The sequence below is a fragment of the Chryseobacterium sp. GTID13 genome (assembly GCF_056172655.1).
Window position 1 is genome coordinate 692,057 of the sequence record NZ_JAOCMB010000007.1, and the last position, 115,343, is coordinate 807,399.

Annotated in this window: 111 protein-coding genes, 1 tRNA gene and 7 pseudogenes (1 of these 119 cut by a window edge); 73 read left to right on the plus strand and 46 right to left on the minus strand. The window is 36.8% G+C overall.

Annotated elements, in window-relative coordinates; genetic code table 11:
• Positions 1 to 333: 333 nt before the first annotated feature.
• Positions 334 to 489, minus strand: a pseudogene (locus tag N4G44_RS22655) (helix-turn-helix domain-containing protein); the annotation flags it as partial.
• 453 nt (positions 490 to 942) lie between these two features.
• Here N4G44_RS22655 and N4G44_RS22660 point away from each other — a divergent pair.
• From N4G44_RS22660 to N4G44_RS22690, 7 genes are all read left to right on the plus strand, one after another.
• A complete protein-coding gene (locus tag N4G44_RS22660; RefSeq protein ID WP_474930012.1) occupies positions 943 to 2,496 on the plus strand; it encodes a T9SS type A sorting domain-containing protein in 1,554 nt (517 codons plus the stop codon).
• A gap of 7 nt (positions 2,497 to 2,503) precedes the next feature.
• Entirely contained in the window at positions 2,504 to 5,719 is a 3,216-nt protein-coding gene (locus tag N4G44_RS22665; protein WP_474930013.1) for a hypothetical protein, read from the plus strand.
• Positions 5,720 to 5,730: 11 nt separating this feature from the next.
• Positions 5,731 to 9,513, plus strand: coding sequence for a DUF6443 domain-containing protein (locus N4G44_RS22670; RefSeq protein WP_474930014.1), 3,783 nt, complete (start codon positions 5,731 to 5,733; stop codon positions 9,511 to 9,513).
• A 362-nt stretch (positions 9,514 to 9,875) separates the two neighbouring features.
• Positions 9,876 to 10,016 (plus strand): hypothetical protein, encoded by a 141-nt coding sequence (locus N4G44_RS22675; RefSeq protein ID WP_474930015.1) that lies wholly within the window; start codon positions 9,876 to 9,878, stop codon positions 10,014 to 10,016.
• A 187-nt stretch (positions 10,017 to 10,203) separates the two neighbouring features.
• Positions 10,204 to 11,223, plus strand: coding sequence for an RNase A-like domain-containing protein (locus N4G44_RS22680; protein ID WP_474930016.1), 1,020 nt, complete (start codon positions 10,204 to 10,206; stop codon positions 11,221 to 11,223).
• Between the two features lie 12 nt (positions 11,224 to 11,235).
• Entirely contained in the window at positions 11,236 to 11,526 is a 291-nt protein-coding gene (locus N4G44_RS22685; RefSeq protein WP_474930017.1) for a contact-dependent growth inhibition system immunity protein, read from the plus strand.
• A gap of 403 nt (positions 11,527 to 11,929) precedes the next feature.
• Positions 11,930 to 12,614 (plus strand): IS1 family transposase gene (locus N4G44_RS22690; protein WP_474930018.1). Its coding sequence is split into 2 segments (ribosomal slippage): positions 11,930 to 12,121 and positions 12,123 to 12,614, totalling 684 coding nucleotides; the frame shifts between segments, so codons are not numbered across the junction.
• Between the two features lie 254 nt (positions 12,615 to 12,868).
• Here N4G44_RS22690 and N4G44_RS22695 read toward each other — a convergent pair.
• From N4G44_RS22695 to N4G44_RS22715, 5 genes are all read right to left on the minus strand, one after another.
• Entirely contained in the window at positions 12,869 to 13,081 is a 213-nt protein-coding gene (locus N4G44_RS22695) for a hypothetical protein (RefSeq protein ID WP_474930019.1), read from the minus strand.
• 89 nt (positions 13,082 to 13,170) lie between these two features.
• Entirely contained in the window at positions 13,171 to 13,593 is a 423-nt protein-coding gene (locus N4G44_RS22700; protein WP_474930020.1) for a metallophosphoesterase, read from the minus strand.
• A 44-nt stretch (positions 13,594 to 13,637) separates the two neighbouring features.
• Entirely contained in the window at positions 13,638 to 14,060 is a 423-nt protein-coding gene (locus N4G44_RS22705) for a hypothetical protein (RefSeq protein ID WP_474930021.1), read from the minus strand.
• A 67-nt stretch (positions 14,061 to 14,127) separates the two neighbouring features.
• Positions 14,128 to 14,532, minus strand: a complete 405-nt coding sequence (locus N4G44_RS22710) for a surface-adhesin E family protein (protein ID WP_474930022.1) — start codon at positions 14,530 to 14,532, stop codon at positions 14,128 to 14,130.
• Between the two features lie 25 nt (positions 14,533 to 14,557).
• Positions 14,558 to 15,022, minus strand: a complete 465-nt coding sequence (locus tag N4G44_RS22715; RefSeq protein WP_474930023.1) for a hypothetical protein — start codon at positions 15,020 to 15,022, stop codon at positions 14,558 to 14,560.
• A gap of 149 nt (positions 15,023 to 15,171) precedes the next feature.
• On the opposite strand from N4G44_RS22715, the gene N4G44_RS22720 reads away from it, so the two are divergent.
• A complete protein-coding gene (locus N4G44_RS22720; RefSeq protein ID WP_474930024.1) occupies positions 15,172 to 15,414 on the plus strand; it encodes a helix-turn-helix domain-containing protein in 243 nt (80 codons plus the stop codon).
• Positions 15,415 to 15,689: 275 nt separating this feature from the next.
• Here N4G44_RS22720 and N4G44_RS22725 read toward each other — a convergent pair whose 3' ends face one another.
• Positions 15,690 to 16,136 (minus strand): JAB domain-containing protein, encoded by a 447-nt coding sequence (locus N4G44_RS22725; RefSeq protein WP_474930025.1) that lies wholly within the window; start codon positions 16,134 to 16,136, stop codon positions 15,690 to 15,692.
• Positions 16,137 to 16,317: 181 nt separating this feature from the next.
• Positions 16,318 to 16,668, minus strand: a complete 351-nt coding sequence (locus N4G44_RS22730) for a hypothetical protein (protein WP_474930026.1) — start codon at positions 16,666 to 16,668, stop codon at positions 16,318 to 16,320.
• Positions 16,669 to 17,136: 468 nt separating this feature from the next.
• Here N4G44_RS22730 and N4G44_RS22735 point away from each other — a divergent pair, with 468 nt between their 5' ends.
• From N4G44_RS22735 to N4G44_RS22765, 7 genes are all read left to right on the plus strand, one after another.
• Entirely contained in the window at positions 17,137 to 18,096 is a 960-nt protein-coding gene (locus N4G44_RS22735; RefSeq protein ID WP_474930027.1) for a hypothetical protein, read from the plus strand.
• Between the two features lie 51 nt (positions 18,097 to 18,147).
• Entirely contained in the window at positions 18,148 to 20,028 is a 1,881-nt protein-coding gene (locus tag N4G44_RS22740) for a hypothetical protein (protein ID WP_474930028.1), read from the plus strand.
• 313 nt (positions 20,029 to 20,341) lie between these two features.
• On the plus strand, positions 20,342 to 20,515 hold the full coding sequence (locus N4G44_RS22745) for a hypothetical protein (protein ID WP_474930029.1): 174 nt from the start codon (positions 20,342 to 20,344) through the stop codon (positions 20,513 to 20,515).
• Between the two features lie 2 nt (positions 20,516 to 20,517).
• Positions 20,518 to 21,096, plus strand: coding sequence for an ABC-three component system protein (locus N4G44_RS22750; protein ID WP_474930030.1), 579 nt, complete (start codon positions 20,518 to 20,520; stop codon positions 21,094 to 21,096).
• The gene (locus N4G44_RS22755; RefSeq protein WP_474930031.1) at positions 21,093 to 21,611 is read left to right on the plus strand and encodes an ABC-three component system middle component 5; all 519 of its coding nucleotides are present in this window, start codon (positions 21,093 to 21,095) and stop codon (positions 21,609 to 21,611) included. Before N4G44_RS22750 ends, N4G44_RS22755 begins: the two co-directional genes overlap by 4 nt.
• Positions 21,601 to 23,517: an ATP-binding protein gene (locus N4G44_RS22760; RefSeq protein WP_474930032.1), complete on the plus strand. Its 1,917-nt coding sequence runs from the start codon at positions 21,601 to 21,603 to the stop codon at positions 23,515 to 23,517. The genes N4G44_RS22755 and N4G44_RS22760 overlap by 11 nt, the downstream gene beginning before the upstream one ends.
• Before the next feature lie 8 nt (positions 23,518 to 23,525).
• Positions 23,526 to 24,104: a hypothetical protein gene (locus N4G44_RS22765; RefSeq protein ID WP_474930033.1), complete on the plus strand. Its 579-nt coding sequence runs from the start codon at positions 23,526 to 23,528 to the stop codon at positions 24,102 to 24,104.
• Between the two features lie 272 nt (positions 24,105 to 24,376).
• Here N4G44_RS22765 and N4G44_RS22770 read toward each other — a convergent pair whose 3' ends face one another.
• The 6 genes and pseudogenes from N4G44_RS22770 to mce all read right to left on the minus strand — a co-directional run bounded on the left by N4G44_RS22770 (position 24,377) and on the right by mce (position 31,536).
• Positions 24,377 to 25,600 (minus strand): DUF3871 family protein, encoded by a 1,224-nt coding sequence (locus N4G44_RS22770; RefSeq protein ID WP_474930034.1) that lies wholly within the window; start codon positions 25,598 to 25,600, stop codon positions 24,377 to 24,379.
• A complete protein-coding gene (locus N4G44_RS22775) occupies positions 25,578 to 26,576 on the minus strand; it encodes an AAA family ATPase (RefSeq protein WP_474930035.1) in 999 nt (332 codons plus the stop codon). Before N4G44_RS22775 ends, N4G44_RS22770 begins: the two co-directional genes overlap by 23 nt.
• A gap of 397 nt (positions 26,577 to 26,973) precedes the next feature.
• Positions 26,974 to 29,565 carry a DEAD/DEAH box helicase family protein gene (locus N4G44_RS22780; RefSeq protein ID WP_474930036.1) on the minus strand — a complete coding sequence of 864 codons (2,592 nt, stop codon included), beginning with the start codon at positions 29,563 to 29,565 and terminating at the stop codon, positions 26,974 to 26,976.
• Positions 29,566 to 29,614: 49 nt separating this feature from the next.
• Positions 29,615 to 30,814, minus strand: a complete 1,200-nt coding sequence (locus N4G44_RS22785; RefSeq protein ID WP_474930037.1) for a site-specific integrase — start codon at positions 30,812 to 30,814, stop codon at positions 29,615 to 29,617.
• Positions 30,815 to 31,002: 188 nt separating this feature from the next.
• Positions 31,003 to 31,076: transfer RNA gene (locus N4G44_RS22790), tRNA-Ile, on the minus strand.
• A 62-nt stretch (positions 31,077 to 31,138) separates the two neighbouring features.
• Positions 31,139 to 31,536 (minus strand): annotated as a pseudogene (gene mce / locus N4G44_RS22795) (methylmalonyl-CoA epimerase).
• 94 nt (positions 31,537 to 31,630) lie between these two features.
• On the opposite strand from mce, the gene rbfA reads away from it, so the two are divergent.
• The 9 genes and pseudogenes from rbfA (at position 31,631) to N4G44_RS22840 (ending at position 39,996) form a co-directional block, all read left to right on the plus strand.
• The gene (gene rbfA / locus N4G44_RS22800; protein ID WP_048502964.1) at positions 31,631 to 31,990 is read left to right on the plus strand and encodes a 30S ribosome-binding factor RbfA; all 360 of its coding nucleotides are present in this window, start codon (positions 31,631 to 31,633) and stop codon (positions 31,988 to 31,990) included.
• Between the two features lie 3 nt (positions 31,991 to 31,993).
• Complete coding sequence (locus tag N4G44_RS22805) at positions 31,994 to 33,199, plus strand: ABC transporter permease (protein ID WP_474930038.1); 1,206 nt, start codon at positions 31,994 to 31,996, stop codon at positions 33,197 to 33,199.
• 69 nt (positions 33,200 to 33,268) lie between these two features.
• Complete coding sequence (locus N4G44_RS22810) at positions 33,269 to 35,056, plus strand: endonuclease (protein ID WP_474930039.1); 1,788 nt, start codon at positions 33,269 to 33,271, stop codon at positions 35,054 to 35,056.
• Positions 35,057 to 35,112: 56 nt separating this feature from the next.
• Positions 35,113 to 35,852 (plus strand): annotated as a pseudogene (locus N4G44_RS22815) (shikimate dehydrogenase family protein).
• 75 nt (positions 35,853 to 35,927) lie between these two features.
• Complete coding sequence (locus N4G44_RS22820) at positions 35,928 to 37,730, plus strand: DUF349 domain-containing protein (protein ID WP_474930040.1); 1,803 nt, start codon at positions 35,928 to 35,930, stop codon at positions 37,728 to 37,730.
• A 62-nt stretch (positions 37,731 to 37,792) separates the two neighbouring features.
• Positions 37,793 to 38,829, plus strand: a pseudogene (gene ribD / locus N4G44_RS22825) (bifunctional diaminohydroxyphosphoribosylaminopyrimidine deaminase/5-amino-6-(5-phosphoribosylamino)uracil reductase RibD).
• An 83-nt stretch (positions 38,830 to 38,912) separates the two neighbouring features.
• Entirely contained in the window at positions 38,913 to 39,074 is a 162-nt protein-coding gene (locus N4G44_RS22830; RefSeq protein WP_474930041.1) for a bacteriocin-like protein, read from the plus strand.
• Positions 39,075 to 39,102: 28 nt separating this feature from the next.
• On the plus strand, positions 39,103 to 39,279 hold the full coding sequence (locus N4G44_RS22835; RefSeq protein WP_474930042.1) for a bacteriocin-like protein: 177 nt from the start codon (positions 39,103 to 39,105) through the stop codon (positions 39,277 to 39,279).
• A gap of 111 nt (positions 39,280 to 39,390) precedes the next feature.
• Entirely contained in the window at positions 39,391 to 39,996 is a 606-nt protein-coding gene (locus N4G44_RS22840; RefSeq protein ID WP_474930043.1) for an IMPACT family protein, read from the plus strand.
• On the opposite strand, the gene N4G44_RS22845 is transcribed toward N4G44_RS22840, so the two are convergent.
• A complete protein-coding gene (locus tag N4G44_RS22845; protein ID WP_474930044.1) occupies positions 39,993 to 40,703 on the minus strand; it encodes a zinc metallopeptidase in 711 nt (236 codons plus the stop codon). The two genes, N4G44_RS22840 and N4G44_RS22845, sit on opposite strands and share 4 nt — an antisense overlap.
• A 106-nt stretch (positions 40,704 to 40,809) precedes the next feature.
• Between N4G44_RS22845 and N4G44_RS22850 the strand changes: the two genes are divergently transcribed.
• The 22 genes from N4G44_RS22850 (at position 40,810) to N4G44_RS22955 (ending at position 59,857) form a co-directional block, all read left to right on the plus strand.
• Positions 40,810 to 41,946, plus strand: a complete 1,137-nt coding sequence (locus N4G44_RS22850; RefSeq protein WP_474930045.1) for a GTP cyclohydrolase — start codon at positions 40,810 to 40,812, stop codon at positions 41,944 to 41,946.
• A 192-nt stretch (positions 41,947 to 42,138) separates the two neighbouring features.
• Positions 42,139 to 42,315: a FeoB-associated Cys-rich membrane protein gene (locus N4G44_RS22855; protein ID WP_474930046.1), complete on the plus strand. Its 177-nt coding sequence runs from the start codon at positions 42,139 to 42,141 to the stop codon at positions 42,313 to 42,315.
• A gap of 121 nt (positions 42,316 to 42,436) precedes the next feature.
• Positions 42,437 to 42,808 (plus strand): NADH-quinone oxidoreductase subunit A, encoded by a 372-nt coding sequence (locus N4G44_RS22860; protein ID WP_040996932.1) that lies wholly within the window; start codon positions 42,437 to 42,439, stop codon positions 42,806 to 42,808.
• Between the two features lie 104 nt (positions 42,809 to 42,912).
• Positions 42,913 to 43,473, plus strand: a complete 561-nt coding sequence (locus N4G44_RS22865) for an NADH-quinone oxidoreductase subunit B (RefSeq protein WP_034712360.1) — start codon at positions 42,913 to 42,915, stop codon at positions 43,471 to 43,473.
• Positions 43,474 to 43,478: 5 nt separating this feature from the next.
• Entirely contained in the window at positions 43,479 to 43,973 is a 495-nt protein-coding gene (locus N4G44_RS22870; RefSeq protein ID WP_040996936.1) for an NADH-quinone oxidoreductase subunit C, read from the plus strand.
• A 74-nt stretch (positions 43,974 to 44,047) separates the two neighbouring features.
• Positions 44,048 to 45,271 carry an NADH dehydrogenase (quinone) subunit D gene (gene nuoD / locus N4G44_RS22875; RefSeq protein ID WP_040996938.1) on the plus strand — a complete coding sequence of 408 codons (1,224 nt, stop codon included), beginning with the start codon at positions 44,048 to 44,050 and terminating at the stop codon, positions 45,269 to 45,271.
• 103 nt (positions 45,272 to 45,374) lie between these two features.
• On the plus strand, positions 45,375 to 45,884 hold the full coding sequence (locus N4G44_RS22880) for an NADH-quinone oxidoreductase subunit NuoE family protein (protein ID WP_040996940.1): 510 nt from the start codon (positions 45,375 to 45,377) through the stop codon (positions 45,882 to 45,884).
• Between the two features lie 101 nt (positions 45,885 to 45,985).
• Positions 45,986 to 47,344, plus strand: coding sequence for an NADH-quinone oxidoreductase subunit NuoF (nuoF, locus tag N4G44_RS22885; protein ID WP_073066261.1), 1,359 nt, complete (start codon positions 45,986 to 45,988; stop codon positions 47,342 to 47,344).
• A 7-nt stretch (positions 47,345 to 47,351) separates the two neighbouring features.
• Positions 47,352 to 47,486 carry a hypothetical protein gene (locus N4G44_RS22890; RefSeq protein WP_474930047.1) on the plus strand — a complete coding sequence of 45 codons (135 nt, stop codon included), beginning with the start codon at positions 47,352 to 47,354 and terminating at the stop codon, positions 47,484 to 47,486.
• A 103-nt stretch (positions 47,487 to 47,589) separates the two neighbouring features.
• On the plus strand, positions 47,590 to 48,228 hold the full coding sequence (locus N4G44_RS22895) for a hypothetical protein (protein ID WP_474930048.1): 639 nt from the start codon (positions 47,590 to 47,592) through the stop codon (positions 48,226 to 48,228).
• A 43-nt stretch (positions 48,229 to 48,271) separates the two neighbouring features.
• A complete protein-coding gene (locus N4G44_RS22900) occupies positions 48,272 to 49,270 on the plus strand; it encodes an NADH-quinone oxidoreductase subunit G (protein WP_474930049.1) in 999 nt (332 codons plus the stop codon).
• A gap of 81 nt (positions 49,271 to 49,351) precedes the next feature.
• Entirely contained in the window at positions 49,352 to 50,416 is a 1,065-nt protein-coding gene (gene nuoH, locus N4G44_RS22905; protein ID WP_040996947.1) for an NADH-quinone oxidoreductase subunit NuoH, read from the plus strand.
• Between the two features lie 128 nt (positions 50,417 to 50,544).
• On the plus strand, positions 50,545 to 51,102 hold the full coding sequence (locus N4G44_RS22910; RefSeq protein ID WP_040996950.1) for a NuoI/complex I 23 kDa subunit family protein: 558 nt from the start codon (positions 50,545 to 50,547) through the stop codon (positions 51,100 to 51,102).
• Complete coding sequence (locus tag N4G44_RS22915) at positions 51,102 to 51,599, plus strand: NADH-quinone oxidoreductase subunit J family protein (protein WP_040996952.1); 498 nt, start codon at positions 51,102 to 51,104, stop codon at positions 51,597 to 51,599. Before N4G44_RS22910 ends, N4G44_RS22915 begins: the two co-directional genes overlap by 1 nt.
• 4 nt (positions 51,600 to 51,603) lie before the next feature.
• Positions 51,604 to 51,933 (plus strand): NADH-quinone oxidoreductase subunit NuoK, encoded by a 330-nt coding sequence (gene nuoK / locus N4G44_RS22920; RefSeq protein WP_034703571.1) that lies wholly within the window; start codon positions 51,604 to 51,606, stop codon positions 51,931 to 51,933.
• 3 nt (positions 51,934 to 51,936) lie between these two features.
• Positions 51,937 to 53,850, plus strand: coding sequence for an NADH-quinone oxidoreductase subunit L (gene nuoL / locus N4G44_RS22925; RefSeq protein WP_474930050.1), 1,914 nt, complete (start codon positions 51,937 to 51,939; stop codon positions 53,848 to 53,850).
• Positions 53,850 to 55,343, plus strand: a complete 1,494-nt coding sequence (locus N4G44_RS22930) for a complex I subunit 4 family protein (protein ID WP_474930051.1) — start codon at positions 53,850 to 53,852, stop codon at positions 55,341 to 55,343. The genes nuoL and N4G44_RS22930 overlap by 1 nt, the downstream gene beginning before the upstream one ends.
• 137 nt (positions 55,344 to 55,480) lie before the next feature.
• Positions 55,481 to 56,860 (plus strand): NADH-quinone oxidoreductase subunit N, encoded by a 1,380-nt coding sequence (locus tag N4G44_RS22935; protein WP_474930052.1) that lies wholly within the window; start codon positions 55,481 to 55,483, stop codon positions 56,858 to 56,860.
• A 313-nt stretch (positions 56,861 to 57,173) separates the two neighbouring features.
• Entirely contained in the window at positions 57,174 to 57,422 is a 249-nt protein-coding gene (locus N4G44_RS22940) for a hypothetical protein (protein ID WP_474930053.1), read from the plus strand.
• A 196-nt stretch (positions 57,423 to 57,618) separates the two neighbouring features.
• Positions 57,619 to 58,716, plus strand: coding sequence for a hypothetical protein (locus N4G44_RS22945; protein WP_474930054.1), 1,098 nt, complete (start codon positions 57,619 to 57,621; stop codon positions 58,714 to 58,716).
• Positions 58,695 to 58,877: a hypothetical protein gene (locus N4G44_RS22950; protein WP_474930055.1), complete on the plus strand. Its 183-nt coding sequence runs from the start codon at positions 58,695 to 58,697 to the stop codon at positions 58,875 to 58,877. The genes N4G44_RS22945 and N4G44_RS22950 overlap by 22 nt, the downstream gene beginning before the upstream one ends.
• Entirely contained in the window at positions 58,865 to 59,857 is a 993-nt protein-coding gene (locus N4G44_RS22955; RefSeq protein WP_474930056.1) for a hypothetical protein, read from the plus strand. Before N4G44_RS22950 ends, N4G44_RS22955 begins: the two co-directional genes overlap by 13 nt.
• 82 nt (positions 59,858 to 59,939) lie before the next feature.
• Here N4G44_RS22955 and N4G44_RS22960 read toward each other — a convergent pair whose 3' ends face one another.
• Positions 59,940 to 61,109, minus strand: coding sequence for a Pycsar system effector family protein (locus N4G44_RS22960; protein WP_474930057.1), 1,170 nt, complete (start codon positions 61,107 to 61,109; stop codon positions 59,940 to 59,942).
• A gap of 64 nt (positions 61,110 to 61,173) precedes the next feature.
• Between N4G44_RS22960 and N4G44_RS22965 the strand changes: the two genes are divergently transcribed.
• Positions 61,174 to 64,848 carry a metallophosphoesterase gene (locus N4G44_RS22965; RefSeq protein WP_474930124.1) on the plus strand — a complete coding sequence of 1,225 codons (3,675 nt, stop codon included), beginning with the start codon at positions 61,174 to 61,176 and terminating at the stop codon, positions 64,846 to 64,848.
• Positions 64,849 to 65,126: 278 nt separating this feature from the next.
• Positions 65,127 to 65,846, plus strand: coding sequence for a hypothetical protein (locus N4G44_RS22970; protein WP_474930058.1), 720 nt, complete (start codon positions 65,127 to 65,129; stop codon positions 65,844 to 65,846).
• A gap of 28 nt (positions 65,847 to 65,874) precedes the next feature.
• Here the strand turns inward: N4G44_RS22970 and N4G44_RS22975 are convergent, their stop codons facing one another.
• The 6 genes from N4G44_RS22975 to ruvX all read right to left on the minus strand — a co-directional run bounded on the left by N4G44_RS22975 (position 65,875) and on the right by ruvX (position 70,550).
• The gene (locus N4G44_RS22975) at positions 65,875 to 66,759 is read right to left on the minus strand and encodes a hypothetical protein (RefSeq protein ID WP_474930059.1); all 885 of its coding nucleotides are present in this window, start codon (positions 66,757 to 66,759) and stop codon (positions 65,875 to 65,877) included.
• A gap of 2 nt (positions 66,760 to 66,761) precedes the next feature.
• Positions 66,762 to 67,844: an FUSC family protein gene (locus N4G44_RS22980; protein ID WP_474930060.1), complete on the minus strand. Its 1,083-nt coding sequence runs from the start codon at positions 67,842 to 67,844 to the stop codon at positions 66,762 to 66,764.
• Position 67,845: 1 nt separating this feature from the next.
• Positions 67,846 to 68,613: a nucleoside triphosphate pyrophosphohydrolase gene (gene mazG, locus N4G44_RS22985; RefSeq protein WP_474930061.1), complete on the minus strand. Its 768-nt coding sequence runs from the start codon at positions 68,611 to 68,613 to the stop codon at positions 67,846 to 67,848.
• 321 nt (positions 68,614 to 68,934) lie between these two features.
• On the minus strand, positions 68,935 to 69,489 hold the full coding sequence (locus tag N4G44_RS22990; RefSeq protein ID WP_474930062.1) for a DUF5606 family protein: 555 nt from the start codon (positions 69,487 to 69,489) through the stop codon (positions 68,935 to 68,937).
• A 77-nt stretch (positions 69,490 to 69,566) separates the two neighbouring features.
• Positions 69,567 to 70,139 (minus strand): peptide deformylase, encoded by a 573-nt coding sequence (def, locus tag N4G44_RS22995; RefSeq protein ID WP_474930063.1) that lies wholly within the window; start codon positions 70,137 to 70,139, stop codon positions 69,567 to 69,569.
• A 48-nt stretch (positions 70,140 to 70,187) separates the two neighbouring features.
• Positions 70,188 to 70,550 carry a Holliday junction resolvase RuvX gene (gene ruvX / locus N4G44_RS23000; protein ID WP_474930064.1) on the minus strand — a complete coding sequence of 121 codons (363 nt, stop codon included), beginning with the start codon at positions 70,548 to 70,550 and terminating at the stop codon, positions 70,188 to 70,190.
• A gap of 114 nt (positions 70,551 to 70,664) precedes the next feature.
• Here ruvX and N4G44_RS23005 point away from each other — a divergent pair, with 114 nt between their 5' ends.
• Complete coding sequence (locus tag N4G44_RS23005; RefSeq protein WP_474930065.1) at positions 70,665 to 71,141, plus strand: SixA phosphatase family protein; 477 nt, start codon at positions 70,665 to 70,667, stop codon at positions 71,139 to 71,141.
• Between the two features lie 200 nt (positions 71,142 to 71,341).
• Here the strand turns inward: N4G44_RS23005 and N4G44_RS23010 are convergent, their stop codons facing one another.
• On the minus strand, positions 71,342 to 71,587 hold the full coding sequence (locus tag N4G44_RS23010) for a DUF3471 domain-containing protein (protein WP_474930125.1): 246 nt from the start codon (positions 71,585 to 71,587) through the stop codon (positions 71,342 to 71,344).
• 35 nt (positions 71,588 to 71,622) lie between these two features.
• A complete protein-coding gene (locus N4G44_RS23015; protein WP_474930066.1) occupies positions 71,623 to 72,762 on the minus strand; it encodes a serine hydrolase domain-containing protein in 1,140 nt (379 codons plus the stop codon).
• Positions 72,763 to 73,019: 257 nt separating this feature from the next.
• On the opposite strand from N4G44_RS23015, the gene N4G44_RS23020 reads away from it, so the two are divergent.
• The 4 genes and pseudogenes from N4G44_RS23020 (at position 73,020) to N4G44_RS23035 (ending at position 75,434) form a co-directional block, all read left to right on the plus strand.
• Complete coding sequence (locus N4G44_RS23020; protein WP_474930067.1) at positions 73,020 to 73,517, plus strand: metallophosphoesterase family protein; 498 nt, start codon at positions 73,020 to 73,022, stop codon at positions 73,515 to 73,517.
• 33 nt (positions 73,518 to 73,550) lie between these two features.
• Positions 73,551 to 74,045, plus strand: coding sequence for a Smr/MutS family protein (locus N4G44_RS23025; protein ID WP_474930126.1), 495 nt, complete (start codon positions 73,551 to 73,553; stop codon positions 74,043 to 74,045).
• Positions 74,046 to 74,063: 18 nt separating this feature from the next.
• Positions 74,064 to 74,780: a DUF3822 family protein gene (locus N4G44_RS23030; protein ID WP_474930068.1), complete on the plus strand. Its 717-nt coding sequence runs from the start codon at positions 74,064 to 74,066 to the stop codon at positions 74,778 to 74,780.
• Between the two features lie 82 nt (positions 74,781 to 74,862).
• Positions 74,863 to 75,434: pseudogene (locus N4G44_RS23035) on the plus strand (RsmD family RNA methyltransferase).
• Here N4G44_RS23035 and N4G44_RS23040 read toward each other — a convergent pair.
• Positions 75,431 to 75,781: a winged helix-turn-helix transcriptional regulator gene (locus N4G44_RS23040; RefSeq protein WP_474930069.1), complete on the minus strand. Its 351-nt coding sequence runs from the start codon at positions 75,779 to 75,781 to the stop codon at positions 75,431 to 75,433. The pseudogene N4G44_RS23035 and the gene N4G44_RS23040 overlap by 4 nt on opposite strands.
• Positions 75,782 to 75,868: 87 nt before the next feature.
• Here N4G44_RS23040 and N4G44_RS23045 point away from each other — a divergent pair, with 87 nt between their 5' ends.
• Positions 75,869 to 76,468, plus strand: a complete 600-nt coding sequence (locus N4G44_RS23045; protein WP_474930070.1) for a nitroreductase family protein — start codon at positions 75,869 to 75,871, stop codon at positions 76,466 to 76,468.
• Positions 76,469 to 76,520: 52 nt separating this feature from the next.
• On the opposite strand, the gene murI is transcribed toward N4G44_RS23045, so the two are convergent.
• The 5 genes from murI to N4G44_RS23070 all read right to left on the minus strand — a co-directional run bounded on the left by murI (position 76,521) and on the right by N4G44_RS23070 (position 81,993).
• Positions 76,521 to 77,351 (minus strand): glutamate racemase, encoded by an 831-nt coding sequence (gene murI, locus N4G44_RS23050; RefSeq protein ID WP_474930071.1) that lies wholly within the window; start codon positions 77,349 to 77,351, stop codon positions 76,521 to 76,523.
• A 215-nt stretch (positions 77,352 to 77,566) separates the two neighbouring features.
• Positions 77,567 to 78,691, minus strand: a complete 1,125-nt coding sequence (gene hemW, locus N4G44_RS23055; RefSeq protein WP_474930072.1) for a radical SAM family heme chaperone HemW — start codon at positions 78,689 to 78,691, stop codon at positions 77,567 to 77,569.
• Between the two features lie 51 nt (positions 78,692 to 78,742).
• Positions 78,743 to 79,693: a PorP/SprF family type IX secretion system membrane protein gene (locus N4G44_RS23060; protein ID WP_474930073.1), complete on the minus strand. Its 951-nt coding sequence runs from the start codon at positions 79,691 to 79,693 to the stop codon at positions 78,743 to 78,745.
• 51 nt (positions 79,694 to 79,744) lie between these two features.
• On the minus strand, positions 79,745 to 80,818 hold the full coding sequence (locus tag N4G44_RS23065; RefSeq protein WP_474930074.1) for an RluA family pseudouridine synthase: 1,074 nt from the start codon (positions 80,816 to 80,818) through the stop codon (positions 79,745 to 79,747).
• Between the two features lie 71 nt (positions 80,819 to 80,889).
• Positions 80,890 to 81,993: a PASTA domain-containing protein gene (locus N4G44_RS23070; protein WP_474930075.1), complete on the minus strand. Its 1,104-nt coding sequence runs from the start codon at positions 81,991 to 81,993 to the stop codon at positions 80,890 to 80,892.
• 154 nt (positions 81,994 to 82,147) lie between these two features.
• Between N4G44_RS23070 and N4G44_RS23075 the strand changes: the two genes are divergently transcribed.
• The 5 genes from N4G44_RS23075 (at position 82,148) to N4G44_RS23095 (ending at position 85,133) form a co-directional block, all read left to right on the plus strand.
• Positions 82,148 to 83,131 (plus strand): D-alanine--D-alanine ligase, encoded by a 984-nt coding sequence (locus tag N4G44_RS23075; RefSeq protein WP_474930076.1) that lies wholly within the window; start codon positions 82,148 to 82,150, stop codon positions 83,129 to 83,131.
• A gap of 187 nt (positions 83,132 to 83,318) precedes the next feature.
• Positions 83,319 to 83,591, plus strand: coding sequence for a hypothetical protein (locus tag N4G44_RS23080; RefSeq protein WP_474930077.1), 273 nt, complete (start codon positions 83,319 to 83,321; stop codon positions 83,589 to 83,591).
• A gap of 3 nt (positions 83,592 to 83,594) precedes the next feature.
• Positions 83,595 to 84,059, plus strand: coding sequence for a pantetheine-phosphate adenylyltransferase (gene coaD / locus N4G44_RS23085; RefSeq protein ID WP_027373487.1), 465 nt, complete (start codon positions 83,595 to 83,597; stop codon positions 84,057 to 84,059).
• Between the two features lie 17 nt (positions 84,060 to 84,076).
• On the plus strand, positions 84,077 to 84,448 hold the full coding sequence (locus N4G44_RS23090) for a four helix bundle protein (RefSeq protein ID WP_474930078.1): 372 nt from the start codon (positions 84,077 to 84,079) through the stop codon (positions 84,446 to 84,448).
• A 52-nt stretch (positions 84,449 to 84,500) separates the two neighbouring features.
• Complete coding sequence (locus N4G44_RS23095) at positions 84,501 to 85,133, plus strand: trimeric intracellular cation channel family protein (RefSeq protein WP_474930079.1); 633 nt, start codon at positions 84,501 to 84,503, stop codon at positions 85,131 to 85,133.
• Between the two features lie 62 nt (positions 85,134 to 85,195).
• Here N4G44_RS23095 and N4G44_RS23100 read toward each other — a convergent pair whose 3' ends face one another.
• Complete coding sequence (locus tag N4G44_RS23100; protein ID WP_040997002.1) at positions 85,196 to 85,765, minus strand: membrane protein; 570 nt, start codon at positions 85,763 to 85,765, stop codon at positions 85,196 to 85,198.
• Positions 85,766 to 85,839: 74 nt separating this feature from the next.
• Positions 85,840 to 86,334, minus strand: coding sequence for a dihydrofolate reductase (locus N4G44_RS23105; RefSeq protein ID WP_474930080.1), 495 nt, complete (start codon positions 86,332 to 86,334; stop codon positions 85,840 to 85,842).
• A 73-nt stretch (positions 86,335 to 86,407) separates the two neighbouring features.
• On the opposite strand from N4G44_RS23105, the gene N4G44_RS23110 reads away from it, so the two are divergent.
• From N4G44_RS23110 to N4G44_RS23130, 5 genes are all read left to right on the plus strand, one after another.
• A complete protein-coding gene (locus tag N4G44_RS23110; protein WP_040997006.1) occupies positions 86,408 to 87,013 on the plus strand; it encodes a LemA family protein in 606 nt (201 codons plus the stop codon).
• Positions 87,013 to 87,441, plus strand: coding sequence for a TPM domain-containing protein (locus tag N4G44_RS23115; protein WP_474930081.1), 429 nt, complete (start codon positions 87,013 to 87,015; stop codon positions 87,439 to 87,441). The genes N4G44_RS23110 and N4G44_RS23115 overlap by 1 nt, the downstream gene beginning before the upstream one ends.
• The gene (locus N4G44_RS23120) at positions 87,422 to 88,231 is read left to right on the plus strand and encodes a TPM domain-containing protein (RefSeq protein WP_474930082.1); all 810 of its coding nucleotides are present in this window, start codon (positions 87,422 to 87,424) and stop codon (positions 88,229 to 88,231) included. The genes N4G44_RS23115 and N4G44_RS23120 overlap by 20 nt, the downstream gene beginning before the upstream one ends.
• A gap of 186 nt (positions 88,232 to 88,417) precedes the next feature.
• On the plus strand, positions 88,418 to 88,939 hold the full coding sequence (locus N4G44_RS23125; protein ID WP_474930083.1) for an NAD(P)H-dependent oxidoreductase: 522 nt from the start codon (positions 88,418 to 88,420) through the stop codon (positions 88,937 to 88,939).
• Positions 88,940 to 88,942: 3 nt separating this feature from the next.
• The gene (locus N4G44_RS23130) at positions 88,943 to 90,832 is read left to right on the plus strand and encodes a monovalent cation:proton antiporter-2 (CPA2) family protein (RefSeq protein WP_474930084.1); all 1,890 of its coding nucleotides are present in this window, start codon (positions 88,943 to 88,945) and stop codon (positions 90,830 to 90,832) included.
• 3 nt (positions 90,833 to 90,835) lie between these two features.
• Here the strand turns inward: N4G44_RS23130 and N4G44_RS23135 are convergent, their stop codons facing one another.
• The gene (locus tag N4G44_RS23135) at positions 90,836 to 91,672 is read right to left on the minus strand and encodes a head GIN domain-containing protein (RefSeq protein WP_474930085.1); all 837 of its coding nucleotides are present in this window, start codon (positions 91,670 to 91,672) and stop codon (positions 90,836 to 90,838) included.
• Positions 91,673 to 91,730: 58 nt separating this feature from the next.
• Here N4G44_RS23135 and N4G44_RS23140 point away from each other — a divergent pair, with 58 nt between their 5' ends.
• Together N4G44_RS23140 and N4G44_RS23145 are read left to right on the plus strand one after the other, a co-directional pair.
• Positions 91,731 to 93,872, plus strand: coding sequence for a M3 family metallopeptidase (locus N4G44_RS23140; protein ID WP_474930086.1), 2,142 nt, complete (start codon positions 91,731 to 91,733; stop codon positions 93,870 to 93,872).
• 233 nt (positions 93,873 to 94,105) lie between these two features.
• Positions 94,106 to 94,483 (plus strand): YchJ family protein, encoded by a 378-nt coding sequence (locus N4G44_RS23145; protein ID WP_474930087.1) that lies wholly within the window; start codon positions 94,106 to 94,108, stop codon positions 94,481 to 94,483.
• Between the two features lie 37 nt (positions 94,484 to 94,520).
• On the opposite strand, the gene N4G44_RS23150 is transcribed toward N4G44_RS23145, so the two are convergent.
• The 4 genes from N4G44_RS23150 to N4G44_RS23165 all read right to left on the minus strand — a co-directional run bounded on the left by N4G44_RS23150 (position 94,521) and on the right by N4G44_RS23165 (position 98,761).
• Positions 94,521 to 95,021 carry an FKBP-type peptidyl-prolyl cis-trans isomerase gene (locus N4G44_RS23150; protein ID WP_474930088.1) on the minus strand — a complete coding sequence of 167 codons (501 nt, stop codon included), beginning with the start codon at positions 95,019 to 95,021 and terminating at the stop codon, positions 94,521 to 94,523.
• Between the two features lie 49 nt (positions 95,022 to 95,070).
• Entirely contained in the window at positions 95,071 to 95,370 is a 300-nt protein-coding gene (locus tag N4G44_RS23155; protein WP_474930089.1) for a VF530 family protein, read from the minus strand.
• An 84-nt stretch (positions 95,371 to 95,454) separates the two neighbouring features.
• Positions 95,455 to 96,480, minus strand: coding sequence for an LLM class flavin-dependent oxidoreductase (locus tag N4G44_RS23160; protein ID WP_474930090.1), 1,026 nt, complete (start codon positions 96,478 to 96,480; stop codon positions 95,455 to 95,457).
• A 139-nt stretch (positions 96,481 to 96,619) separates the two neighbouring features.
• Complete coding sequence (locus N4G44_RS23165) at positions 96,620 to 98,761, minus strand: S9 family peptidase (RefSeq protein WP_474930091.1); 2,142 nt, start codon at positions 98,759 to 98,761, stop codon at positions 96,620 to 96,622.
• 381 nt (positions 98,762 to 99,142) lie between these two features.
• Here N4G44_RS23165 and N4G44_RS23170 point away from each other — a divergent pair, with 381 nt between their 5' ends.
• Positions 99,143 to 99,655 carry a YceI family protein gene (locus tag N4G44_RS23170; RefSeq protein WP_048502910.1) on the plus strand — a complete coding sequence of 171 codons (513 nt, stop codon included), beginning with the start codon at positions 99,143 to 99,145 and terminating at the stop codon, positions 99,653 to 99,655.
• 107 nt (positions 99,656 to 99,762) lie between these two features.
• Entirely contained in the window at positions 99,763 to 100,590 is an 828-nt protein-coding gene (gene ygiD, locus N4G44_RS23175) for a 4,5-DOPA-extradiol-dioxygenase (RefSeq protein ID WP_474930092.1), read from the plus strand.
• A 99-nt stretch (positions 100,591 to 100,689) separates the two neighbouring features.
• On the opposite strand, the gene N4G44_RS23180 is transcribed toward ygiD, so the two are convergent.
• The 4 genes from N4G44_RS23180 to hutH all read right to left on the minus strand — a co-directional run bounded on the left by N4G44_RS23180 (position 100,690) and on the right by hutH (position 105,180).
• The gene (locus N4G44_RS23180; protein ID WP_474930093.1) at positions 100,690 to 102,180 is read right to left on the minus strand and encodes a S8 family peptidase; all 1,491 of its coding nucleotides are present in this window, start codon (positions 102,178 to 102,180) and stop codon (positions 100,690 to 100,692) included.
• Between the two features lie 117 nt (positions 102,181 to 102,297).
• Positions 102,298 to 102,744 (minus strand): GNAT family N-acetyltransferase, encoded by a 447-nt coding sequence (locus N4G44_RS23185; RefSeq protein ID WP_474930094.1) that lies wholly within the window; start codon positions 102,742 to 102,744, stop codon positions 102,298 to 102,300.
• Positions 102,745 to 102,860: 116 nt separating this feature from the next.
• Positions 102,861 to 103,529, minus strand: coding sequence for a flavin reductase family protein (locus N4G44_RS23190; protein WP_474930095.1), 669 nt, complete (start codon positions 103,527 to 103,529; stop codon positions 102,861 to 102,863).
• Positions 103,530 to 103,692: 163 nt separating this feature from the next.
• A complete protein-coding gene (hutH, locus tag N4G44_RS23195) occupies positions 103,693 to 105,180 on the minus strand; it encodes a histidine ammonia-lyase (protein WP_474930096.1) in 1,488 nt (495 codons plus the stop codon).
• A gap of 137 nt (positions 105,181 to 105,317) precedes the next feature.
• On the opposite strand from hutH, the gene N4G44_RS23200 reads away from it, so the two are divergent.
• Together N4G44_RS23200 and uvrC are read left to right on the plus strand one after the other, a co-directional pair.
• Positions 105,318 to 106,079 carry a hypothetical protein gene (locus N4G44_RS23200; RefSeq protein WP_474930097.1) on the plus strand — a complete coding sequence of 254 codons (762 nt, stop codon included), beginning with the start codon at positions 105,318 to 105,320 and terminating at the stop codon, positions 106,077 to 106,079.
• 86 nt (positions 106,080 to 106,165) lie between these two features.
• A pseudogene (gene uvrC / locus N4G44_RS23205) lies at positions 106,166 to 107,958 on the plus strand (excinuclease ABC subunit UvrC).
• A 67-nt stretch (positions 107,959 to 108,025) separates the two neighbouring features.
• On the opposite strand, the gene N4G44_RS23210 reads toward uvrC, so the two are convergent.
• From N4G44_RS23210 to N4G44_RS23220, 3 genes and pseudogenes are all read right to left on the minus strand, one after another.
• Complete coding sequence (locus tag N4G44_RS23210) at positions 108,026 to 108,784, minus strand: hypothetical protein (protein ID WP_474930098.1); 759 nt, start codon at positions 108,782 to 108,784, stop codon at positions 108,026 to 108,028.
• A gap of 23 nt (positions 108,785 to 108,807) precedes the next feature.
• Positions 108,808 to 109,890 (minus strand): putative type IX sorting system protein PorV2, encoded by a 1,083-nt coding sequence (locus N4G44_RS23215; protein WP_474930099.1) that lies wholly within the window; start codon positions 109,888 to 109,890, stop codon positions 108,808 to 108,810.
• A 13-nt stretch (positions 109,891 to 109,903) separates the two neighbouring features.
• A pseudogene (locus N4G44_RS23220) lies at positions 109,904 to 110,781 on the minus strand (DMT family transporter).
• A gap of 287 nt (positions 110,782 to 111,068) precedes the next feature.
• Here N4G44_RS23220 and N4G44_RS23225 point away from each other — a divergent pair.
• The 3 genes from N4G44_RS23225 to N4G44_RS23235 all read left to right on the plus strand — a co-directional run bounded on the left by N4G44_RS23225 (position 111,069) and on the right by N4G44_RS23235 (position 113,469).
• Positions 111,069 to 111,260, plus strand: coding sequence for a hypothetical protein (locus tag N4G44_RS23225; protein ID WP_474930100.1), 192 nt, complete (start codon positions 111,069 to 111,071; stop codon positions 111,258 to 111,260).
• 35 nt (positions 111,261 to 111,295) lie between these two features.
• Positions 111,296 to 111,550 (plus strand): GNAT family N-acetyltransferase, encoded by a 255-nt coding sequence (locus tag N4G44_RS23230; RefSeq protein WP_474930127.1) that lies wholly within the window; start codon positions 111,296 to 111,298, stop codon positions 111,548 to 111,550.
• A 290-nt stretch (positions 111,551 to 111,840) separates the two neighbouring features.
• Positions 111,841 to 113,469: an acyl-CoA carboxylase subunit beta gene (locus tag N4G44_RS23235; protein ID WP_474930101.1), complete on the plus strand. Its 1,629-nt coding sequence runs from the start codon at positions 111,841 to 111,843 to the stop codon at positions 113,467 to 113,469.
• Between the two features lie 225 nt (positions 113,470 to 113,694).
• On the opposite strand, the gene N4G44_RS23240 is transcribed toward N4G44_RS23235, so the two are convergent.
• Both N4G44_RS23240 and N4G44_RS23245 read right to left on the minus strand, forming a co-directional pair.
• Positions 113,695 to 115,134 (minus strand): AAA family ATPase, encoded by a 1,440-nt coding sequence (locus N4G44_RS23240; RefSeq protein ID WP_474930102.1) that lies wholly within the window; start codon positions 115,132 to 115,134, stop codon positions 113,695 to 113,697.
• A 56-nt stretch (positions 115,135 to 115,190) separates the two neighbouring features.
• On the minus strand, positions 115,191 to 115,343 hold the 3' portion of the coding sequence (locus N4G44_RS23245; RefSeq protein ID WP_474930103.1) for a vWA domain-containing protein. The gene runs 966 nt beyond the window's last position; the window shows 153 of its 1,119 coding nt (coding positions 967-1,119); its start codon lies off the right edge, out of view; the stop codon is at positions 115,191 to 115,193.

Consider the following 115,343-nt stretch of genomic DNA (forward strand, 5'->3'; position numbering starts at 1 on the left):
AGTATAGGGTGGGATCTTTTTTACAGTTCCTACGCATTACATTATTTTCCTCCTGTTATATGATATACTTAAACTCTTACTCAGTCACCCATTATATATAATGCTATTTAGATACAAACCTTACATACCTTCCAAACTAGCCTACTTGTATAAGTAAAATGAATTGTATTTATTTGAAAATTTAAGATAATTTTATTGAATGCTTTTGGATTACAAAAAAGAATAGCCCTGAACTGGTATTGCTCCTTTGGCAAAAAAATTCTTATAGATTATACCAGATAGTAATAAAATTAAATTTCCTTAGTAATTTAGGCATCACTTCTCATCTCCCGCCTAAAGTTTTATTTCTTCCACCAAATCAGCCAATGAAATTTCTAGGGCAGAAGCTATAAGAGCAATTGTGAAAACATTTGAGGTTACCTTCCCTTTTTCTATTTTATAGAGATATTGTCTGTCCTTCCCTATCAGTTCAGCTAGTTCAGTCTGAGAAAGTTTCTTTTTTCACGGAACTTTCTAATCTGATTGCCGACATCAACAGGAATTCTGGCTTTTAATTCAGTAATTTTATTTTCGTCTATTATTTTCACTTATACAAAGTGAAATATAAAGTACTACATTTTTGTAACCTTATATTACTGCAATTTATATATTTGTAGGAAAATAATATTACTTATGGTAATCCACAATAATTATTGGGGACTCATTTTTATTTTTATCATTACAAATTAAATTAAGTATGCATTTATATAATACGACACACTTTGTCGTCTCATGATTATATCTTTACAGTAAGAAGAATAGAAGAATAACATTTAAACCACACTTATGATGAGATTATTTATCCGATTAAATACATACCGTAAAATCACTAATTAAAATATACGGTTTTCCCCATACTGAGATTAAAATATAATTTTAAATTTGCGCATAAAATAAACAAATATGAAAAAACTCTACATGAGTGCATTTACGATATGCACAATCTTGGGTCTCTCGGCTCAGGAGGTTGTCTGGCAAAAAGACATTAAATCAAATACCCAGGATTTTCTCAGCCAGATTACCACAACTATTGATGGACAGTACCTCATTTCAGGAAGTTCAATCCAACCCAACCAATCGACAGGGTCAGGGACTTCAAATCAAAAGCAAAACAATGGTTATGATTTTCATCTTGTCAAATTAAACCAGCAGGGAGAAGAAGTTTGGGAAAAATATTTCTCAGGTCAGAATCATGATTACCTGTCATCTTCTGTTGCTACCCAGGAAGGAGGATTTCTTGTTGCCGGAACTTCTTATTCCGGTAAAGGTTTGGATAAGAAAGACGATTCCAAAGGAGGATCAGACATATGGTTGATCAGATTAAATGAATTCGGGGATGAATTATGGCAGAAAACTTTAGGGACTTCTTCCGATGAGGAAGCAAGATCGGTTATCCAAAGTACAGATTTAGGATTTTTTGTTGTTGGAAACGTTCAGAATTCAGCAAAAGGTTATGGCTCAAAAGATGTTTTGATTCTAAAACTCGATAAAGATGGAAAGGAAGTATCACAATCAGTTTTAGGAGGAAAAGGCCTTGATGAAGTAGAAAAAATGATTCCTACTAAAGACGGTGGTGCTTTGTTAGGGATCTATTCAAGAAGTACAGTAGGTGGCTCAAAGAAAACCGAAAACTATGGAGAAGGAGATTTTTGGGTAATAAAGATCTCTAAGGATAATAAAGTAGAATGGGAAAGGGATTTTGGAGGAAAAGCAGATGACCATATAAGAACTCTTGCTTTAACATCCACAGGTTATCTGATAGGCGGAGAATCCAGATCCGAAAGATCAGGAAACAAATCGGTAGGAATAGAAGAAGGAACTGATCTATGGCTTATTTCCTTAAACGAAAGAGGTGAAGAGCTTTGGCAGAAGTCCTACAATTTCGGAAACAGGGATATTCTGATGGGAACAAGTGTGCTTCATTCGGCGGATGATAAATCTTCCAAAGGAATTTTATTAGGAGGCTACACCCAGGCAGAAGGAAAGATACAGACTGATGATGAAACCTTCTGGATGCTGTATCTGGATCAGGATGGAAATGAAAAATGGAGAAAACACGTAAAAGGCGAATCCAGAAAGAGAGAAGAAAGATTATCTGATATAGAACTGAACAGAGACGGTTCTATTATTTTAGCAGGAACCAGTGCGGAAGAGCTTGGAAAAGAGAACTGGAAGATTATAAAGCTGGGAGATAAACAGCTTGACCAGTTAATTGAAAAGCAGGACATCAAAATTTATCCGAATCCTGTATCTGATTATGCTTATGTGGAAATAGGCTATGATTTTAAGGAAGCTGATATTATGCTGTATGATATGGGAGGAAGGCAGCTTCAAAGCTTGAAAACAAAAAATAAAGTAACCAAAATAAATACTCAGAATTTGATTCAGGGAGCTTATCTGGTAACGATAAAAACGGATAATAATAAAACTGCAAGTGCTAAACTAATCAAGAAATAAAACACTGATGAGAAAAACAATCATTCTGGTCTCCACTTTGTTGGCCAGTATTGCCTTTGGGCAAACGTCCATTGACCCGGGAACAAAAAATGATATACAGAAGATATTTCCCACAACTCCCGAAGCCTACAGCTTATTTAAAGCCGGAGATTTTCCGGTAGATTACAGGACAGGGAAACTCAATATTTCTGTGCCTTTATATGAAATTAAAACAAAATATGGAGTAACAATTCCTATAAGCCTGACCTACAATACAGGAGGAATAAAAGTAGATGAAACGTCCGGTATTGCAGGATTAGGCTGGGCATTATCCATTCCCAACAGCATTTCAGTAGAAATGCATGGTAAAAATGATCTATCCAATGGAGTTTGGTTTCCAAAAGAACCGTTCAACTATCTGGCATTAGATTTCAGCCAGCTTCCTGCGGATGTTCAAAGTAAGCTGCTGAATGTAAAAGAAGGACTTCTGGATACCCAGCCGGATATATATCATTATAATTTGCCAACGATTTCAGGATCATTCATTAAAGATTCCAATGGAAATTTCCAGACCATCCCTAATGAGAATGTGAAGATTTCCTATGCCAATGATAAGTTTACTATTACGGATCCTAAAGGAATAGTATATACCCTTAGGAAGGGAAGTACAACAAATACTATATCACCATCTTCTTCTGAAGCTTATTTTTCATCATTTGTCATGGAAAACATAAAATTTCCCAATAATGAAGAAATTAACTTCAGCTATGGCAAAACAATGGCTTACCACCATTTGACACACAGTTTTACAGATATTTACATCCCAGTTGAGCAAAATAATCCCCTGTGTGTAGATTCCCGAAAAAATATACATACAACCACCAACAATATGTATATGGATAATCTGCTTACAGAGATTACCCATAATGGGGAAAAGGTAACTTTTAATTATGCCAATACTATTCAGGGGGTTCAGGGAAGAAAAGATTTAAACGGAAGTGCTGCCAATACTTTTGCTTTAAGCGAAGTAACAGCATCTTATAATGATAAGGTTGTTAAAAAGATGGCTTTGGAACAGGATTATTTTACGACCTCAGGAGGTGATGAAGATTACAAGAATTTCAGGTTAAAACTGAATAAAGTAAAAAACCTGCTGGATAATACAGAATATTCATTTGAATATGATGAAACGGGTAAACCATACTTAGGCAGCTTTTCACAGGACATCTGGGGGTATTATAATGCACAGCAGAATATAAGCATGATCCCTAATGCCCAATATTTTAACAATAATTACACAAGCGGAGGGAACAGAAATGTAAACCCTCAGTATTCACAGGCCTATACCTTAAAGAAAATCAACTATCCTACTAAAGGATATTCTGCATTTACCTATGAGAATAACAGCATCTGGGAAACACTCATCATTCCGCAGGAGGAAATTGTCCCAAAAGCAAATGTTATAGGTGTTTTAAATACCGGAGCTGGCTATGCTGAACAAATCTCACCGGATTTTTACTTGAATGATGTTCCGACCCAGACAGGTGAAACGCTCACCTATCTCGTTGACTGGACCAATAGCTGTGCTAACAATACTCCACCGGGAACACCATCTTCAATTGGCGATACCAATGGTTATGGCTACCTGGAAGAGCAGCAGCCTAACGGAAGCTGGAAAAAGCTTGCTCAATTTCAAAATGATGTCAATGGCCCGGTGCTTACCACTCCGGATTCACACCAGCCTTCCTACAAAAAAAGGCTAAGGGTAATGCTGCAAAGTAATAATCCTGATGGCAGTTGTTCGGTATCTCTTTCCATTTCAAAGAAGAGAGTATATAAAACAACCACCAATCAGAATACCATTGTCGGGGGATTAAGAATAAAAAGCATCAATGATTTTGACGGGCAGACCAACTATACGAAAAGGACATTTGAATACAATAAGCAAGGTGATTTAAGAGACCAATCTTCAGGAAAAATCGCCTCTCCGCTGGAATTCTTAAAAGTACATAGCAGTGTAGTGAGACCTGTGGGGTATTCCCAACAGATCCTATGTGATAATTTTTCGCTTAGTGCTGACCAGGCTGTTAATTCGAGCCTTTCAGGAAGAGATGTTGTAGCGTACGAATATGTTACAGAAAATACATTGGGAAGGGGTAAAAAAGTATACCAGTTTCCTGCCTATTCTTATAATCTGGATATTACCCATCCGGATATGGGATGGAATCCTTATGAATATCTGAATAAGAATATACTGAATGAAAAGTCCTATTCAGTAGATGGAAACCTTCTGCGGGAGAAGGTCTATGATTATGAGCTTAATTACCTGAAAAATCCATTGTCGGCCGATTATATTTCTACTTCATCGAATATCATCAGCCTTTCCACGTCTTTTGCTTTTTTTGATGTGAATATGAATAATATTATCAAAATCAACAATTCATTTGTTGTAGAATCCGGAAAATGGCTGCTGACGAAGACGACAAATAAAGATTATCTGAATAATACGCTGACCTCAGAAACCAGTAATACCTATTCTTTGGATAACATCAATAAACCCATCAACCTGATAAAAAGTGAAAGTCACACTTTTGATGGTTCCGTTTCGCAGGCTGATTATCAGTATGCCACCGAGCAAAACAATACGGATATGATTGCCGCCAATATGGTAAGTGTTCCCATCCAGGTAGAAGCCAAAGAAAATGGTAAAACCATTTCAAAAACGAAAACAGTATACGCTAAAAACGCATCAACCAATAATCTGATCCTTCCGGTTTCAACACAAAAATTCGATAAAGATAATACCGCCTCTGCAAAAAATACCATTGATTACAACCAGTATGATACGCAGGGAAATATATTGCAGTATACTACCAAAGGTAATGTTCCTACCGCAATCATCTGGGGTTACAATAACACCCTTCCTATTGCAAAAGTTGAAGGGGCAACTTATCAGCAGGTCATGAGCCTTGCCGCTGATATTATTGCCAGGTCCAATGCAGATGTAGATGTCGCAACAGAGAAAGAACTGATAACCGCTCTGGATACATTCAGGAACCAGGATACGCTTAAAGATTACAGCATAACAACTTATACCTATGATCCGCTCATTGGAGTAACTACGGTAACCCCTTCAACCGGATTAAGGGAATTCTATAAGTATGATATTGCCGGAAGATTGCAATCCGTAGTAGATGCCAATGGGAATATCCTGAAAGAAATGAATTACAATTACAAACACTAAAAACACCTATCATGAAAAAATATTGGTTATTTATTATTGCCTGCTTGTGTACAGCCCTGCCCTTAACTGCGCAGAACCTGACACAGACAGAAAACTATATCTATAGCAGGACCTATCTGGAGCCTGTTACCACTTCCAGCAGCAGTGCAAAACAAACCCAGGAAGTAAGTTATTTTGATGGTCTGGGAAGACCTAAACAAAATATATCCGTAAAGGCAACCCCTTCAGGAAAAGATCTGGTTACTCCTGTAGAATATGATGCCTTTGGAAGACAGGTCAAAGACATGCTTCCACTACCTCAGCAGAATACAAACAGCGGAGGCATCTTCACTTCCCCTGATATGACAGGTGCGGTATCCATATATGGCAATGCTTCCAATTATTATGGAGAAAAGAAACTCGAAAACTCTCCCTTAAACAGGCTTGAAGAGCAGGCTGCTCCGGGTGAACCCTGGAAAATGGGAAGCGGTAAAACCATTAAATATACCTATGAGTCCAATAACGATTCCGAGGTAAAGAAATTTGTAGCTAACACCACCTGGACTACCGTCTCCAATATTGCAGTGGGTACACCTGCTTTAAGTATTTCTGCTGAAAACACAGCATATGTTTCAGGAGGTTTTTATAAAGCCGGAACCTTATATAAAAATTCTATAACCGATGAAGACGGAAACACTGCCGTTAAATATACCAACGGCAAAGGGCAGACAGTTTTGGTAAGAAAAAATGACGGTACCCAGAATATAGATACCTATTATGTGTATAATGAATACGGCCAGCAGGTATTTGTCCTTCTTCCTGCTGCGGTAAAAGCTATTGAAGCGGAAAATAATACTATTTCTACCTCAACGCTGGATAATTTTTGTTACCAGTACCGTTATGACAACCAGGACAGGCTGGTAGAAAAGAAATTCCCCGGAAAAGGCTGGGAATATATGGTATACGACCAGCAGGACAGGTTGGTGCTGATGCAGGATGCCAACCTGAGAACCACTACCAATAACTTTAATGCCAAAGGATGGATATTTACTAAATACGACAATTTCGGAAGAGTGGCTTACTCAGGGTTCTTTACCAATACAGCTACAAGACAGGTCATGCAATATGCCTTAAACAGTATGTCCTCAAATGCCCAGAATAATGAAAAAAGGGATGATTTAAATCCTTTCGTGCAGAACGGGGAAAATATTTATTATACCAAGCTTGCATTTCCTACAGGAAGCATGACCATTCTTTCCGTTAATTATTACGATACTTATCCTCCTGTACCTTCAGGATCGAGTCCAGTTTCAAGGCCTGGTGCTATTTTAGGACAGGCTACACTTACTTCAGCTCCGGTTTCCATGACTGTGAACGGGGTGACCACCAGCAGAAGTAGTAAAGGGCTTCCTACAGCAACCTATATAAGAAACATTGAAGATACAAACTGGACCAAAGATTATTTCTGGTATGATACAAAGGGCAGGTCTATTGGTTCCCATTCCATCAACCATTTGGGAGGCTTTACCAAAACAGAAACAGAACTTGATTTTACAGGAGTTCCAAAACAGACCATCACTTACCACAAGAGAAAGGACAGTGAAGCCGGAGTAACGGTCAGAGAACGTTTTGACTACGACCCGCAAAACAGGCTGGTAAAACACTGGCATCAGGTAGACAGCAGGCCTGAAGAGCTTCTGGCTGAAAACACCTACAATGAGCTATCGCAGCTCACCAATAAAAAAGTAGGAAACAGCCTTCAAAGTATTGATTATACCTACAATATCCGTGGGTGGCTGACAGACATCAATAAAAACCAGATGGCTTTGCCGGATCTTGGAGGAAAGCTGTTTTCTTATAAAGTAAAATACAACCAGAAAGACGGAATCGATAATCCTGATCCTGCACAGTTCCCCGGAAAAACTGTAAAGGCAAAATACAACGGAAATATTGCCGAAATAGACTGGAGGGCTGTTGAAACCGTAGGGGTAAATCCTTCCTTAACCCCGAAGAGATACGGCTATGCTTATGACCAGATGAACAGGCTTTCCGCAGGCTTTTACCAGAATCCTCTTAACCCGTACAGCAAAGAAAATACGGAGTCTATGGACTATGACATCAGCGGAAATATTAAAAAGCTGTACAGGACTTCTGTCATAGGCTCCGGGACCAATACCGCAACGCTGATCGATAACCTGGAATACATCTATACAGGAAGCAACCTAAACAAAGTAAACGATTATGCCTATAACCCTACAGGGTACGAAGGCGGAGGCGCAGCCATTGGCTATGATGCCAACGGGAATATGCTCAGTATGCCCGATAAGGGGATTTTCCCGATCAGGTACAACTACCTGAACCTTCCCAGCTCAATGGAAATCAACAGGAACGGGAGTGAATATATTACCATTAACACAAAATATGGAGCAGACGGTACCAAGCTGAGAAAAGAAAATACAACGGTCATTACAGGGTTCAATGGTTCCACTACGACAAAGAAAACTACGGATTACCTGGATGGGTTTCAATATTTACTTACCGAGAACATTGGCACAGGCGGGGGCAGCTCGGAAGATTTTTCCCTTTCGGGAAGGGCAATGCAGCCGGAGGCATTTTCCGTGGATGATGTAGCTATTTCTGTAGCAGCCAAGACTCCTGATCTGCAATTTTTCCCTACTGCAGAAGGATTTTATGATTATCAGAAAGATCAGTATATTTACCAGTACAATGACCTCATGGGGAACGTGAGGGTAAGTTTCGCCAGAAACAGCGCAGGCTCTCTTGAAATAGTGGATGCCAATGATTATTATCCTTTCGGGATGAATCATATGAAGACGGGTAATGCATTTTTTGCCCAGGGAAGCTATAAGTCTTATAAGTTTGTAGGAAATGAGTTGCAGGAAACAGGGTTCTATGATATGAACGCCCGTTTCTTTATGCCGGATCTTGGGATATTTGGGCAGCAAGATCCATTAAGTGCTTCAACATTTGATCCGTATGGTTATGCCTATGGAAATCCTATATTATTTACAGATGCTTCAGGACTGGAAGGCGAGCCTGTAAATGGCGGAAATGGTCCCGGCAATCCAGCTTCCATAGGAACTCCCGGAAGTCCTATCGATGTAGGTGAAATTGTATTGAATGCTCCTATTAGGGCAATAGCCTCCAATACTGCATCTATAATGCCATCTAATTGTTTAGTATGTAATGGAGGTGGAATTTCTGCACCGGGATTATATAATACACAAGCTCCAAGTTTACCTGAAATTAGAAGATCTTACAAGGAGTTCTATCCTTACATACCAGATAACACTACTGAATGGTATGGTTTTGGAGGACGTGCAAACTGGGGAATTGCAACAGCAGCAGCTAGTGTAGAAAATTTATCTGGTCAAATAAGAGTCACGACTTATGGATCTTCTCTTAAGTTATATCGTCCTAATGCTAATGGAAATGTTTTTATTAAAAATCAATATACTAGAACTATGGGATTGAGTAAAATTGGTAATCTTGCAGGTAAGGCTAGTTTTGGACTTGGAGTTGGAATGGACGCTTGGGGTGTAAAAACCTATTATCAAGATCCAACTTCTCCCAACGCTGTTAATCCTGGTAAGGCAGGTTTTAATACTATTATGGGATATGTGGGACTAAAAGGAGGAATACCTGGTGCCATCATCAGTACTGTATATTTTGGTGTAGATAATTATTACCCAGGAGGATGGGTTGGTGCATCTGAAACTGCTGACAAAATTGAAAAATATGAACAACAGACAACAGGACATCCATTTTTTAGTAATTCTGCTATAAAATTTTAAATAATGAAAAAAATAAAAACGATATATAATTTTATATATTACACGCTATATAAAAATGCGGAAAGATCTCCCACACTTTTCTCCTACAATTTTGTTGCTGATGTATCAATTGATTTTTTAGGGATAATTACTTTTTTTCATTAATATATTATTTTGATATTAATCTTGGAAAAGGTGCTTATATAGTCTCTGTAATTGTTATAATCTTATTTAACTATTTCATTTTTAAACATAATAACAACTATAAGAAATATATACAAGAATTTGATAAACTTCCAGAAACGAAAAATAATAAATATAGATTAATTGTTTGGATAGGTATTGGAGGTGTAATTTTCAACTTAATATATTCAGTATATTTTATGGACCAGCGTGCAAGAAAAAATCAAATTGGCCCCTATGCTCCAGAAATTGTTGCAAAAGAAAGAAGAGAAGATTCTTTACAAAAAGCCCAACAAATTGAAAATCTAAAAAAGATATATGGAGAGGATAAAAAGAAATAATATTCTAATACAGTTACTTTCTTTAGGGTAAAGTTTAATTTTGGAATTGCTATTCTTGTTTAATACAAAAATTTTATACTTGTCATATCTCAAATAAGGATAATGCTAAAAGCAATTAGGGTATTGAAATCAATACCCTAATTTTTAAAACAGTTTCGCCAGAAACAGCGCAGGTGCTCTTTAAATAGTGGATGCCAATGATTACTATCCTTTCGGGATGAATCATATGAAGACGGGTAATGCATTTTTTGCACAGGGAAGCTATAAGTCTTATAAGTTCGTAGGAAACGAGTTGCAGGAAACAGGGTTTTATGATATGAACGCCCGTTTCTTTATGCCGGATCTTGGAATATTTGGGCAGCATGATCCTTTAAGTGCATCAACACTTGACCCGTATGGATATGCCTATGGAAATCCTATATTATTTACAGATGCTTCAGGACTGGAAGGTGAGCCTGCAAATGGAGGAAATGGCCCTGGTAATCCGGTTTCGATAGGAACACCGACAAATCCAATCGATGTAGGTGAAATTGTATTGAATGCCCCGATTAAGGCAATGGCTAATAATAATCTGCCTACATGTACATATTGTATGACGGGAGTAAGACAAGAAATGTATAATGTTCTTAATCTTCCACCACCTCCTGTTCGAGATATGAGGCCTATTTTACATAACGGTTCTGCAATGATGATTGGAGGAGCTGGTGATCCAGCAGGAATCCTTGATATTGGTGCACAGCTCTTAAGTAATATGAAGCCTGAAAACCAGTATGCAACCATGGGCGTAGGACTAGCAGCAATATTAATAACGAGGTCACCAAGCGTTACAAGGGCTGCAGGTTGGCTTGCTTATCATGAAGCTCCAACGTTAGGACATACTTTAGCAAGGCATGTTGGAAAGACAGATGCAGATTTAATTAGTCGTCTGGCTTCGTCTCCTCATATAACTGGAGCAAGTTCATTTACAAATGAAGCTATTGCAGAATCAGTTATTTCTTCTACAATAAAAAGTAACAGAGGTGCAATTAAGACTTGGTTAAATAATAGTACACCAGGTAACTTGGTACTAGAGCATACAGGTTCTACAAATATAGGAAGAGGAATTATGTCAAGCACAGGCGTTGTCAATAATTTGACCAATGCAAGAATCGTACTTAAACAAAATGGAACAGGAGGTTATTTTATATTAACAGCATTTCCAAGATAAATAAAAAATACTATGAATTTTATACAAGACTATCCAAATTTATTTCAATTTTTTGGTGGATACTTTCCAGATGCCGATTTTGAAGACTTAACAGATGAAGAGATCGTTACAGAATATGTATTGGAGCATAGAAATCATAATAATTATCAAAAAATTATTCAATTAATAAGAGATATTGATAGTTTGATTGATAATATTGATAACTACTGGGAAGATGTTAGAGATGAGGCCAACAGATATTTTAAGAGCCCTCAAGACGCATTAATATGGTTAAATATGATTAAAACAGAGCTAAGTAAATAAGGTTATGTTCCAAACATGATGATAATAAAGTATAGCGTTGAAAATCAATGCTATATTTTATTGAATAAATTTTTGAAATGATATTTTGAGGTAATGTTCCAAATGTGTTGGTAATAAAATATAGCATTGATTTTCAACGCTATATTTTTAGAAATTGAATAAAATTTGGAAATTTAAAATGATATTTTGATAGTCTAAATAGAAAAAATTTGAAAATAGGCTACTTAAAATATTGAGAATCATACAAAATGTTTCAAACGTGTTGGTAAGAAGATCGGTAACATACCAAATGTGTTGCTATTCTTTATTAAAGAGCTTTACAAGAAAAAAGCAATAAAAATAATGCAAATGAGAGCAGCCTTAGGGTTGCTCTTTTTAATTTTAAAGAAAATTTACATCATAAATGCAATTTAAAATCTATTCATGTGCTAAATGTGTTGGTGAAAATTCGGAGTTTATAAAATATGGGAAAACCTATTGTGGAAAACAACGCTACCAATGCAAATCCTGCAAGGCAACCCATATTTTGCAATATACTTATAATGCTTATAAAAGAGATATTAATACTAAAATCATTCAGTTAACTAAAGAGGGAATTGGGAATAAGAAGTATAGCCAGAGTATTAGAAATCTCAACAACTACCTTACTTAAAAGAATTGTTATAATTGCAAATAGTATTTGTCAACCCCTTATTTCTTATCATCAAACCTATGAATTAGATGAGATTAGGTTTTTCATCAGAAAGAAATCCAATCCTATATGGTTGGTATATGCCATTGATAAAAAGACTAAACAAGTTGCCGGGTTTTATATTGGCAGAAGAAATAATAAAACACTAAATGCTGTTATTAAAACTTTGATCAATTCCAAAGCTAAAAAAATTTATACCGATAAACTCAGAAATTATCAATATTTAATTCCAAAAGAGATTCATAGCAACAAAAGATATGGAACCAACAGAATAGAAAGGAAAAACCTTAGTATCAGGACTCATTTAAAAAGATTAAATAGAAAAACAATTTGCTTCAGCAGAAGTGCAGTTATTCTAAACGCCATTTTGAAAATATATTTTTGGAGCTACAGTTAGAATATAAGAGTGAATATTTTTTCCTTGTCTTGTATAACAGATGGAAAAATCTTAACTAAAATTCTATATGGTTGGGAAAATGTTGGGAAATTTAATAAATAAAAAACCGTAAAACTTTATTATATAAAGAATTACGGTTTTTTGTTGTGGTCCCACCTGGGCTCGAACCAGATCATATTTCATATTGATATTTGACATTTTACATATTTTCTTTAATGAATGGATACCTAAATAGATACCTTTAAGTTTAAACTTTACCACTGTCTGTTATCAGTATACAAATCTTCAACTGTATCACTCTGCCAAAATTCTTTACTAGCAACATCTAGAATTGTGACCTTTCCTCCATATCCTGCACCAGTATCTAGATTCCAAATATTATATTTATTCATAGGCTCTGTTTCACCCCAATTAATTGTAGGAGTATGACCTATGAATATTTCCTTATGGGCTTCAAATATCTTCATTTTCTCAGGAAACTTTTTATTTTGATCACTTAGGAGAGCTAGCTCCCATAGAGTTCTATCCCAATAATATATATTAGGATTGTCATTTCCTAGACCACTATGAGAAGTGAATCCTGCATGAACATACCCCTGTTCTTAGTGTCAATATAGAAATCAAACATTTCATTAAAGAAGTTTAAATGCTCTTCACTATCTAGATAACCTGTTTTGATATAAGAGTCAATAGTTTCTGTACCACCATTCATTAACCACTCCATACTGATTTCTCCTGATTTTAACCATTTATGACAGTAATCATCATGATTACCTTTAATAAATAAGGGTTTATATAAACATTCTTCTGAAAGCTCAATATAGAATTGAACTAATTCAGCACTTTCTTTACCTCTATCAACTACATCTCCTAAGTTTATTAATAAGTCTTCATTTGGATTGAATTTACATCTTTCAAAGACCTGTTTTACAGCTTTTAAAGCCCCATGGTTGTCAGTTGTGATAAGTATTCTTCCCACTTTAATGTTTTTTGTAGATTATTGTTAATAATGATTTCAAAGCTTTATTCCAACAAGGTATTGATATAAGTAAAGGAGTTTGAAGAGTAAATTAGTCTTATTTCTTTACTTACAGGATAGTAGATACTCCAATAAATCACCTTTGTGGTTATGAACTTATAAATGAGAATTCCATCAGGAAGAATTTCAAGTTTCATTCTAGTGGCTCTTTCTGATAAGGCTTTATTGAGCCTATTATAATAATGTTCAGATTTCTTATCAAACTCAAGGATTACAACTTCCAGTATATCCCAATAGAATATGAGCTCTGTTCTGTGAGGTATGAAGTTTAAGAACTTCTTAATCTCACTTCCTACCCACATATAACTACAATAAGAATTATCAGGAATACTATCTGCTATGCTAATTAGATTTAGTTCCCAGTTGTCATATTGGTAACCTATACGGAATGGTATTTTAGGTTTCATATTAGTTTTGATATTAAAAAACCACCTGCTTTGAGGTGGTTATAGCTTTTATTGTTTAATATAAAGTTTATTCTTTTCTACAGATAACTTCATAAATGCCTTCCATAAGTGAGCCTGGGACTACATTCTCAGTTGTTGAAGGTATATTATTAGACCATATTACCTCCCCTTTTTTATTATACTTAATTGTATTTAGAATTTGATAGATATTGTATTGACAAGATATATCAAAGAGTGTTAATACTTTGCCTCCTCCAGAATTAATTAATTTTCCCTTTTTATTTTTGACTTGTTTTGATTCAGCAGTGTACTTTATCCAAACTTTTTGTGAGAGTCCATAAAGATTACTTCCTTCTAACTTAAAATAATAATCAACTCCCTTATTATCTGTTGTGGCATATTGAAACCCATCTTGTTGTGAGTAAAGATATGTTGAAAGTATTAGAGCAAATGATATTAAGGTTTTTCTCATTGTTGTTTAAGCTTTTTAAGTTTAGTTAGTCAACATATTTTACTTTAGGCTGAGGAAACTTTTTAATATATTCTTTTGCTTTGTCAGGCTCAATAATATCAAATGAAGCTTTTCCTGTTGTCAGTCCATAAGCTGGGCTAAGTCTTATGTAGTAAGTTTTTCCTTCTTTTGCATTTATAGTAAAGAAATCTTTATTTTCAGTTTGATCCTTTCTAATCTTATTACCCTCAAAAGCCCCCTCTAAATTATATGTACCTGCATCTACATCCCAACACAGATAGTTCTTATAGTCAAGTCTCCCAATCATGCTTCCATTAGATGCTAAGGTTATGTAATAATGACTTAACTTTCCTGTTGGTCTTATAACATAGATTCTAGCTTTATTAGGAGTTACATCAGAGTTTATATCTGGAAATGATACATATTGAGATGTTTGAGAGTATAGGTAAGTTGAACATACTAAGATGAACAGTAGTAAAGTTTTTTTCATTGTTTTTAAGTTTGTTTTAATTAGCAAATTACTTTTAAATCTGATCAATACCTTACGGAAATCCATAAGGTAACAAAACCAATATTGCCATATATGGCATTACAAGCTGTAAATATAATCAACAACTTTGACTTGACAAATATGACAAGTTGGAAAAATCAGAAATATTAAAATTAATTGGTAAAAGGATTAAAGAGCTGAGAATGCAGAATGGTATTTCTCAATCTGATTTAGTGGGTAGAATGGAAGGAAATATTGATCCTACTAACATATCAAGAATAGAGGCAGGAAGAACCAATCCTACAGTAATAACTTTATACAGAATTTCAGAAGCTTTAGGAGTGAAGCTTATTGACCTATTGAATATTGAGGCTTCTGAAAGCCAAGACTAGGCTATTATAATCTATAGGCTTTTAGAGTTTTTCTTTTCCCCATCTATCCCCTTTCATCTAGCACCTCTGAGTATCTATTTCATTCACTATTTTGCTCCCATGTTTTTCTAGTAGCCAAGAGCATATTATGATTTGGCTATATTATATATGTAGTAAGATTTAGCCATTAGCTTTAAATTTGGATGGTTTAAGATAAATTTCAGCTCCTATGCGCGAGTGTGAATGATTTAAAAAATTAATTATAATGCCTTATAAATACATATAGAAATCATTAGTTACAACAACCCCTCATCAGCAAAACTAAAATAGCTTTCCTTTGAGATAATTAAATGGTCTAAAAAGTTTATTCTCATAATATTACACGCAGACTTTAATTTCTTTGTAATATCTAGATCCGCTTTACTAGGTTTAAGATTTCCAGTAGGATGATTGTGAACTAAGATAATACCTGTTGCTATAGCCTTTAAAGCTACTGATAAGATTAATCTAATATCAACTACACTATATGAAATGCCTCCTTTTGATAGAGAGTAAAATCCTAGTACCATAAGAGCATCATTAAGAAGTATTACTTTCACTTCTTCCTGTATTTGAATAGTGTTGAGGTTCCAGAGATTCATAACAATATCATAGCTTTCTACACTATTACTTATTTTTTGTTTAGAACATATATTGTTGGAATAAGAAACAAGTAATTCTGCAACTTGTATATTTGTTTTCATTAAAGATTAAGGTTGTTAGTGGATGATTAATCTAAAAAGTATGAGTTTCTGTATTTACTATATATACTCTTGCAAAAACTCATACTTTTCTTTAAGTCAAAATAAAATACGTCCAAAATTCCTATTATCTATATATGGACTCAGGAAAAATGGACGTATTAAATCTTAGGTTCTAGTATGGCTATGCAAAGGCTTCTTCAAGCTTCTTTGCTAGTGTCTCTTCTGAGCTTTCTACACCCTCAGGAAGATAGATGTATTTGTGATTGAGAGTAACTTCCTCTCCAGATTCTTTGATAGTGTACTGATAAGGCTCTGTAGTAATCTTTGAGATTTTACCTGACATCTCAGAACCTATTAAACCTTTACAGGTATCTTTATCAAATGTAGTTGATACAGTAGCTTTCTTAGCTGTAGCATAGTATTGACCTGTAGCTTGGCTTAATACCATTTCAATACCACCTTGTACCTCTAAAAGATAAAAGTTGGTTCCATCCTCTTTTTGTCTTGTTTTGTAACTGATAATTCTTACCATTGTTTTTGATTTTTGAGTTAAAGAATGACCTTTCTGAGAAACAAGCTCGCAACAGACTAAACTTTATTTTCAACTAAAGTTTAATCTGCCTGAAAAACTTGTTTCTCAGAAAAAGATACGGGGAGTTTCCCCATTCCAACATAGGTGGGGGTGTTCTCTTAGGGGCATTCACATGAGAATAAGCTCTACAAAAATTTTATTTTATAAAAAAAAAATAAGTAATTTTGAGTCAAAGGCATCCCTGATGATTAATATTAGCTTCATGTGGATAGATATAAACTGTCCTAAATGTAAGTATGGCATTCAAATTCAACTCATTGATGTTAAAAATGAAGCTGTTATTTACTGTCATAACTGTAAGTCCTCCATTCATTTAAAAGATAATGACGCTTCTTCTCATAAAGGAGTAAGTGATATTAATAGTGCTTTTGATAAGCTAAATAAAACTCTGAAAAACTTAGGTAAATAATGTATTACAACCATAATTTAAGAACTGATTTGCAAGAATGGAAAAGCAGACTTGTAAGAGCTGAGTATGCTCAATTAGGAAATCAGCTTAATTACTTTGTTAATAATATTGAAAGTAACAAAATATTACATGGATTTCTTTTAGAATTAAGCAATAAATATAACTTTGATGTAGAATATTTTGATGTAAAATTTAAAGACAGAGGTGGTGTATTTCATAATATGAATTATCAAAATGATGCAGAACAGGCTGCTTTCTGTTATCAGCTACTTAAATATATACACCACTTATTAGGTAATTATAATATACACCAAACACATATGTTTGGCAGTTATGATAGATCTAAAAACATTATCATAGACGATATTATAACTCCCATAGTTTATTTTTTTCATGATAAATTAGACAAGTCTAATTCAATAATCTATTTACTTGAAAAGTATAAGAGAAGAGTTGAATGGTTTACTAAATCAGATCTTTCAAATAAATACAAAAATGCTAAAAAAGAATATGAGGATATTCTCGAAGAAGACTTGAGATTGTTTTTATTTGACCAAGGGATAGATTATCCTTTTTCCACTCCAAAATCTGCATCTGGAAGGACTGATATAGTTGGTGCTTTAGATACAGAAGATCCTTTGATCGTGGAAATTAAAATATTAGATAAAGATAAAGGATATGGACTAAATAGAATAAAATCAGGCTTTCACCAAATTGTTAAATATTCAGAAGACTATAGTAAAGATGTGGGGTATCTGGTACTCTACAATTTTGATAAAATCAGATATGATTTTAAGTTTGATGAGAGCAATAATATCTTCCCACCTAAATTGATTTTTAATAACAAGGTTTATTATTTTATAATGATTGATATGTATGATGGTGAAACTGCAAGTAAATTAGGAGAAATCAAGAAAATAGAAATAACTAAAAATGATATAATAAAACCTGATTTATAATGTATTATATATATTCTATTTTGATAAATTTGAGAAAAAGAATATAAAACCATGTCAACCAAAGATAAATTGCTTAGTAAGTTAAAAAAGGATAAAACATTTATACCTTTTAATGATAATTACAATTTTCAAGCAATAGAAGACTTTCTCAAAGAAAATGATATAATTAAAAATGAATCAGCAGAAAAGGCAGTTTATTCTATTTACTTTAATCAATATTATATAACTTTTAAGGACTTAGTCTATGAGGTATTTAGTAAATATAATATATCTAAAAATTCAGCAATAGAAATACTTATTACAGCATCAAATCGTGATTATTACTTATCAAGAGCAAAATTTGCAACCCAGCTATCACAATCAAATGAGATTTTTTATGACCAAATATTAAATACACGTATTGATTCAAATATAGAAGAATATGGAAGTTTTAATTTACAAGGTGGTCTTGAAGCAAGTATTGATGGATTAAATACTGTATTAAATCATTTATTAAAAATTAATTTTTTTGGTAACACTAATGTAGAATTTGATTGTATTGATGATTTATTCAAGGTCTTAGGATTTGCAAATACATGTATTATAATAAAAAGTTGTTATGATACAGCAGTTTGGGAAAATTATGACATAAAAAAGTTTAAAAATCCCAGTGAAATTTACATTAAATGTAATAGCGAAGATATTACCAAAATAAATAAAATTGGATTTTTTAGATTACAAAGAAACTTAATGGCATATAAGGCAATGATAATCTTGGATATTCAATCAAAAACAGAAAGATATGCTTCTATATCAAATAAAATCAGTAATAAGAAAAACCCTAAACGCTTAAAAAAAGTTTATATAGAAAATAAAGAATTTAAATATAAAATTGCAGATGGTAAGGATAAAAATTCGATCTTGAATGACATGCTTTTATTTAGTGAAATAACAGCATATTATAGTTTTATAAAAGATGAATACTTGCCAAATTTTCCAGAAATTAATCTTTTTGATATTTTAAACCTTTATTCAGAGTTAAAACTCCTTTTCTCTAAAGTTCAAGAGATAAAGATTGATGAAAATAATGTTGACCTGGAAAATTTTTATAAATATAGTTTCCATATACCATATACTCAAGTTAAAAATTACCTAATAACAAAAACAAAATATTCTGTTAAGCAAATAAACCAAGTATTAGATTTATTAATTTATAAAGATGGGTATTATAATCTATGGCAAAAGCCATTAATTAGAATAAATGAAAAGATTTATCCTATCTTATACCCTTTTTTACATGGAAATTTATTTAGATACATAGACTATTGGCTAGAAACTGGAGGCTTTGACTTAGATAAAAGAGGAAAGCTCTTTGAGAATTTTATAAAAATTGAACTTGAAAATAGTTTTAAAAGAAAATCATTTTTTCTTAAGATAATTCAACAAAATACATTTAAGACTAAGGATGGACAGTCTGAAGAAATTGATTTAATAATTGAACTAAAGAAAATAACAATTATTGCAGAGGTAAAATGTATTAAATACCCAGTAGATACAAGAGATTTTTCCAACATTTACAAAAGGTTAGAGAATGCAAGTGTTCAAATAAATAGGAAAGTTGAGTTTTTAGAAAAAAATAACTTTAAAAACAGCAACTCTTTCTTAAATAAAAAAATAATAAAGCTATTAATAACCAATTTTCCTGAATTTTCAGGAGCCAAATTCAATAGTGTACCAGTAACTGATTTTTCACTAATGGAAAATTATTTTATAAATGGGAAGCTTGAAGAAGGTGTTGCATTTTTTAAAGAAGAAAGCTCTCGAAATAAAAATTATAAAAAAATCATTTATTACAAAAATGAGGAAGAGTTTAATGATAACCTTGAACCATTTTTTAATTTTCCCACACCTATCAAGGAAAAGTGGGATAGTGTAAAAAAAACAAACAATTGATAAGCCTACCAGGGATAGACCCTAAAATATTTATGGATTACTTTAATTTTACTGAAAATATTACACTTCCGAAATAACTTCGAATATTATATTTAAAAATGAAAAGTATAAACCCATTGCTATATTGTAATAATGAGACTAATCAAGATGTAGTGTTAAATGGTATTGAAGTTAGACCACTAGAAATTGTTATGAGAAATGATTAAGGAGATAAGTTAATTCTGTTTGAGAATCTGAAATAAAGGTACATAGAGTAAGATAAAATATTAATTATTATTAGAAAAATTTTTACTTTTACAAAAAACTATAAAACATGGACGAAAATTCTACAAAAATTATTTTAGCTATTGTTGCAGGAATACTAGCTATAGTAGGAGGTGTAACACTCTATTCAAAAACCAAAAGAAAAAGTGTTAATCAAAAGAATATCAATATTACTGGAAACCATAATAAAGTAGTTGGAGGTAATGACAAATCTACAAAATAGAGATGTTTACAGATGATAGCCAAAAAGATATTGATATTACAGGGAATCAAAATAAAGTAGTTAAAGGTGATCTTATAGAAAATAACTACTTTCAAAATGGGGGAAAATTAGCTTCTCTTTTTACTTCCTTAAAAACTCAATTTGAAAATTCTGAAAATAAAGATGAAATTCGAGACATCTCTGACAGTTTAAGTAGATACTTGAACCCTAAAGATGCATTGGGTCTAGAAAAAAAACTCGAAATACAAGGGAAAAAACACTTTGAGGAAGATTTTAGTGAATTAAAATTACTTTTTGCCAAAAAGCTTCAGCTTTATAGAAATTACGAACCAGCTCAGGAAATTTTCACTTTTTTGTTAGCTATAATTCTGGAAAAATACAGAAATTTAATAAAACCTTTAATTAGAGAAGATGCTTCTGAAAGAGAAATTTTACAGAATATCTCAGAAAAAATTATTGGTCCAATTAATGATTTAATCCAAAAAGAAGGATGTGATGATATTATGGGATTAAATTCAGAGATAGTGGAAGGAATGTATCATTATTTAACAGGTAATTGTCACATAAATTGGGTATTATGATAGTGTATCAGCCTGCTTTTGATTTGTATCATGCAATTTATAGAATTGTAAATATTCTTGGATATTTTACTCGCGAAGACTCTATTGAGATTGAAAGACTTCGTATTTGGGATTATTACTTTTTGTTTCCTAACAAAATGAAAAATATTAGACTGAAACAAGATGAAAAAGATATTCGAACATATATAAATACTTTTATTGTGAGGGAACAAAACCCATATGAAGAGATTCTTAATGATAGAAAAATGTTTGAAAAAATCAGACCATATCAAATGAGTGCATTAAAATATCTTGCTTCTACAGGGTTAATAAATAAGGATTATTTGGATAATAATAGAATTACAAAAGTCTCAAAAGAAATTTTAGATGAACTATCTAAAATCACTAATGAATTAACTATTCAAGAAAAAAATACTATTAAACTTTTAACTAGCCATTTTTATTTTATTCCTGTTTATGGAAAAGATGGACTTAAAGATAGAACTAACCTTTTAGAGAGTAAATATGATGCATAATAATTTGTTTTTAAATAGATTAGTAATATATAATACTGAAGGGGAAGTAGCTTATGATGAAAAGTTTCATCGAGGTGTAAATATTATTAGAGGAGATAATAGCAGTGGTAAGTCAACAATTTCACATTTCATATTTTATATATTAGGAGGTGCTTTTAATGATTGGGTAAAAGAAGCCAGAGAGTGTTCAGTAGTTTATGGTGAAGTTGTTTTAAATGGCGCAATAGTAACACTGAAAAGAGAACTAAGCTTTAATAAAGATGGTGTTGCGAATAAGCTTCAAGCAATGGAGTTTTATTGGGATGATTTTGAGAATGCAAAAAAAAATATTGAAGGATGGCAAAAATTTAATTTTGCAAAAATAGATAATAAAAAAAGTTTTTCAAATGTATTATTTGAAAACTTAGATATACCTATAGTAAAAGGAGACAACAATATTTCAATGCATCAATTATTGAGATTGATGTATATTGATCAGGAATCTCCTATAAACTCATTATTCTTATATGAATATTTTGATACAACCTTAACAAGAGAAACAGTTTCTGATTTATTGCTGGGTGTATACAGTCAGGAGCTATATGATGATCAGCAAACTTTAGAAGAATACAAAAAAGAACAAGAAGATTTAAGAGCTGAATTGGCTGTTATGAAAAAGTTCATTCATAATAAAGAGGATTTAGACCCCACTCACATAAATAACAGAATCTCAAATAAAGAGAATGAAATTTTAGAATTAGACAAAAAAATCATTAGCTATAAGGAAGAAAATAAAAGAGTCAACTTTACTAAAAAATCTAAACTTGCATTTGAAGAATTAAATCAGCAATCATTATCACAAAGGAGTATTGTAAAAAATTTAACCAATGAAATAAGAAATAATGAACTTGAAATTGAAGATACAAAGTATTTTATAAAAGCTTTAGAAAACAATCTTAATGCAATAAAAAACTCAATTGTAACTAGAGATTTTCTAGGAAGTTTTTCTTTAGATAAATGTCCAGAATGCTTATCCCCTTTGGAGAAACCTGAGAAAGAAAACACTTGTGGACTTTGTAAAAAGGAGATTGATAATACTGTTGGTATAAGTGAGGCAAGGAAAATTGAACAGGAGATTTACTTTCAAATACAGGAGTCAAAAAAAATAAATTCTCGAAAGGAGAAAGAACTTTTTGAAAAGAAGACCAGACTTGAGGTTGAAAAAGCCAAACTCTATCAAATACAAATAAAAGTTAATCAGTCTTTAGTAGATGTGAGAAGTTTTAGAGAAGAAAAGATTGATAAATTTTATGAAGACAGAGGCTTTTTAGAAGGAGAGCTAATCCAATTAAGAACTTTATTGGAAAATGCAGAAATATACAATGAAAAGAAAAGCAGACATGATAAGCTTGCTTCAAAAATAGAAACATTAGGTTCAAAAATTGTTAAGTTAAAGGATAAACAAGATGTTTTAAAAGAAAGAGTTAATAATCAAATTGAAGGTATAGGAGTCTATCTTTTAAATAATGATTTAAAAAGGCAACAAGAATTCTTTGAAGCAAAAGAGTTCCATATAGACTATAGAAATAACATTACTTTTATCTCAGATAAAAATGCAAAGTATTCTGCAAGTTCAAGTTTTTATCTCAGAAACTCAGCAAGATTTGCTATTTTCCTTTCCTCTCTTTTAGTTAATTCAATGAGATATCCTCGCTTTATTTTATGTGATAATATGGAAGATAAGGGAATTGAATTAGTTAGAGTACATAATTTTCAAAAAATACTTGTAGATTATTTAAAGAAATTTGGCAAAAATACTTATCAGGTAATTTATACAACTTCATTTATTCACCCTGAACTTAATAACAGTAATTACTGTGTAGGAGAATACTATACACAAGATAATCCAAGTCTAAAGAATGTATAAAAACAAAAATGGTAAAAGGAAAATCAGATTCAGAAACAGATAGACTTACAATTGATCTAATAAATGATAAAATACTTAGGCACACAATACAGTTTTTCCAAAAAACAAAAGAAGGACTTAGACCTTTTGGTTCTGGTGTATTAGCCCTGTTGCACGAAGTACATTTTATCTTAACCTGTTCTCATGTTGCAGATCACCTTACTACAGACAACAATGATTTATTTATAAGGGTTAATAGTGAGGGATATATTAATGTGCTTGGAGAAATTAAATATACTGATATTGATAAAAGTAAAGGTATTGATCTAGCTTACATCAAAATTGATAAGCAAATGTTACCTTATTTATTAAAACCATATATATTTTTAACTATTGATAAATTTGCGAAACATAATCTAAGGCTTGATGGCATGAATTATTGTGTTTTAGGTTACCCTGAGAAAAACATCAAGTATGTTAATGGCAGAATGGAAACTGGAGCTTCATATTACTTGGCTAGTGCAACAAATGAAAAGCCATATGATTATTATAAGTTATCAAAGGATAATTTTTTCTCGTACAAATGCAAGGTAGAGCAACTGATGTGATATCTGGAGAAAAAGTAAAGGTTGATTCTGAGTTCTATGGTATTAGTGGAGGGGGCTATGGTATATAAAATATATAGTTAATCCTATCACAAATACTACTAGTGTGGATTACAGATTAATAGGAATTCTTATGGAGTTTAGGAAAGGAAAATACTTTTGCTTGATAGCAAATAAAATTCATTTAATATTGGAAGGTCTTACTAAAATTGAAGGATTTAATTTTAGATTAAAAAAATAAAGAAAAAATTACCCCATATTTCTATGGGGTATCATCAACTCAAAAACCAATGATAATCAGAATTACCATTGAGTGTTTTCTGAATACCTTTTGAAAACTCAAAGGCATTCAAATTCCTATCAAAGAAAGTATCTATATAACTACTCTTATTAGCTTGTGTAAAGAGGTTATAAACATCCCAGATGTTAATATAGCCATCTTCCTGTCTACAGAAGTTCTTATCTTCATAATAATCCTTAGCCAGCATATTAATATGACTATCCTTAAAATCCAGTAGAGGAATATTCTGTTTCTCTACTTTAGGTAAATGCTGATACAATCTACATCTACCAATTAATTGAGCAAATTGATGTTCTGACAGATAGTCCTGCGTAAGTTCTTTCATTTCCATTAGATGTAGCTCTGCATTATAATTCTGCATCATTTCTAAAGCCTTTGAATACAAATCATTTGCACTCCCTACTCTCATATCTTCTACAAAGCCATCACTACTTACACAGAGATTCATACAAACTTGATTCTGAAAACCTATAAAGAACTTGAATTTTTCCAAAGACTTTTTATTGTAAAGGTTCTCCAAGTTATAACTTCGTACTCCTCCAACTGTAAGAGAAAGCTCATTCCCATTTACTATATCAGTTATACTAGGAATCTTAATTATAAAAGCCATTCTTTCATAGTAAATAGTCTTTTCATGCTCCAAAAGCTCTTTTACAGGCTTATGAATAGCTGAAGGAGTTCTACCCTTGATTTGATGAGAAACTCTGATTTCAGGCTCTGTAATGCTGCGATGTGGGAATACTTTCTGCACTGCATTTAGTACAACTTCAATAAATTCCTGATGAGCAATTGTTTTCTCATTATCCTTAGAAAATACAGGAATAATACAATCATTCTGTAAGTGGTGTAATGTAGTTTCTGATGTATTAGCTAGTATAAAAGGACTAATCTGATCATCTCCATTTTTATCTAGTTTAGCAGAGGTATAATGATAATTCTGTTCCTGAGAATTAGGCATTAAAAAAGCCTGAACCACATTTTTAGGTTCAGGCTTAGATTCTTCATTCATCTTGCTGGGATAGAATATTTCTGCATCTCCAAAGCTCTCCGTATCATCTAGGAAAATGTTTCTTATTGATTTCCTTTCTGTGGAAGTAGTATTGTTTACACTTTTTAGATGTAAATTAAATAGGGATTCTTGTGGTCTTACACTTACTTCTATAATGTTGGGAGTTTTACTGAAACTTTGAGTGTCCATTTTTACTAAAATTGTTTGGGTTATTTAAATTGATAAGTAAAGATTTTTTAGCTTCAAAATCAGGCTTTAAGCTTTCTTGATATTGTGGGAACTGTCTGTATAGAGCCAAAAGCTCTGTAACAGATTTACAGCTTTGAATAGCTTCATATACTTCTTTTTCTGTTACATGTGAAAGATTTAAACTTGGATTACTCTCATAAGGAGAAATGCCCTCAAATGCTTCTTTAGGGTCTATTTTAGGCATGTTATTTCTTCCACCTGAACCTTGTGTAAAGTTTTCAGAAGAATTACTTTGTGAGCCTGAATTACACCATTCCAAAATTAACTTTCCAGTTTCAGAAGTAATAACAAATTCAGGTTTATTCATAAATAATCCTGTTCTGTCTTTTGAAGCCTTAGCAAGATGATTCTCATTAATAAGTTCGAAGTTAATGGTTAATTCATACTCAAACCCTTCTCTGGTAATCTCCTTAGTTCCATGCTTTACCACTTGGGCCTTACCATTACTTCCAATATCAAGAGAATAATCAATTTTTCTTCTTGTGGTAGTAATAATATGACAGGAAGATTGTAGAATCTTATTAATAAAGACCTGATGTCTTGGAGTTACATTAGCCCAATCTTGAAATCTTCCACCTAACTTCTCATGAATATCAAGACATCCACCTGTACCATTCCATTCATGGCTGACTGAATCTATAATGATAACCTCAATTCCTGCTTTTTCACACAGCTCAATAGCTTGTATGTACCTTTCAGGAGAGTAAGGAGCTTGCAGGTCTAGTACATTGTAGTTTCCTAAATCAGAATAAAGAGAAGCTGAAGAGTTTTCAGTATCTATTACAGCTATTTTGCTCCAATCTTGTGTCATTCCATAGGCTAATAACAAGGCTGATTTGGTCTTTCCAAATCCTGATGCTCCAGACAAACCAAGTCTTAATTTGACTTGTTGTCTTTGTGATTGTTTTAATTGCATAATAATTAATTTAAAAGGTTGAAAAAAAATTATTTTAAAGGGTAAATTACAATTTGGCTATTAGCTTCAAATTGCTTAAAAAGTTGTGTATGTGGCTGGAAATGATTAGCTTTGTGCATCACTTAAGCTCGCAGAGCTAATCCCTGAAGTGATTCCTCCTCTGAATTCGTGCGTTGTTAAATCATAGATTTTTAAGGTTGGGGAGATTTAAAAAGAACCCCTTGTGTCATTTGCTGAAACTAACCATTTTAAGGCTAGAACAGATGATGTATAATTATTTTCAATGTTTAACTAGAAATAATAAATCCCTGTACTTCTAGAGTACAGGGATTGTGTTTTGAGAAAAAGTATGAGTTTTTGTTTTTTATATATATAAGCTAGCAGAAAGTCATACTTTTTACTCACTCTCATTTACCAATGCAATTAGCATTTCTGTATAAGTATCCACACTACCATATTTTCTAATGAGCCATTCTTTAAATTCATCTGGATTAGTAATTTCTTCAGAATGAGGATTTTGAATTAGATTAATAATGTTATTAGAATCAGGTAAAGCTTTAGCTACTATGTGAGGTAATACAGATTCTTTTTTCTGAGGATCATAAACTTTTTTCTGAGGCAAAGGTTCTCTTTTCTCATACTCAAAAAAATCCTCAATTAGAATTTTATAAAATGAGCTCTTATTTTTCTCAAAATCCTTATTAACTCTTCTTTTAAAGCTGTATACATTATTAGATAGATAATTATCCATATCACTAAAATATTCAATGGTCTCATGGAACTTTGAAATATCTTCTGTTGTAATGAATTCAGGGAAAGGTTTTAAAGTAAGATAATTATACCTTTCACTTCCTCTTCTGTGAAGTGCTATAGTTCTTGTAAGCTTTTCTCTGAAGTAATTAAGGTTTAGAAAAGCTTGAACTTTTTTAACATATTCATCAGAATAATTACCTTCTTCTAGATTAATACAAAGAGCAGAAGCAATTCCATCTATGAAATATTGACTTCTGGTGTATCCAGTATCTCTAGATTTACGTGCATAGTCACTATGATAAAAGTATGATCTACCGTAATATTTAAAAGCTATAAATCTTAATAGTTCTTGTTCAAATATTGGGTTTTTGTATTCTTGGATATTATTCCACGTGGGTTCTTTCTTTGTACCTACTGTTTTAATTCTCTTGAATTTAAGATCAAACTCATTAAAAAGTTTGTTCCTGAACTCTTTATAACTTTTATGAAAATTTGATAAATCAAAAACATTTTCAATATAACTTTTTCCAAAATACTCATCAAAATATTCATTAAGCTCCTTCTGTATATTTCTTTCTGTAAACCAGAGAATATGTTTATATTCAAATCCCCTTAAACAACAGTTGACAAATTGATTAGTAAAGGCACAGTATGTTACATATGCTGATAAATCTTCTCCAAAGAAACCAAAACTTGAAGCTAAATAATTCTCACTTTCATTAAGCTTGAAATTCTTGTAAGGAGGGAATTCTAGTCTAGCTAATTGTTTTCTGTCTGTTTCTGATACTGCATCAATTCCTGATTGAACATTGGCTTTTAAATCATGTTTATAAAAACTGTAAATTAGCTTATCTTGTAATGCTAGAGGAATATAGCTAATCTTCTCCTGCTGATCTAGAGACTTATAATGTTTTACTAGATCATAGTTTCTAGCAAAAATATCTATCTGCTCTTCTGTCACAAATGGTTTAAGGGAATCATACTCAAACTCATTTGGTCTAGATAGAATAATATGGATTTCGCCCTTTGTTCTTTGCCTTGCAATAGCCTGAATAACTGAAGTTATACCACTTGAGAATATACCATAATAGTTTTTAAACTTACCCTGAGAGCCCAGAGGAGGAAGAATAATTACAAATGCATGGTTTTCTTTTTCTATACTGACTCCTGACTTAAAATTGGTTCCTACATTACATAAGGTATTATCAAATCTATTTTGTGGAGCTTCATTCTCAGGTCTTTGATTATCTATATTTTCAGAGGTACAGTCATTTATCTTACCAAACTTGGTTTTGAGCTTCTTTCCAATGTTTTTATCTGATATTATAGATTTAGCTAGAGATCTGGAGTAACAAAGAATATCTATGTTTTTATCTCTCTTTAACAGGTCTTCAATTACATTAACAATTTCAGGAGTTGTATTTTTAAACTTGTATGAGGAGCTGTAGTAAAGAAATAGATCACTTTGTACTTCTCTATTTCTGATTCTGGGAAACTCAATAATATCAATTTTCTTATCTGTAAGTTCTGCCAGATATTCAATAACTACAAATGAAGCTTCAGTAAAAGTAGCACTAATTATAAAGTTCTTATGAATCACATTTTTCCATTTCCACAAATTGAGCAAAAACTCTTCCTTGAAGTTAGAGATAGTGTCATGCACTTCATCATATATAAAGACTACTTTTTTGTTGTTCTTTTCACAGTCTCCAATGAGTTCATTTAAGTATTTTCTTTTTTTATCAGAGTTTTTATAACTGTCTTCTCCTGGGTTTCCTAAAAGAGTATTTGCTGTAACAACCTGAACTTTCTTTCCAATATATGGCTTATCAGATCTTCCAATATTGTTATAGTTGTAGATTTGATCTACAGAGATTCCTCCTTTAGTATGAATTTCATTTACATATTGTTCAACCAAACTTACAAATGGGGTAGCAACAATAATAAGATAATCCTGTTCTTTTGAATTATAGAGTCTTTTTATAGTTTGTATGATTGCATAAGATTTTCCATTTCCTACAGAAGCATTTATTACGGTCGTATTCTTTTTCTCCAGCTTAATAATGGCTTGTAAATCTTCATTTAAGTATCTGTTTCTGAATTCTTTATAAATTTGTTTTGTTACTACAAAGCCATTAGGATTAGATATTCCTTCATTAATTCTGCTTACACTTGTTCTATTGACTTTCTTAAATTCGATTGGAAAGTCCTCAAAATACTTATTAGGTAACTCCATAAAATAATTAACTGCCTTGTAAAAATACCACAAAGCAGTTAATCCATTGTTATTTTAGTTTAGAATTTAATCTATTCATCTGCTCACCAACCTTACTTTTAACAACTTTAGCATAGTGCTCTTGAGTAATAGTAATTTTAGAATGTCCCAAAAGCTCACTTACAATCTCCATAGGTACATCATTATAAAGTAAAACAGTTGTTGCAAAGGTTCTTCTTGCTAGATGATGAGTAAGTCTTTTATCTATTCCAACTATATCAGCTATCTCTTTTAAATAAGCATTAAACTTTTGATTACTAAACTTAGGCAAAACTCTCTTTTCATCAACATAATCATATTTTTCAATTATCTTCTTACCTATATCAAGCAGTGGTATTGATAATAAATGCTGAGTTTTTCCTCTAATCATATTAATCCATTTATTACCATCAAAGCCAGTTATAATATGAGATTTTTCAAGGTTTATCATTTCATTATATGCTAAACCTGTATAACAACAGAAAACAAACATATCTGCTACTATTTGTAATCTCTCTGCTTTAAATTGATACTCTTCAATTTTAGCTAGCTCTTCCCTAGTCAAATAGGTAATTTCTTTTTTGATATGCTTTACTTTGTAGCTTGTAAATGGTTCTTTATGTATAATATCTTGAGATATAGCAAGCTTAACTATCTTCCTGAACCTTTGTATCATCTTATTAGTAGTTACAAGAGCTAAAGATTTCTCCGCTTTCAGGAAGAATTCATAATCTTGAATAAACTTTAAGTCCAAGTCTTTGAAATGATAGTCTCCCTTATTAAAAGAGTACTTAATAAAGTCCTTTAATAGTTCTTTTGCTTGTTTAAACTTCCATAAAGTTGCTATAGAATACTCCTTACCTACCAGCTTTTCAATTCTATCATTATGTTCTTGAAAGAGCTGTAATATAGTTTTGTTCTTTTTAGGAGAATTTCCTTTATACTGTAAGAAAACATCTTCCACATCAAACTCTTCTGCATTAACCTGTAAAAACAAAAAAGCCTGATTAATTTTATTCTTAATCAGGCTCAATTGTGTATTGATAGTTTCATTCTCAGAATTAGGTGGTTTAACTTTCTGCTGTTTGTTATTCCAGTTTTCAGGGTTAATAAATAACCCTGTAGCAAAAGGTTTTCTCTCTCCCATGTAAGTAATCCTACATTTTAAGGGAGCTAGACCTTTACTATTAGATTTTGATTTATCTAATACAAATAATATTTTAATTGTCATTTTCTAGTATTAATGAGGGTTATAATGGGGTTCCAATTTCTCAGAATGGGGTTCCCTTTGGGGATCTTTTTTAGTGTAGATTTAAAAGATAATGAGAGTGTTCTAGAAAAAAGAAGAATATAAAACCTTGATTTTAAGGCATAAAAAAAGCCCAACAAACTTGGCGGTTTGTTTGGGCTCTTAATTAGTGGTCCCACCTGGGCTCGAACCAGGGACCACCTGATTATGAGTCAGGTGCTCTAACCAACTGAGCTATAGGACCTCAAAACTTGGTTAAATTTTGTGATTGCAAAAATAGCAAAATTTCTTTCACTACAAAACTTTTTATCGCTTTTCTTGACAAAGTTCTACCAGTACCCCGTTCGTGGATTTCGGGTGCAGGAAGACAACTAATTTGTTATCAGCACCTTCTTTCGGTTCCTCGGAGATAAACTGGAATCCTTCTTTTTTAATCTTTCGATCTCTTCAAGGATATTTTCTACACCGAATGCCAAATGATGAATCCCTTCCCCTTTTTTATCGATGAATTTTGAGATCGGACTTTCAGAATTACTGGCTTCCAGCAGTTCGATTTTACTTTCTCCCGTTTCATAAAAAGAGGTTGTCACTCCTTCCCTTTCCACGCTTTCTTTTTTATAGGACTCCTTTCCTAATAATTTGGTAAAAAGCTCATCCGAAACACCTAAAGATTTTACCGCAATACCGATATGTTCTAGCTTCATAAATACTAATAAATATAATTAAATCGTAAATTTGATACCGGAGCTGAATTTCAAAGGTATCAATTCAAACAAAAGTACTAAATTTGCATAACTTATGGAAAGTAACAGACAAAGAAAAGTAGCACAGATTATCCAGGAAGACTTCGCAGAGCTTTTCCGCAAACAGGCTTCAGAAAGCAAGCAGAGTATATTGGTATCCGTTTCAGATGTAAAAGTATCGGCGGATCTGGGTATTGCTAAAATTTATTTAAGTATTTTCCCGCAGGAATTCCGTTCTGCGGTGATGAAAGAAATTGAAGAAAATAAGTCTCAGTACAGAAATTTTATCGGTCAGAAAATGGCAAAACAGGTACGTATCATTCCCCAGCTTAACTTTTATCTGGACACAGCTTTAGATGATGTTGAAAAATTGGAAAGAGAATTAAGAGGCGAAGGCGACAATCCGGTTTTATAAATCTTGAAAAATATTGCATTTTATATAGCATCCAGATACCTTTTGGCTAAAAAAGGAAGTACCGCCGTGACCTTTATTACCTGGCTTTCGGTGGGTGCAATGACGGTTGCTGTAACAGCAATGTTTGTTATTATATCAGTATTCTCAGGCCTCGAAATCCTGAATAAAGACCTTATCTCCAATCTTCATGCAGACCTGACCCTGAAAAGTACATCAGGAAAAACATTGAAAGACATGGACAAGGTCACGTCTGTTTTAAAAAACGACAAGGCAATCAGCAGCTTTTCCCGCGTCATTGAGGAAAAAGTATACGTCAATTATAAAGGTAAAGGCGATATTGCTTATTTACGGGGTGTTGATTCCGCTTATACCAAGGTCAATCCTATAGATAAGGATGTATTCTACGGTACCTATCCAAGTTTCAAGTACTCCAATGAAGTACTGATGGAAACCAACCTTCACAACAGGCTTTCAATTCCTATAGATTCCTCCGGAAATTATGCAACCGTTTTTATGCCTAAACCTGGAACGGGGATTATTAATAAGGAAGAAGACATCTATAATAAAAGAGATTTTCTGGTAACCGGTGTCTTTCCCGGAAAAGAACAGCTTGACAGCTATATCATTGCACCGATAGAACTTACAGAAGAATTACTAAGTCTGCCTAAAAAGTCTGCCTATCAGATTGTCATCAAGCTAAAAAATCCTGAAAATGCTGACGCTGTAAAGCAGAGTCTTTTGACCTCACTGGGCAAAAATATCGAAATAAAGACCAAGGAAGAGGAAAATGCAGCTTTCTGGAAGATGATCAATACAGAAAAAATGTTCATTTATTTAATTTTTGCACTGGTAATTTTTATTACAACCTTTAATCTGGCCGGAGCCATTATTATTCTTCAGCTTGATAAAAAAGAACAGTCAAGATCCCTTATTTCACTTGGGTTTCCGATCAGCCACTTAAGAATGACCTATTTCTATACCGGCCTTCTTATCGTAATCTCGGGAGTTATCTCAGGACTGATCCTAGGAACGCTGCTCTGCTATTTCCAGCTTTATACCGAATTCTTCAGAGCTAATGAAATACTTCCTTTCCCGGTAAAAATCGTTGGGAAAAATTATCTTATCGTAGCATTTACCGCTTCCCTGTTCGGAATTATTATTTCATGGTTCTTCTCCAAAATCAGCAAAGATTATATTACTAAAAGTTAATATGATGATTTAAAATAAAACATACTTCATTTTCAATTTTTTGTACCTTTACGGCCCAATTTTTTTGAAATGAAACAAATTTTATCTTTTTTCTTATTAAGTTTTGCAATTATTTTTGCATCAGCACAGGCACCAGCCGGTTATTATGATCCAGCTGCAGGCTTGACAGGTGCTCCACTTAAAACTGCACTTAAAACTATAATTACACAAGGACATCAGGATCATGGTTACAATGGACTATGGACAGGATATGCTACGACAGACCGTGATTATTTCTATGAAAATGACGGAACTATTTTAGATATTTATTCTGAAAAACCAAATGGGCCGGATTCATATTCTTATACCTTGGGAACTAATCAGTGCGGAACCTATACTACTGAAGGAAACTGCTACAACAGAGAGCATGTTGTACCTCAAAGCTTATTCAGCTCAAACAGCCCAATGGTAGCAGATATCCATTTTATCCGTCCTACAGATGGAAAAGTAAACGGGATGAGATCAAACTATCCATACGGTAAGGTACAGAATGCTACTTTTACCTCACAGAACGGTTCTAAACTCGGAAATTCAGCATCACCAGGATATGGAGGAACTGTATTTGAGCCTATCGACGCTTTCAAAGGTGATATAGCAAGAATGATCTTCTATTTCGTAACGAGATATGAATCTCAACTTTCCAGTTTCAGTACAGGAAACATGCTTGGCGGATCTGCCTTCCCGGGTCTTCAGCCATGGGAGCTGAACCAGCTTTTAGAATGGCATGCTGCAGATCCTGTATCTGCTGAAGAAATTGCCAGAAACAACGCATCTTATACATACCAGGGAAACAGAAACCCGTTTATAGACAATCCTTCTTACGTTAACCAGATCTGGGGAACACCGGTTGCAGATACACAAGCTCCTACCGCTCCTACTAACCTTATTACTCAAAATCCTACATCCAATACGATTTCTTTAAGCTGGACAGCAGCTACAGACAATATCGGGGTTACAGGTTATGATGTATATGCTAACGGAGTATTCAAAATGACGGTTTCAGGAACTACTGCTACTGTTCAGGGATTGGCGCCGTCTACCACTTATACTTTCTATGTGATTGCTAAAGATGCTTCAGGAAATGCCTCTCCGCAAAGTAACAATGCAGACGGAACAACTTTAGCAGGACAGCCGGGAGGAAATACAAGTTGTGGAACTGAAAATTTTGAGACAATTACAGGTGCTCCAAACACATATGCAACAACAGTATGGACTAATAATAATATTACCTGGACTGCAACAGATGCAAGAACTGACCAAACAATTTCAGGGAAAGCAATTACTATCAGAAACGGAAGTCTTACAAGTAGTACAATTTCAGGAGGTATTGGAAGCCTATCTCTAAAAGCCCAACTGAAATTTAGTGGCGATCCGGGCAGTCTCAACGTTCTGATAAATGGTGTAACAGTAGGAACAATTCCTTACACTGCAACAGCTCCAACAGCTCCAATTGCAATTAATAATATTAACGTAAGTGGAGATATTGTCATTAAAATTGTAAATCCGATAACAGGAAATAGAGTCGCCATTGATGACCTTACCTGGACATGTTTCGGTGCCCTTGGAACTTCAGAGGTGAAAAAAGATAAATCGGAATTCACAATCTACCCTAACCCGGTAAGAAACAACGAATTATCTGTAAAAGGTGAAAACTTAAATAAAATTTCTAAAGCTGAGATCTATGATCTTTCCGGGAAATTAATCGAAGTGATTGCAAATCCATTTAAAAATTCCAACAAAATCAGCCTTAAAGGACTTGCAAAAGGAAATTATATCTTAAAAACAGACAGTTTCTCTACCAAGTTCATAGTAAACTAAACCGTAAAAATATTTGATAACAAAGACCGATATATTCGGTCTTTTTTTTATTTTTGATGTATGGATTCCAAAAAAAATTAGGCCTGATAGGAAAGAATATCTCCTATTCCTTCTCCAAAAAATTCTTTGAAGACAAGTTCCAGAAGCTGATGCTGAAAAACTTCACCTACGATATTTTTGACCTGAACGAAATCAATCAAGTGGAAAACCTTCTTTCCGATCCTGAACTTTTAGGCTTCAATGTTACCATTCCCTACAAAGAAAAAATTGTGGATTACCTTGATGGTCTTAGTGACGAGGCGGAAAAAATTGGTGCTGTAAACTGTGTTTTGATCCAGGACGGAAAAAAACAGGTTACAATACCGATGCCTTCGGTTTTGAGAAAACACTTCTTCTCCATAAGAAATCTCATCAGGACAAAGCTTTGATTTTAGGAAACGGCGGGGCTGCAAAAGCGGTGAAGTATGTGATGGATAAACACGGAATTCCATCTATGATCATTTCCAGAAATTCTGAAATTAATTTCAGCAATCTGGACAGCGATACGGTACGCGATCATAAGATTATCATCCAGTGTACACCGGTAGGCACATTCCCTAATATTGAAGATTGCCTTGAATTTCCTTTTGAAGGAATCACCTCGGAACACCTGATCATAGACCTGATCTACAACCCCAATTACACCCGATTCATCATCAATGCATCGGAAAAAGGAGCGAAAACAGTCAATGGTTATTATATGCTTGAACAGCAAGCAGAAAAAGCTTGGGAAATTTGGAATTTTCAAAAAAAATAACCTAAATTAGTACCTTAATTGACTTTACAGCTATATACAAAAGGATATTAACGCCACTCACATAAAAGATTTGCTATGACTACAGAAAACAATCTTTCTGAAAACGAAGAAAACAAAAATTCTAATGAAGTATCTCCGGAAGAAACCTCGCAAACATCTGCATTTCCTACTGAAAGCGCTCAGGATGACGCAGAACATTTAGAGGAAGACCATGTTGAAGATATCTCCCTGGCTGATGCTTTGAAAGAAATGGAAACCATTATCAACTCACCTAATGCCGGTGAAAATTTCAAAAGATTCAACCAGTTGAAAGAAAAAGCAAGTCATTATATTCATGATGAAGTGGAAGACAAGAAGCATGAATATACAGAAGGCGGAAACGCCCCTGAAAACTTCAGCTACGAGCATCCTTCACAGTCCAGGCTTTCTGCTTTGATCAATATTTTCAGAGAAAAGCATGACAGCTACCAGAAATCCCAGGACGAAGAGCAAAAGAAAAATCTTGAGCACCGTCAGAATATCATAGAAAGGCTTAAAAACCTTTATACCAATTCTGAACCGGGAACCAACCTCTTTAAATCCATCCGTGAGATCAAAGAAGAATGGTCAAAAGCCGGCCAGGTTGCAAAATCTGAATTTAAGATTCTTAATAACAACTACTTCCACCATCTGAATCAGTTTTATCAGATGCTGGATCTGAATAAAGAATTTCTTGAACAGGAATTCAGCCATAATCTGGAAAAAAGACAGCATATCATTGCCCGTGCCAAGGAACTGGAAAATGAACCTGTGATCCAGAAAGCACTGAACGAACTTCAGTATCTTCATAAGCTATGGAAAGAAGAAGCTGAACCTGTAGCTGAAGAATTCCGCGAGAAAACATGGGAAGAATTCAAAGAAATTTCCAACAAGATCCACGAAAGAAAATCTGAACTTTCAGCAGCTATCGAAGGCGAACAGAACAGCAATCTCGAAAAGAAAAACCAGATCATCGCAGAAATTAAAAAACTGTCCGAACCTTCTGAAACACCAAACCACAGTTACTGGCAGAATGCAATCAAGAGAGTGGAAGATCTCCGTACGGAATTCTTAAAAACAGGAAGCGTTCCTAGAAAACTGTCCAACCAGAACTGGAATGATTTCAAAACCACACTCAGAGGTTTCAATACAACAAAAAACAATTATTATAAATCCCTGAAAGGTTCCCAGCAGGCCAATCTGGACGAAAAATTAAAACTGATCCAGACTGCACAGGATAACATGAACAGTGAAGAATGGGATATTGCCGTTCCTTTGTTTAAAAAACTTCAGGAAGACTGGAAAAAAATCGGACATGTTCCAAAAAGCATGACCAATAAAATCTGGGATGAATTCCGTGATGCCTGTAACACATTTTTCAATAATTACAGAGAGAAAAATAATGCTTCCAACGACAACTGGAAGGAAAATTACAAGCAGAAAAAAGAAATCCTTGAAGATCTGAAGACCGTTTCCAACGAAGAAGGCAGTATTGAAAGAATAGAAGCCATAAAAACCGCATGGAACAATATTGGTAAAGTACCGAGAGACAAAATCTCCATCAACACTGAATTCAACAGAGCTTTAAGAGAAAAACTGAAGCTGAATAAGATCAATGAGCTTGAGCTGAAAGAAGAAGGATTAACAGAAAATCAGCTTACAGATAAAGCAAGAAAGATCAAGAGCCAGATTTCTGACCTTGAAGCTGAAATTGTAAAGCTGGAAAACAACCTTGCATTCTTCAACAAGCCGTCAAGAGACAATCCTCTTCTGAAAGATACATTCAATACAATCGACGAGAAGAAGGCTCATCTGGAAACCTTAAAACAGAATCTTCACAATATCATTACCGGAGATTAATTGATGAAACAATATAAAAAGGCGGAGCAAAGAAATTTGTCTTCGCTTTTTCTTTTTACCTTATGAATACAGACGAATTATACATAAAAAGATGCATTGAGCTGGCTCAAAAAGCCCTTGGCAAAACATACCCCAACCCTCTCGTAGGCAGCGTGATTGTCCATGAAGGAAAAATTATCGGGGAAGGCTACCATCATAAAGCCGGGGAAAATCATGCTGAAATCAACGCTATCAATTCAGTAGAAAACAAGGAACTTATCCCGGAATCCACAATTTATGTTTCTCTTGAGCCATGTGCCCATTATGGAAAAACTCCACCCTGTGCTTTAAAAATTAAGGAGCTTGGCTTTAAAAAAGTAGTCATTGGTGCTATGGATTCCCATGATAAAGTAAATGGAAAGGGAAAAAAATCATCCAGGACGCGGGTATTGAAGTCGTTTCCGGAATACTTGAAAAGGAATGCATTGAGCTGAATAAAAGATTCTTTACCTATCACGAAAAGAAAAGACCTTACATCATTTTAAAATGGGCAGAATCGGAAGATGGCTTTTTAGATAAGGATTTCCAGCCTACCACTATTTCAAATTCACTCGTCAATCAGTTTGTACATCAGTTAAGAGCCGACGAACATGCCATTTTAGTAGGAACACAAACTGCTTTAAATGACAACCCCAGCCTGACAGTGAGAAATGCTGAAGGAATAAATCCCGTCAGAATCCTTATTGATCCCGATCTGAAAGTTCCAGAAAATTTTAAAATTTATAACAACGAAGCTCCGACTTTAGTAATAAACAGTAAGAAAGAAGGAACCGAAAACCGTATCAAGTTCATCAAGATTGAAAAAGAAAATTCCCTTAACAGTCTGATGGATGCGCTGTATAAAGAGCAGATACAGTCGGTCATCATAGAAGGTGGCAGCTATACCCTACAGCAGTTTATTAATAATGGGCTTTGGGACGAAGCTATCGTTATCAGAAATGAAGGGCTTCAACTTAAGAATGGCACCAAAGCACCCAAGCTGGATGTAAAGCCATACGAGATTAAAACATTTAGAGATAATACAGTTTCTTTTTATCATATCAACGATCAAATTATTTAACATAATAAAATTTTTCTTGAATATTCATGTTTAATAACTAACTTAATGGTGAATTAATAAATATGAATCTAAATTATCATTAAATGAAAAATCTAAAGAAAATTTCGAGAGAAAATCTAAGATCAATTAAAGGAGGTTTGATCAAATTAGAAGACTGTGTTGTTATTTATGGATGCCCTCCCAATACAAGAACATGCTACTGGAGAAATTCTGGCGGTGGCGGAGGAGATGTTATTTGTTCATAATAATAAAATAATCGCTAAAGAAACCAATATGAAAAATCTAAAGAGAATTTCAAGAGTCGGCCTGAAAAGCATCACTGGCGGAGCATTTGTAAACTGCACACTTCCTACCGGAGAAGCCACAAGATGCAGAGATAAATGTCCTGAGGACTTCTGTGTTCCTACAAACTACATATGTCTGCTTCCATTGGATTATTGCGGATCATAGAAAGATTTGTTATAAAAATAAAAGAAGCCGTCAAAATTTGATAGCTTCTTTATTTATGATTGCGTAACTTATGCCGTATTTTATACTTTTGCATTGATAAAGCCGGCCGGAATGACGTTTGAATACAAAACCATAGAAAAACCCATAGAAAATACCTTATTAAAAGAAAAAGGAAGCAAGTTCATCGGATTTGCCTTCCCTGTTAATAATGAAAAGGAACTGAAAGCTGCATTAGATAAAATCAGAGCGGAGCATCCTAAAGCTACCCACCACTGCTATGCTTTCAGAATGGGTCTGGAGGGAGAAAATTACCGGGCTAATGATGATGGAGAACCATCAGGAAGTGCAGGCCTTCCCATCTACAATCAGCTTCTGGCCCACGAAATAACGAATGTTCTGGTCATTTCTGTCCGATATTATGGTGGCACAAAGCTTGGCGTTTCGGGATTGGTAAAAGCGTATAAAGAATGCGCCAAGATTACGTTGGAAGAAGCCCGTATTATCACCCGGGAACTTGAAACGGAAATTGAAATTCGGTTTAACTTTAATCAGCAGAATACCATTTTCACCCTGCTTTCGAAATTTGATGCCAAGGTTCTGAATTTTGATGCCAATGAAAACTGCATTCTCACAGCTTCTTTAAAATTAGCCCAAAAAGAAAGCATCTCAGATAAATTATCCGAGATGCAGTATGTTTCATTTGAATTTACAGATTAGTCCCTTCTGCTCCCCAGCAGTAGAGATCCCCAGTATAAAAGCTGCGCCAGAGATCCGATAGCCGCAACAACGTATGTTCTTGCCGCCCATTTCAGACTGTCCTGAACCCCGACAAATTCTTCCTGAGTAACCGTTCCTGTATCCTTAAGCCATTTCATGGCCCTGTTACTTGCATCATATTCCACCGGAAGTGTCACAAAAGCAAAAAGCGTTGTCATTGCAAACATCGCCACTCCTATCGCCAGAACCGTAGTATTACCGTTTGGGTTATCAATAGATCTCGTTGCTGCCATAATTGCGATACCGGCAATAAGGACAAACTGCATTAAATTAGAACTTATATTAACAACAGGAACGAGTTTTGAACGTAGATTAAGCATTGAATATCCCACCGCATGCTGCACTGCATGTCCGCATTCGTGTGCTGCTACAGCCGCAGCCGCAGCATTTCTCTGCATATAGACTCCTTCTGAAAGATTAACTGTTTTATCTGCCGGGTTATAATGATCCGTCAGCTGACCGGGAACAGAAATTACCTGTACATCATTGATCCCGTTATCTCTAAGCATTTTTTCTGCCACTTCTTTCCCGGAAAGGCCGTTTCTGAGATGTACATTGGAATAATATTCAAATTTCGATTTCAATCTCGACGAAACCCACCAGCTCACCAGCATTGAAATACCGATAATGATATAATAACCCATCATTTTATATAGATTTTTGTGTTTAAAATTTTAATCATAATGATGTAAAAACTGTGCCAAAGTATTACATTTTATTATCTATATTTGCTCTTTAATTACCCTCTAAACTATGTCTAAAGTTTCAGTTATTGAAGTGAAAAACCAAGATGAATTAAAAAAATTCGTAAGGTTTCCAATGGATCTTTATAAAAACAATCCTTATTATGTCCCTTCCTTTATTAAAGACGAATTCAAAATCTGGGACGAAAAGGAAAATCCGGCACTGCATTATTCAAAATCGAAACAATATCTTGCACTGAAAGACAATAAAGTAGTTGGAAGAATCGCAGTAATCATCAACCATAAAGAAGAAAAGGAACTGGGCATCAGAAAAGTCCGTTTCGGATGGATCGATTTTATTGATGATAAAGAAGTTTCTGAAGCGTTGATTCAAAAAGCCATAGATTATGCCAAAGAAAACAACATAGACAAGATCGAAGGGCCAATGGGCTTTACCAATCTTGATAAGGCCGGAATGCTCACGATGGGCTTCGACAAATTAGCTACCATGATCGGAATCTATAACCATGAATATTACCCTAAGCACCTGGAAGACCTTGGAATGACCAAAGAAAAGGAATGGGTAGAATATGAAATGAACTTTCCGAAATCCCTTCCTGAAAAAGTAGAAAAATTCAGTGGACTGATCGCTCAGAAATACAAGCTTAAAGTTCTCAATTTCAAATCAAAACAGGAAATTCTACCGTTTGTAGAGCCTATGTTTAAACTGCTTGATGAAACTTATAAGCATCTTTCAACCTACACTCCTATTTCGGACGAACAGATACAAACCTATAAAGAAAAATATTTCCCTTTTATAGACAAAAACTACGTGATCTGTGTGGTAGACGAAAATAATGAACTGATTTCCTTTGCCATTACAATGCCTTCCTATTCCAAAGCCTTACAAAAGTCAAAAGGAAAACTATTTCCGTTCGGATGGTGGCATTTTTTACAGGCAGGAAAGAAAAACGACCGGGCTAATTTTTATCTGATAGGAATCCACCCTGAATACCAGAGACGTGGTGTGACTGCCATTATATTCAAAGAAATTTTTGTACGTTTTACCAGTATGGGAATTCAGTTTGCAGAAACCAATCCTGAGCTGGAAGAAAACAAAAGTGTTCAGCTTCTGTGGCAGGATTATAATCCGGTGAACCATAAGAGAAGAAGAACATACTCCATGACTATAGGTAATGAGCAATGAGTAATGAGTAATGAGCAATGGGTAATAAGTGATGGGTTATTAGTGACTTATTTTATATCTGAAACTAATAACTCAAACTTTACAACCTGGAAATTTCAAACCATCTACACTCCCTAAGCTTCACAACCCAAAACCCGTATCACGCATCACGAAAACCCGCATCACAAACCCGAACCCAACAACATCCATCCCATGAAACCACACCTCATTGTCTTTGCTGTTCTTATTGCCATATTCATTGCTTACAACTTCTTCTTCCGTATCGAGGACGACAGGATGAATACCATTGTTAATATCATACTTGCCAGCATACTTTTTGGATATATAGCGTTCATGGCCTATTCTCTCCTCAAAAAAATGAAGAAATAAATGCTATTTTTATTGATTCTAAATTACCACTTTTCCCTATTTTCATCCCACTTTTAAGCTGATTAATTTCATGCTTTCTTGTTTATTCGCTAAATTTGCAAATTGAGATAATAATGCAAAAATGAATTTACCTGAAAGTTATATTCCAATTCTAATTCAAGCAGGTGTAGCTGTGGCATTCGTAGCTGTTTCTTTGCTTGGAGCCCATTTTCTGGGACCAAAACAGAAGAAAGGAAATTCTGTAAAAAACCAAAGCTGGGAATGTGGAGTTCCTGTAGAAGGAAATGCGAGAACGCCGTTCTCCATTAAATACTTCCTGACTGCGGTATTATTCGTGCTATTCGATATTGAAATCGTATTTTTTTACCCGTATGCGGTTAATTTCAGAGAATTCGGAATGGAAGGATTCCTGGCCGTACTTACATTCGTCGCAATTTTCTTCATGGCGTTTTTCTATGTTTGGAAACGTGGTGCATTGGATTGGGACAAATAGAGAAATTATAAATTTTAAATCAAAATTTTAGATGGGGATTTTGAATTAAACCAATGAGAAGTTAATTTAAAATCTAAAATTTAAAATCTAAAATCATCTACAAGATGTCAGATAAAAAACCAGTAATAAGAACAGATGCACCTGCTCCGGAAGGATTTGAAGGAGAAGGGTTTTTCGCAACGAAACTGAGCAGTGTAATCGGGATGGCAAGAAAGTTTTCACTTTGGCCGTTGCCTTTTGCAACCTCTTGTTGTGGTATCGAGTTTATGGCTACCCTGAACCCTACCTATGATGCTTCAAGATTTGGTATGGAAAGAAACTCTTTCTCACCAAGACAGGCAGATATGCTGATGGTTTGCGGAACCATATCCAAAAAGTTAGGACCCGTCCTGAAAGAAGTTTACACTCAGATGGCCGAGCCAAAATGGGTGGTTGCTGTTGGAGCCTGCGCTTCCAGCGGTGGTATTTTTGACACATACTCTGTATTACAGGGAATTGATAAAATTATTCCGGTTGACGTATACGTTCCGGGATGCCCTCCGAGACCGGAACAGATCATCGAAGGGGTAATGCAGGTTCAGGCCCTTGCAGAAAGCGAAAGCATCAGAAGAAGAGATATGCCTGAATACCAGAAACTATTAGATTCTTACAACATAAGCAACTAACGGAAATGACAAACGAATTTGTATTAGAAGCAATCACAAGAGAATTTCCGGAATCTGTCATTTCAAGCTCAGAACCTTATGGAATGCTAACGATTGAGGTGAAAAAAGATGATATTAAAAAGATCATTCACTATCTGAGAGATTCATCGCTAGGATTCAATTTTCTTACCGATATCTGCGGGATTCACTATCCTGAATTTCCGGACAAGGAAATTGGTGTCATCTATCATCTTCATAATATGATGGACAATTTCAGATTACGTCTGAAAATCTTTATGTCCAGAGAAAACATTGAAGTAGACTCCCTTGTGGAATTATTTGCAGGAGCCAACTGGATGGAAAGAGAAACCTATGATTTCTACGGAATTAAATTTAAAGGACATCCTGATCTGAGACCTATCCTGAATATGGAAGACCTCGGGTACCATCCGATGCTGAAGGAATACCGACTTGAAGACGGTACCAGAACAGATAAGAACGATGATATGTTCGGAAGATAAAAATAATGCAGTAAGCAATAAGCAATAAGCAGTAAGCTTAAAGCCTAGTGCCTAAAGCCTAAAGCATTTAAATTATGAAAGATAACTCATTATCTAATATACTTAACCAATACGAAAGTAAGGAGCAGATTGACGGGCAGCTTTACACCCTCAATTTAGGACCTACCCACCCGGCAACTCACGGAATCTTCCAGAACATCTTAACGATGGATGGAGAAAGAATCCTTCACGCAGAGCAAACCGTAGGATACATCCACAGAGCGTTTGAAAAAATTTCCGAAAGAAGAAATTATTCTCAGATCACTACCCTTACCGACCGTATGAATTACTGTTCTGCACCCATCAACAATTTAGGTTGGCATATGACAGTTGAAAAGCTCATCGGTGTTAAAGTTCCGAAGCGTGTAGATTATATGCGTGTTATTTTAATGGAGCTGGCAAGAATCGGTGATCACCTGATCTGTAACGGGGTAACCGGGATGGATTCAGGAGCCATTACAGGTCTTACCTACATGTTCATCGAAAGAGAACGTATTTATGATATGTACGAGCAGATCTGCGGAGCGAGAATGACGACTAATATGGGAAGAATCGGAGGTTTTGAAAGAGATTTCACTCCAAAATTCCATGAGCTGTTAAAGGATTTCCTTAAAACTTTCCCGCCAAGATTCAAAGAATTCTGTACGTTATTGGAAAGAAACAGAATTTTCATGGACAGAACCATCGGAGCAGGAGCAATTTCTGCAGAAAGAGCTTTAAGCTATGGTTTCACAGGTCCGAACTTACGTGCATCTGGTGTAGATTACGACGTAAGAGTTGCACAGCCTTATTCTTCTTATGAAGACTTCGACTTCATTATTCCGGTAGGAACTGCAGGTGACACCTACGACCGTTTCATGGTCCGTCAGCAGGAAATCTGGGAATCTATTAAAATTATCAAACAAGCATACGAAAACCTTCCTGAAGGACCGTTCCACGCGGATGTTCCGGATTTCTACCTTCCTGAAAAGGCAGATGTATATCAGAAAATGGAAGCTCTGATCTACCACTTCAAGATTGTAATGGGAGAAACAGATGTACCTAAAGGAGAAGTTTACCATGCTGTAGAAGGAGGAAACGGAGAATTAGGATTCTATCTGGTGAGCGACGGAGGAAGAAGCCCTTACAGACTTCACTTCAGAAGACCATGCTTCATCTACTACCAGGCTTATCCTGAAATGATCACAGGTTCTGTAATTTCAGATGCGATCGTTACCATGTGTAGTATGAATATCATTGCGGGAGAATTAGACGCATAAAATTGTAAAAAGTATCATTGTAAAATGTATTTATGATTTTACAGTGATTAAAATAAATAAGTCATTAGTACATTGTACATTGTACAATAATACATTCAATAAAATGAGCGAAACAATAGCTTTTAAACCGGAAAGTTTAGAACAGGTACACAAAATTATCGCAAGATATCCCGAAGGAAGACAAAAGTCTGCTCTTCTTCCTGTACTTCACTTAGCACAGAAAGAATTCGGAGGATGGTTAGACGTTCCTGTGATGGATTATGTTGCTGAATTATTAAGTATCAAGCCAATTGAAGTATATGAAGTAGCTACTTTTTATACCATGTTCAATATGAAACCGGTTGGTAAATATGTTTTGGAAGTATGCCGAACGGGACCTTGTATGGTGTGCGGAAGCGAAAAAATCCTTGATCATATCAGAACCAAACTGAACATTAAGGACGGGGAAACCACCGAAGACGGTATGTTTACCTTAAAACCTGCTGAATGTCTTGGAGCCTGCGGATATGCACCAATGATGCAGCTTGGAAAATTCTTTCATGAAAATTTAACGATAGAAAAAGTGGACGAAATCCTTGATCTTTGCAGACAGGGACAGGTTGCTTTAGATTAATAGAAATTTTAAATTCTAAATTTTAGATTTTAAATTATTCACTAAAGTTTAATAATAATTAATGCAAGAAGCCAGAAGCCAATTGCAAGAAGCAAATAACAATGAGTAAAAAACTTTTACTTAAAGACGCACATATAGAAGGCATTCGCTACTTTGAAACTTACCGCAAACAGGGAGGATACACTGCAGCTGAAAAAGCCTTGAAAATGACACCCGATGAAATCCTTGAAGAAGTAAAAGCTTCCGGACTTCGTGGTCGTGGTGGAGCCGGATTCCCGACAGGGATGAAATGGAGTTTCCTGGCTAAACCGGAGGGTGTTCCAAGACACCTTGTGGTCAATGCCGATGAATCTGAGCCCGGAACGTTCAAAGACAGATATTTAATGGAATTCCTTCCTCATTTGTTAATTGAGGGAATGCTTATTTCATCTTACTGCTTAGGATCAAACACTTCTTATATCTACATTCGTGGAGAATATTCATGGATTCCCGATATTCTTGAAGAAGCTATTGAAGAAGCCAAAGCAGCAGGATTTTTAGGTAAAAACATCCTGGGAACAGGTTTCGATTTGGAAATTTATGTTCAGAGAGGTGGTGGAGCTTACATCTGTGGTGAAGAAACGGCATTACTTGAATCCCTTGAAGGAAAAAGAGGAAACCCGAGACTAAAACCGCCATTCCCGGCTGTGAAAGGACTTTGGGAAAGACCAACGGTAGTTAACAATGTTGAATCTATTGCAGCTATCGTTCCGATTATTGATATCACAGGAGCTGAATATGCTAAAATTGGGGTTGGAAGATCTACAGGTACGAAACTGATTTCCGCTTGCGGAAATATCAATAAACCAGGAGTTTACGAAATCGATATGACCATCACTGTTGAAGAATTCATCTACTCTGATGAATATTGCGGCGGTATTAAAGACGGTAAAAGATTAAAAGCTTGTATTCCTGGAGGAAGTTCTGTTCCTATTGTTCCGGCCAATTTATTGCTTAGAACCGTGAACGGAGAGCCAAGATATATGAACTACGAATCATTGGCAGATGGTGGTTTTGCTACCGGAACCATGATGGGTTCAGGAGGTTTCATCGTATTGGATGAAGATCAGTGTATCGTGGAGCATACTATGACTTTAGCGAGATTCTATAATCACGAAAGTTGTGGACAATGTACTCCTTGCCGTGAAGGAACGGGATGGATGTATAAGATTTTAAAGAAAATCGAGAAAGGAGAAGGAAAAATGGAAGATATTGATCTACTTTGGGATATCCAGAGAAAGATCGAAGGAAACACGATTTGTCCGTTGGGAGATGCAGCAGCATGGCCGGTTGCAGCAGCAATCCGTCACTTCAGAGATGAATTCGAGTGGCACATTAAAAACCCTGAGCTGTCTCAGACACAAAATTATGGATTAGCTAATTATGCTGACCCTATTCCGGCTGTTGAAAAAAATGCATAGCTAAAAAATGAAGAAGTTATTGGTTGTCGGCTTAATGATGTCGGGGTTTGCTTTTGGGCAAATAAAACAGGATACATTAGACAAAGAATATAAATTGGAGGTAGCTCCAAAAAAGAGAAGAAACAGAAACCCAATCCTTTGAGCAAAAAAGGTCAGATGTTCGTTTTTTTGGATGGAACAGAGGAGCGTTCAGTAATTCTGATATTCACTTTACAGGAAATGGTTATGATTTTCAGTTGAGTAATGTGTCTGCAAGAGATAAACCTACAAAATTTGGGATTGTTTATTTTGATCCAAGTTGGTTTACAGTAACGCAATATAATTTCAGAATAGGATATTTTATTAAAGATAATTTAGCTCTGGTTCTTGGAATTGACCATATGAAATATGTAATGAAACAAAACCAGACGGTTGATTTTTCAGGTACAATTTCAGATCCGAAATATGCAGCAATGGTACAGAACGGTCAGGTAAATTTAGCTGATGAACAGTTTCTTACTTTCGAGCATACGGATGGATTGAATTATGAGAATTTAGGTCTTGAGAAATACAGGAACCTTGTTCATAAGAAAAATATAGATCTGGTATGGTCTTATGGAGCAGGAATCGGGGTGATGTTTCCTAAAAGTAACATCAAACTTTTTGGAAATGAAAGAAGCGACCGTTTTCACGTAGCAGGTATGGGAACCGATCTTAGAACCAGCCTTAACATGGTTTTCTGGAAAAACTGGATGATCAGGGCAGAGGCTAAAGCCGGATATATCAATATGTGGGATATCAAGACTACATTAAATAATAAGCCGGATAAAGCTCGTCAGGATTTTGTTTTCGGACAGGTCCTTGCAGGCATCGGATATACATTTAACACGAAGAAGTATAATTAAAATAGAGCTTAACGCCTTAAAAGCATAAGCGAAAGCATAGAATATGAGCGAAGAGGTTAAAAAATTCAAAATAACTATAGACGGACAGACTACTGAAGTTTTGCCTGGAACTTCTATTTTGGAAGCTGCCAGACAAATCGGTGGAAAATCTGTACCTCCTGCAATGTGCTATTACAGCAAATTGGAAACCAGTGGAGGGAGATGTAGAACTTGCTTGGTCGAAGTTTCGAAAGGATCCGAAGCAGATCCGCGTCCTATGCCTAAATTAGTCGCTAGTTGCAGAACTAACGTAATGGATGGTATGGAAGTGAAAAATCTTACTTCTGAAAAAGCTCAGGAAGGAAGAAAAGCCGTTACCGAATTCCTGTTGGTCAACCACCCGCTGGACTGCCCTATCTGTGATCAGGCCGGTGAATGCCACCTTCAGGATCTTGGCTATGAGCACGGAAACCTTGAGACCAGAACCGAATTTGAAAGAAATACATACGAAGCAGACGATCTTGGTCCGAATATCAAGCTGAATATGAACCGTTGTATTCTTTGTGCAAGATGCGTATTGGCTGCGAACCAGTTAACCGGAGAAAGAGAACACGGAATTCTTTTCAGAGGAGACCATGCTGAAATTTCTACCTATTTAAATAAAGCTTTAGATAACGACTTCATCGGAAACATTATTGATGTTTGTCCGGTGGGAGCCTTAACCGACAGAACTTCCCGTTTCGCAAGCAGAGTATGGTTCACAAAACCAATGAATGCTACCTGCAAATGTGATAAATGTTCAGGAAAAGCCGTAGTTTGGATGAAAGGTGATGAAATCATAAGAGTAACGGCCAGAAAAGACCAATGGGGAGAAGTGGAAGAATTCATCTGCGACACTTGCCGATTCGAAAGAAAAGAACTTTCTGACTGGAACATTGAAGGTCCTAGACATATCGACAGACATTCAGTAATTTCATTGAACCACTACGAAAAGCCAAAAGACGAGCTAAGAGTATTAGACAATCCTATGGCGAAAGAAATCAGTGAAAAAGACGAAAAATAATTAATAAGACATCAGATTTCAGACCTCAGACTTCAGACCATCTGATATCTAGCATCTGACATCTTAAAATCTAAATAAAAAATGGATTTACTAACATTTAAACTTATACTTGTACTGGCACTTTTCCTGCTGTCTCTTACGATCGCAGCCTACTCTACCTGGGCAGAAAGAAAAGTAGCATCTATCATGCAGGATAGAATTGGTCCCAACAGAGCAGGACCATTCGGATTGCTTCAGCCTCTTGCTGACGGTGGAAAGTTTTTCTTTAAAGAAGATTTTACACCTGCCAATGCAGAAAAATTCCTTTTCGTATTGGGACCGGCATTGGTAATGTTTATTTCACTGATCACAGGGGCAGTTATTCCCTGGGGTAAAAGTTTAAATATTGCAGGTACTTCTTTTGATCTTCAGGTTGCCAACATCGACGTTGGTGTACTTTTCATCATCGGAATGGCCTCAATTGGTGTATACGGAATCATGATCGGAGGTTGGGCTTCGAACAACAAATATTCATTATTAGGTGCTATCCGTGCTTCTTCACAGATGATTTCTTACGAATTGGCGATGGGATTAGCACTACTTTCTATCATTATGATGACAGGAAGCTTAGATTTAAAAGAAATTACTGAAAGCCAGACAACAGGAAAACTTTGGGGAGTTATTCCATGGGTTTCCGGACTGAACTGGAATATTTTCTACCAGCCGATTGCTTTCCTGGTATTCTTTACTGCTGCTTTGGCAGAAACCAACAGACACCCTTTCGATTTACCAGAATGTGAATCTGAGCTTGTAACAGGATACTCTACGGAATATTCTTCCATGAAGCTAGGTTTATACATGTTCGGTGAGTACGTAAACATGTTTATCTCAAATGCTTTCATGGTGGTTCTTTTCTTCGGAGGGTACAACTATCCGGGAATTGAATGGGTTACTCAGAACTGGGGCGAAAACGCAGCAGGAATTTTGAGTATCGTAGCATTTTTAACCAAAACGGTAATCGGAATTCTGATCTTCATGTGGATCAGATGGACGCTTCCAAGATTTAGATATGACCAATTAATGCACTTAGGTTGGAAAACTTTAATTCCAATGGCATTGGTAAACTTATTAATTACAGGTGCTGTAATTTTAGCGTTTGGAAATTAATTAAACCGTATCTAAACCTTATAGGTTTTAAAAATCTATAAGGTTTGTGTGAATTAAATATTAAAAATTAAGATAACAGGCAAGATTAGTCTAAAATCTAATGTCTAACATCTAACATCTATAATTAAATGAAACTTACGAACAGATCAAAAGTTGTTTCCAATAAAGAAATGACCCTTGCTGAAAAAATCTACCTTCCTGCTATCTTTACAGGAATGGGGATTACATTCAAGCATGCTGTAAGAACCGTGATAAAAGGGGCTCCCGCAGTATATTCGTATCCTGAGGTACAAAAGCCGAGAACTACCATCTGGAGAGGCCAGCACGTTCTGAAAAGAGACGAAGAAGGCAGAGAAAGATGTACAGCCTGCGGACTTTGTGCCGTAGCCTGTCCTGCAGAAGCCATTACGATGACAGCTGCAGAGAGAACGAAGGAGGAAAAAGGGCTTTACAGAGAAGAAAAATATGCATCAGTATATGAAATCAATATGCTGAGATGTATTTTCTGCGGTATGTGTGAAGAAGCCTGTCCGAAATCTGCGATCTATCTTACAGACAGACTGGTGGATGTGGAAACCAACAGAGGTTCTTTCATCTACGGAAAAGATAAGTTGGTTGAAAAAATAAATGAAAGGATTGACATTACGACAAGACAGTCCGAGAAACAAAAAAATGCGGTAAAATAATGGATCAGATTTTATTTTTCTTGGTGGCGTTTTTAGCAGTGGCAAGTGCGGTTTACTTTGTGTTTGCAAGAAATCCTCTTTATGCTGTTTTGTCATTAATTGTTACGATGTTTTCCATTGCGGGCATGTACATCCTTCTGAATGCACAATTCCTTGCGATTATCCAGATTATAGTATACGCCGGTGCCATCATGGTACTATTCCTTTATATTCTGATGATGCTTAACCTTAATAAAGAAGACGAAAGTAAGAAGGGCAATACTTTAAAATTTGTCGGGGTTTTTACTGCCGGTCTTTTATTAATTGGAGTTTTAGGTGTTTTCAGGGGCGTTCAGGACAACCACATTGTTGTTGAAAATGTTGACAGAGGTGTGGGCCTTACGAAAAATCTGGGAAGACTTTTGTTTAACGAATATGTTTTGCCGTTTGAGCTTGCATCCATCCTAATTTTGGCAGGTATTGTAGGTGCGGTATTAATCGGTAAAAAAGATTTATAAAATTATGGGAGAAGTAAATACATTTATACAAAGCGTCCCTCTGAATTATTTCATCATTCTTTCTTCAGTATTGTTCTGTTTGGGAGTGTTGGGAGTATTGTTGAGAAAAAACGCTATTGTTATCTTGGGCTGTGTAGAGCTTATGCTGAATTCTGTAAACCTTTTATTAGCTGCTTTTTCAGCGTACAAAGGAAACGGAGACGGACAGCTTTTAGTTTTCTTCATTATGGTGGTAGCCGCCGCTGAAGTAGCGGTAGGTCTGGCAATTATTGCTATGTTGTATAGAAATACCCGTTCTGTAGATGTAAGTATATTTAATAAATTAAGAGGATAAGGAATGGAAAATTTAGTGTATGCAATAGTACTTTTACCACTTTTAGGGTTTCTTATTAACGGTTTATTCGGGAAAAATCTTCCAAAAATATTTGTAGGCTCTCTGGCTACAGCTATGGTTTTCGGATCTTTCTGTATCGCGGTAAGCATTTTCATGAATATGAATTCTGAAAGCCAGCCGGTTATCGTAAAAGCATTTGAGTGGTTTACAGTAAACGGGGTCCAGATTAATGTAGGATTCCAGATCGATCAGCTTTCTTTGATGATGGTAATGATCATTACAGGGATCGGATCTTTGATCCACCTGTACTCTATCGGATATATGAGCCACGACAAAGGTTTCTATAAGTTCTTTACTTATCTGAATCTTTTCATCTTCTCCATGTTACTTTTGGTAATGGGAAGCAACTACCTGATCCTGTTCATCGGATGGGAAGGCGTAGGACTTTGTTCTTACCTGTTGATCGGATTCTGGTATACCAACGAAGAATATGGTAAAGCAGCAAGAAAAGCTTTCATCATGAACAGAATTGGTGACCTTGCGTTATTGATCGGTATCTTTATGATCGCTGCGCAAACCAATGCTGTAGATTACCTTACAGTAGCACAGAACGCTTCAAAATTTGAATTGGACGGAACAGTAATTATCTTTATTACAGCGAGTTTATTTATCGGGGCAACCGGTAAATCGGCTCAGGTTCCTTTATATACATGGTTACCGGATGCAATGGCCGGGCCTACTCCGGTTTCTGCATTAATTCACGCGGCAACGATGGTAACAGCAGGTATTTATCTGGTAGTAAGATCAAACTTCTTATTTACTTTGGCACCTACAGTTCAGGGAGGAATTTTATTCATCGGATTCCTGACGGCAGCTTTGGCAGGTTTCTATGCGCTTCGTCAGAACGATATCAAAAAAGTATTGGCCTACTCTACCGTTTCACAGCTTGGATTTATGTTCATTGCTTTAGGGTTGGGAGCTTATACAACAGCGATGTTCCACGTAATGACGCATGCTTTCTTCAAAGCATTATTGTTCCTGGGAGCAGGTTCTGTAATTCACGCGATGAGCAACGAGCAGGACATGCGTTTCATGGGAGGGCTTAAAAAGTACATTCCAGTTACACACGCAACTTTCCTTATCGGAACATTGGCGATCTCAGGTTTCCCTTTATTATCGGGAATGATCTCAAAAGACGAAATTTTAGTAGCAGCTTTCGCTAAAAACCCGATTTACTGGGTAATCTTATTTGTTTTAGCGGCAATCACTGCAACCTATATGTTCAGACTGTATTACCTGACTTTCCACGGGGAATTCAGAGGTACGGAAGAACAAAAACACCATTTACACGAAAGCCCGTCTAATATGACGCTTCCGTTGATCGTACTGGCTGTCCTTTCCGTACTTGGAGGTTTCATCAACCTTCCTCACTTCATCGGACATGGTCATTATGCAAAATTAATGGAATGGTTGAAGCCGGTTCTTACCGAGCAAAGCTTCAGCCAGATGGAAGCTACCCTTTCAGGAGTTCCGTTTGGTACTGAAATGATCCTGTTGGGAGCTACAGTTCTTATGTTCTTCACCGTTTGGTTTGTTGTAAAAAATACTTACGTGAAGAAGAAAAAAATGGCTCTTGCAGAAGAAAACTATACCGGATGGGAAAAGCTTTCTGCTAAAAAACTATATGTAGACGAACTTTACAATGCATTGATTGTAAAAACTGTTGAAGGATTAGGACGCGGAGGAAAGATGTTTGATAAAGGAATCCTGGACCGTTTTGTAGACTTCGTGGGCGAAGGTGCTGAAGACAGCGGAAAAGCCATGAAGCGTATCCAGAACGGAAATGTGGAGACCTATATTCTTATCATGTCTTTAGCGGTGGGAATTATACTGATTGTTAACTTTATATTACAATAATGTCTGGTTTATTATTAACATTATTACTATTACCTCTAGTAGGTTCGGGATTAGTTTTTGCATGGAAAGATAAATCCAGCAAATATCTGGCGCTGGGAATTGCGTTGGTCCAAATGCTTATTACTTTTTACATCGCAGCGGATTTTAATTTTAATCCGACGGTAGACAGTGTATTGCAGCACGAGATCAATTACCCTTGGTCACAGTTCATTAAAAGTTCACTTCATTTCGGGATAGACGGGATGAGCTTGCTGCTTTTAATTTTGACCAATATTCTTACGCCGATCATTATTTTATCATCTTTCAACGAAAATGTAAGCTACAGAAATACATTCTACGGTCTGATTCTGCTGATGCAGTTCGGTCTTGTAGGAGTTTTCACATCCCTTGACGGATTGCTGTTCTACATTTTCTGGGAAGTAACCTTGATCCCGATCTGGTTCATTGCCGGACTTTGGGGCCAGGAAAACAAAAGATTCGAATTCACTACAAAATTCTTCGTATATACATTCGTCGGATCATTATTTATGTTAGCCGGATTGATCTATGTGTACAACCACTCTGCATCATTCGCTTTAACAGATCTTTACAATGCCGACCTTAACGAAGTACAGCAGACGGTGGTATTCTGGTTTATTTTCTTTGCATTTGCAGTGAAATTACCGGTATTCCCTTTCCATACATGGCAGCCGGACACCTATACTTACTCTCCTACTCAGGGATCCATGCTTTTATCAGGGATCATGCTGAAAATGGCTGTATACGGGGTATTGCGTTATTTACTTCCGATCACTCCAATTCCTATCGCGGGAATTTCAGGACAGATTGTTATTATCCTTGCTATCATAGGAATTGTTCACGGTGCGCTGATTGCAATTATCCAGACAGATATGAAAAGAATCATTGCTTATTCATCTTTCTCTCACGTAGGATTGATGGTAGCAGGGATCTTCTCTTCCGCAGTAATCACTTTAAGAGGTACATTTAACATTGAAGGTGCTGAGGGGGCTTTGGTTCAGACTTTTGCTCACGGTATCAACGTCGTTGGATTATTTTACTGCTGCGATATTTTATACAAGAGATTTAAATCAAGAGACATCAGACAGATGGGAGGTCTGGCGAAAGTAGCCCCTAAATTTGCTGTATTGTTCCTGATCATTATCTTAGGTTCAATGGGAGTTCCGTTAACCAATGGATTCATCGGGGAATTTATCCTGTTGAAATCCGTATATGATTTTAATGGCCTTGCAGCAGTAATTGCAGGTCTTACGGTAATCCTTGCTGCTGTATATTTATTGAGATTCTACGGAAAAGCAATGTTCGGAGAAGGAGACGAAGCTGTTTTAAGCACAGTAAAAGACCTTTCTGCTGTAGAATTCTCCGTATTGGCAAGTTTAGCGGTTTTTGTAATTGTATTTGGTATTTTCCCGCAGCCGATAATCGATATGGTGAATAGTTCGTTGACGTTTATCTATACGGCAATGGCCAATTAAAAAATTAAAAGATTTAAAAATTAAAAAATTAGGAGATTAAAAAAGGTTAAAAGACAAGAGAAATAGAGCTTAGAAGTAAAATTTTTACGTCAGACTTTAAACCTTAAACTTTAAACTCAAAATCTCAAATATAAATTATGAGTGTTTTAATTATTGTTTTCCTAACGGCAGTTGTTGCGTTATTTTCAGGAGTTTTTGAACATGGGAAATTCGCAAGATACATTGGGATTTTGGGATTAATCATCGCGTTATGGGTAAGTTTCATGCCGGAATGTGCGTTCTTCGAACAGTACAGGCACATGTATGACTATACTGCCAATACAGCGTTATTCACTAAAATATCAATTGTAACGACATTATTGTTATTTTTTCTGGGAGGTTTTGCATTCAGCAATCACAGAAGCCACCAGTCGGAACTATACGCGCTGATGCTTTTTGCACTATGCGGAGGAATTATTCTTTTCGGATTCCAGAATCTGGTAACCCTTTTCTTAGGGGTAGAAATCCTTTCCATTCCTTTGTATGTAATGGCTGGTGCCAACAAAACTGATTTAAGATCAAACGAAGCTTCGATCAAATATTTCTTAATGGGGGCCTTCGCGACAGGTTTCTTACTGTTCGGGATTGCATTTATCTATGGAAGTGCAGGAAGCTTTGACCTTTATAAAATCCACGATTTTGGATTGGCCCATTCTACAGATGTAATGTTTATCTTAGGGGTTTTACTGATCCTTTGTGCGCTGGCATTCAAAGTAGCTTTAGCTCCTTTCCACATGTGGAGTCCTGATGTATATGCAGGTTCACCTTCATTAATTACAGCATTCATGGCCAGTGTGGTAAAAATCTCAGGATTCTTTGCTCTTTTCAGACTGATGACAATAGGCTTTACCGGAGTTACCCACGAATGGATCAATGTACTTGGAGTATTCCTGATCATTACTTTACTTTTAGCGAACGTTATGGGTCTTGCCCAAACCAACGCAAAAAGAATGCTCGCTTACTCTTCAGTATCCCATGCAGGGTATATCGGGCTGGTTTTCTTCGGAATGACAAGCCTTTCTACCTATAACCTGGCATTTTACCTGTTTGCTTACTCGTTATCTACAGTAGGAGTTTTCATGTGCCTGATCTGGGTAGAAAAACTAAAGAGAGAAACTTCTTTCGGAGCTTTCAAAGGATTGGCTAAAACTGAGCCTCTATTGGCCACAGCTGCAGCAATCTCTATGCTTTCAATGGCTGGAGTTCCTTTAACAGCCGGATTTATGGGGAAATTTGCTTTATTCTCCCAGGCCATGAACGGTGCGGCTTTCCTTGTACTCATCGCAGTACTGGGTTCTGCCCTTTCCATTGCCTATTACTTAAGACTGATTATTGCGATGTTCTTCTTTAAGGAATCTACATTCAAATCTTCAGAAAAAGTAACCCTTACTTACAATATTGTAGCCGTATTTGTTATAGCATCTATCATCATTCTGGGAATTTTCCCGGATCTGTTTGCAAGACAGTTCGGATTATAAAGTACTAATATAAAAATATACAGAAGCACAACTTTTCGGTTGTGCTTTTTTGTTATTAATTATAGATACCCACTGATACTTATTTTTATCGCAAAGTTTATTCTTAAAAACCTTTTACACTTAAGTTATACAAAAAGGAGCGACAAAGTCGCTGATTAAGCTGCTGCATAAAATGTCCGCTTAGTCAAATCAATCGAAGATTGATTCCTTCTTTGCAGCCTAAATATATACGCTATTAATAATAAACTTTGCGTTAAAAATTTCACAGAATAATATTCCCAAAAACAATTAAATTTGAATAACATTAACCACCATGAAAAAAATCTTTATCACACTATTGACTTCATCAGTCATTGCTGCAATTGTTTTTTATATAAGCAGAGACAAAAAAGATGTGGACAATTACGGAATGCTTATCGCGGCTGTTGCTGTCATATTTAGCGTACCGTTAATCAAATTTCTGTTTCCGGTAACCAAAGATCTAAAAATCGGAACATCAGAATTTTATCCTAATCTTTTTCATAAAACTGCGGAATTTTTGAAAAAGAAAAGAAAGCAGTAATCAATGCTTTACCTATATTCGTGTTTTATTTAGGAAAAATAAAAAAACAGCTTACAAAGGTAGCTTTCATCCATTTGTAATACATTTGGAAGTGGTGTTTTTTTCATAACTTTACTTTAAATTTCAGCTCTTGGCTCATCTTTACAAAAAAGACGCTCCCTTTCAGGTTCTTATATCATTCAAAAAATATTTGGATGTGCTGGAACATATCCGCTATAACGATCGTCTGGAGTACCGGGTCAATTATGCTGAATCCCTTATTGAAAGGACCAAAAATTTCCAGGAACTGAAAGATGGATTTCAGGACGTATCACTTCTGGATAAACATGAAGACCTCATCAGGCTTTTGCTTGCAGACCTTTTCCCTACAGGGCTTACCAACAATGAAATTAAAGCGGCAAGTATTCCGCTTTCCAATATCACTTTTAATTATACTGAAAGATTCAAAAATATTCTGAAAGATGCCGGAAAAGATTTTGAAATAGAACTCAGGAACATTGATGATGATGAGTTTTATGTTTTCTGCTGCTGTCTTATCCTTCAGAGCTATTTCAAAAGGGATATCAAAACCACCATCCCGCTTTATTATGATATTCCGAACAGACAGGGAATCATGAAGCATTATAAGATTACGGTAAATTCAGATTTTACCGATATTTATCCTACTGAAAATGCAGAAATCCCTTCCGACGATGTATTGGACATGCTCCTTGAAAACCTGGACGACTTTAAGCTGTGGAAAAAATATTTCCCTTCAAAATCATGGATATTAAAAGGCTTCACTATTATTTCTCTGGTAGATTGTACTTCAGAAGTGGCTTTGTCTGATCTGAAATCCAGTATGATTGAGATTGATCCGGAAGATCTGAGCCCGAACGAAAACCTGGTAGAAATTTTCAAATCCTATTTCGATGTACCGGAGCTTAATTTCGGATTAATGCTTTTTGATAAAAAAGACCAGAAACTTGGCAGGCTTCCTATCTATGAAAATATTTTCACCCATCATGTCCTTGATTTTTGGATCAACGCATTTGATGAAGAAACCCGGAAAAGTACTTTCAACAATTTAAACCATAATTCTAAACCGATTGTTATCTCCAATGTCAACAATCTGGATGAAGAGGTTAAAAGTCTTCCTTCTTTTAGTATTTTAAGGGATAACAATATCAACAGCTTCATGGTCATTCCTATCATGAAGGATAATGAGCTACTGGCTATTATGGAATTTACTTCTCCGCAAGCCAATAGCTTTAACGGATTAAAGCTTAAAAAATGGAATTTTTCACCGATATGATCCTCTTCTCCCTGAACAGGTTCAGTTTTGAAAAAAATTACCAGATAGAAGCTATCATCCAGCGTGAATATACCTCTATTCACGACAGCGTTGTATGGAAATTCAGGAATGAAGCTGAAAAGTATTTCAACGCTTCCCTTGGAAAAAAATGTATACGCTGAAGCAGATTACATTTAAAAACCTAACCCCTCTTTTTGGCTTCTCGGACATCCGTTCTTCTTCGGATAAGCGTTTTAATCTGATGCTTGAAGACCTCAACCAACAGCTTGAAAGCCTTCATGATATTTTCACCCTCATCAATTCCGATTCGGAGAAATATCTTCTGGCCCTTGATGTTTTTGAAAATGAACTGAATAATGAGATCAAAGCCGATACGGAACAGCGTCTTCAGAGATTTTTAAGAGAAGAGATCCATCCTTATCTCCAGGCAAAACTGGAACTGAAAACCGACAGGGAAATAAAAAACAAGATCAAAGATTATTTTTTACAGGTTTTTTCCCAAACCGACCTCTTTTATGCGAACAGGAAAAACCTGGATGATTCTATAACTCTGGTCAACAGAAAACTGGCCGATATGCTGGATGAAAGCCAGGTTAAAGCCCAGGAGATCTTCCCGCATTACTTCGAAAGGTTCAAATCCGATGGCGTAGAGCACAACTTATACATTGGGCATAATATTGCCCCGGAACTTACTTACACTTCAAAAGTAGTCCACAAATTAAGGTACTGGCAGCTGAAGACCATCTGCAATATGGAACGTGAATTCCAGACCTTTAAAAATACCCTGCCTATCCAGCTGGATATCGCCTCATTACTTTTTGTCTATAATGAAAAAATAGACATCCGCTTCAGAATGGACGAAAAACGCTTTGATGTAGACGGCGCCTACAATTCGTACTATGAAATTATAAAAAAGCGCCTGGATAAAGCCCATATCAAAGACTCTCCGGAAAGAATAACCTGCCCCGGAAAGGTTACCATTGTATATTTCGGGATGGAAAACCAGAGAGAATATCTGGAATACATCAATAAACTCCAGAAAAAAGGAATTCTGCAGAATGATGTGGAGTTTTTGAGAGTGGAAGATTTGCAGGGAATTACGGGGTTGCTGGCGTTGAGGGTTTCTTTGGCTCAAAGTTAATCAACAACATAAATTACCTTTCTATTTACTCTGTGGCAAATTTCCAGTCAATTCGCACAATAACTTAAAATTACTTTTTTAACTAAAGAGAAAGAAAAGCATATCCGAAAGAAAGTACGGAAATAATAATTCCTGCCATAAATATCTTATAGGTTATGGATAAAAGTTTATACTTTCTGTCCAGAACTTTCCCAAGAAAATAAAGGTCTTTCACCATAGAATCATAGATATAATCCCTGTCTTTGATTAAATCTTTCATTGCATTGTGATAATCGCTGAAGAGCATTCGCTGAAAGTTTCCGAAGAACAGAAGGTTTACTTTTCTGTCTGCAATATCCTGAGCCGTAAAATTCGTCTTCGTTACATTTGGCTTTGTTGATAAAATGGCGAATATGATGGTCAGAACACTTGAAATAAGCAGAATAAAACTCGGAATGATCAGGTGGGCATTCTTAGGCGTATCCAGCTTAGGAACAAGTACGGAAAGACAAACTGAAATAATAATGGCATTAACGGAAAGAAGGATATTCGCCTTACTGTCGGCTATATCACTCAATCTGGTATGGTTATTCAGGGTTACTCTGAACAGCGTATCCACACTGCGGTCAGATTTAGGTTCTTTAGGCTCTTTTTTATTATCGGAATTTTCTTTTTTATCCTCTTCTTTTTCAAGCTTCTTTTCTATTTTCCTGATATTCTTCTTTTTCAAAGGTTCCCAGTTTTCCTTTGCATATTCCGTATAATAATGATGCTTGTTTTTAAGCATATCAAGATTGCCGGCGTTCCATTCGTCATTGGAAAAACATCTTACATTGGTAAGCTCCCACTCTTTTCGGAGGGCATCGGAAATATCATTATAATCGTGGCTGGCAAAGTGGCTGCAGTCCGCATCTTTTACAATTTTTTCCAGGAGATTCTGCGGCTGATAGGTAATTTTGGTCGCCAGGATCAGTCGGGAAACATCTTCAATATAACTTTCAGGATAATTTTCCTGTTTCAGAAAATCGGTAAGGATGGTTACCCCTTTTTCTTCATGATTCTGTGCACACTCAACGTAGCCTGTATCATGGAACCAAAGGGCTAAAAGCACCTTTTCCTGATCCTCTTTGGAAACAGGTGTATTTCGCATAATCTCTTCGGCCTTATTTACAGTATAGGTCGTATGAATAAAATTATGGTAAAAGTATACAGAAGATAACTTATCTTTGAATAAGATTTCTACATAATCTTTAGCTTTGTGTAAAATATTCATTCCTGAATTTTTGTTAATGTAAATTTATGAATTTATCCTTTAAAACTCATTTAAAAAAACGACTATTGCCTTTAGGGCAGTATTATCTGCGGGAGTTCTCTATTCTTGCGCTACATATAACGTAAAAAAGGGTAAAAACTTATTTGAAATAAAAAATTCTGATCTAAAATCTGAAAATGATTTTAAAGTCTTCCTGATCGGAGATGCCGGAAATGCAGATGAACCCCAGGCACAGAATACCTTAAATTTACTCAAAAACAAGCTGGATTCCGCAGACAGTAATTCTATGCTGATCTTTCTTGGTGATAATATCTACCCTAACGGCCTGCCAAAAGAATCCGATAAAGATTATGCACTGGCCAAGCAAAAACTGGAAAACCAGCTTGCCATTACCAAAAACTTTAAAGGAAAAACACTCGTTATTCCGGGAAATCACGACTGGAACAATGGTCTTGACGGACTAAAGGCACAGGAAGATCTTGTGAAAGCCTATTTTAATGATAAAAAAGCCTTTCTTCCTAAAAGTTCCTGCGGCATCGACGATATTAGTTTATCCAAAGACATAAAACTTATTGTTATTGATACCGAATGGATGCTTGTCAACTGGGATAACTATCCGGGGATAAATAAAAACTGCACCATTAAAACCCGTGAAGATTTTTTCACGGAATTTAAAGACATTATTACCAAAAACCAGGATAAAAGAATTATTGTAGCTCTGCACCATCCTGTGATCAGCAGCGGAACCCATGCGGGATTCAATTCTGCCAAGTCACATCTTTATCCGTTAAAAAGTAAGGTTCCTGTTCCCGTTGCAGCAAGTTTAATCAATATACTGAGAAGTTCTTCAGGGGCAAGTCTGGAGGACATCAACAATAAGCATTATGCAGATCTGGCCAACAGGCTGAAAAGTATTGTTCAGGATAAGGAAAACATTATTTTTGTTTCCGGGCATGATCATAATCTGCAGTATCATGAAGACAGGAATATCAGGCAGATCATCAGTGGCGCAGGTTCCAAGACAGATCCTGCTACGATTGCGGAAAAGACAGATTTCTCTTACGGAGGCAGTGGCTTTGCCGTTCTGAATATCAGAAAAGACCAGAGTACAGACGTTGAATATTTTTCTACAAAAGATAATGACCTAAAAAAGCTTGCCCACATTTCTGTGATCTCAAAACCGGATGCTTTTGTGAATAATTATCCAAAAGATTTTCCGGCTACAGCAACCTCAAGTGTTTATCCTGTGAAGCTTACCCAAAAAGGACCTGTTTACCGCTGGTTATGGGGTGAGCATTACAGAAAATACTACGGTATCCCTATTGAAGCCCCTACCGCAGATCTTGCTTCGTTAAATGGTGGATTTACGCCGTTCAGAGAAGGAGGAGGCAACCAGTCGAACAGTTTGAGACTGAAAGCAGCAGACGGACAGGAATTTGTTATGCGTGGTGTAAAAAAGAGCGCAGTCCGTTTCCTGAATAATATGGCTTTCAAGAAAAGCACTTTCGGAAATGAGCTGAATAATACATTCCCTGAAAAGTTCCTGCTTGATTTTTATACGGCCAATCACCCGTTTACGCCTTTTTCTGTAGGGAATATGGCTGATAAACTTGGTATTTTCCATAGCAATCCGAAGCTTTATTACATCCCGAAACAATATGCTTTGGGAGAATACAATGAAAACTACGGTGACGAAATGTATATGATTGAAGAGCGTTTCTCTTCAGATCCCAAAACATTGGCCTCGCTGGATAATGCCAAAGACATCGTTTCCACAGATGATGTTCTGAAAAATTTCTCTAAAAATTATAAATATTCCGTAGACCGCGAATCCTACATAAGAGCAAGAATTTTCGATATGCTTATCGGCGACTGGGACAGGCATTCAGACCAGTGGAAATGGGCCGAATATCAGGATGGTGATAAGGTTATTTACAAACCGATCCCAAAAGACAGGGACCAGGCTTTCAGTAAGTATGACGGTGCTGCTTTCAAGGTTATCATGAATGTTCCGGCGATCCGCCATATGAAAACGTTTAAGGATGATATTAAAAATGTGAAGTGGATGAATATGGAGCCGTATCCGCTGGATCTCATCTTTTTAAAAGGGGCTTCACAGGAAGAGTGGACTGCGCAGGCTAAATATATCCAGGAACATCTTACGGATGCTGATATTGATGACGCCTTCACAAATCTTCCGAAAGAAGTACGGGATGAAACGATTGCTGATATTCAGAGAAAATTAAAAGTCAGAAAAACAAAGCTTCAGGACTATGCTGCCCAATATTATGATGTGCTGCAGGAAAAAGTACCTCTTGCCGGAACAGTGAACCCTGATAAATTTGTCATCACAAAAACGGCAAATACCGTTCGCGTACAGCAATATAAATTAGATAAAAACAAAGAGAACCCTGAATTGGTTTTTGAAAAAACATATGACGATTCCAAAACGAAAGAACTTTGGATCTACGGCCTTGAAGATGACGATATTTACGAAGTTTCAGGGGAAGGAAGACCGAAGATGAACATCAGGCTTGTCGGCGGTTATAATCACGACGTGTACAATATTGCTGATGGGAAAAGTGTAAAGATTTATGATTTTAAAAGCCAGAAAAATACTTACAACGGCGGTGGAACAAAAAATATTTCCGATGACTATGATATCAATACCTATAATTACAAGCATCCGAAATACAATTTCTTTGCCGGCTACCCGAATGCAGATTATAATCCGGATGACGGGGTAATTTTAGGCGTTCTGGCCAATTATACCGTTAACAATTTCATTCGTGATCCTTATACCCAAAAGCACAGTCTGAAAGTCAATTTTTACACGGCGACGGGTGGATTCAATGCTGCTTATAAAGGAATTTTCAAAAAAGCGATATCGGGCTGGGATTTCAACCTGGATGCGGCTTATACCACACCAAGGTTCGCTGAAAATTTCTTCGGGCTGTCCAATGAAAGCCAGTATGATAAAGAAAATACGGAAAGAGAATACAACAGAGCACGAATCTCTAAGTTCAATTTCGCACCGTCCATCTCTAAAAAAAGCTGGATGAATCTTCAGCATCAGTTCCAGCTGACGTTTGAGGATAATAAGGTACAGAAGAAAGGGGACCGTTTTGTAGATCAGTCACCGGATGTGAGGCCTGAAGTTTTCAAAAGCCAGCAGTTTGCGGGAGCCAATTATACATTCAGCTTCAAAAACCTGGATAATAATGCCTTCCCTACTCTGGGCATGGAACTATTACTGAATGCAGACTGGAAAACGAACCTCTCCAATACTGAAAAGAACTTTTTCACGTTGAACGGTACACTGACGATTGATCACAGGCTTGATAAAAGAGGAAATTTTGTTTTTGCCAATTCCAGCAATGCCATGTGGATCAGCAATAATAATTTCGAATTCTATCAGGCAGCAAGCATAGGAGGTAATAATGGAATGAGGGCTTTCCGTAACGACAGGTTTTCAGGTAAATCCTATTTTACCAATAATTCTGAGATCCGATGGGATTTCGGAAGGGTAAGAAACAATATTATTCCAGCCAATATGGGTGTCCTTATCGGGTATGACCTCGGCCGCGTGTGGAATGATCATGAAGATTCTAAAAAGTGGCACCAATCTATAGGAGCAGGATTCTGGATGAGCGTTGTTGATATGTTCTCTGCAAGACTCAACTATTTCTATGGTTCTGATGGAGGAAGAATTTCCGGTGGCGTAGGAATGACTTTTTAAACAGGGGTCACCATTTAGCAAGGGTCAAACCATGCATTTTATTATAGAAAAAGATTAATTCAATTATTAATTTTAATATAAATAAATTTAATTATTTTAATTTTTCATTTGCAAATCACTATACGTAAACAATTTACGGTTAAAATAGCCAATTCATATTTTTTCAGGTTTTAAGAAAAATCATCCATAGAGCAATATGCTTATATATCTTTTAAAAATTCAATGTTTTAAAAAGGATATATATTTGTTTAAAATTATTTCAAAAAAACAATTATCGGATGAAAAGAACGCTGTCATACATGGCATTATTTGTCATGTTCTCAAATGCAAACGCTCAAGTGGGAATAGAAACCCCAACACCACAAAACACATTACACGTCAACGGAAGCCTTCAGGTAGTAAAGGACCTGAATGTAGGCGGAAACGCAAAGACCAAAGGAAACTCAGGAAACCGGGGTGAAGTATTAATGTCAAACGGAGCAGGAGTTGCCCCTTCCTGGACAACCATTGAATCCCAGAATTTCCTGAAAGTAATATTTGTGGGTAATAAAACGGATATCAATCCTGCTACAGGAAGCTATACAGGTACCGGAAGCAATCCTGTAAGCACTCACGAAAGTTTTGCAAAGACGTATATTTATAACGTCAGTAATAAAATTGATAACGCTTACCTGAAGTACGACTCAGCAACCGGAATATTCACTGTAGTAAAGCCCGGATTCTACAATGTTGTTCCTTATATTACCTATGACTTGAGCTTAAACGGAAACGGCTACACAGCAGGAACGGCAAAATCTTCTGTACAGAAAGTTTCACCAGCTACAGAAACTCTGGCCTCTATATCTACAGGGCATGGTGAACGTACATTAACGGTGAATCATAACCTGTCTTCGATTACCTTTTTCAATGCCGGTGATACTTTCAGGATCAGATGCGTTTACACGCAGAATTTCAGATTGTCGGCTGGAAATATTCACATTTCTTATCTTACCCCGTAACCTATTTTTGAGTTTAACCCTCTTGCAGTTATTTGCCTTGAGGGTTTAATTCAAATCTATATACTTTTCCACCCGTATCCTTATCTTTTTCGTCAGCAATCAGAAGTGTTTTATCATCAAGGAAAACAACCGCTTCTTTCTGCGAATTATGATTTAACGGTACTTTCTCAATTTTAGCAGCATTAAAATTATCTGCTGTAAATCCGGAAAGGATATGGATATTTTTATGGGTAAGCAAAACAATCTTATTTTGGGTACTGTTCACCGCTGCAGAGGTAATGGCAGCATCGCTGTATTTTCCTGGAATCTTAAGTTTCCCGATTAATCTGGCTTCAAAATCTCCTTCTTTATTAGGAACCTGAAATACAAGGAAAGTTCCGTCAAAACCTTTACTTCTGTTTTTGGTGAAAAGATAAAAGTTACCGTTCATTTCTACGAAAGCCTCACAATCATACAGCCAGTTCGATTTCTTCGGAGGAAATTCTGTCTGTCCTTCATAATGAAATTTTGTAGTCTGAACAGCCTTTGTTGTCTTTTGGGAAGCATCTTTCAGATCGAGTTTCAGAATAGCCAGATTCTGTCTGTTATTGTCATTATTTCCAAAATCTCCGAGATAAATATTTCCCTGAGTATCTTTTGTAATATCTTCCCAATCGTTGTTTTCAGCATTTTCTACAAGAACATCAGCTACCAGCTTGCCCTGCATATCCAGACCGTAAACCATATTCTTGTTCCCCTGGTCTTCTATAGCCCAAATGGTATTTTTATCCTGAGACAATGCGATCCCGGAAACTTCCTTCAACTTTTTAGGAAGGGAAAACTCTACTTGCAGGGCATCGGTTTTAGGATTGTCCTGAGCTTTTGGATTACAGCTCCATAGTAAGAAAGCGGATAAGGTAAGAATACGCAACATAGCTATTTTTTTAATTTTTTAAACTGAAAATACGAATACCGGATATTTTTCTCTAAGTTATTAATTATCTGCTGATGATGAAGAAAAAAGCCGGCTGCCAAACCAATCAGACTTCCTATGATAGTATCTAAAAGCCTAGCATGCATGAGATTTTCTACATTATGATGAACCAGACTTCCGGTTTCCGTCAAAAGAATCGTTAATGGAGTTATAAAAATCACCGCAAAACCGTAATTCCTTACAATAAGCAGCTCTATAATAAACTGCAAAACTGTGATAATGATGATCATCTCTATTTTGGCAGGATTAAAGAGCAGAATGAGCCATGCAAAACCTATTCCAATAAAGGTTCCAAGGATTCTGTGCATATTCCGCTGACGGACATGCTCAAAATTACGTCCCTGGATAATCGCGATTGCAGCAATGGAGATCCAGTAAGTATTTTCAAATTTCAGCAGATGCCCCACAATCAGTGTCAGCATCATGAAGAATCCTATAATGGTACTTTCTACAAATTTAGTATATCTTCTTTTATTAAACTTTCTTCTCCTCGGAATGGCCAGAACCTCCCCTTTCTCTATAAAAACAGAGTACAGAAAGGCAAGTGTACACGATAAAATAGCTCCCATTGCCACAAGACCTACCCTCACAGGAATCATTTCCAGGTCAAAATGATAGGTACTTGCCATAGCGGCCAGCATGATGAAGAAAAAATTTCCGGGTGGAGGAATTTTAAAATAGGATGTTATAAAATGCGCCAGAAAAGAAACAATTCCCAAAGATAATCCTGCTGTATAAGCATTAAAACTAAAAAACAGGCTTATGGTAAAGGAAAAAACCATCCCGAATGCACAAACCGCCAGATGAATCATCCGCTGGGTAATGGGTGCTGAAGTAAAATATAAAATTGTGAGGGCTCCCAAACTTGATAAGCTTCCGTAATTGGGCTTTCCTAAAAAATAACCGATGAATAAGCAGCTTCCGATACAAAGTGCCGCAAGAAAAGGGAAATGCCATTTCCTTTCTGTTTTTTTGAACTCCAGCAGATACTGAAATCTGTGATGTACGGAACGCTGTACTTCCATGCTAGGCCATCAGTTTTGCTTTTTCCCACAATACATCCATTTCTTCCAGGGACAGGTCAGCAAGCTTTATATTGGATTCTTCGGCCAGCCTCTCCATTTTCTGGAATCTTGAAATAAATTTCAGATTGGTTCTTTCCAGCGCAGAGTCGGGATTCAGTCCTGAAATTCTTGCATAGTTGATGAGTGAGAAAAATACATCCCCAAGCTCCAGTTCTTTTTTAACCGGATCTGTTTCTTCATGAAATTCCCTGATTTCTTCATCTACTTTCTTCCAGGCATCCTCCGCATCATTAAATTCAAAACCGATTCCTTTTACTTTATCCTGAATCCTGTAGGCTTTTACCAAACTTGGAAGACTTTTCGGAACGCCGCCTAAAATAGATTTATTTCCTTCTTTCAGCTTCAGCTTTTCCCAGTTCTGCTTTACTTCTTCCTCGTCCTTCACCTCTGTATCTCCGTAAATATGCGGATGACGGAAGATCAGTTTTTCGTTTAAGGAATTGATGACATCGGCTATATCGAAACTCTCTTTTTCAGAACCGATTTTAGCATAAAAAACCAAATGAAGCAGCACATCACCAAGCTCTTTTTTTATTTCCTGCAGGTCTTCCTGTAAAATGGCATCAGAAAGCTCATAAGTTTCTTCCAGGGTAAGATGACGGAGTGATTGCAGTGTCTGCTTCTGATCCCACGGACATTTTTCACGGAGGTCATCCATGATATCTAATAATCTTCCGAAAGCTTCTAGTTTTTCTTGTCTGGTATTCATAAGTTAGGAATTCGAATAATGCAAATTTAGGGTAAATCTTTAATTAAGTCCTTTTGTCTTGAAACAAAAGAACGAAAAGTTCAAGGCTTGGAAACCTCCGCTAAAAATAAGTTCTGTTCTCTAAAAATTCTAAAACTTGTGCGGATTTACTATTGGTGAATCATTTCAGTATTTCTCCCGCACTTCAAACAATAGAATTTTCTTAACGTTCACAGAATTTATTTTTTTAACGCTACAGTTTCCGAGGCCATTTTAAATCGGTTATAAAAAAGCCCCGCCAGAAACTTCTGACAGGGCTTTATATTGACAATTCAGGATAAATTATCCTTTCTTGGTATGGGTACTTTTTGGAGCTGCTTTAGCGGCAGAAGTAGCTTTTACTTTTGGAGTAGCTGGTTTTTCAGCTTTTGGAGCTTTTTTAGGAGCTTCTTTTTCAATGCTTACTTCTTCGGGTGCACCTTCTAATGTTTCAGGCTCTGCTTTTACGAAGCTTTCAGGGGTAATATATCCTGCTTTCTGAAGAATGTTGTACCACTGAGCCAGTTTTTTAATGTCTGAAGCATATACTCTTTCCGTATCATAGCTAGGAAGAGAAGCCGTCATAAATTCTTTCAGAACCTCATCGGAAGATTTGTGGGAAATCGCTTCTTTGTAGTCGTTATTTTTAGCAATATTTTCAAAAACTTCGAACAAAGGAACTTCTTTATCAACCGTAAACATCGCGATATTATCCAATAAACTCACCTGGCTGGAGTTTCCGATGCTCACTTTTTTCTTAGTGGTAACATCTTCAATGATAAAACCGTTTCTTAATTGGGAAACTAATTTGAAAAGTCCTGGCTTTCCGGAAATTGAAATTATTTTTTCTAACAGCATAATTTTATTTTTTTAATTTCTGCAATAGGCACGGGGCTTTTTGCTTTTTATTATTTTGTTTGTAATCCTTGTTTAATTTATTTTGGAAATCTCATTTTGTAGCCGATGCTTACATCGCCCTGGGAGATCTTCGTCAGTTTACCTTTTACGAGTTTTTTCTTCAAAGCGCTCAGATGATCGGTAAACAGCACGCCTTCAATATGATCATACTCATGCTGAATTACGCGGGCTCTAATATCGGAAAAAGTTTCTGTATGTTTTACAAAATTTTCGTCATAATATTCAATAACGATCGTTCCTTTTCTCTTCACATCTTCTCTTACATCCGGAATAGAAAGGCACCCTTCATTGAATTTCCATTCTTCGCCGGATTCTTCAAGGATTCTGGCATTGATGAAAACTTTTTTGAACTCGGCCAGCTCATCTTTGATGTCTTCGTAATCTTCATCTTCTGCAAGAGGAGTTACATCGATCACAAACAGACGGATATCCAGCCCGATCTGTGGTGCTGCCAGCCCGATACCGTTTGCACTGTACATCGTTTCGAACATATTATCTATAAGTTCCTGTAAACCGGGATAATCTTTGTCTATATCTTTCCCTACTTTTCTCAAAACAGGATCCCCAAAAGCTCTTATCGGTAAAATCATCTTATTCTTTGTTCTAAAAAATTCTGCAATATAATCGTTGCGCTTACTTTATCTATTAACCCCTTTTCCTGTCTCTTTTTTTGCTTTTCCCGCTTTGGGAGATAAAAAAGAAGCCATTTTTGAGGTAAATCTTTCATCAAGGCGGTGGACTGCAATACCGGAAAATTCTTTCTGAAATTCTTCAATGAATTTTAAAATATCGGTCTCCACTTCGGATATATTTCCTTTCAAATCTGTAGGAAGGCCTACTACCACATCATCCACTTTGTTTTCGGCGAAATATTTTTTGAGAAATTCCATCAAAAACCGTGTTTCAACGGTATCCAGAGCACTGGCAATAATCTGCATATCATCCGTTGCAGCAATGCCACAGCGTGCCTTTCCATAGTCTATTGCAAGGATCTGTCCCATAAGTCTGCAAATTTAGTAAAATTTAATGATTTTATTCATAACGCAGCTTTTTTATAAAAATCATGTTTTATTCCATTATTTTTTTATAATTTTAATCTTCCAAAAAACGAAAATATGAAGAAACTCATCCTCGTAAGACATGCGAAAAGCGACTGGCCGGAAGAAACGGAGGACTTTGACAGGCCTTTGGCAGACAAAGGATTAAAGGATGCTATGAACATGTCCAGATTCATGAAAAGCAATAATATTACGATTGACCGATTTATTTCCAGCCCGGCAGTGCGTGCGTTGAATACATGCAAGATCTTTAACCAGGCCTACCAGCTTACGGTTTCTACGGAAGATAAGCTGTATAACCCTTCCGAAAAAAATTTCGAATCTGTAATCTACGATCTGGATGACAGTGTGAGCTCTGTAGCATTTTTTTCCCATAACAACGGAATTTCCAATTTTGCGAATTCCATTTCTGAAGATATTTTTCATTTCCCAACCTGCGGAGTGGCCGGTTTTGAAATAGACTGTAATTCATGGTCTGAATTTGACGGTGCCAAAAAGAAACTTCTGTTCTTTTATGAGCCAGAAAAAATATAGCTCTGTCCTTTTTATTTAAATCTATCCTACTCCTTTTTTATCCTCGTAAAAAGGGAGAATACCTATTTGATTAAGGGTGGATTTATAATAAAAAACGGGCTAAAGCCCGTTCCTATTGAATATTTTGATATATATAAATGTTTGCAATTTTGCCTTTTCGCCATTTTACCAATTTGCAATTTTGCCTTCACCTATACCATCTACTTCTTTCTAAGATCCAGATCATCAAAATCAAAGCTGAAATCCGTAATATCTGAAACAGACTTCAACTTTGCAGATTCTGCTTTTCCATTTTCATCATAATTAAAGATAATGTAAGCATCAGCATCATAACTTCTGTCGTCCCATTTAATAATAAAAGAATTATTGGAATAAGGCAATAGCTCCCCTTTGAGTCTTGGAGAATTTTGACACGAGATTCTGTATGTATTTCCCTGTTGAGAAATTTCAACGTCTCCGAACCACTGATCATTGTACTTGCCTACAAATTGTTCTGCTTTAGGCTGAAGATTTTTTCTTTTTTAAAGGCTTCAGATTTAGCAAAAGCTTCTTTTTTCTGTTTGTCAAAGTCTGCATTTACTTTTGACATTCTTTCGCTGTATGTTTTCAGCCAGTTTCTGTCTGCCACACCCAGGTAAGAATCTTTAACCGTATTGGTGATCGTATTAAAAGCTGCTCCGGACTGCTGGTTGGTGAGTACTACGATTCCTAATTTCATATCCGGAATCAGGGTAAATTGTGTAACGGTTCCAATCAATCCTCCCGTATGCTGGATCTGCTTGTGTCCTTTTACATCGCTTAAAAACCATCCTAACCCGTATCCGTAGAAACTTGTATCATAAGGATTTTTTAAAGCAACCCTATCAGGAATCTGCAGGCTCCACAGCTGTTGTACATTTTTATCCGAAACCAGTTTTTTCCCGTCTTTGGTGGTAAAATTATTTAAAAGAAAGTCCGCCCATGTGGTCATATCCTTAATATTACTCATAATTCCTCCAGCGGCATTTCCGGTTTCGTTCCAGTCATGGGGAACAGCAACGGCTTTACCATCTACCGGTGCATGGGCATCGATCTTGTTGGTTACTGCTTTTGCCCGGTTGTAGCTTCCGTAGCTGGAAGTCATTCCTACTGGTTTCATGATTCTCTGCTCAATAAATTCTGCCCAGCTAAGACCGGAAATCCTGTGAATCACTTCTCCGGCTACGATAAACATGATATTGTTATAATCCAGTTTAGTTCTGAAAGGGTTTTCAGGCTTCAGATATCTTACGTTGTGAACAATATCATTTACAGTCAGATTCCCACCTTCCGGGAAAAACATCAAATCACCCTGCCCTAAGCCTAAACCGGCTCTGTGAGTTACAAGGTCTTTAATCGTTACATTCTGGGAAACATACGGATCGTACATCTGGAATTCAGGAATATATTTCGAAACTTTATCGTCCCAGTTCAGTTTTCCTTCATCTGCCAAAATAGCCAGCGCAGTACAGGTAAACCCTTTTGAATTGGATGCAATTCCTACCAGAGTAGCATCATCCATCGGCTGTTTGGTGGCTAAAGAACGCTGCCCGAATCCTTTGGAATAGATCACTTTCCCGTTTTTTATGATCCCTACGGACATTCCCGGAACATCAAAGGTTTTTAAGGTATTCTGGATCAGCTCGTCCAGTTTTTTTCTTCGACCTGGGCATTAAACAGCCCCACTGCCGCCAGAAAAAGTAGAAAAGAAAACTTCTGCTTCATTTTTTTTAATTTTCTCAAATTTAGTAAATATTAAAGGACGAGCGCTTCCGTCTTAAAAACTTTGTCTATTTAATGAGAGTTTAAGCCTTAATTAAAAATAAATCTTTCCTAACTTTGCACAAATCTCCGGTTTTCATGACAAAAATTCTCCTTCTTTCCGATTCCCATTCCTATATAGACGACAGGATTTTAGAATATGCCCGTCAGGCAGATGAAATCTGGCACTGCGGTGATTTCGGAAGCATGGAGGTTATTGAAGAACTGGAAAAAATAAAACCTTTAAAAGGGGTTTACGGAAATATAGACAATGCAAAGATCCGGGCCGAATTTCCTGAAGTGAATCGCTTTTTCTGTGAAGATCTGGAAGTTTTAATGATCCACATCGGCGGATATCCCGGAAAATATACTCCGCTTGCCTGCAAGGAAATTTCTGAAAAAGCTCCAAAGCTGTTTATTTCCGGGCATTCCCATATTTTAAAAGCTATGTTTGATTCAAAGAACAATCTCCTCCATCTGAATCCGGGGGCCTGCGGCAAACAGGGATGGCATAAGGTGAGAACAATGATGCGTTTCATCGTGGAAGGAGAAGAAATAAAGGACCTGGAAATTATTGAACTGGGACCGAAAAATTAATTTTTGACAACAATAAAAGAAGATGCACAATACATGAAAATCGGGGACAAAGTTTCTGTGGTAGATGAGGATTTAAGCGGAATTATTACTTCCGTGAACGGAAATATTGTTGTTTTTAAAGATGAATATGGGTTTACCTACCAGTATCCAAAAGAAAAGCTGGTTCCGAAAAATGCGGATCTTTATGAAAATATCCGGGTAGTAAAAAAAGCGGAACCCCAAAAAATTGTTTCCAAAAAGCACCAGAAAAATCATATGGTCCTAGATCTTCACTTTGATCATCTGGTTAAGAACCCCAGTGATTATGACAGTTTTGAGAGACTTTTCATTCAAAAAGCAAAACTGACGGAAGTGCTGGACTTCTGCAGAAAACATCATCTGAAAAAACTGGAAATCGTTCACGGAATTGGTGACGGTACGCTACAGAGAATGGTAATGGATGTTTTAGAAAGCCAGACAGATATCGATTTTTATAATAAGGAAATACTTCATCATCAATCGGGTGCCGTTATGATAGAATTTCACTAAATTTGCAGCAATTGAAATATGAACGTACTTAATTTACTTTTTACCAAAGACGGATTAATCTGCCAGATTGCCAGGAACAAAAGCATTCTGGAAGAAAAGTCTTATTTCGTTACTGAAGAAACTCCGGAAACGCTTATTGAAGAAAAGCTGGACGAAATCCTTCTTAAACAAAGATTCGATGAAATCCACGTGATTTCTGCATTGAATCATTTCACACTGATGCCTGAAGGGTTTTCAGAACACGAGGCCGGATTCGAACTGATTGCCTTCAATGCACCTGCTGATAAGGAAAAAGAGGAACTGATGCTTTCTGTGAATAAAAAATTCGGGGTACAGTTTTACTATACGTTCCCAAAAAACTTTTACAGGAAAATAAAAGAGCTGGCAGTTCCGGTTCATTTTAATTTCTCCGGGGAAAAGTTTTTAAACTCAATCAATAATAAAAATAATAAGGAAATTCATATCAATCTGTATCATAACCAATGTGAATTTTTCGCCATTGATAATAAGAAGGTTATTTTATACAACAACCTTGATGTGAATTCTGAAGTCGACTTTCTGTACTTCGTGATGTTTACGCTGAGTAAAATAGGTTTCGGAATTAATGAAACCAATTTCTACGCTTACGGTGAAACTACGGAAAACGAAACCTTTATCTCCGAACTTCAGAAATTCGTTAAAAACATGAGAATTGTTTTTGACAATGTTCCTAATAAGAATTTTATACTTAATTAGGTTGCAGGTAGCAGGTTAAAGGGATTAGCTCCCAATTTCAACAACCTGTCACCTGCAATCTGCGACCTAACAACTAAAAAATATGTTCAGAATAATATCCGGCAAGTGGAAAGCAAAAAAAATTGCGGCTCCCAAACATTTTGATGTAAGACCTACGACAGATTTTGCCAAGGAAGCGCTTTTCAGTATCCTGGAGAATAAATATGATATGCAGTCGATTTCTGTGCTTGATCTTTTTGCAGGCATAGGCTCTATAACCTTCGAATTTGCTTCCAGAGGCTGCCAGGATGTGACTTCAGTAGAATTGAATCCGAAACATACCAGCTTTATTAATTCAACGGCTTCAGAACTGGATATGTCGCTGCAAATCAATGTCCAGAGAGGTGATGTTTTTGACTGGCTTAAAAAATTCAGGAATAAAAAAGCTTTGAGATTGTATTTTCTGATGCTCCGTTTGAAATGGAGGAAAAGAAATATTATGAGCTGCTGTCCCTGGTACTGAATAATAAATTCGTGAAACCCAATGGAGTCCTGATTATTGAACACCAGAGCAGGATGAAGCTGGAGCATCCCAACTTAATAGATACCCGAAAATACGGAAATGTAAGTTTCAGTTTTTTCGAAGCGAATAAAGAAGATAATCAGGAAATTTAGTTCCTGATTATTTTTTTGATGGAATGGTCCGGTGCAGCAATTCCCCAGTTGGTAATAGCTTCAAGCACCGGCAGTAATGTTTTTCCAAATTCCGTAAGGGTATATTCTACCATCAGCGGAGGCTTTTCCGTATATACTTTTCTGTTGACGATATGGTCTTCTTCAAGCTGCTTTAGCTGAAGGCTCAAAGTCCTTTCTGTAATGGTGGGAATAGATTTTTTCAGCTCATTGTATCTTTTGGCACCATCGAGCAAATGATGCAAAATTACCGCTTTCCACTTTCCCCCTATAAACTTCATCGTTACGCTGGTGCAGCATGGGTATTCTTTGTTGTCTATGGTATACATTTTTTATACTATCCTTTTTTACCGTTATTGCAAAGGTAGTAAACTTACATTAATTTCGCTACTATAAAAATGATAGTATAATAAGTTATGAACTTTTTAGAGCAAATGAAAAAGAGGTATACGGTAAAAAAGTATGATCCTCAGGGAAAAATCAGCACAGAACAGATTGCGGAGTTGAAAGAAATCCTTAATCTAAGCCCGTCTTCCATCAACAGCCAGCCATGGAAATTTATCTTTGTTAATAAACCCGACCTTAAAAAACAGCTGGCTGAAGCATCTTATTTCAACAAGGGAAAAGTATTGGACAGCAGTCATTTAATTGTATTTCAGGTACTGAGAAATCCCAAAGATTTTGAAAAACAGATCGAGGAAAATCTTCCTGAAGGTTCGGTCAATTATTACAGAAACATGGTAAAACCTAATGGTGAAGCTGCTATTCGTGCCTGGATGGGACACCAGGTGTATCTTTCACTGGGAGTTCTTCTTTCTGCCTGTGCAGCTATGGGAATAGATTCCACTCCCATGGAAGGCATTGAAACTGAAAAGTATGACGGAATCCTAAAAAACGATTCTTACGAAACACTTTTTGCAGTAGCCATCGGGAAAAGAGATGAAAACGACAGCAATCATCCGGAGATAACCCCAAAAAGAAGGCTTAAGAGTGAAATGGTTATTGTAGAACCTTAATCTTTCAGGAACTTTACAAAAAAAGCTGTTTCGGGTGAAACAGCTTTTTGTATTATAAAACTTTCAATTCCAGATCTATCGTTTTTCCAAAGAATTTCTTAGAAATCTTCTCAAAGTTCTTCGTAAGATCCGAGAGATAAAAATGATAGCTTGGCTTCGGATTATTATCATTCAGAAGATGATATTTGTCAAGGATAATTTTCAGGTGGTTGGCTACAATATTGGGTGAATCAATCACGCGGACTCTGTTGCCGTAATATTGTTTGATCTCATCAATCAGCAAAGGATAGTGTGTACAGCCGAGAATAAGTGTTTCAATATTTTTGAGCTTATTATTGCTCAAATAATTGTAAATGATCGCATGCGTTATCGGGTGGTTTTTGAATCCTTCTTCGATGGCAGGAACCAATAACGGGGTAGCCAGCTCATCAACTTTGATCCATTTATTCTGCTTTCTGATGCTTTTTTTGTACAGCCCGGAATTCACGGTAGCTTTTGTAGCAATAACCCCGACATTATTGTGAATTTCATAAGCTACCTTTTCTGCAACTGGATTAATAACGTCAATTACGGGAACTTTCCCGTTCACAGACTGCATTACTTCATTCAAAGCATTTGCCGTAGCCGTATTACAGGCAATGACAATAGCTTTACAGTTCTGCTCAAGCAGAAAATTGGTAATCTTGGTAGAATATTCTATGATCGCATCTTTCGACTTTTCACCGTACGGAAGGTGCTTGGTATCTCCAAAATAGATCAGGTCTTCGTGAGGAAGAAGTCTTTTGATCTCTTTAGCTACGGTAAGTCCTCCCACCCCGCTATCGAAAATACCGATAGGCTGGCTTGGTGAAAGATGTGAATAATCTTGCTTTTTAGTTTTCAAGTGAACTGAAATTTTATACAAAAATACGAAGATTTTTAGATTTTTGTATTCCTGATTCTGTACTTTATTTCTACGGTATAATTCCGAAATTTCGCTGTTATTTTTGATCATGCTTCGACTTCGCTCAGCATGACATCGCTAATGTTATTTGCCTGAAGTTTGTGTAATGTATTTAATCATTGTCATGCTTAGCGAAGTCGAAGCATGATCATTCTTTATACAATAAACAAATCCGAAGCAATCCCATCTGCCATAAACCAATGCTTTTCCGGAATTTTCAGATGATTGTCTTCTGTGACCAAAATACCTTCTTCTATTTTAGATTTTATCTCGTATTGGAAATGCTCAAGGATTTTATCATCGAATTTACTTTTCAGGCTCTCAAGATCTACACCCCAGATTGTTCTCAGCCCGATCATGATCATTTCATTGAACTGGTCTTCCTGCGACAGGAGTTCTTCTTCTTTGGCAAGAATTCCGCTATGAAGCTTTTTGATATACTGCTGATTGTTGGCAACATTCCAGCTTCTGATATCCAATCCGTTATAAGAATGTGCGGAAGGCCCTATTCCCAGATATTCTCTGTACTTCCAATATGCGGAATTATGTCTTGAATAAAAGCCTGGTTTTGCAAAATTGGAAACTTCATAATGCTCAAATCCGTTGTCTTTTAAAAAATCTGACAGGTAGTAAAATTCTTTATTTTGCTCTTCTTCTCTTGGACTGGCAACTTTCCCTTTCGAAATCCAGTTTTCCAAAGCGGTTTTGGGTTCAACGGTCAATGCATAAGATGAAATATGCGGAACTTCAAGGGCTATGGTTTTGTTTAAATTTTCCTTCCAGATTTCCAGATTCGAGGTTGGGGAGCCATAGATCAGGTCTATGCTTAAGTTTTCGAATCCAAAATCCTGAGCTCTTTTGATTGAACTCTCCGCTTCAGAAGCATTATGGGCGCGGTTCATCAGTTTAAGATCTTCTTCAAAAAAACTCTGGGTACCGATGGAAAGTCTGTTGACCGGAGATTGAGCCAGTTGCTTTAAAAAATTTTTGTCCAGATCATCAGGGTTGGCCTCCAAAGTAACTTCAATATCGCTATCGAAACTGAAATACTTCTGTACTTCATCAATCAGACCTTTGATTTCATCTGCCGAAAGAATGGAAGGCGTTCCGCCTCCAAAATACAGGGATTTCAGATTTTTATTCTGCAGTTCATCTTTTCTAAGCCGGATTTCGGTCTTCATGGCACGGATCATTTCATCTTTAAAGTTTAAAGATGTAGAAAAGTGAAAGTTACAGTAGCTGCATTTCTGCTTGCAGAATGGAATGTGAATATATATCATAAAAAAAGCCCTGAAAATTTCAGAGCTCAAATTTATTTAAATTATATCAGATTAATATCTATATCCTCTATGATTAATAAAGTTATCGAAGTTATATCCTAAACTGATCATGAAGCTGTTTCCACCATAAGTCTGGATATCAGACATTCCGATGTTGTAAGTAGCTCCAACCATGAATTTATTGAATCTTACTTTAATAACCGGTGCAATCTGAAGCTGCTGGCTGTCGAATCTGTTCTGTACCGTTCTGTAGCTTACTCCGGCAGAGAATGAATTGATATCGTTAAAGAAAGTAGCCATTAAGTTATAGTCGATCATTCTTGTTGAATTGGTATTCAGGTTGATCAACGCTGATGGCGTTACATAGATATTGTCAGCAAAATGCCAGTCGTATCCTAAGTTTAAGAAGAATTTAATTGGTGAAGGCTCGATTCCGTTTACGATAGCCTTATCATTGCTTAGTGCGATATCGTTTACAGATACTCCTGCGAAAATGTTTCTATAGGTAGCAGCTGCCCCGAAGTTGGCATAAGCCATAAAAATATTCCCTTCTTTCCCGATCAATAAAGGATCGTAGCCATCTTCAACGTTCACTGAAGTATAGTCGAAGTTCATATTATAAAATGAAACACTGGTACCAAAAGAGAATTGGTCTTTTCTTTCTCCTTCACTACTTAGTGGAATAAAGTATGAAGCTCCCGCTGTAATACCGCCTGCAGAAATAGGTCCATTACTGTCTCTGAAAATAGAGAGCCCTGCTCCCACTCTGTCGAAGATGTTCCCGTTGATTCCTATAGACTGCGTATTTGGAGAATCGCTAAACTTGTCAAATTGTTTGTGGTAATTAGCATTAAGCTGCACGTAGTCGGTCTTTCCGTACTGAGCTGGGTTGAACAGGAATTCACCATCCAGAAGATATTGCTGATAGTATGGTAGTGATTCTTGTGCTTTGTATGCATTTGACAAAAGAGCTAAACATACGATAGCATATAGTTTTCTCATAACAAATCTTGATTTCAATTCAACAAATATAAAAAAATTCTCAATATATTTTTAGTTTTCTAAATAATTTCTCCATTTTTTTACAGCATCCGCCATATCTTTAGGCATTGGGCTCTCAAAATATAATTCCTTTTTAGTTGTTGGATGTATAAACCCTAAAGTATGGGCATGAAGTGCATGTCTAGGGAGAATTTCGAATACATTTTTTATAAACTGCTTATACTTAGGAAGATTCACTCCTCTGAGCGGGGTATGGCCTTCATATCTTTCATCATTAAACAAAGTATGGCCGATATGTTTGAAATGAGCACGGATCTGATGGGTTCTTCCTGTCTCCAGTTTACACTCTACCCAGGTCATGTATCTGAACCTTTCCAAAACTTTATAATGCGTTACGGCATGCTTCCCCTGGCTTCCATCCTCATAGACGGACATCTGCATACGGTTTTTAGGATGCCTTCCGATGTGTCCTCTTATGGTTCCCTCATCTTCCTGTGGATTTCCCCAGACAAAAGCCCAGTACAATCTTTTTGTCGTTCTATTGAAAAACTGTTTGGCTAAGAAGCTCAGTGCATATTCATTTTTAGCGATCACCAGAAGGCCGGATGTGTCTTTATCGATCCTATGAACAAGTCCTACCCTGTCCAGATCAGATTTCTCACCATTCTTTTCAAAATGGAAAGCCAGCGCATTCACCAATGTTTTGTCCCAGTTTCCATGTCCGGGATGTACGACCATGCCCGGTTCCTTATCTACAACCACCAGATCATCATCTTCATAAATAATATTGACAGGGATATCCTGAGGAATGATTACATTTTCTCTTGGCGGATGGGCAAGAAGCACAGAAATCTGGTCACCGGGTTTTACACGGTAGTTTTGTTTTACCTGAGCACCATTCACCACCACATTTCCTGCCCTGCAGGTTTGCGAAATTTTGTTCCGTGAAGAGTTCTGCCTGTATATTAATAAGAACTTATCGATCCTTAACGGCTCCTGGTTTTTATCAACTTTGATGTTAAGATGTTCATATAGCCCCTTATTTTCTTCATCAATATCGATGTTTTCCAAAGTGTCGGATTCTAATAATTCTTCGTCAAAAAAGTCTTCGTTATCTTCTGCCATTGTTTTATTTTTTACACAAAAGGCCCCAACATTTTGCAGTTGAAGCCTATATTTTTTATAATAAATAGTGATTATTCTACTACTATTTTCTTAGCTTTTGGTTTTTGAGCCGGCTGTTGTTGGGCTGTATTTCCAGTAGTTGCCGGTTTATTGCCTGAAGTCTGACTGCCGGTTGCAGTAGTTTTAGGCTTTTCTGCCGTAGTTCCTGCAGGTTTAGCACCGGTAGTTGTACTTGTCGTCTTGGCTGGCTCTGTTTTAGCCGGTTCAGGTTTAGGAACTTCTTTTCTTGGTACCGGAGCGGCTACAGGCGGTTCATAATTTGGCTCCGAATAGGTAGGAACCTCTTCATAATGTACCGGAGGCAGAGAGGTATCTACTTTCATTCTGTAAATAGAATTCAGCTGCTCTACTTTTGCTCTGAGTTCCGCAGGGGTCCTTTTACTGGCCCAAAGGTCAATCTGCATTCCCTGATCCCTTACATCCCCGGAAGCCGGATCCTGATAATAAATAATATCGGACTCATCTTTACTTCCGTCTTCATGTTCTACCAGACCTACTTCAAATAAGCTTTTTGCAATGACTGCTCTTGCTTCTTTTACCGAAAGCCCTACCACATTAGGAATAGAAATATTTCTCATAGGTCCTGATCCTACCACAACATCGATCACAGAGAATCTAGGAAGTCGTGAACCCGGATTCACTGCATTACCTTTATATAGTACCCTTAAAAGAGCATCTTTCTGAATACTCGGCTCATAGATGGTATCCCCGATCTTAAGACCTACCTGATCCAGTCTCTGGAATGCCAGACCTGAATATTTATTGATCACATCCGGAACAGTAATAGGCGCCCATGTTCTTGGGTTCACAACAATTCTTACCAGTGATCCCGGTTTTACACGCGAACTGGATAAAGGATGCATCTTTAAAACCTGGAAAGGTTTATATTTAGGATTATATTCCGCACTGTCTACTTCATACTCCAGCCCGGTATCCTCTAATATTTTTACGGCATCATAAACCGATTTATTAATAACATTGGGCACAGGAATTTCCTGACCGTGGTTTGTATGGTACTCCAACCAGCGGAAAGTAAGCCACACCAACCCCACAAAAACACCGATGGCGACTACTAAATTCAGTAAAACTTTCCAATTGAAAAGTGATTTAAGCATACTTAAAAATACTTTAATTATAACGGCAAATATAGCTAATAATTTTAAATGTACTTTTATTTAACACAATTCATTTTGAATTTTAAAATTTCTGAATTTCCCTTATTGCATTACATAAAATGATTAAATTTGCCTTAATTGATACTATATGGTTATGAGCAAAAAAAGTGTTGCCGTTGTGATGGGAGGCTATTCGGATGAATATGTGGTTTCCCTAAAAAGCGGTCAGTTGATCTACGATTCTCTGGACAGAAATCTCTATGATGTATATAAAGTAGTTATCCTTAAAGATGAATGGTATTTTCTGGGTGAAAACGACAAAAAATATGAAATCAACCGCGGAGATTTTTCAGTAACGCTGGACAACAATGAAAAACTGAAATTCGATGCCTGTTTCAACATTATCCACGGAACTCCGGGCGAAAACGGAATTCTTCAGGCCTACTGGGATGCTATCGGACAGAAGTATACCGGCTGTGATTTCTACCAAAGTGCTCTGACCTTCAATAAAAAAGATACATTAGCTGTACTTTCCAAATATGGAATTCCTTCTGCGAAAAGCATCTATTTAAGAAAAGGAGAAGAAATCAATACGGATGAGATCGTGGAAACTCTTGGGCTTCCTGTTTTCGTAAAGCCTAACCAGTCCGGATCATCGCTGGGAATTTCAAAAGTAAAGGAGAAATCAGAATTAATTGCCGCGACGGAAATTGCTTTCAAAGAAGACGATGAAATTCTTATCGAAAGCTTCCTTGACGGAATGGAAGTTTCTGTAGGCGTGATAGATTTCAAAGGGGAAACTATTGTTTTAGGCATTACCGAAATTGTCCCTACCAATGAATTCTTCGATTATGAAGCCAAATATGAAGGAGCTTCGGAAGAAATTACCCCTGCAAGAATTGATGATGCCACAAGGATCCGAGTGGAAGAGATTTCAAAAAGAGCTTACAATTCCCTTGGAATGAGCGGTTTTTCAAGAAGTGAATTTATCCTTATGGACGGGATTCCTTACATGCTTGAAATGAATACCAACCCAGGATTCTCCCCTGCCAGCATTCTTCCGCAACAGGCAAAAATTTACGGAATATCCATCACAGACCTTTGCGGAAACGAAGTGGAAAAAGCGCTTAATAAATAAAAAGGAATGAAAAAATTATTTTCTACTTTATTATTAATTCCTTTTTTGCCTTCACTCAGGATTATACGAAAACGCTTGATTTAGGTATTCCCAAAACTGGTATGGAGCCCAAAAACATCAGTTTTTCAACTGACGCCATTTATATAGGTGAAAAAAAGTGCTTCAACTATATTAAAAAAACGATGTAGTGATTAACAATGAAAAGGTTCCCAATTATTTTGAAATCATTTCTTTGGATGATACTGTATTATTTTCAGGGGTTATTAAAAAAAATGAAAGAGGAAATTTTGAAAGTACAATTAATTTTCATCCCATTAAAAAGCTTTATAAAAATTCAAAAATAATAGGAAGAAATGATTTAGTTTTAAATCTTTCTTCCAATCAAGTTCTCAATAATAACTGCAGCCTGAATATCAAAAATTTGGAGCTGTTTTACGAAAAATCAAACGAAAACAACTAGAATATGAAAATTGCTGTTTTCCCGGGATCTTTTGATCCTATTACACTGGGACATTACGATATCATTGAAAGAGCGGCTCCGCTTTTTGACAAACTGATTATTGCTATCGGGCAGAATTCCCAGAAAAAATATATGTTTCCTCTGGAAAAAAGAATGGAATTCATTCAAAATTCCGTAGCGGAATTCCCGAATGTGGAAGTTGATTATTTTGAAGGATTAACGGTAGACTACTGCTTCGAGAAAAATGCACAGTACATCATCAGAGGCTTAAGAAACCCTGCCGATTTTGAATTCGAAAAAGCTATTGCCCATACCAATAGGACCTTGGCCCACAAAAAACTGGAAACCGTATTCTTATTAACCTCATCCGGAAAATCTTTCATCAGCAGCAGCATTGTCAGGGAGATCATCAACCACGGCGGAGAATATGAACTGCTGGTTCCGGATTCGGTGAGGGTAGAGAGATAAGTAATGAGTAATAGGTAATGAGTAATCACGGAGATATGGATTATAATCAATTGTTTCGGGAGAGAACTAAAAATTTTTCGATCCTTATTATTAAATCCATGTCTTCATTACCTTACTCTGATGACGTTTCAATTATCAGAAAGCAAATTATAAGATCTTCAACTTCTGTGGCTGCCAATTACAGAGCTGTTTCCAGAGCAAGATCCGAAAAGGAGAAATTTGCTAAACTGTGTATTGTAGTGGAAGAAATTGATGAAACCCAGCTCTGGCTTGAGATCATTGAGGAACTTGAATATCTAAGTCCGGAAAAAATGATTGAATTAAAATCAGAATGTGAAGAACTTGTAAAGGTCATGACCAAATATAAATTTAGATTATCCCAACTTTAATGGCATAATTTTTATTACTCATTGCCCATTACCTATTACTCATAAATTAATTATGCACGAACAGTTCAATTTTGCCATAGAAGTACTCGGAACCATATCCTTTGCGATGTCTGGGAGCTTTGCTGCAATGCAGAAACGCCTTGACCCGTTTGGAGTTCTGATTATTGCATTCGTTACTTCCGTTGGCGGAGGAACTGTAAGAGATCTCCTGCTGGATATTCCTGTTTTCTGGATGCACGATCTTCTCACCTGCGCCCTGATCCTCGGAACAAGTATTTTTGCGATGATCTTCAAATCTATAGAGAAGAACTTCAAGGTAACTCTGTTTATTTTTGACAGTTTCGGGCTGGGATTATTTACCATTATCGGCGTGCAGAAAGGGCTTAATGCAGAAATTCATCCATTCATATGTATTGCCCTGGGAACTATCACCGGATGTTTCGGAGGAATTATACGGGACATTCTGTTGAACAGAATTCCACTGATTTTCAGGAAGGAAATTTATGCTACGGCATGTATCGTCGGAGGATCTGTTTTCCTTTTAATGACGAAGTATATACCGCTTTCCTATACATTTATACAGGTATTTACAATTCTATTAATTGTTGCCATCAGGACTCTTGCTGTAAAATACCAATGGCAGATCCCTAAATTTTATGGCCATGATCATAACTCGGAAATGTAATCACTGTTTAGTTTAAAATAAAAAAGCACCTGAATCAGGTGCTTTTTCGTTTTGTATAATTTTTAGAAGAATTTTCCTCTCTGTCTCATATTCGGGTTATGCATATGCTTTTGCATGGATGGCATTTTCAGTTGCTCTTTCATCATTTTAATCTGGTCTGTCATCATTCCCGCGCTGTCTAATCTTTTTGCCTCTTCCAGAAGTTTCTGCCCTTCCTGCTTTCTTCCTTTTGAAATAGCTGCTGCTGCAAGATTCAGTGTAGCCATCGCTCTGTCGTGCTTCATATTCAATCCGTATTCCAGAGCTTTCTTCATTAAAGGTTCTACTTTTGCAGGATGTTCCTGTGCTTGCGTCAGTCCCAACAGGTAGTGAAAATATCCATACTGGGATTTATGAAGCTGTGCCTGGTAATTGGTGATCCCGTTTAACCATTGTGCTGCTTTTTCCATATTCTGTTTTCTCAGCTGCCAGAAGGCAAGAAGAATATATTCATTCTTGAAGAAAAGTATAATAGGTATTGCTGCCAGAAGGAAAACTACAATTCCCCAGCCCAGATTTCTTGTGAAAATCATCATGTAAAGTCCTAAAAGGATAAGAACTGCTGCAACTGCAATTTTTATGTACTTATTCATTATTCAGTTTTAGAAGTGCAAAGATAGAAAATTTACGGGTTAGAAGCTAGAGGTTACCTGTTAGAATTTTACAACTACTCAGTCTTGATTCTTTCAAAGGTCTGAAAGCAAAAATCATATGGATTCTTTTCATCTTTTTCATGACATATCTCGTCAGTCTTCTGCCAGATTTTTTCATTGATCTTTGGAAAGAAGGTATCAGCCTCAAGGTCAGCTTTCACTAAAGTAACTTCTAATTTATCAACAATTTCCATCGTCTGTTCATAAATATTTCCGCCACCGATAATGAAAACCTCTTCATCAATCTTTTTGGCAAATTTTACAGCTTCTTTAATGCTTCCTACGATCAGAATTCCTTCTTCAAACCAGTCTTTCTTTCTGGAAATAACAATATTGGTGCGGTTAGGCAGAGGTTTTCCTATACTTTCATAGGTTTTTCTTCCCATGATAACGGGATGTCCGGAAGTAATATCTTTAAAGTGTTTCAGGTCTTTAGGAAGATGCCACAGCAATTTATTTTCAAAACCGATCTCGTTCTTCTCTCCCATTGCCACCACTATTGTTGTCATTCTGATAATTTTTTACAAAATTAGCACATAATTTGTATATTTGGTTAGCACAAAAAATTTAAAAAAATAAACTATGAAAAATAAAGGCTGCCTGAGCGCAGGAACTATCGGTATCGCACTACTTATCATCGTAGGCGTAATATTCTTCTGGGGAAAAAACGGTTACAATAATTTTGTTTCGAAAGAACAGAATGTGAACTCCAAATGGTCCAATATAGAAACTGTATATCAGAAAAGGGCCAATCTTATTCCAAACCTGGAAAGAACAGTTAAATCTTATTCAAAATTTGAGCAGGAAACTCTTACAAAAGTAGTTGAAGCCCGTTCAAAAGCAACATCTATCAACGTTGATCCAACGAATATGACAGAAGCTGATATGGCAAAATTCCAGGCTGCACAAGGAGAATTATCCGGCGCATTAAGCAGATTGATGGCGGTAGTGGAATCTTACCCTAACCTGAAGGCTGACCAGCAGTACATCAACTTCCAGAGAGAATACACGGCGATTGAAAACAGTATCAGAACCGAAACGGTTTATTACAACGATGCTGCCAAAGATTATAACACGACGATCAAAACGTTCCCGAACAATATTCTGGCGAACTTTACCAACTTTAAAGAAAAACCTTTCTTCAAGGCTGAAGCCGGTGCTGAAAAAGCTCCTGAAGTATTTAAATAATGAACCGTTTTCTGACAAATCAGCAGATCAATTCCCTTGTGGAAGCGATACAGTCGGCAGAAGAACATTCTACAGGCGAGATCAGGGTACACATTGACTCGAATACGGAAACAGAGAATGCACAAACTGCATTTGAAGTTTTCAAAGAACTCTGTATGAATAAAACTGCCGATAGAAATGCGGTGCTTTTCCACGTGAATTTCGAACAGAAATATCTTACTATTATCGGAGATATCGGGATCCATGATAAAGTACACCAGTCGTATTGGGATCACCTGCACGATTACATTACTGCTGAATTTGCCAAAGGAAATTATTACAAAGCTTTAAAAAGCGGTATCCTGGAAACCGGTCTTGAACTCAAAAAACATTTTCCTGTAGAAGGAGAAAACCCCAATCAGCTTCCTAATGAGATTACGTTCTCTTAAAATAGTATTTTCATTCATACTCCTCTGCTTTTACACCTTTGTATCAGCACAGTATACGATTCCGCCAAAACCGGCGGTTCTTTATCCTGTGTTCGATGAAGCAGGATTGCTTACCCAGCAGCAAAAAGATGAGCTGAACAATAAGCTGATTAAATTTTCAGATTCTACCTCCACAGAAATTGAAGTAGTCATTATTTCTTCTACCAAAGGAGAAGATGTGAACTTTCTGGCAACCATGTTCGGTGAGAAATGGGGAATCGGAAAAAAAGGGGTGGATAACGGTGTCGTTTTCCTGATTGCTACTGAAGACAGAACCATGTCTATCCAGCAGGGAAGAGCCGTGGAACAGTATCTCACTGCTTCTGTGGCGGGACAGATCCTTGATTATATTGTAACGCCTAATTTCAGGCAGGGACAGTGGTATGAAGGGATCAACCGTGGTACTTCTGCAATTATGGAGGCCGTTCAGGGAAAATTCAAACCTGTAGAAGAAACCTCACCTTCAGGCAATGGAAGCGCATTTAAAATCCTCATCATCGCATTTGTAATTTTCATCCTTCTGGCTATTATTTTCGGTGGTAGAGGCGGAGGACGCGGCGGCGGCAATAATGACGACGACGATGTGATCATTACCAGAAGAGGGCGCAGAAATTATCCTGGCGGTTTCTTTCCTTTCCCGGGCAGCTTCGGAGGAGGCGGTTTTGGTGGCGGAAGTTCCGGCGGCGGTGGATTTGGAGGATTTGGAGGCGGAGGCAGCTTTGGAGGAGGCGGTGCTTCAGGCGGATGGTAATACAGATAACAATATTCAATATAATCGGGCTCAGTTCCCGATTTTTTATTTAATATACTAAATACTAGCTGTTTATTTGTCTATTTTAATATTAAATCCAATTTTAAGTATTAAAAAATTAATAAAACCGCATGAAAACCGTTTTTAATTCAATATTTTTTTGCTATATTTACTGAAAACAGGTATATGAAAAAGACGCTGGTAGTTTTTGCACATCCCTATTTAGAGCACTCCAATTCTAATGTAGAGCTTATTAATTTCTATGTCCGTCACCAGCATTTTACCCTCAGAGATCTTTACGAAGAATATCCTGACTTTCATATTGCTGCGTTCAGGGAAAGGAAAAGATTAAAAAATTATGACCGTTTTATTTTTCAGTTTCCGCTTATCTGGTTCGGAATACCGCCTTTATTACGGCTATGGATCGATGAAGTTTTCGACCGCGACTGGCTCAGGGAAGGCGAAACCAATCCATTAGAAGGCAAAGAAATTTATATTCTGGTAACGACCGGAGGAAGAGAAAGATCATTCACTAAAAACGGAACCTATCAGTATACCGTGGAAGAACTGATCAGTGGGCTGATTGTCTCTCTAAAGGTTTTTAAGGCTAATATTAAGCACATCAAAATTGTTTATGAAGCCCATAAATTAAGCAAGAAAGATATTATTCTACATAAAAAAGAATTTACAGAACTCCTCAACCAATAAGATATGGAATCCAGTTTAGCAATGAATACATTAATTTTCCTGGGAGTGGCCATCATTATGGTTCCGCTGGCCAGAAAATTGGGGTTGAGTTCTGTAATCGGATATATTTTAGGCGGTATTATTATCGGGCCTTATGTTCTAAGGCTTACCGGAAAAGATGTTAATGACATTATGCATGCCAGTGAATTTGGAGTCATCATGCTCCTTTTCCTGGTTGGGCTGGAACTTGAACCCAGAAAATTCTGGGAAATGCGGAAGAAAATTGTGGGTCTGGGACTTACCCAGATGCTGCTTTCGATTTCGCTTCTGTTCCTCGTTTTCATCAGTGCCGGATGGAGGATCGATAAAGCTATTGCCATCGCGATGTGTTTTGCGCTTTCTTCTACGGCTATTGTACTGCAAACCCTTCAGGAAAAAAATAACCTTAAAACCCTGGCCGGAGAAGCTTCCTTCTCTACCCTTCTTTTTCAGGATATTGCTGTGATCCCTATTCTGGCTATTCTACCGATTATTGCCAATTATAAAGCAAATCATCATGATAATGACATACAGATCCTGATCCAGAAACTCCCTGAATGGCTACAGGCAGGAACAGTGATCTTGGGAGTGGCTATTTTGATTCTATTGGGCAGATATGTATTTGTTCCTTTTTTAAGATATGTTTCAAAGTCGGGAATGACAGAATTGCTTACAGCCTCCTCACTATTCCTTGTCATAGGGGTTTCTGAGCTTATGGTAGCCATAGGGCTTTCACCGGCGCTGGGCGCTTTCCTTGCGGGGGTAATGTTGGCCAACAGCGAGTTCAGGCATGAACTGGAAGCACAGATTGATCCGTTTAAAGGCTTGCTTTTGGCCGTGTTCTTTGTAAGTGTAGGCTCCACGATCAATTTTAATATTATCCAGCAGGATCCACTGTTTATTTTTTCTACGGTTTTTGCCGTATTGATTGTAAAATTTGTGGTTTTATATGCCATTGGAAAGTTTTTCAGGATTGATACACCACAGAGTCTATTTTACGCCTTTGCTCTTTCCCAGGTAGGAGAATTTGCCTTTGTTTTGATTAATTATGCTTCGGATCTTTATCTTTTGAGCCCTGAACTCAATGCACAGATGATGGCGGTTACTGCCATTACCATGTGTATTACCCCTATTCTTCTGATCATTAATGATAAATTGATTACGCCTAAGTTCATCCGGGAAGTCCCTGATACGGATAATGATTTCAATATTCTGGACAGTAATGTAACCCAGAAGAAGATCATTATTGTAGGTTTCGGACATTTCGGAAGTACGGTAGGCCGTCTTTTAAAGGCTAATAAAATTTCGGCAACGATTCTGGACAGGGATTCTGACAGGGTAAAGCTGTTAAGAAGCTATGGATTTAAAGTTTATTACGGGGATGCTACAAGAATTCCAATCTTAAGGGCTGCAGGAATTGAGGATGCGGAAATACTAGTTCTCTGTCTTGATGATCCTGATGATAATAAATTTATTGCTGAACTGGTAAGGGAACATTATCCCAAAGTCAAGATTTTTGTAAGAGCTAAAAACAGGATTGATGCTTATAATTACCTCAACAACGGCATTGAAAATATTTACCGCGAAACCTTGGGAACCGCTGTAGATATGGCTGTAGATGTCCTGCATGAAACAGGCATGAGAAAATACGCGGCAAGACGCCTTGGGCAGAGATTTATGGCCATAGATAAAGCCTCTATCAGAAGGCTGGCCAAAGCAAAGGATGATGACGAGATCTTATTGTTTACCACAAAAGAAATCCTCCAGCGGGAGGAGGAATTACTGGCTTATGATAACCTTAATTTTGATAACAAAGATTGGGAAGGTTCCTCGTCAGCAGATGAAGAAGAAAATGACGAGGAATCCTCCAATTAATTATTATTGAATACTGACGCTTCCGCCACTACTTTCCTCCTTGGTTACATTTTTAAGCTCTCCTCTTTTAGCAATATCCACACTGCCTCCTGATGAAGCTTCAGCATTTACGGATAAAACCGCGCCGATATGAACACTTGCCCCACTGGAGGCTTCAGCTTTTACATTATCAGCAACAAGTTCTTTAGCTGAGATGCTGCTTCCTGATGAGGAAGTGACGTCTGCATTTTTAGCTTTTCCGGAAATATCGATACTGGCTGCCGAAGAAGCATCAACATCAAGATCCACTGCCCAGACTTTTCCACTGAAACTGCTGCTGCTGTCTGCAGAGATGTCAAAGTCATTGGCTTCAAGATCTCCGGAAACACTCGCTGCGCTGGATATTTCAACGTCTACTTTTTCCTGGGTAAATTTATCTTTTACATGGATACTTGCTGCAGAATTGGCAACAAGTTTCGAGAAGTCTTTCGTATAAATTTTTGCCTTCACATTGTGGCTGTTCATCACCCTGATCCCTCTCTTATAGTGAATATGAAGTTTTCCGCCGCTGTTATCCACCAGAATTTCATTGATGATGTTTTCCGGTGCGGAAATAACTACTTTTTCCGTTTCAGATTTAATGATTTCCGCTTCTATAGCCTGGGAAACTTCAATCTCATCAAAATCTCCGTTAAATTCTTTCTCTCTCACCGGACCGCTTTCTTTGTTGATCACATTATCTACCCACCCGTTATCTTTGTCATTGTCATGGTTATTTTCACCATTTCTCCGGTCATGTTTATCATTACATGCGGTCATCAGCGCCAAGGCTGAGAATACAAAAAGAGTTGTTGATTTCATGTTTACTGCTTTTATAAATTAAGTTTTAATATCTTTATACTTTAATAACAACTAATTTATGAAAAATATTTCATCGGTATTGTTAATTTCTGCTCTGGCACTTAATCAATCTTGTACTACCATGAAGAAAACCGACACTCAACAGGAGACTCCTGTTACCGATCCATCCCTGTCTTCAAATCCTTTTATGAAGAAAAGCAAGCTTCAGTATGAAGCTCCGGAATTCGATAAAATTAAAAATGAACATTTCAAACCGGCCTTCGATTTCGGGCTTAAACAGCATGACGCTGAAATTCTGAAAATCGCCAACAACCCGGAAGCTCCTACTTTCGAAAACACTATTGTAGCCCTGGAAAAAAGTGGTGAAGTTTTAAGAAGAGCCACTATTGTATTTTCCAATCTTACAAGCGCAAATACCAACCCTACCCTTCAGGCTTTAGATGAAGAATACGCTCCTATTTTTGCTGCGCATTCCGATAAAATGTACCTGAATGAAAATTTATATAAAAGAATCAAGTCTATTAAAGAAGACGGTTTGGACCCTGAAAGTAAAAAACTGGTTCAGTATTATAAGCAAAATTTTGAAATTGCAGGAGCCAATCTTTCTGCAGCTGACAAGGAAAAATTAAAGCAGATCAACCAGGAGCTGGCTTCACTTTCCACCCAATATGCCAATAAATTATTGGAAGCAAGAAAGCAGGGAGGTGTATTTTTCTCTGATGCCAAAGAACTGGACGGACTTTCTGCTGATGAGATCGAAGCTGCGGCAGCTGATGCCAAAACTGCAGGACAGCCTGGAAAATATCTCCTTGCACTTCAGAATACTACACAGCAGCCTCTTCTTCAAAATTTAAAAAACCGAGCAACAAGAGAAAAACTGTTCAAAGCCTCATGGCTGAGAGCTGAAAAAGGTGATGGAAACGATACCCGCGAAACCATTGAAAAGCTTGCCAAACTGAGACTTAAAAAAGCACAGATCCTAGGTAAGAAAAGCTTTGCCGAATGGAAACTTCAGGACCAGATGGCAAAAACACCTGAAGCCGCGACCAAGTTAATGAACCAGATCGCGACTCCTGCTGTAGAAACGGCAAGACGTGAGGCAAAAGATATTCAGGACCTCATCGATCAGCAGAAAGGAGGCTTTAAAGTAGAGCCATGGGACTGGAACTTCTATGCAGAACAGGTTAGAAAAGCAAAATACGACCTTGATGAAAACCAGATCAAGCCTTATTTTGAAGTAACTACTGTTTTGGAAAAAGGAGTTTTCTACGCCGCTGAAAAGTTCTACGGACTGACCTTTAAAAAGAGAACAGATCTCCCTGTTTATCATCCTGATGTGGTAACTTATGAGGTTTTTGACCACGACGGAAAATCTATTGCGATCTATTATCTTGATTTCTATACCAGGGATTCTAAAAACGGAGGCGCCTGGATGAGCAACTTCGTGGAGCAGTCTTATCTTTTAGGAACCAAGCCTGTGATTGTTAACTGCTACAATTACCAGAAGCCGGCTCCGGGAAAACCATCGCTGATCAGCTATGATGATGTTTCTACAATGTTCCATGAATTCGGGCATTCTATCCATGGAATGTTTGCAAGCCAGAAATATCCATCACTTTCAGGAACAAGTGTTCCGAGAGATTTTGTGGAATTCCCTTCACAAATTAATGAGCACTGGGCACTGGATCCTGTAGTTCTTAAAAACTATGCAATTCACTACGAAACAAAGCAGCCGATTCCTCAGGCTTTGGTTGATAAAATTAAAAAAGCAGCTACTTTCAACCAGGGATATATGACGACAGAACTTGTTTCTGCAGCTGCCCTGGACATGGATTGGCATACTGTAACGAATGAAAGCCAGCTAATTCCGGTCCTTGATTTTGAAAAACAGTCATTGGCCAATCATGGATTTACTCTAGCGACAGTACCTCCGAGATATCATACTCCTTATTTTGCCCACATCTGGGGCGGAGGTTACTCGGCAGGATATTACGCTTATCTTTGGTCTGAAACCCTTGACAATGATGCATGGGAATGGATTAAAAATAACGGAGGCCTTACAAGAGAAAACGGTGACCGTTTCAGAAAATATATTCTTTCCGTAGGAAATTCTGTGGACCTTAACCAGGCATTCAGAGATTTTACAGGACATGATCCGGACATTAAGCCTTTATTGAGAAACAGAGGTTTTATCAAATAAATTATACAGAGAAGCATTCGAAAGAGTGCTTCTTTTTTTATAGATTTTGGCTAAAGCCGTTTAAATTATTTTTTTATGAATTAAAGCCCCATTCTTATTCGATAATAATAGAAGATTATTCTAATGTAAATTTTGCTGATATTTTTTTCATTATAATCTCAATCTGTGGAATCTGTAAAATCTGTGGGAAATAAAAAAATATTCATGTAAATTTGTGTCCAAAATGTATAGAAATGAATTGTCCCTGCTGTTCCGGAAAACCTTACGAGGAATGCTGTAAACCTTATCATACAGGAGAAAAGCATGCTCCAACTGCTGAAGCTTTAATGCGTTCAAGGTTTTCTGCTTTTGCAATTCCCAATGGAGGCTATTTAATGGAAACCACATCTCCGGTTAAAAGACAATTTCACAATAAAAAAGATCTACAGGAATGGGGAGAAATTAATAAGTGGACAAAGCTGGAAATTGTGGATAAGCCCTCTGTGAGCAAAGTTGAATTTAAAGCTTACTATACGGATGAAGAGGGGCATCAACACATTCATCATGAATTATCGAAATTCAAAATGATTCAAAACCGTTGGTTTTATGTAAGCGGAGAATTTTTAGAATAAAAAAATGTCCGGAAAAATCCGGACATTTCATTATAGTTTAGTGGGCATCTGTCCCGTCGATTCCATGAGAGTGGCCATGAGCCAGTTCTTCTTCCGTTGCCGGACGTGTATTTAAAATTTCTACCTGGAAATCTAAAACTTTCCCTGCCATTGGATGGTTAAGGTCTGCTACTACTGCTTCAGGAGTTACTTCCACCACAAAAGCCTGGAAATTATTACCCTGACCGTCTGATAGAGGTAAAATAGCCCCCACAGGCGGAGTTCCTGATTCCTGGAACATATCAAGCGGCAACTGCACGATTGAATTCGGATCTTTTTCTCCGTAAGCTTCTTCAGGCTGAATCACGAAAGATGCTTTATCTCCCGCTTTCAGGCCCTGGATGTTTTGTTCAAACTTTGGAATCATTCTTCCTACACCGTATAAAAATGTAAGCGGATTTTCTGCTGTCGTTTCTTCTACAAGAACCTTGCTTCCATCTTCTTCGATGGTATGAAGTATGTAACTTACTGCTACAACATGGTTGTTTTCAATTGTCATATTTTTTCTTTTTTTCGTGATGCTTTTCACGATTAATATCACAAATATACTATTTTTGAAATGATTGATCGTGGAAAACCGCTAAAACAAAAATCCTTTTAATCTCTTCTTTTTGTTTCGTTCTTTTTTTCTGTCTTAATACATAGAGATACAGGCTTTCTACCTTGGTTCTCGCCCAGGGTGTTTTTCTGAGAAACTTCAGTGAAGAGCTGATGCTGGGGTTATCTGTAAAACATTTTATATTGATCTGCTCACCAAGTTTCTCAAAACCTTCATAATATTCTACCAGTTCTTCAAGAATGGCATCGAGTCTTTTTCCGTGCAGCGGATCTTTGGACGGTTCCTGCATTGCTATTTTTTTGTAAAAGTAATAATAATTATAAGATTAATATTTTTATAAAAAAATCCTGCTGTATGCCAGCAGGATTCTATTTTAAAGATTCTGAATAGCCGGTTTTACTTTTTCACCGAACAATTCAATGGATTTCATCATAATATCGTGAGCCGGATCGCCTACATCCATATGCCCGATAAATCTTGTGATGCCAAAGATTTCTTTCATGTAGGCAATTTTATCGGCTACTTCTGCCGGACTTCCGATAAATAATGCTCCGTCTTTACTTCTTCCTCCGTCATACTGCATTTTGGTGTAAGGAGCCCAGCCTCTGGAAGCCCCGATCCTGTCCATCTGGGATTTATAGTTATTAAAATACCCGTCTACAACAGCCTGGTCATCGCTTACAAAGGTGTGAGAATGGATGGCAATCTGCATTTTGGAAACATCGTGTCCAGCTTTTTGATATTCCTGCTTGTAAAATTCCACTAAGTTTTTAAACTGTACAGGCATTCCTCCGATGATAGCCACAACCAAAGGCATTCCTAATTTTGCAGCACTTAAAACAGATTGCGGAGTTCCTCCTACCGCTCTCCAGATCGATAATTTTCCGTCATTTTTTGCTCTAGGATAAACGGTTTGATTCTGCATCGGTGCACGAAGCTTTCCTGACCAGGTCACGTTTTCTTCTGAATTGATCTTTAATAAAAGCTCCAGTTTTTCGTCAAAAAGTTCTTCATAATCATTCAATGAATATCCGTATAATGGAAATGATTCGATAAAACTTCCTCTTCCTACAAATATTTCAGCTCTTCCGTCTGATATTAAATCCAGAGTTGAAAAATCTTCATATACTTTTACCGGTTCTGAAGAACTCAAAACCGTTACCCCGCTTGCCAGCTTTATATTTTTGGTAATACTTGCCGCAGCTGCGAGTACCATTTCCGGTGATGAAACTGCATAATCCGCACGGTGATGTTCTCCCATGGCAAAAACATCAATTCCTACCTCATCCATTAATTTTACCTGATCCAGTATTTCACGGATCTTTACTCCTGCATCTCTATATTTTCCGGTCGCCTGGTCAAAAGCCAGGTCCCCAAACATTCCTATTCCTAATTCCATATTTCTGATTTTATGTTTTACATTTTAGATAAGCAAAATTACGAATGATGAAGATTAAAAGCATTGATCTTTGATAAGAACAGATTATCCTGAGTTTAAGAGTAAATTAAAAAATCCAGCCTGACGGCTGGATTCCCTGTTATTTCTTCAGATACTGATCAAAGTAATCGGTTACTTTCTGCATCAGGTGGACTCTGTCCTTCCCAATTACATTATGCGGATGTCCAGGATATACAAAATAATCCAGCTGAACTCCGTTGTCTACAGCAGATTTGATAAATTTGATGGAATGCTGCCAAACTACTACATCGTCCTGAGCTCCATGGATCATCAGCAATTTTCCTTTCAGATTCTGAACTTTGTCCAGAAGATTAGCCGTAGCATATCCCTGAGGGTTTTCCTGTGGTGTATCCATATACCTTTCACCGTACATAATTTCGTACATTTTCCAGTCGATCACAGGACCTCCTGCAACGCCCACTTTGAAAACGTCCGGATTGCGGAGCATAAAGCTTGTGGTCATAAATCCTCCAAAGCTCCATCCGTGGATCCCCATTCTCTGAGAATCTACATAAGGAAGGGACTTTAAGTAATCTACCCCCTTCATCTGATCGTTCATTTCGGTAGTTCCCAGGTTTCTGAACACTGCTTGCTCAAACTTCATTCCACGGTTGGCAGAACCTCTTCCGTCCATGGTAAAAATAATGTATCCGTTTTGTGCCATGTATTCGTACCAAAGGTTACCCGATGCCGGGAAAGTATTGGTTACGAGCTGCAAGTGTGGTCCGTTATAAAGATAAACGATTACCGGATACTTTTTGGTGGCGTCAAAATCTGTCGGAAGGATGATTTTTCCGTAAAGCGGTGTTCCGTCATCAGCTTTTAATTCTACATTTTTAATTTCAGGTCTCTGATAATTTTTCAATGTATTTTCTGCTGTAAGAATATTGGTAGACTTTGCCGTATTCGTATTAATGATATTGACAGATCTGGGCGTACCTGCATTGCTGTAATTATCATAAAGGTAATTCCCGTCGCTGCTCAGGATTCCTGTATGTACACCTGCTGCATTATCCAGACGCTGCGTTTTGAAGTTTGTCCAGTTGATTTTGTATAAATGTTTTTCCAGAGGTGTTTCTTTCGTGGAAGTGAAATAGATTTCCTTTTTCTTATCATTAAAGCCTAAAATGTCGGTTACCAACCAGTCTCCCTTTGTGATTTGAGCAATAAGTCCCTTTTCAAGGCTGTAGTGGAACAGGTGATTATAGCCCGTTCTCTGGCTCTGCCAGATGAAGTCTGTATTGGAATTAGGGAAAAAGGTAAGCGGATGCTGAGGCTCAACATATTTGTCACTGGTTTCTTCAAACAAGGTTTTTACCAGATTTCCTGTAGCTGCATCGTACTGATTCATTTTCATGTGATTCTGTCCACGGTTCAGAACGGCAACAAAAATATATTTTGAGTCCGGACTCCAGGTAACCGCTGTCAGGTACTGATCTTTTTCACCATCAATTTTAAGGAAAGTAGTTGACTGATTTTTGATATTATAAACCCCTAAAGTTACCTCATGGGACTTCTGCCCAGCCATTGGATACTTGACGTTGTGATTGACTGCCGGCGTTACGGACCAGTCGATCACAGGATAATCCGCTACCATGGTCTGATCCATTCTGTAAAATGCTACCGATTCTGAATTCGGTGCAGGGAAAATTCCCGTATCGATCCCGAATTCATTTCTGTGGACTGCTGCTCCTCCGTTGATGATATTTTCATCGGAATCGTTGGTTACAGCAACTGTTTTTCCGTTTTTATTAACAAATAAATTATTCTTTACGGTAAATGCAAAAGTTTGATTATCTCCGAATACTTTTATATTGGAAGCATTCGAGTCTACGGCAGCTGCTGTTTTTACCTTCCATGAATTTCCGGATTTCTCGATCCAGAACATTTTATCGTTGGCATTAAAATAACCGCTTGACCCGCTTGTAAATTTAATCTGCGGAACGGCTTTCAGCTGTGCATCAGAGAATGATTTGTTTAACTGGGTTAAAGATACGAGCGTATCCTGTTTGCTTGACTTAAGATCTGTAATCAGATAACCGCCTTTTACAGCCTGGATATACGACTTACCATCTGCAGTCCAGGAAAACTGGGAAATGTTTTTTACGGCCAGATTTGTCCTCAGTCCGTTCACTGCCTCCGCCATTGTAAATTTCTGGGTCTGTGCCATTGCAGAACTACCCAAAACCAGCATCAATAAAGAAAATCTATATAATTTCATTGTATAAAATTGAATCCTTCAAAAATAAGAAATAAAAACCATTCGTTAACAAATGTTAAAATAAAACATTCATAAATTAGAATTAATGTACTGATAAAAATAAATTCTTAACTTAGTGTGAATGGTGAATCGTCAATGGTGAATTTTTCCCAAGCCAATTGACCATTCACTTGCGAAGCAAAAATTGACCATTCACATGAAACTTTGAGTGAAATGTCAACAGCCAATCGTGAATTGACCAGCACTAATAATTGACCATTCATTTGCGAAGCAAAACTGACCATTCACCAATCAATCTCATTTCTTAACCTATATCAATGATTTGTATATCTCCTCCACCCTACATTTGCAGTATCAATAACAAACAAAAAATAAAATACAATGGCAACAAAATGGAACCTAGACCCAACGCATAGTGAAATTACTTTCAAAGTAAAACACATGATGATCTCTAATGTAAAAGGAAGCTTCAGAACTTTCAATGCTGAAATTGAATCTGAAGATGATAGCTTCGCCAACGCTAAAACTACAGCTACCATACAGACTGATTCTGTATTCACAAACAATACGGACAGAGATAACCATTTGAAATCAGCTGAATTTTTCAATGCAGAACAATATCCTACTATTACATTTGAATCCCAGGCTTTAAATGATAAAGTAACAGGAAATCTTACGGTAAACGGTATTACAAAACCTATCACTTTAGATGTAGACTTCGGTGGAATCAACGTTGATCCATGGGGAAATACAAAAGCAGGATTTTCTTTTGAAGGAAAAATTAACAGAAAAGACTATGGGCTTAACTGGAATGCAGCTCTTGAAGCAGGAGGCGTAATGGTAAGTGATGAAGTAAAAATCGCCGGAGAATTACAATTTGTAAAACAGGCATAATATAGATCTGGTTTTTGAGAAAATTCAAAAACTACCATACAATTAACGTACAAAAGGTTCAGGGATTTTTCTAAAAGCCTTGGACCTTTTTCAATAATTACTTATTTATGAACCTCAACGATCTGCAAAATATCAGCAATAATTTCGGAAATACCCAAAGAATGCCTGTCCTGTTTTTAGGGCACGGTTCACCGATGAATGCTATTGAAGAAAATCAGTTTGTGCAGGGCTTCAGAAAAGCGGCTCAGGAAATTCCGAAACCTAATGTTATTTTGTGTGTTTCTGCGCATTGGTATACACAGGGAACTTTTGTAACGGCAATGGATATGCCCAGAACAATCCATGATTTCGGAGGTTTTCCGAAGGCATTATTCGATGTACAGTATCCTGCTCCCGGAAACCCGGAACTGGCCAGAGAAACAGCTGAGCTTTTGACTCCTGTTTTAGTGGAGGAAGATCACAACTGGGGACTTGACCACGGCGCATGGTCAGTCATTAAACATATGTATCCTGATGCGGATATTCCGGTCATACAGCTGAGTATAGATTATACCCAACCTCCGCAATATCATTTTGACCTTGCCAAAAGGCTGAATAAGCTCCGCGAAAAAGGAATTCTGATTATCGGAAGCGGGAATATTGTTCATAATCTCCGCCTGATCGACTGGAAAAACATTGATACGGTAGGTGCCGGCTGGGACTGGGCTATTGAAGCACGTGAAAAAACCAACAACTGGCTTCTGGACGGAAATTTCCAGAATATTATAGATTACCAGAAACAGGGAACATTCCTTCAGTATGCTGTTCCTACACCAGATCATTACCTTCCGCTGATCTATACATTAGGTTTGAAGGATAAAGCTGAAAACCTTTCTTTATTCAATGATGAACTGATCGGGGGATCTTTAAGCATGACCAGTGTAAGGATAGGATAATATGGGTATTGAAAGCCTGAAGTCTTAAAAAAGGGAATATCATCAATCCGTGCCGCTCAGGCAGATTGAGATATCCCCAATATTTTATATTATAATAACTTACTGTACAGCTTTCAGAACATTGATGTTTCCGTAGCCATAACTTGAATTTACAGTAGGATAATAGGTGGCAGACTGTCTCATTTTATTCAGCACCTGATCTCTTGTCCATGAAGGATTTTTGGCCCAGACCAGGGCAGCAATACCTGCTGTGGCAGCGGTAGCCACTGATGAACCGCCTACATAATCAGCCTGATTGTTGTAATAACTTAAAACCGGAACTGTATTTCCATTGGATCTTTCCATCTGGAAGGTAAAATCGATCTGGCTTCCGGAGTGGCAAACGTCACATTTCTGGTTGGAAGTTCCTTCTTTTACTCCGGTTACGGCCTGTGTTTCAGACATACTTGCCGGGAAAATAACGCCAACAAAGTTGGTAAAACTGGTAGAAGTACCTCCGGCACAGAAAATCAGCTTTCCTTTGGAATAGGCATATTTTACCCCATCCTCAATCTTTCCTACGGAGAAAATATGTCCCATCGACATGGAAATAATCTTCACACTCGTATTATTAGCCAGATCAGTGAATGCTGTTTTTACTCCATTCTGCTCACTGGAAGTTTCCAGCACAACATTGGAAGCCGCACGGTACGTAATGAGATTGGCATTGTAGGCAACTCCTACGGGAAGTCCTGCATTATTTTTCGGGGCTGCCATTACAGAAGCCATCTTTGTTCCGTGTCCGCATTGATCTGCAGGACCGTCTGTAGTGGATCCGTTGACATATGATCCGAATTTGCTGATTGTTCTTCCGGAAGAAGCGCCGGTATTGAAACTGCTTCCCAATAAGGTCTGTTCGGGCGAAACCCCGGTATCAATCAATCCTATGGTCACTCCTGCTCCCGTACTGTAGCTCCAGGCATTGGGAATATTGTGCTGGGTAAAAGCCCATGGAATTTTAGCATTAGGAGCCGTTGTGGTATAATCTGCAGCATTTAAAACAGCAGAATCAAATCCACATCCTGAAGAACCACTTGATTTTGCATTAGGATTAATACTGTTTTCTATTTCAAAATAATGATAATTCCCCGGCTCTACATACCGGATGGTTTTCATCTTCCGCAGTGCTGTAATAGTTTCTTCCTTTTCTATGACAACATCTATCTGATTAAGATACTGATCGGAAGAAATCAGAAATCTCGTCTGCTCAACGCCTTCCTGCTGTCTGATGACATCAAGGATCTCCGCTTCCATTGCTTTGCTGTTTGCCGACAGACTTCTGTCGAAATCATCTTTTGAAGCTCCAAAGCCGATGGAAACCATCCTGTTTCCCCTGAAAACTGCACTCCAAAGCAAGTGGTCCGAGGCGTTTTTCCAGTTAAATGTTCCGGTGTTCTTGATCGTACTGTTAATTTCCGAATTGATCTGCTTCCCTGTTAAGGGGTCTTTCTGAACAACTTGAACAGATGGATTTTCGGTCTGAAGTTCATCCCTGGTACACGAATTCAATGTAAGGAACAGCGCCAGAAGGTAAAATGTACTTTTTTTCATAGTATTAATTGTATGGTTTGGAACCACAATATAACACTTTGACGTGAATTAAAAGCTTATAAAAAATGAATTTAGTATTACCTGAATATGAATCTTTATACCCAGCTGTTAAAAAATTTACAGTAATTTCTCAAAGCAAACGCTATTATCAATACCAATATACTGTCCGTAATTAGGAATTCTGTAATATCCGTTTTTTTCATACAGAGCAATGGCTTCCGGCTGCTTGATGCCAGTTTCCAGAACACATTTGCTAAACCCTTCTTCTTTGGCCCAGACTTCCAGTTCATTTAATATTTTCGATGCAAATCCTTTCCCTCTCATTTGCTCATTGGTATACATTCTTTTGATCTCTACAGTATCCTTTGAAAAAGGTTTAAACGCACCACAACCAACAGCTGTATCTTCAGAATAAGCTACCACACAGTTTTTCAGAGCATTAATTGAATTAAACTGGTGGTAAAATTCATGATCTTTTCCATCACGGACAGCCAGATCGGCATCCAGAAGTTTTACTAAATCCTGAAAATCTGTATTGGAAGAATCGGTTCTGTTTGTAATCATCTTTTGTTTTATGAATTAAATAATATCTTAAGATTATTTTTTGCTGTTAATTTTTTAAATCTTACAGAAAAAACAAATTTATTAAATGATTATATTATTAAAAAATATCTCCTCTGTTATTTACTTTGTTGAATAGAATCAAATTCAGCAGTACGATAAAGTTCTTCCGGAACCTGGGCTAAGGTAGATTCATGAAGTTTACTACCAAGTCCGTAAAATTGTTGAAAGCTCATTATAAGCGGGCGCCATTTGTCTGGATCAACCCGGTTGGGAAAACCATCCATAAGAATAGATTCTTCTAAATGTACCTTTACAATCTTTAATTCTATGTAGATAATGTTTCCTCGCTGAGTATCATGATCTTCTGCCAACAGATTTACCTTAGCAAGGCGGGTTTCCATCTGTACCGGGCATTCTAATATTCTTGGAGGGTTAATCAATATCGATTGAACAGGTGTCATTCCGGCAATCTCAAATTTTCGGGATTCGTGGCGATATCCTTTATTTTGCTTTCCTTTGGGAACAGGATTAGAACCGGTTGTTAAAGCAAGTTTATTAACCATTTCCACCTGATCTTCTGAAGGAAGATTGATGACACACTCGCCGGTTCTTAATAAATTTTCGGAAGTTTTAGATACCGCCGAAATACCAATTACACACCTCCAGCCTAACCAGAATATTGATGAAATGGGAGCAGCGTTGAAACTGCCATTTTCGTTCGTTGTTGAAATAAGGATTACCGGTGTACCAAAATACAAAATAGAGGGTGTACTTATTTTATGCATGATGTCATTTTTTACAGACAAAAGTATTCTGTTCATTCATTACAAAAAATCCATTTCCTGCCATATTTGTTTGATAGGATATCCAATATAAAAAAATCATGTAAAAAATATTAATACAAAAAAGGCTTTCATTTTCTGAAAGCCCTTGTATTATTTAATCGAATTAATCTACTTTAAATTCTCTGTTATTGATCAGCTCTGCAATGGCCAGCATATCCTGCCCTATTAATCTGTCATCTTCAAGCTTTTTCACTTTTGAACGAATGATTGCAAAATTTTCTTCAATGATCTTCGAGCATTTTGAAGGTCTCCTGAATTCCAGTCCCTGTGCTGCAAACATTAATTCCACAGCTAAAATATTAACCAGATTTCCCAGCACCTGATTGAATTTTCTGCCGGAAATACTTCCCATGGAAACATGGTCTTCCTGTCCCAGACTTGTAGGGATGGAATCTGCCGAAGCCGGGAAACACAGTGTTTTATTTTCCGTAACCAAAGCTGCTGAAGTATATTGCGGGATCATGAATCCTGAATTCAGTCCTGAGCTTTCCGTAAGCAATCTTGGAAGTCCGTATTTTCCTTCCAGTAATAAATAACTTCTTCTGTCTGAAATATTTCCAAGCTCTGCTGCTGCCAATGTTGCATAATCCAATGGAAGGGCCATCAGCTGTCCATGGAAGTTTCCTCCGGAAATAGATTCTTCAGCACTTAGAACGATCGGGTTGTCCGTTACAGAATTCAGTTCCGTTTCTGCCATCATTCTAAGATGTTCAAAAGCATTTCTGCTGGCACCGTGTACTTGTGGAACACATCGCATCGAGTATGGATCCTGAACCCTTTCACAGTCTTCATGGGCCTTCATGTTTTCTGAGCCTTTTAAAAATTTAACCATTCTGGCCGCTACTTTCTTGCTGCCTTCAAAAGGTCTTATATCGTGAAGTTCTTTTTTGAACGGACTTTCAGAACCTCTGTAAGCTTCAATACTCATTGCAGCAGTCAAATCTGCAAGGTTTAGTAAGTATTCAAACTTTTCTAATCCTTTGATTGCATGAGCTAAAATAAACTGGGTTCCGTTGATCAGCCCCAAACCTTCTTTCGGGCCCAAGGCCAATGGTTCAAGACCATGTCTGTCCAGAACTTCCATAGTATCGTAGATCTGATCTCCTTCCCAAACCTGGCCCAATCCCAATAATGGCAATACAAGATGGGCAAGAGGGGCCAAATCTCCCGATGCTCCTACAGAACCCTGTTCAGGCACTACAGGAATAATATCTTTTTCCAGCATCAGAATCAGTCTTTCAATCACTTCCAGGGAAACTCCTGAAAATCCTTTTGATAAGGCATGAACTTTTGCAATGATCATGATTTTGGAAAGTTCTTTATGGATAGGCTTTCCTACTCCTACTGCATGGGAAATAATAAGGTTATACTGCAGCTGGGCAGTTTCGTCAGCTGATATTTTGGTATCGCAAAGAGGTCCAAAACCAGTATTGATCCCATAGACGCATCTATCGGACTCTACAATTTTCTGAACATTTTTCTGAGATTTTAGGATCTGTTCTTTGGCCGCTTTATTAAGTTTGGCTTTACCTGGTTTTTTACAGATTTCCAGAACATCATGGAAAGTGAAAACATCTACACCGTATATCATTTCTAAAAATTTCCTTAAAATTACACATTTAACGATAATTGGAAAAGCTAAATTTTGCCGCGTTGCATTTTTATAAACAATAAGTAAATTAATTTGCTATTTTTACCACCGAATTTAAAAACAATTACTAATAACTTATGAAACTTAAAACTTTACTGCTTACCTTATGTCTTGCAGGTACTGCAACTTTCGCCCAGAAAGTAAAATATTCCAAAGAAGAAAGAAAAGAAATGAATCGTTATCTGTTTAACGAAGGTTTCGATACTGCATCTGATAAAAAGGTTTCTACAATTATATTAAAAGACAATACTGAATACCAGGGTTACAGTAAATCATGGGAAAAGCAGAGGGGACAGATTCTTTCCATTACCATTGAAGATGTTGACACAGGAAAGCCTATGAAATTTGCAGCAGCAGACATTGCTGAAATGTATTTGTATGCGACAGAAAGGGAAAAATCTATGAAAGCAGGAAAGTTCATTTCAAACATGAGAAATTACAGTACCAAAAAATACAGTAAGTCTGTAACCAATGATGCAATCCCCTATGAAAACCAGATTGTTTCTTTAAAAAACAAGAAAGAGCCTAAAGCTTTTTTAATGCAGGTTATCAATCCTGAATTTAATGAACTTATTACGGTTTATCATGATCCGTTTGCTTCAGAAACCATTTCTACAGGTTTTGCCGGGGCTCCTGCATTTGGCGGCGGTGTCATCAAATCTTATTATGTAAAAAAGGGTGACAAAGTGATGTGGCTTCATAAAGATGATTTTGAAGACAACTACGATTTCCTTTTTGGCGACAATGCAGAATTCATGAAGAAGTACCCTAAAAACTCCGTAGAATGGGATTATCTAAGCTTCTTGATCTATCAATATACCGAAATGAACCACGGATAAAAATACTTTGAACAATAAAATGAGCCTGTAGAGTCATCTGCAGGTTTTCTTTTTTTAAATAGGGAAAGTTTCCTTAATTTTGTTATATGAATCCTTCTTTAGAATTACAGCTCAAAACTTTACCATCGGAACCTGGCGTTTATCGTTATTATGATAAAAACGATCAATTACTGTATGTAGGAAAAGCCAAGCATTTAAAGAAAAGGGTTCTGTCCTACTTCAATAAAAACCTTCCGGGCTACCGTATTAAAATAATGGTGAGCAAGATTGCCCGTCTGGAAACAACCATCGTAAACAGCGAATATGATGCTCTTTTACTGGAAAACAACCTGATAAAAGAGCACCGCCCTTTTTATAATGTATTGCTGAAGGATGACAAGACCTATCCCTGGATTTGTATTAAAAATGAAAGTTTTCCAAGGATATTCCTGACCAGAAATGTAATCAAGGATGGTTCTGAATATTACGGACCTTACGCAAAAGTGCGGCCGGCAAAGATTTTACTGGATACCATTAAGCATATTTATAAGCTGAGAACCTGTAATCTTAATCTTTCCCCTTCAAAAATTGCAGAAGGAAAGTACAAGGTCTGCCTGGAATATCACATAAAAAACTGTGAAGGTCCCTGTGAGAACCTGGAAAGCAAAGAAGATTATGACGAAAAGATTGATGCTATCCGTGGAATTATTAAAGGGGATTTCCGGAAGGCTAAAGAATATCTGGTGAATCAGATGATGAAAATGGCTTCCAACCTTAAATTTGAAGAGGCACAGATCATCAAGGAAAGACTGGATATTCTGGAAGATTACCAGGCTAAGAATACGGTGGTAAATCCTAATATTGATGATGTGGATGTTTTTGGAATGACGAGTGATGAAACGGCTGCTTATGTCAATTTCTTTAAGATCAGGAACGGAAATATCATCCAGAGTTTTACCACAGAAATTAAAAAATTCTTGAAGAAACCGATGAAGATATCCTCGAAGAAGCATTGATAGAAATCCGCCAGAAATTCGGCTCCGATTCCAAGGAAGTATTGCTTCCGTTCCATTTATCTGTGGAAATTCCGAATGTAAAGCTCATCGTTCCGAAAGTTGGTGACAAAAAAAGGATCGTGGAACTTTCCGAAAAGAATGCAAAGGAATACCGTTTAGAAAAATTGAAGCAGGTACAGATTGTAGATCCGGAAAGGCATACAAACAGAATTATGTCCGAAATGCAGAAGCTTCTTCGGATGCCTGTAGAACCGAGACATATTGAAGGTTTCGATAACTCGAATATTCAGGGAACCAACCCTGTTTCCGCCTGTGTCGTTTTTAAAGACGGTAAACCAAGTAAAGCTGACTACAGGATTTTCCATCCAAAGACTGTGGAAGGAGCCAATGACTTTGCGACCATGGAAGAGGTAATTTATCGCCGCTATAAAAGAATGCTGGACGAGGGAGAAGATCTTCCGCAACTGATCCTTATAGACGGAGGAAAAGGACAGCTTTCATCTGCCGTAAAAAGCTTAAAATTATTAGGTCTTTATGGCAAAATCACGATTGTAGGGATCGCCAAAAGGCTTGAGGAAATTTTCTTTCCTGAAGATTCTATTCCTTTATATCTTGATAAAAAATCTGAAACTTTAAAAATCCTGCAGAGAGTAAGGGATGAAGCCCACCGTTTCGGAGTAAGGCATCACAGAACAAGGCGAAAAAATTCTACTATCAAATCTGAACTTGAAGAAATTCCGGGCGTTGGAGAAAAAACGATTGAACTTCTGCTTTCAAAACTGAAATCTGTAAAACGAATCAAAGAATCGAACCTGGAAACTCTGGAAGAAATTCTTGGGAAAAGTAAGGCTGCTGTTATTTACGAATATTTCAACGGCAATTAAAAAACAAAAAATCCTTAATTCCGGTTTGGATTAAGGATTATATTCGTTTATCGTATTATGTTACGTTCTATTTTGCTGAAAATACTTCTTTGGCAAATTCTCCGTTCGTTTGCGGCATATCAATTACGATATTTCCGTTTTCAAAATACCCGATGGTAGAGCTTCCATCTGAAAGTTTTACTCTGAAAACATCCTTTTTGGAAGAATTTTTAAACACAGCAAATGGCACAGAGCTTCCTCCGTCTGCCAGGATAAACTGATTGTTATCCACCTGGATTTTCTGAAGATTTACCTTACCGTTGGTGTATTTTCCGGATTTATTTTCAGAAACGGGTACTGGTGAAGCCTCTTCCGTTTTTTTCACAACCTGTTGTTCTTTCGGACTTTCAGTTTTTGTAACCTGAAGATTGGTCACAGGATTTGAAACGGGAAGTGAAACCAGAGAGCGGTTAAGGGCATCCTGATATCCTTCTTTATATTCTTTAAGACTGGAATCTCCTTTTGATGAAAATAATACTTTTCCATTACAGTCTTTGAACTCAACTTCCACTTTGTTTCTCAGAAAACTGCTTTTATTATTGATATTACCTGTCGCAAAACTGCATGAGCTTTTATCAATTTCAGCGGGCCACTGATCCTTTCCTTCCTGAATTGCTATATAACCTTTAGATTTTAAGGTTTTTATCAAAACTCCATCCAGGCCATAGGATTCTTTTTCAAAATCCTTAAAGGTCTGAGGAATGGAAATATATTTATAATCTGAAACTTTCTGTCCAAAAACAGCTGTTACTGCGAATATACATGTAAGTATAGAAATCTTTTTCATTGCTTTTAAATTACGTTTCAAAGTTAATCATTTCTGAACGCTCCCATATCCAGTTTAAGAGAGAAAAAATTGGAATAGAAATTAGATCCTCCGATCCCTGAATTGGTAATGGCGTAATCCAGTGTAAGTCCGCGGTATTTTATCCCAAGACCTGCGCTCGGCTGGAAAGAAACTTTTCTTTTGAGGTCTTCAATATCTGTAATGGACTGGAACCTGTTCACCCCAAGTCGTACAAAGATCATTTTCTGGTACCCAAGTTCAGCACCAAGGTAGGGTGTAATACTTGCAAAATCGGTTGATATCAAAGCCGCTGTTTTAGCAAAATCAACGTTGATACCGGCTTCCGGCAATACATAAACACTACTGTTAATGTTGAAGATTTTACTTGCCCCTACATTCAGTTTCGGCATCGTAAGTTCCATTTTATCTTTCGGTGCCGGGTTGAATTCTTCCCCGTTCACCACCGTTGAAAGTTCTTTCTGGTTAATGCTCCAAAAGTTGACTGTAGTCGTTGCATCACGCAACATACCTCCGAATTTCCATCCGTTGTCTGCTTTATAAATAGCTCCGATATCGAAACCAAAACCATATCCGCTGGCAAATTTCCCCACATTTCTGTAAACAATTTTGGCATTTACTCCGACATCAAGTTTAGTATTTCCGGCTGGATTAAATGCATAGGAAAGGATGGCAGCATAATCAGACTGGGAAAATTTTGTAATTTTATCATAATCGATATTACCTTCGGAATCAATCATTTGAGTGGTGTTCAGGATATTATCTACCCCCAGTCTTACGATTGAAACTCCAAACACTCCTTCTTCCAGCACTTTTGCGTAAGCTAAGTAATCATATTTCGCGATGGATTCGAAATATTCTGCGTGCATTGCCGCTCCCTGCCAGTCTTTCTCAATGGCCATTAAACCGGCCGGGTTCCACATGGGTGAATACACATCATCCTGGTTGGAAATGACGGCTCCTCCCATAGCCAGTCCTCTCGCTCCGGCTCCGATATTTAAAAATTCATTGGAGTATTTTCTTATGATCTGAGATTGAGACAGCCCAAACAGCAGTGAAAATGCAAGTAAAAAATATTTCTTCATCATATAAATTTGATGCTTAGTTAAAGTTTTTTTGTTTTCTGGCTTTCATTAATCCGTTTGCAATGATTGCCAGTATCATAACGCCTGAAGCCACATAAAATATGGGACTCATCTCTTCTGATTCTCCAAAGATAAAAAAGCTAGTATAATTCCGTAGACAGGTTCTAAATTAACTGTTAAAATTAGAGTAAAAGGCGAAATATATTTCATCAGCTTCACCGATTCCAGCATTGGAAAAGCAGTAAAAACGCTTGCCAATAAGCATATTAACGCCAGATCTCTGTAGTTTATTTCATTGATCTGAAAAATCTGTCCCGTCAACGTATAAAATAAGGCAAGAACAAACCATCCGCTGAAAATTTCATAGAATATAATATTTCCCGAGCTGGTTTTACCAAACATTTTGCCGTTAAAAACAGAGAAAACAGTCCCGAACACCGCACAGAGTATTCCATAGACGATTCCTTCCTTGAAATGAAATTCGGTTTTAAAGATTAATAGTATACAGGCAACTATCACGACTCCCATCACGACTTCTGAGATATCAATCTTTCTTTTAAAAATTACAGGCTCCAATATGGATGCAAACAATGTAGAAAGGGACAGGCAGCTCAGCGCTATCGAAACATTGGATACTTTAATTGAATAAAAGAAACAGTACCAGTGAAGCGCCATGGCACAACCTATTCCTGCAAGCTGAAAAAATATTTTCCTTGATACTTTAATGCTTTCCTTTTTATAAACCCTGATAAAGACGAATAAAAACACAGCAGCAAACAGCATTCTGTAAAATACAAGAATCTGGGCATTGGCATGAATCAGTTTTCCCAAAATTGCAGTGAACCCCCATAAAAAAACAATCAAGTGCAGCCTGAAAAGCGCTAATTTTTGCATATCCTAACTTCTGTAAATTTTTAACAGGCAAATTTACAAATAGGCTTTTATAAATCTCATAAAAAATATAAATATTACCTTAACAAATAATTATTTAGTCTGTTTTTATATTTTTTCTATAATTAATTTTAGAAATTAATAAAAAAGATACATTTATTCAGGTTCTAAACAACATTATAACTCGATTCAAAGAGTTTGTAACGCAAAAAACTTTATTTAAAGAAAAGTTATAGCTTTGTTTGATGAGATTAAGCACAAATATCAGAATTAAAACGGAACGGTTGATAATGAAACCTGTAGATGAAACATATATTGATGATATTAACGAATTTTTCACTGCAGACGTTACCAGGTACATGCCTTTCAATCCAACAGGGGATAGAAATGACGTCATTAGTTTTGTAAAAGCATCGCAAGAATCTCTATTAAAGAATACCGATCTGGTAATGGCCGTTCTTGATCTCAATGGGAATTTATAGGCTGCTGTGGCATTCATAATATTACGGAAGAGTCTATAGAACTTGGACTTTGGTTAAGAAAAGATAAGCAGGGTACGGGAATAGGCACTGAAATTATTACCAGCCTGATTGAGTTTTCAGAAAATAATTTTACCTTTCAATACATTCTCTATCCTGTTGATGAAGCCAATACAGCAAGTCGAAAAATTCCTGAAAAGTTAGGATTCAGCCCTTATAAAAAATACCAGAAAAACAAAGGTGAAGCTTCCTATCTGAATATCATAGAATACAGAAAATATTATTCTGAATAATTGCCCTAATTTGATCTTAATGGACATAAAAAACCCTGAAAATTTGTTCAACGTTCAGGGCCTTCAAATAATAAACTATTAAAAAAATAAACTAGGAACTTAGAGTAATTATAAGGGAATATCATCCCATTTACTCTGAAGTAAAGTTAGAAAAAATATCAGTAATTTAAAAATAATTTTTTGTTAAAAATTTCACAATTTTCTGAGAACCAATATATTAAACACTTGTTTTACTTCAACCTTTATTCATTATAAAAATAGTATCTTTAGCCGTAAAAAATTGAAATTTTATGGACCTTGAATTTAATAAACGGGAAGATCAAAATAGATTAAAATTATCTGATATCAATCAATTGCTCGCTGAAATAAAAAAGGGAGGCGGAGAAAAGAGGCTTCAAAAGCTTCGTGATGAGGGAAAAATGACAGCCAGAGAAAGAATTGAATATCTTCTCGATAAAGATTCAGATTCTATAGAAATCGGTGCATTTGCAGGTTATGAAATGTATGAAGAACATGGAGGCTGTCCTAGTGGCGGAGTTGTAGTCGTAATGGGCTACGTTTCCGGGAGACAGTGTATCGTTGTTGCTAATGATGCCTCTGTAAAAGCGGGAGCCTGGTTTCCTATTACCGGAAAAAAGAACCTGAGAGCACAGGAAATTTCAATGGAGAATAAGCTTCCGATCATTTATCTGGTAGACTCTGCAGGAGTTTATCTTCCAATGCAGGATGAGATTTTCCCTGATAAAGAGCATTTCGGGCGTATTTTCAGAAACAATGCCAAGATGAGCTCTATGGGAATCATCCAGATCTCGGCGGTTATGGGTAGCTGCGTTGCCGGAGGTGCCTATCTTCCGATCATGAGTGACGAAGCCATGATTGTTGACAAAACCGGTTCTATTTTCCTTGCCGGAAGCTATCTTGTAAAAGCAGCCATCGGGGAAAGTATTGATAATGAAACACTTGGAGGAGCTACTACTCACTGCTCTATTTCAGGAGTTACCGATTACAAGGCTAAAGATGATAAAGATGCTCTGGACAGAATCAAAAATATCATGAAGTCCCTTGGAAGTACTGAAAAAGCAGGCTTTGACAGAATAGAGAGTTTTCCACCGAAAGAAAATCCAGACAATATTTTTGGAATTATCCCCGTTTCCCGAGCGGAGCAGTATGATACCTATGAAATCATTAAATGCCTGGTAGATAATTCAGAATATGAAGAGTATAAACCTGACTACGGAAAAAGCATCATCTGCGCTACAGCAAGAATTGACGGCTGGTCCGTGGGAATTGTTGCCAATCAGAGAAAGCTGGTGAAAAGCGGTAAGGGTGAAATGCAGTTTGGAGGAGTTATTTATTCGGATTCAGCTGATAAATCAACAAGATTTATTGCCAACTGTAACCAGAGAAAGATTCCTTTAATATTCCTTCAGGACGTTACAGGGTTCATGGTAGGTTCAAAATCCGAGCATGGCGGAATTATTAAAGACGGAGCCAAAATGGTGAATGCCGTTTCAAATTCTGTAGTTCCAAAGTTTACGATTATCACTGGAAACTCTTACGGAGCCGGAAATTATGCTATGTGCGGTAAAGCTTATGATCCAAGATTAATTGTGGCATGGCCATGGGCAGATCTTGCGGTAATGGGTGGATCGCAAGCAGCAAAAGTTCTGGTTCAAATCCAGGAATCTACTTTGAAAAAGCAAGGCAAAGAAATCTCTGAGGAAGAGCACAATGAAATCTTAGATAAGATTACCAAAAGATATCAGAAACAGACAGAGGCCACGTATGCCGCTGCAAGACTTTGGACAGATGCGATCATCAACCCTACAGATACAAGAAAATGGATTTCTATGGGTATTGAAGCAGCCAACCACTCTCCTATTACTGAAAAATTTAATCTGGGAGTTATCCAGGTTTGATAATATCTGTTATTCTAAAAATAAAAAAGATGTGGAAAACCAATTCCACATCTTTTTTTGTTCTAATCCTTTCTTCAATTATAATATTGATTGCACCCTAGCCCCGATTGCAGCAATTGTTTGAGCTCATTTTTTCTTTATTGGTTGCGGCGGCTTTACCGCCGCAGCCAATAAAGAAAAATAGCGAGTGCGGAAAGCGGGAAGTAGCTTCATATAAATTTAGTTCTAAGAAAAGAACACTCCCGTTCTGAATCTCTCTTTATTCAGTTTTTTATTCACTGCTAATCCCCAAAGAATAAATTCTTTTAAGAATAAAATATCTTCCGGTAACGTATCCGGCTGATACTTTTCAATGATCTGGTCAAGAGGAGCAATTCTGTTAAGAGATTTTGCATACACTTCATCTGAAGATTCATCGGTAATTTCCAAAGAGCCATCATCTTCCAGAAACCAATCCGTAATCTGGCTAAACGGTCCGTCAATATGTTTTTTCTCCAGCTTTTCCACTTTCGGAAAATAGGATGTGAATAAAGTTCTGATTGCATTATCGATTAATAACTGAGCAACCGCTTCCGCCCCTTCCTGTTCACCTTCATAGACCAGCTCCACTTTCCCTGTAATTGCAGGAATTACCCCCACAAAATCACTTAATCTTACAGATGTTGTTTCATCACCTGTTAACAAAGATCTGCGCTCTGCAGTACTCAATAAATTTTCAAAAGCAGTGATACTCATACGGGCACTCACTCCACTTTTTGTATCTACATATTCGCTGTCACGAGCTTCAAAACCGATCTGTTCCAAAAGATCTTTCGCCAAAGAAGGAACATATACTCCATTTTTCTGACGGCTGTCTAAGCTGGATTCATATCTGGTGATTTCCCTGGCAATATTGATATTTTCAGGATAATGGGTCAAAATCTGCGATCCGATACGGTCTTTCAGTGGAGTCACAATGCTTCCTCTATTGGTATAATCTTCCGGATTCGCCGTGAAAACAAACTGGATATCCAAAGGCATTCTCACTTTAAACCCACGAATCTGTACATCTCCTTCCTGCAAAATATTAAACAAAGAAACCTGGATTCTCGCCTGAAGATCCGGCAATTCATTAATGACAAAAATACAACGGTTCGCACGCGGAATCATTCCAAAATGAATCACACGGTCGTCCGCATAAGAAAGTTTAAGGTTGGCAGCTTTAATAGGATCAACATCTCCGATCAGGTCGGCAACAGTTACATCCGGAGTCGCCAGTTTTTCGAAAAATCTTTCGTCACGGTGAAGCCATTCTATAGAAGTATCATCGCCTTCTTTTTCGATTAATTCTTTAGCATACCGGGAAATCGGATGGAAAGGGTCATCATTAATTTCACTTCCTGCAATATAAGGAATCCATTCATCCAGTAAAGACGTCATCATTCTAGCCAGTCTTGTTTTTGCCTGACCTCTCAATCCTAGTAAATTAATATTGTGACGGCTGAGAATGGCGTGTTCCAATTGAGGAATAACCGTATTTTCATATCCGAAAATTCCTTCAAATACGGATTCTTTATTGCGAATTTTAGCTTTTAAATTATCTCTTAATTCGTCTTTAATGTTTTTTGATAGATATCCTGATGCTCTTAATGAGCCTAATGTTTTTATAGTTGGCTTTTCAGTCATTTTATTTAAAATCTGATTTATTAACTTATTGAAATATTTGTTTATTAAGAATGAATTTATCGAATTCTTTTCTTACGGTTAGTTTCATAATCTTCAAAAATCATATGCCCTAATCCATTCAATCCCGTATAAAAAGCTTTCCCCTGATTGGCTTCTGTAAATTCACTCACAAATTGCTGTAAATATGGATCCTGTGCAATCATGAAAGT

What these genes read in the sequence shown, in the direction of transcription:
- N4G44_RS23110 (WP_040997006.1), top strand. Translation starts at nt 86,408, where the DNA reads ATGAAAAATAAAGGCTGCCTGAGCGCAGGAACTATCGGTATCGCACTA.
- N4G44_RS22685 (WP_474930017.1), top strand. Translation starts at nt 11,236, where the DNA reads ATGAATTTTATACAAGACTATCCAAATTTATTTCAATTTTTTGGTGGA.
- N4G44_RS23075 (WP_474930076.1), top strand. Translation starts at nt 82,148, where the DNA reads ATGAGCAAAAAAAGTGTTGCCGTTGTGATGGGAGGCTATTCGGATGAA.
- N4G44_RS22855 (WP_474930046.1), top strand. Translation starts at nt 42,139, where the DNA reads ATGAAACCACACCTCATTGTCTTTGCTGTTCTTATTGCCATATTCATT.
- N4G44_RS23240 (WP_474930102.1), bottom strand. Translation starts at nt 115,134, where the DNA reads ATGACTGAAAAGCCAACTATAAAAACATTAGGCTCATTAAGAGCATCA.
- N4G44_RS22755 (WP_474930031.1), top strand. Translation starts at nt 21,093, where the DNA reads ATGATAGTGTATCAGCCTGCTTTTGATTTGTATCATGCAATTTATAGA.
- N4G44_RS23235 (WP_474930101.1), top strand. Translation starts at nt 111,841, where the DNA reads ATGGACCTTGAATTTAATAAACGGGAAGATCAAAATAGATTAAAATTA.
- N4G44_RS22745 (WP_474930029.1), top strand. Translation starts at nt 20,342, where the DNA reads ATGGACGAAAATTCTACAAAAATTATTTTAGCTATTGTTGCAGGAATA.
- N4G44_RS23070 (WP_474930075.1), bottom strand. Translation starts at nt 81,993, where the DNA reads ATGCTTAAATCACTTTTCAATTGGAAAGTTTTACTGAATTTAGTAGTC.
- N4G44_RS22840 (WP_474930043.1), top strand. Translation starts at nt 39,391, where the DNA reads ATGACGTTTGAATACAAAACCATAGAAAAACCCATAGAAAATACCTTA.
- N4G44_RS22930 (WP_474930051.1), top strand. Translation starts at nt 53,850, where the DNA reads ATGTCTGGTTTATTATTAACATTATTACTATTACCTCTAGTAGGTTCG.
- N4G44_RS23105 (WP_474930080.1), bottom strand. Translation starts at nt 86,334, where the DNA reads ATGACAACAATAGTGGTGGCAATGGGAGAGAAGAACGAGATCGGTTTT.
- N4G44_RS22970 (WP_474930058.1), top strand. Translation starts at nt 65,127, where the DNA reads ATGAAAAGAACGCTGTCATACATGGCATTATTTGTCATGTTCTCAAAT.
- N4G44_RS22665 (WP_474930013.1), top strand. Translation starts at nt 2,504, where the DNA reads ATGAGAAAAACAATCATTCTGGTCTCCACTTTGTTGGCCAGTATTGCC.
- N4G44_RS23170 (WP_048502910.1), top strand. Translation starts at nt 99,143, where the DNA reads ATGGCAACAAAATGGAACCTAGACCCAACGCATAGTGAAATTACTTTC.
- N4G44_RS22835 (WP_474930042.1), top strand. Translation starts at nt 39,103, where the DNA reads ATGAAAAATCTAAAGAGAATTTCAAGAGTCGGCCTGAAAAGCATCACT.
- hutH (WP_474930096.1), bottom strand. Translation starts at nt 105,180, where the DNA reads ATGATATACGGTGTAGATGTTTTCACTTTCCATGATGTTCTGGAAATC.
- coaD (WP_027373487.1), top strand. Translation starts at nt 83,595, where the DNA reads ATGAAAATTGCTGTTTTCCCGGGATCTTTTGATCCTATTACACTGGGA.
- N4G44_RS23040 (WP_474930069.1), bottom strand. Translation starts at nt 75,781, where the DNA reads ATGTATACCATAGACAACAAAGAATACCCATGCTGCACCAGCGTAACG.
- N4G44_RS22705 (WP_474930021.1), bottom strand. Translation starts at nt 14,060, where the DNA reads ATGAAACCTAAAATACCATTCCGTATAGGTTACCAATATGACAACTGG.
- N4G44_RS23100 (WP_040997002.1), bottom strand. Translation starts at nt 85,765, where the DNA reads ATGAATAAGTACATAAAAATTGCAGTTGCAGCAGTTCTTATCCTTTTA.
- N4G44_RS23090 (WP_474930078.1), top strand. Translation starts at nt 84,077, where the DNA reads ATGAGTAATCACGGAGATATGGATTATAATCAATTGTTTCGGGAGAGA.
- N4G44_RS23060 (WP_474930073.1), bottom strand. Translation starts at nt 79,693, where the DNA reads ATGAGAAAACTATATGCTATCGTATGTTTAGCTCTTTTGTCAAATGCA.
- N4G44_RS22735 (WP_474930027.1), top strand. Translation starts at nt 17,137, where the DNA reads ATGTATTACAACCATAATTTAAGAACTGATTTGCAAGAATGGAAAAGC.
- N4G44_RS22845 (WP_474930044.1), bottom strand. Translation starts at nt 40,703, where the DNA reads ATGATGGGTTATTATATCATTATCGGTATTTCAATGCTGGTGAGCTGG.
- N4G44_RS22940 (WP_474930053.1), top strand. Translation starts at nt 57,174, where the DNA reads ATGAAAAAAATCTTTATCACACTATTGACTTCATCAGTCATTGCTGCA.
- N4G44_RS22670 (WP_474930014.1), top strand. Translation starts at nt 5,731, where the DNA reads ATGAAAAAATATTGGTTATTTATTATTGCCTGCTTGTGTACAGCCCTG.
- N4G44_RS22730 (WP_474930026.1), bottom strand. Translation starts at nt 16,668, where the DNA reads ATGGTAAGAATTATCAGTTACAAAACAAGACAAAAAGAGGATGGAACC.
- N4G44_RS23120 (WP_474930082.1), top strand. Translation starts at nt 87,422, where the DNA reads ATGAGATTACGTTCTCTTAAAATAGTATTTTCATTCATACTCCTCTGC.
- N4G44_RS23180 (WP_474930093.1), bottom strand. Translation starts at nt 102,180, where the DNA reads ATGAAAAAAAGTACATTTTACCTTCTGGCGCTGTTCCTTACATTGAAT.
- N4G44_RS22960 (WP_474930057.1), bottom strand. Translation starts at nt 61,109, where the DNA reads ATGAATATTTTACACAAAGCTAAAGATTATGTAGAAATCTTATTCAAA.
- N4G44_RS23190 (WP_474930095.1), bottom strand. Translation starts at nt 103,529, where the DNA reads ATGCATAAAATAAGTACACCCTCTATTTTGTATTTTGGTACACCGGTA.
- N4G44_RS22710 (WP_474930022.1), bottom strand. Translation starts at nt 14,532, where the DNA reads ATGAGAAAAACCTTAATATCATTTGCTCTAATACTTTCAACATATCTT.
- N4G44_RS23215 (WP_474930099.1), bottom strand. Translation starts at nt 109,890, where the DNA reads ATGATGAAGAAATATTTTTTACTTGCATTTTCACTGCTGTTTGGGCTG.
- N4G44_RS23155 (WP_474930089.1), bottom strand. Translation starts at nt 95,370, where the DNA reads ATGCAGGAACCGTCCAAAGATCCGCTGCACGGAAAAAGACTCGATGCC.
- N4G44_RS22820 (WP_474930040.1), top strand. Translation starts at nt 35,928, where the DNA reads ATGACTACAGAAAACAATCTTTCTGAAAACGAAGAAAACAAAAATTCT.
- nuoD (WP_040996938.1), top strand. Translation starts at nt 44,048, where the DNA reads ATGAAAGATAACTCATTATCTAATATACTTAACCAATACGAAAGTAAG.
- N4G44_RS22765 (WP_474930033.1), top strand. Translation starts at nt 23,526, where the DNA reads ATGGTAAAAGGAAAATCAGATTCAGAAACAGATAGACTTACAATTGAT.
- N4G44_RS22695 (WP_474930019.1), bottom strand. Translation starts at nt 13,081, where the DNA reads ATGAAGATATTTGAAGCCCATAAGGAAATATTCATAGGTCATACTCCT.
- N4G44_RS23160 (WP_474930090.1), bottom strand. Translation starts at nt 96,480, where the DNA reads ATGGAATTAGGAATAGGAATGTTTGGGGACCTGGCTTTTGACCAGGCG.
- N4G44_RS22865 (WP_034712360.1), top strand. Translation starts at nt 42,913, where the DNA reads ATGTCAGATAAAAAACCAGTAATAAGAACAGATGCACCTGCTCCGGAA.
- ygiD (WP_474930092.1), top strand. Translation starts at nt 99,763, where the DNA reads ATGAACCTCAACGATCTGCAAAATATCAGCAATAATTTCGGAAATACC.
- nuoH (WP_040996947.1), top strand. Translation starts at nt 49,352, where the DNA reads ATGGATTTACTAACATTTAAACTTATACTTGTACTGGCACTTTTCCTG.
- N4G44_RS22935 (WP_474930052.1), top strand. Translation starts at nt 55,481, where the DNA reads ATGAGTGTTTTAATTATTGTTTTCCTAACGGCAGTTGTTGCGTTATTT.
- N4G44_RS23210 (WP_474930098.1), bottom strand. Translation starts at nt 108,784, where the DNA reads ATGAAAAAGATTTCTATACTTACATGTATATTCGCAGTAACAGCTGTT.
- rbfA (WP_048502964.1), top strand. Translation starts at nt 31,631, where the DNA reads ATGGAAAGTAACAGACAAAGAAAAGTAGCACAGATTATCCAGGAAGAC.
- N4G44_RS22870 (WP_040996936.1), top strand. Translation starts at nt 43,479, where the DNA reads ATGACAAACGAATTTGTATTAGAAGCAATCACAAGAGAATTTCCGGAA.
- N4G44_RS22760 (WP_474930032.1), top strand. Translation starts at nt 21,601, where the DNA reads ATGATGCATAATAATTTGTTTTTAAATAGATTAGTAATATATAATACT.
- N4G44_RS22830 (WP_474930041.1), top strand. Translation starts at nt 38,913, where the DNA reads ATGAAAAATCTAAAGAAAATTTCGAGAGAAAATCTAAGATCAATTAAA.
- N4G44_RS22915 (WP_040996952.1), top strand. Translation starts at nt 51,102, where the DNA reads ATGGATCAGATTTTATTTTTCTTGGTGGCGTTTTTAGCAGTGGCAAGT.
- N4G44_RS23150 (WP_474930088.1), bottom strand. Translation starts at nt 95,021, where the DNA reads ATGACAATTGAAAACAACCATGTTGTAGCAGTAAGTTACATACTTCAT.
- N4G44_RS22715 (WP_474930023.1), bottom strand. Translation starts at nt 15,022, where the DNA reads ATGAAAAAAACTTTACTACTGTTCATCTTAGTATGTTCAACTTACCTA.
- N4G44_RS23130 (WP_474930084.1), top strand. Translation starts at nt 88,943, where the DNA reads ATGGAATCCAGTTTAGCAATGAATACATTAATTTTCCTGGGAGTGGCC.
- nuoF (WP_073066261.1), top strand. Translation starts at nt 45,986, where the DNA reads ATGAGTAAAAAACTTTTACTTAAAGACGCACATATAGAAGGCATTCGC.
- N4G44_RS23125 (WP_474930083.1), top strand. Translation starts at nt 88,418, where the DNA reads ATGAAAAAGACGCTGGTAGTTTTTGCACATCCCTATTTAGAGCACTCC.
- N4G44_RS22860 (WP_040996932.1), top strand. Translation starts at nt 42,437, where the DNA reads ATGAATTTACCTGAAAGTTATATTCCAATTCTAATTCAAGCAGGTGTA.
- N4G44_RS22725 (WP_474930025.1), bottom strand. Translation starts at nt 16,136, where the DNA reads ATGAAAACAAATATACAAGTTGCAGAATTACTTGTTTCTTATTCCAAC.
- N4G44_RS22740 (WP_474930028.1), top strand. Translation starts at nt 18,148, where the DNA reads ATGTCAACCAAAGATAAATTGCTTAGTAAGTTAAAAAAGGATAAAACA.
- N4G44_RS23145 (WP_474930087.1), top strand. Translation starts at nt 94,106, where the DNA reads ATGAATTGTCCCTGCTGTTCCGGAAAACCTTACGAGGAATGCTGTAAA.
- N4G44_RS22975 (WP_474930059.1), bottom strand. Translation starts at nt 66,759, where the DNA reads ATGTTGCGTATTCTTACCTTATCCGCTTTCTTACTATGGAGCTGTAAT.
- N4G44_RS22900 (WP_474930049.1), top strand. Translation starts at nt 48,272, where the DNA reads ATGAGCGAAGAGGTTAAAAAATTCAAAATAACTATAGACGGACAGACT.
- N4G44_RS22890 (WP_474930047.1), top strand. Translation starts at nt 47,352, where the DNA reads ATGAAGAAGTTATTGGTTGTCGGCTTAATGATGTCGGGGTTTGCTTTT.
- N4G44_RS22950 (WP_474930055.1), top strand. Translation starts at nt 58,695, where the DNA reads ATGGAATTTTTCACCGATATGATCCTCTTCTCCCTGAACAGGTTCAGT.
- N4G44_RS22955 (WP_474930056.1), top strand. Translation starts at nt 58,865, where the DNA reads ATGTATACGCTGAAGCAGATTACATTTAAAAACCTAACCCCTCTTTTT.
- N4G44_RS22775 (WP_474930035.1), bottom strand. Translation starts at nt 26,576, where the DNA reads ATGCAATTAAAACAATCACAAAGACAACAAGTCAAATTAAGACTTGGT.
- N4G44_RS22980 (WP_474930060.1), bottom strand. Translation starts at nt 67,844, where the DNA reads ATGGAAGTACAGCGTTCCGTACATCACAGATTTCAGTATCTGCTGGAG.
- def (WP_474930063.1), bottom strand. Translation starts at nt 70,139, where the DNA reads ATGATTTTACCGATAAGAGCTTTTGGGGATCCTGTTTTGAGAAAAGTA.
- N4G44_RS22780 (WP_474930036.1), bottom strand. Translation starts at nt 29,565, where the DNA reads ATGGAGTTACCTAATAAGTATTTTGAGGACTTTCCAATCGAATTTAAG.
- N4G44_RS22675 (WP_474930015.1), top strand. Translation starts at nt 9,876, where the DNA reads ATGGACCAGCGTGCAAGAAAAAATCAAATTGGCCCCTATGCTCCAGAA.
- N4G44_RS23135 (WP_474930085.1), bottom strand. Translation starts at nt 91,672, where the DNA reads ATGAAATCAACAACTCTTTTTGTATTCTCAGCCTTGGCGCTGATGACC.
- N4G44_RS23185 (WP_474930094.1), bottom strand. Translation starts at nt 102,744, where the DNA reads ATGATTACAAACAGAACCGATTCTTCCAATACAGATTTTCAGGATTTA.
- mazG (WP_474930061.1), bottom strand. Translation starts at nt 68,613, where the DNA reads ATGAATACCAGACAAGAAAAACTAGAAGCTTTCGGAAGATTATTAGAT.
- N4G44_RS23015 (WP_474930066.1), bottom strand. Translation starts at nt 72,762, where the DNA reads ATGTCCGTAGGGATCATAAAAAACGGGAAAGTGATCTATTCCAAAGGA.
- N4G44_RS23140 (WP_474930086.1), top strand. Translation starts at nt 91,731, where the DNA reads ATGAAAAATATTTCATCGGTATTGTTAATTTCTGCTCTGGCACTTAAT.
- N4G44_RS22880 (WP_040996940.1), top strand. Translation starts at nt 45,375, where the DNA reads ATGAGCGAAACAATAGCTTTTAAACCGGAAAGTTTAGAACAGGTACAC.
- N4G44_RS22810 (WP_474930039.1), top strand. Translation starts at nt 33,269, where the DNA reads ATGAAACAAATTTTATCTTTTTTCTTATTAAGTTTTGCAATTATTTTT.
- N4G44_RS23225 (WP_474930100.1), top strand. Translation starts at nt 111,069, where the DNA reads ATGAAACCTGTAGATGAAACATATATTGATGATATTAACGAATTTTTC.
- N4G44_RS23065 (WP_474930074.1), bottom strand. Translation starts at nt 80,818, where the DNA reads ATGGCAGAAGATAACGAAGACTTTTTTGACGAAGAATTATTAGAATCC.
- N4G44_RS22990 (WP_474930062.1), bottom strand. Translation starts at nt 69,489, where the DNA reads ATGCTGTTAGAAAAAATAATTTCAATTTCCGGAAAGCCAGGACTTTTC.
- N4G44_RS23165 (WP_474930091.1), bottom strand. Translation starts at nt 98,761, where the DNA reads ATGAAATTATATAGATTTTCTTTATTGATGCTGGTTTTGGGTAGTTCT.
- N4G44_RS22850 (WP_474930045.1), top strand. Translation starts at nt 40,810, where the DNA reads ATGTCTAAAGTTTCAGTTATTGAAGTGAAAAACCAAGATGAATTAAAA.
- nuoL (WP_474930050.1), top strand. Translation starts at nt 51,937, where the DNA reads ATGGAAAATTTAGTGTATGCAATAGTACTTTTACCACTTTTAGGGTTT.
- N4G44_RS22660 (WP_474930012.1), top strand. Translation starts at nt 943, where the DNA reads ATGAAAAAACTCTACATGAGTGCATTTACGATATGCACAATCTTGGGT.
- N4G44_RS23020 (WP_474930067.1), top strand. Translation starts at nt 73,020, where the DNA reads ATGACAAAAATTCTCCTTCTTTCCGATTCCCATTCCTATATAGACGAC.
- N4G44_RS22750 (WP_474930030.1), top strand. Translation starts at nt 20,518, where the DNA reads ATGTTTACAGATGATAGCCAAAAAGATATTGATATTACAGGGAATCAA.
- N4G44_RS23045 (WP_474930070.1), top strand. Translation starts at nt 75,869, where the DNA reads ATGAACTTTTTAGAGCAAATGAAAAAGAGGTATACGGTAAAAAAGTAT.
- N4G44_RS23200 (WP_474930097.1), top strand. Translation starts at nt 105,318, where the DNA reads ATGAAACTTAAAACTTTACTGCTTACCTTATGTCTTGCAGGTACTGCA.
- N4G44_RS23115 (WP_474930081.1), top strand. Translation starts at nt 87,013, where the DNA reads ATGAACCGTTTTCTGACAAATCAGCAGATCAATTCCCTTGTGGAAGCG.
- ruvX (WP_474930064.1), bottom strand. Translation starts at nt 70,550, where the DNA reads ATGGGACAGATCCTTGCAATAGACTATGGAAAGGCACGCTGTGGCATT.
- N4G44_RS23095 (WP_474930079.1), top strand. Translation starts at nt 84,501, where the DNA reads ATGCACGAACAGTTCAATTTTGCCATAGAAGTACTCGGAACCATATCC.
- nuoK (WP_034703571.1), top strand. Translation starts at nt 51,604, where the DNA reads ATGGGAGAAGTAAATACATTTATACAAAGCGTCCCTCTGAATTATTTC.
- N4G44_RS23025 (WP_474930126.1), top strand. Translation starts at nt 73,551, where the DNA reads ATGAAAATCGGGGACAAAGTTTCTGTGGTAGATGAGGATTTAAGCGGA.
- N4G44_RS23005 (WP_474930065.1), top strand. Translation starts at nt 70,665, where the DNA reads ATGAAGAAACTCATCCTCGTAAGACATGCGAAAAGCGACTGGCCGGAA.
- N4G44_RS22770 (WP_474930034.1), bottom strand. Translation starts at nt 25,600, where the DNA reads ATGGACACTCAAAGTTTCAGTAAAACTCCCAACATTATAGAAGTAAGT.
- N4G44_RS22910 (WP_040996950.1), top strand. Translation starts at nt 50,545, where the DNA reads ATGAAACTTACGAACAGATCAAAAGTTGTTTCCAATAAAGAAATGACC.
- hemW (WP_474930072.1), bottom strand. Translation starts at nt 78,691, where the DNA reads ATGATATATATTCACATTCCATTCTGCAAGCAGAAATGCAGCTACTGT.
- N4G44_RS23030 (WP_474930068.1), top strand. Translation starts at nt 74,064, where the DNA reads ATGAACGTACTTAATTTACTTTTTACCAAAGACGGATTAATCTGCCAG.
- N4G44_RS22785 (WP_474930037.1), bottom strand. Translation starts at nt 30,814, where the DNA reads ATGACAATTAAAATATTATTTGTATTAGATAAATCAAAATCTAATAGT.